A 115,343-nucleotide genomic window follows, 5' to 3' on the forward strand; every position below is an offset into this window, starting at 1 on the left:
GAATTTTTAGCCGATAACAGGCCCGATTTAATTAGTATTAACAGGCCCTAGCGTTCCTGTTGTGCGCCTGGATGATTCCCAAAACCAGCCTGAACTCTGCCGCAGGCCTGTTGCTGGCCGGTGTCATACTGGCGGCATTTATGGCGCTGTTTGATGTACTGATTGGACGACGGGTAATGAAACTGAGCTGGGAAAAAATCGGCCGGGACTTTAACCCGGCCAATGGCAACTATCTGAGTATCGCGCTGTTGCTGCTGATCACCTACCCGTGGGTGGTAAGGCAAATACTGACTCCGTAACAATATCGGCGGAGCAGAAAAATCATCGTGCGTTGCAGCGGACCCAGACGTATACATTCAGGCGCATAAAGTCAGACGCAATATCGGATACAGAATCAGGCTCTGCCATGTAGGAGCGGATCTTATCCGCGACCAGAATTCGCTCATTTTTACTTACTCTAAACTGAATGCCGTACAGCATCGTCCCGTCAACAAATCTGTAAAGCTCGTTTTCCAGCGAGGGATAGCGAAGTTCTGCTTCGTACCAGCCTTCGCCTTCTTATTTTGAAAAAGTATCGGGATTAATTTACGGGATCAGCATATCTTAATAATTAAAGCGTGCAGGTATCGATCCATTCCGCCTGAGTCAGGGGATTAAAAATATGTTCCGAAAACCAAAACCTACATTCAATCTTATCCCTGTACTTCCCAAAAACTACCGCAGCATTTGCTTGCGCGCGATCGAAGTTTCTCAAGACCCGAAAGTTCTGATGAATAAGCATCTGATTACTGATTTTTCAGATCAGGAAAAGCTTACTCAAAAAGAAATCCGGGAATGTATTAACTTCGAAATCCGTGATGGAAATGTTGGCATTATGGGCTTTCATGATCACCCGGATGAAATGTGGATAAATGAAAATTACCGGGAGTTCGCAGACTACTGTGAACAACAGGGCTGGCTACGTATTGAAGGGCCAGCTTCCTGACTAAAACCTACCCCCTCCCCATAAACCCGCGCTTTAATGTCTCCGACGGGTTTTCACCAAACAGTTGTTTGTAGTCATGGGCAAACTGGCCGGCGTGCCAGAAGCCCCAGTGGCTGGCAATGCGCTGCACGGTTACGTCGTCCTGTTCAACATCGAGAATGGCATCGGGCTGTGACAGTGCACGACGTACAGAATTTAAGCGCGATACACGTAAATAACGTAACGGGCTGATGCCCAGAATACTTTCAAAACTGTATTGCAGGGTGCGGCGGCTTACATGCGTTAATTCGCACAGTTCGGTCATGGTGACCGGTGCATTGGGGTTAGCGGCGAGGAAATCTTTTACCCGGTCAACCACCGCTTTACGCCGTGCATAGGCCGGCAGCGTACTGCTGTTGTTGTCTGGTTGTTGCAGTACTTCGAGTACGGCCATTAACAGCATGTCCTGCTGTAATGGCCCGGCCAGACCGCTGTGCTTCGGTGCCAGTAAACGCTGTAATACATAGCGCAGGGCGTTGAGCTTTTGTTCCTGCCAGCCGCGCCGTGGTGATTGCCATAAACGCGCATCGAGGTTAATGCCCTGTGCCTCAGCACACTGTGTCAGCGCCTGCTGGCTGACCACGATGCCGTAAATATCGAAGCTTTGCGGTGTTACTAATTCAAAGCCGGTGTTTCCCGGCCGGCACATTAATTCGTTGCTGGCTACTTCCTGGCCGTTAATACGGCAGTCCTGTTCGCCGGCGGCAAATCCCAGCCAGACAGAATCCGGCCAGACGTTGCACTGCTGGCGCAGCGCCTGGCTGGTGTGTTCACGGAATACCTGCAAATGCTCCAGCGCCAGTTCGTCGATGCGGCCATAAAAAGCGCCGTCGCTGAGCTGGTCGTATTCCTGTTGCCAGTCTCGCAGGTTGTGAGCGTGCTCGTCCGCATCGGTTGCTTCGGTTATGCACCAATCGGGGGCGGTTGCATGCTGCATCGCTACATTACTGTGCGCACTATCAGATGCGACTGGGAAGAATGGTGACGCTTTCACAATAGTCCTGTGTTACCAGCTCGTGATCTATAAGCTTTTACCATCATTAATCCGCTGATTTAAATAACAAAAACCACATTTGCCAAAATTCGATAGGCCGCCGGAACGCTATTCGCTGAGTTGTTCATAAAGGATAAGGCTGCCAGAAGTATCTGCGTCAGCAATATCTGTTCCGGCCGGGCCCATCTTATTGCCCGCCGCAACACGTCATTGTTTCAGGAAACCGCTATGCATAAAGCGTATCGCTACTCTCTGGGTAGCAGGACTTACGAATTCCGTAATCTGGCCGACCTGATGGCCAGAGCAACCCCTGCCCGCTCCGGCGACCGTCTGGCCGGGGTGATTGCCCGTTCCGCTGAAGAACGTGCCGTGGCACAGATGGCGCTGGCCGAGGTGCCACTGAAGAATTTTCTTAACGAGGTATTAATTCCTTATGAACAGGATGAAGTCACCCGTTTAATTATCGACGAACACGATGCGCTGGCATTTGCACCTATCAGCCATTTTACCGTGGGCGATTTCCGTAACTGGCTGCTTTCAGATCTGGCCAGCAGTGACATACTGGCCAGTATCCGCAACGGTATCACGCCGGAAATGGCTGCGGCGGTGAGTAAAATCATGCGCAATCAGGATTTAATTCTGGTCGCGCAAAAATGCCGTGTGATTACCGCTTTCCGCAGCACCATTGGTTTACCCAAGCGTCTGGCGACACGTCTGCAGCCGAATCATCCGACCGACGATATGAATGGTATTGCCGCCAGTATTCTCGATGGTCTGCTGTATGGCAGCGGCGATGCGGTGATTGGTATTAACCCGGCCACCGACAACGTTGCCCAGGCCACCCGGCTGATGAAATTAATGGACGAGGTCATCAGCAAATACGAAATTCCAACCCAGTCCTGTGTACTGACCCATGTCACCAATACGCTGGAATGCATCGAACAGGGTGCACCGGTCGATCTGGTATTTCAGTCGATTGGTGGCACCGAAGCCACCAACTCCAGTTTTGGTTTTAATTTAGCCACACTGGCCGAAGCCGAGCAGGCCGCACTGTCATTACAGCGCGGCACCGTGGGCAATAACGTGATGTATTTTGAAACCGGTCAGGGCAGCGCATTATCAGCCAATGCTCATCACGGGCTGGATCAGCAAACCTGCGAGACCCGCGCCTATGCCGTAGCGCGCAAATTTAATCCGCTGCTGGTGAATACCGTGGTGGGTTTTATTGGCCCGGAATATTTATTCGACGGTAAAGAAATTATCCGCGCCGGTCTGGAAGATCATTTCTGCGCCAAATTACTCGGCCTGCCAATGGGCTGTGACGTTTGCTACACCAACCACGCCGAAGCCGATCAGAACGATATGGATAACCTGCTGACCTTACTGGGCGCTGCCGGTTGTTCGTTTGTGATGGGCATTCCCGGCTCCGACGACATTATGCTCAATTATCAGACCACCTCATTCCACGACGCACTATATGCACGCCGTGTTCTTGGCCTTGGGCCATCGCCGGAATTCGAAGCCTGGCTGGAAAAAAATCAGATTATGAGCAACGCCGCCGGTGCCTGCTTAAACGATGCTTTACCACCGGCGTTTGCGGCGTCATTAAAAACATTACCGGCCGGTAATTCAGCATCGGAGGTGTCCAATGGTTGATCAGCCAGATATCCATAACGATGACTGGAACGGCGTTGTTGATAACCCATGGCGTCGCCTGCGCCAGTTTACCGCAGCGCGCATTGGCCTCGGACGCAGCGGCATCAGTCTGCCCACCAAAGAAATGCTGGAGTTTCAGTTAGCCCATGCCCAGGCGCGTGATGCCGTGCATACGCCGCTGGATTTTCCGGCGCTGACGCAACAGCTGGAAACCCTGGCCGAACAGTATCCGCTGTTAAGCGACGAGCCACCGCTAAAGCTGCACAGCGAAGCGGTTGACCGTATGACCTATTTACAGCGCCCCGATTTAGGCCGCCGTCTGGATGAAGCATCACGGGTATTACTGCAGCAGGAACAACAAACGCCGGAACAGCCCTTCGATCTGGCGCTGGTCATCGCCGACGGTTTATCCGCCACTGCGATTGCCCATAACGCCGTGCCTTTTATTCAGGCTTTATGCGAAGAGCTGCAGGACGATAAGAAAGCGTGGAAATTTGCCCCCATCACACTGGTAGAGCAGGCCCGCGTTGCTATCGGTGATGATGTCGGTGAATTATTAAATGCCAGAATCGTGCTGGTATTAATTGGCGAACGGCCGGGGTTAAGTTCACCCGACAGCCTCGGTTTATATCTCACCTGGGCACCGGTACGCGGTCTGACCGATGCCCGCCGCAATTGTATTTCCAACGTTCGGCCAGAAGGACTGAACTTCAGCGAAGCGGCCCATAAGGCCGGTTATTTACTGCGCGAATCACGCCGGCTGCAACTATCCGGCGTACAACTTAAAGACCGCAGCGGCTCGCTGACCGGCCCCGCAGACAGCCTGTCAGAAAGTACCGCACAAGCGGCGACCATTGATCATCAGCCCGATTCTCCGGATGAGCATACAACAATAAAACCCGCCTCTTCCCCCGCGGCAGAGACGAAAAACTTTCTGCTCGGCTGATTGTATTTTTTCTGTTTTAGAAAACACCATTTATTCAACGTATGAGGTAATACCATGTCCACATCCCATCAGGACTACCTTGCCAAACGGCAACTGAAAAAAGGCACCGCCGGCTGGATTCTTCTCGCCGGTCTCGGGGTTTCTTATGTAATTTCCGGTGATTTTGCCGGCTGGAACTTTGGTATCGCTCAGGCAGGCTGGGGTGGTTTTGCCATCGCTGCACTGTTAATGGCGGTGATGTATTTTACCCTGGTGCTGTCACTGGCTGAAATGTCGGCGGCTATTCCGGCTGCCGGTGGCGGTTACAGTTTTGCCCGTCAGGCAATGGGCCCGGCCGGCGGTTATTTAACCGGTCTTGCGGTATTAATTGAATACGCCCTGGCGCCGGCGGCGATTGTGATATTTATCGGTTCGGCGGTTGAAGCTTTACTCGGCTTTAACGGCCCCTGGGTGTATGCCGCCTTTTATTTAGTCTTTATCGGTATTCACTTGGCCGGTGTTGGCGAAGCATTAAAAGTAATGATGGTGATTTCCGGTCTGGCCGTGCTGGCCATTATTGCCACCGCTGTTGCTTTAATCGGTAATTTTGACAGCGCCAACCTGTTTGATATTGCTGCCAGCGAAGGCACTTCTGCCATGCTGCCGCTGGGCTGGTACGGTGTTTGGGCTGCACTGCCTTTTGCTATGTGGTTATTCCTGGCGGTAGAAGGTGTACCACTGGCCGCCGAAGAATCCAAAGACCCGGCCAAAGATGTACCTAAAGGTATTATCGGCGCCATGGTTTTCCTGCTGTTTACCGCCCTGCTGGTTGTGCTGTTAATTCCGGGCGCGGCTGGTGCACAGGCAATGGGCGCAAGTGCCGTACCTCTGGTGGATGCCCTGAATGCAACCGGTAACAGCCAACTGGCTACCGTCGTTAACGTACTGGGTCTGGTCGGTTTAATTGCATCCTTCTTCTCCATTATTTACGGCTACAGCCGTCTGGTATTTGCCCTGTCGCGTGCCGGCTATTTACCACAAAGCCTGTCGGTAACCACAGAACGTAAAGTACCGGCGCGTGCCCTGATCGTTCCTGGCGTACTGGGTTTTGCTGCTTCCCTGAGCGGTGAAGGCGACCTGATGCTGGCCATGGCTGTGGTTGGCGCAACCGTGTCTTACGCCCTGATGGCACTGAGCCATATTATGCTGCGCGTTAAACAGCCTGAGCTGGTGCGTCCGTATAAAACCCCGGGTGGTGTATTTACCTCCGGTATTGCCCTGCTGTTGTCGCTGATTGCATTAACCGGTGTGTATGCCTTCGACCCGCGCGCCTTCTTCTACACGCTGATCCTCTTTGTGATTGGTGCAGCCTATTATTTTGGCTACAGCAAAAACCATCTGGTGGCCAAAACCGCCGAAGAAGAATTCGCCATGCTGGAACAGGCCGAAGCGGATTTATACCCGGAAGAAAACGCAGAAAACTCTGCAACCGCTCAGACGGTGTAATAACAACCATCTGAAAATAAAAAAAACGCAGCCATTGGCTGCGTTTTTTTATATCTGCAAAAAGCAGGATTAAAGCTGGAAAGAAATTCCGATACCCAGCCCTGAGCCATCAAAGGTGGCATCAGCAGGCTGATAGTAATATTCAATGCTCTGGTATTTGGCACTGATGGCAAAACGCGGATTCAGGTGGTACTGGTATTCGATCAGACTGCCGGTCGGTGAATCAAAGGTATACTCTGTGCCGTCCATATCCAGTTTCGGATTCATATGATACGTCAGGCCAGCTCCCAGGCTGTGCTTGCCCAGCTGGTAGTGCAGCATCAGATCCAGTGGATAGGTCGAAAACTCAATGGTAACCGGATCGTTGTCGTCATCCAGACCATTGGCAGAATCACTCAGCCAGTTCAGGCGGGCTTCAGCACGAAACTGGTTCAGGGTGTAATACACACCGGCACCAAGGTTAATACCGGCACCGGCATTAATATCGTCAGAAGTGCCACGTTCGTATTCCATCTCCGCCAACTTATCACCACCCGCCATCAGGTCAGCACTGAAGCTGAACCCTAAGCCTTGCTTTGTTGCGGTGGTGCTTTCCGCGTCAACCGCAGAATCTGTATCGGCATACGCCAGTGTTGTGGCCGAGGCCAGTAATAAAGTCAGCAGGCTTTTTTTCATTCCCTTGTACTCTGTCCATCATTGTTGGATTTAAGCAGCATAGGGTACGAATATTTCAGAAAATAGAAAGTCTTTATCCGTTTTCTTCTTTTCCGGGGAGCTCTGATCATGCGCCGAAAGTGCGCTGACAGAGCCTGCTTGTCTGAGCTATGATTGCTGTGTTCTGCAGCCGGATACTCTTATGAATATTACTCCCTGCTTTAACCTCAAGCTGCGCCAGGCCGACCGGGTTCTGACCAGCTACTACGACAACAGCCTGCGCGATCTGGGTATTACCATTGCGCAGTTCTCTGTTCTGCGTGTGCTGTCGATTCTGAAAAACCCATCACAGAAAGAACTGCAGGAAGTTCTGGTGCTGCAGCAAACCACCCTGACGCGTAATCTGAAACCGCTGATCCGCAGCGGCTATGTTCAGACCAATCCCAGCCCCGATGATGGCCGGGTGACTCTGGTGTCTCTGACCGACGAAGGTAAAGCCTTGTTTAATAAGGCAAAAATTCGCTGGAAACAGGCACAGAGCGGCATTTCCCAGCATCTTGGTGACGAGCTTTCTGCACAGCTGTTGCAGGTCGCCGACGCTATTCTCACCCTGCGCAGCTAAAAAAAATTTGCCATTTGCATGCATATACATTTACATATAGATGCATATACATTCATTTGAGGGCGAATTATGAATACCTACAGGGAAAAGCACTGGCTGCTGTCAGTCGTGAGAAGTGGCATTCAGGCGGGAGTTAATTACCCGAAAACCGTTCTGTTTGCCGGCTTTCTGTTAATGGCACTACTGATAACCGGCCTCGGACAACTGCATAAAGACACCCGCGCCGATGCCTTCCTCGAAGCCGACAATCCGGCGCTGGTGTATAAAAATAAGGTGCGGGAGATTTTTGGTTTAAGTGACCCGCTGATCGTTGCCATATATGACCGTTCGGCAGAAGGTATTTACCGCAAACAGACTCTCGATCTGATCGGGCAGCTGACCGATCAGTTAAATGCCCTGCCGATGATTAATACGGCGCGGACCATCAGTCTGGCCAGTGAAAATAATATCAGCGCCTCGGCCGACGGGATGGATGTTGCCCCATTCTATGACTTACGCACTCAGCATGATGCGGCCCTGCGCCAGGCAATAGAAGACTTTCCGCTGTATCACGGCATGCTGGTTTCTGACGACGGTGCGATGAGTATGATCGTGCTGGAATTGTACGATGACAGCCAGGCTGAAACCGCCTACGACGCCATCAATAAGTTGCTGCAACAGACACAGGTGCCTGCAGGTGTCGAACTCCATGTTGCCGGTGAAGGCGCCGTTCTCGGCTATCTCGGTCACTATATCGACCATGATGCCAGCCGCCTTAATCCGCTCGCCGGATTAATTATTACCATTATGCTGATCGTTGCATTCCGCCGTTTATTACCGGCCCTGCTGGGCAATCTGGTGATTGCCGCCTCGGTGCTGATGACCCTCGGTTTTATGGCTTACTGCGGTGTGCCTTTTTTTGTTATCACCAACGCTATGCCGGTTATTTTAATTGGTATGGCCGTCGCCGATTCGATTCATATTTTCAGCCACTATTACGAAATGCAGGCACGACATCCGGACTGGTCGCTGCAGGCCTGTATCCGTGAAGCCGTTGCCGTTATGGCGCGCCCGGTAACGCTGACGTCGCTGACCACTATTGCCGGATTTCTTGGCCTGTACGCGTCATCTTATATGCCACCCTTTGAATACTTTGGTTTATTCACCGCTTTCGGCGTGCTGGTTGCCTGGTTTTATTCGCTCTTTGTTTTACCGGCTTGCATCACCTTACTGAAACCCAGAGTCAGCCAGCGCTGGATTCGCCTTGAACAGAACAGTCAGCAGGATACCTTTGCCCGCCTGATGACTTATCTCGGTGGAATCTGTGTACGCCATCCACGCGCCACACTGTCATTATTTGCGCTGCTCAGCATCAGCGGCGCCCTGCTGGCCACCCAGATTCAGGTAAACGAAAACCGCATTAATACCTTTCATCCCAGCGAAGCAATCTATCAGGCTGACAAGGTCATTAATCAGCATCTGGAAGGCACCAATACGCTGGACATTGTGATTACCAGCAGCCGTAACGAAGGGATTTTTTCACCACAGGTGCTGAATGCTATGGAAGCTCTGCAGGCCTACGCGGAAACCCTGCCGCATGTAAATGGTTCATCATCGGTGGTGGATTATTTAAAGCAGATGAATAAATCTCTGAACGAAGGTCAGAGCGATGCTTACCGTCTGCCGCAGGATGCCGATCTGATTGCGCAGTATTTTCTGCTCTACTCGGCCAGTTCTGATCCTGCCGATTTTTCTGAAGAAATTGATTATGACTACCGTCTGGCCAATATCCGTCTGAATCTCGACAGTGCCGATTATATTGCCACAAAACCAGTGGTTGAAGCCCTGCAGCAATATATCGATCAGCACTTTAACAATGCCGTTATGGATGAGCCGGTTACTGCCAGCCTCAGTGGTCGCGTTAATGTTAATTACCACTGGATTAAAGATCTGGGCGTCAGCCATTTTTACAGCGTGGTTATTTCGCTGCTCTGTGTCTTTCTGGTCTCGGCGTTATTATTCCGTTCCTGGGCCGCCGGTCTGCTCGCAACCCTGCCGGTAATCTGTTCCATTCTTACGGTTTATGCGGCGATGGCATTGCTGGGGATTAACCTTGGTATAGGCACTTCCATGTTTGCCTCGGTAGCCATTGGCCTGGGTATCGACTTTGCTATTCATACCCTCGAACGCCTGAAAACCCTGGTGGCAGACGGACTGAAAAGCAGCGGATTATTCACCGAATTATTCCGTTCCACAGGCCGGGCGCTGCTGTTTAATTATCTGGCGATTGCCTTTGGCTTTGGCGTACTGATCAGCTCTCAGGTTGTGCCACTGACTCACTTCGGCACCATTGTCGTGTTATCGGTGAGTATGAGTTTTATCGCCGCCATGACGCTGCTGCCGGCACTGATCGTATTACTGCAGCCGACCTTTATTTTCGGTGAAAAAAAGGCGTCCGAAGCCAGTGCGATAGCGGCAGAAAAACACGTGACTGGCAGTACAGTTCTGGCATTTTTGCTAACCACAGGACTCAGTACTACAGCTTTAAATGGCGCCCTGCATAGCCAGCCGTTGCAGGCAGCGGAAGTTGTTAATACGGAATTACTGGCAACACTCAGCGCCGACGATATTGCACAGCGGGTAAACGCGGTGGATGACGGCCAGCACGTCAGCAGCCAGCTGAGCATGTTGCTGACCGACAGCCGCGGCAAAGAACGGCGCCGTGAAACACTGTCTTACCGCAAATATTTTGGTGACGATAAAAAGACCGTATTTTTTTATAAATCACCGGCCAATGTTAAAGACACCGCTTTTCTGACCTTCGATTATGCCGCCGCAGATCAGGAAGATGATCAGTGGCTGTACCTGCCGGCACTGCGCAAGGTGCGGCGGATTTCCGCATCCGACCGGGGCGATTATTTTATGGGTACCGATTTTACCTATGAAGATATTAAGCAGAACGGTCATATCAGTATTGCCGACTATCAGCTGCAACGCCTGCCAGACGATGACGGAAAACTGGTGGTAAAAGCCATCCCAAAAACGGCTGCTATTGCTCAGGAACTGGGGTATGGCGAAGTAACCTTTTATATTGATCCGCAAAACTGGATCGTGGTGAAAAGCGACTATCTGGATATTAAACAGGTGCCGCTGAAAACCGTGCAGGTAACGGATATCCGTATGATCGACGGAATCTGGACGCGGCATCAGCTGCTGGCCGAAAACCATATCAGCGGTCACCGCTCGCTGTTTATTTTTTCTGCCGTCGATTACCAACAGGATGTGGCCGACCACCTGTTTACCCAGAATACCCTGCGCCGGGGGCTGTAAATGAATATCCGGCAGCAGCTCCGACAGCAATATCGGCTAAGCGCCGGTGCTTTCAGCCTGATATTGCTGAGCAGTGCCGTGCACAGCGACTTCAGCTCTGGATTTAGTTCAGAGCTAAGTTCAGAACTGGCCTGGAGCGATGCTCCGGCCGCACTGAGCAAAGCGGAAGTGCAGCTGCAAAGTGAATGGCAATACCGCACGGCCGATACGTCGTTTAATCTGCAGCCACGTCTGCGTGCTGATTTTTCTGACACCCTGTACGCAGAGCAGCCAACCAGCCGGACAGATAATTATCCGGCGGGCAGCCTGCATAGCAGCGGGCCACTGGCACAATGGGATAACGTGCGTTTTGATATTGCCGAAGCCTATGCTGACCAGTATTTCTACGGCGTGTCTCTGCGCAGTGGTAAACAACAGGTTGTCTGGGGTCAGGCCGATGGCCTGCGGGTGCTGGATATTATTAACCCGCAGGATCTGCGCGAATTTAATCTGCCCGATGCCGAAGACTCGCGCATCGCTACCTGGATGTTTAATGCGCATATTCCTCTGCCCAATGAACAGTCTCTGCAATGGTTAATTATTCCCGACTTAACCTTCAGTGAGCTGGCAGAACCAGGCACCGCGTTCGCTATTACCAGCCCCGAGCTGGCTCCGCAACCGGTCGCCGGAGTCGCGGTTAATCAACGGCCAACCCGGCGCCCGGATGGTAATGACTGGGAGCATGGGTTGCGCTGGAGTGCCTTTGCCGGTGGCTGGGATATCAGCGCCAGCTATTTTAATTTTTACCACGACACCCCCGTTGTTTACCGCAGGTTAAACACAACCGGCAGCACGATTCAGGTCGATGTCGAAGCCGTGTACCGCCGCAGCCGCCTGTTCGGCCTGAGCGCCAGCACAGCCTTCAGCAGCGTAGTGCTGCGCCTTGAAGCCGGGCATATCAGCCGGGCATTTTTTCTGCGCGACGATCTGCAAAACAACGGCATTAGCCAAAGCCCGGAGCTCGCGACGGTAACCGCACTGGATTATCAGGCCCCGGCGGATGTGTTTGTCAGTTACCAGCTTTACCAGAGCCGCATTCTTGCTTACCGGCCGAAGATGATCCGCCGCGAAATCAGCACCCGTCACACCCTGCTGCTGAAAAAAACCTTACTCAACGACACGCTGGAACTGAGCTTTTTTGCTCTGCTTAACCGCGATTACAACGACGGTCAGCTGCGCAGCAAAGTCAGTTACCAGCTTAACGACCGCTGGTCTTTATGGAGCGGTGCCGATTATTTTTTTGGCAACCGCGCCGGGCCATTCGGTCAGTTCTCATCATCCAGCCGCTTTTTAATTGGCTGGCAGAGTGCATTTTAAGGAGTAACTCATGAACCCGATTACACTGCTGCGTATGCAGAACTCAGTCCTCGGCCATCTGCTGCCGGCAACCGTTGCCCGCCGTCATGCCCGGATGTTTTTAACACCCAGACAACTGCCACTGAAAGAATGGGAACTGGCCACTGAAAAACAGGCACAGCGCCTGAATTTTGCCGGACATCTCAGCGCTCTGCGCTGGGCTAACAGCGGCCCACGCATTTTACTAATGCATGGCTGGGAAAGCCGGGCAACGCACATGGCAGTTATCGCCAATGCTCTGGTAGCACAGGGGTTCGATGTGTTCGCGCTGGATGCGCCACGCCATGGTCAATCAGGCGGCAATAAGAGTAACCCGATGGAATTTGCCCGTGCCATTATCGAAGCCGATATTGCTTTCGGCCCTTTTTATGGTGCTTTGGGTCATTCAATGGGCGGAGCAGCACTGGCAATTGCCTCTGCTCAGGGCGTACAGACAGAACGCTGCGTACTGGTGTCTTCACCCGCCAGCCTGCTGGACGTATTAAAAGGGTTTGCGCGTTTTATGCGGCTGCCCGCCGCCAGCACGGCACATTTTATCCGCTGCATTGAAGCAGAAGTCGGATGTCCGGCTGGCGAACTCCACAGCGGCCATCTGCTCAGCCAGAGCAGCCCGGTGACATTATTAATTCATGCCCAGAATGATATTGAAATTCCCAGCGCTTCAGTACATGCAATCCGCCAGCACCTGAGCAGTGCCGAGGTATTTTTACCGCCCGCTCTGGGACACCGGAAAATCATCCGCGACCCGATGATTGCCGCGCGCATTCAACAGTTTTTCAGCGATGAATTAATTCAGGAAAGCGAAACAGAACACGGCGAAGAAATAGTGCCGTAACACGATACTCAACGGGTATTTGTCGTGGCAATAAAAAGCCTGAACACCGCAGGTGTTCAGGCTTTTGACTCCGCTGCCAGCAGGCAACAGCGTACTGCTCTATTCAGGCAGTTTCTGTCTGAATAAAACGGCGCATATGGAAAATACCAAAAATAAATATCTGCACCGCATCGGCAATCTGATTGCTGCTCTTATGCTTCAGCGCCATCCAGAAGTACGCCACTTCCAGCACATGAACACCCGCAACAACCATAGCAATGGTTGGCAACCAGCCCAGCAGACCACCCCAGCCCTGCACTCCCGCCATAATAGCCAGAATCCAGAACACCAGAGTGACCACTTTATTTAGCATAATAAACATAGATACCTCGCTGCATGCGTCATTCATGCATTGTTATTGTCGTTATCAAAGCCGCAAGCTTGCACTGCCGCATCGCATTTGCACAGGTGAAAATGCGACAGCCTGCGATAACCCTGCCACAACCCTGTTACACCAGAGAAAAACGAAGAATTATTCAGCGGCCGGGGAAACCGTCAGCGTTAATGGCGTGATACGCGGGCAGTGTTGCTTAGGGCGCGGCGGGAATTCTTTATTCAGCCGCTGCAACAGCGCTTTAACCCGCTCATTACGGGCAAACTGAAAACCCATCGGCGCACAGCCATATACGCGTTTGGAGAAGGTCAGTGGTAATGCCTGTAATTGTGGCTGTTTGGCCACATACCACTGTGCCACATCGCGCCCGATAATCAGCGCGCGGGCGCTTTCCGCCTGACTGATCAGCAAGGTATTGAGCATGTCCTGCTCGGTGGGTTTATCCAGCCGGATCAGGCTGCCGTTGGCAAAGGCCGGCTGCAGTGCCGGATAGGCATAACCCAGATGAGTGATGATTTCGCCACCCAGCAGGCCGTCTTCCTGCTCCAGATCAAACGGCTGGTCATTGCGGTACACCAGCACATCTTCCAGCCACACCACCAGATCGCTCCACAGATAGTTCTCCGGCTGCTCGATCCAGTAAGGGGATTCCATACGGCCATCGATCTTGCCGGAGTCGAGCATATGCTGAGAGCGCAGCTCTGGCAGGTACACAAACTCCAGCTCTATACCGGCACGCTGTGCGGCCTTACGCAGCGGTTCTATCAGTAAGCCCTGTGGCTGACCATCGTGCAGCACAACATAAGGCGGATAGCCGTCATCCGGCACCGATATGCGCAATTGTGGCAGGCCGTCTGCCGCCAGGCAGCCCGCTGCCATGGTTAGCCAACAGAGCATCAGCCCTGCGCACTGGCCTATTGCTGTAAACAGCTTACTTTCTGTCACGTGCTTCTCCGCGTTATAACTCTTTAAGTTTAACTCAGGCCCTGCACCCGGCGGCGGCCAAAAGCCGACACAGCGCAAGACTTTCACGACTTGCACCGTTAAAATGGCCGCCCATCTACAGGTCGTCAGCGGGAGAAGATTCGCATGTCCGAGGAAAAAACCACGCATTTTGGCTACAAAACCGTCGCTACCGAGCAGAAGCAGGCCATGGTTGCCGATGTATTCCACTCGGTGGCCGCCAAGTACGACCTGATGAACGACCTGATGTCGTTCGGCGTACACCGCCTGTGGAAACGCATCACCATTGATATGTCGGGCGTACGCCCGGGCGATCAGGTACTCGACCTGGCTGGCGGAACCGGCGACCTGACCAAGAAATTTGCCAAGATCGTTGGCCCGCAGGGCAAAGTGGTTCTGGCCGATATCAACTCTTCCATGCTTAACGTCGGCCGCGACCGTCTGACCGATCAGGGCTACGTTGGCAATATCGAATACGTTCAGGCCAATGCCGAATGTCTGCCGTTTGAAGACAACAGCTTCGATGTCATCACCATCGCCTTCGGTCTGCGTAACGTTACCGATAAAGATGCTGCACTGCGTTCCATGACCCGCGTGCTGAAGCCGGGCGGCCGTCTGCTGGTGCTGGAATTCTCCAAGCCGACCAACCCGCTGATGAGCAAAGCCTACGACCTGTATTCCTTCACCGCCCTGCCGTTTATGGGCAAGCTGGTGACCAACGATTCCGAAAGCTACAAGTACCTGGCTGAATCCATCCGCATGCACCCCGATCAGGAAACCCTGAAAAGCATGATGGAAAACGCCGGCCTGGTGCGTTGCAGCTTCCACAATATGACCAGCGGCGTGGTCGCCCTGCACCGCGGAATCAAACCCTGATGCTGAGTAAGCTGCCGGCCGAGTTACTGCAGGCTGCCTGCGTTCCCTTTGAGGCGGCCATTAATCATGTGCTGCGTTACGACCCGGCGGCATTAAACTCGCTAAGTCGCCAGCAGGGCCGCTTGCTGTGTGTGCGCATCGACGCCATAAACCCGGTGCTGATCCGCATCGTCGATAACGGCATTGTGCTCAGCCTTGTGCCCGCCACTGGCGATAACGGTAGCCTGAGTAGCGCTGATGGTCTTAGTAGCGCCGATGGTCTGAACAGCGCCGATGCCACGCTCAGCGGTTCCGCCGCCGATTTCTTTGCCCTCGCCCGCGCCAGTGATAAAGCCCACGCCCTGATCAGCAGTGCCATTGATATGGACGGCGACAGCGAGTTTGCCTTATCGCTGACCCGCGTTGCGCAAAACCTCGATATCGACTGGGAAGCCCTGATCACACCACTGACCGGCGGCCTGCTCGCCCATCAGCTGGGCAAAGGTTTACGCGGCTTACTGAACTGGGGCAAAAGCAGCGCACCGGCTTACCGCAATGCCGTTAAAGAATATCTCGAAGACGAAGCGCAACTGCTGACACCGGAACCGCTGGCGGCACAATTTGCCGACGAGGTTGACCAGCTGCGTCTGGCGACCGACCGTTTAGAAGCCCGCACCCAGCGTTTAGCAGCGCGCATGCAACAGAACGATTCGACAAACAAGTCGACGATCACCCCTTCTCTGCCCAAGGAATAATATCGACGTGGCAAACCTCTGGCGTCTGTGGAAAATTCTGTTTGTCTTCACCCGCTACCGGCTCGACAGTCTGGTGCCGACCGAACAGCTGCCGCTGTCGTTGCGCATTGCCCTGTGGCTCGCGCCCTGGCGTTTAAACCCGGTGCCCTCGCGCCTTAACCGTGGCGAACGTCTGCGTTTAGCGCTGGAAGCCTTAGGCCCGATTTTTATTAAATTCGGCCAGATTTTATCCACCCGCCCGGATCTGATTCCCGACGATATTGTTAAAGAATTAAAACGCCTGCAGGACGACGTTCCGCCCTTCGCCAGCGATAAAGCCATGGCGTTAATCGAAGACCAGCTGGGGCAGAAAATCAGTGCGTTATTTGCCGAATTTTCTGCCGAGCCACTGGCTTCCGCTTCTATTGCTCAGGTACACGCAGCCCGTTTATTCGATGCCAATGGCGAGGCCGGTCGGGAAGTGGTTGTTAAGGTGGTGCGCCCGGGTATCGAGCACACCATCGAGCGCGACCTGCAGTTGCTGGAAACCATGGCCCGCCTGCTGGTGAAATATTCCGAAGACGGCCGCCGCTTAAAACCGCTGGAAGTGGTCGATGATTACCGCCACACCATTTACGGCGAACTGAATTTACAGATCGAAGCCTCCAATGCCACCCAGCTGAAGCGCAACTTCGCCAACTCCGAATTGCTGTATATGCCGGAAGTATTCTGGGAATACACGCGCAGCAAGGTAATGGTCAGCGAACGTATTTACGGTATTCCGGTAGCGGATATCGACGCCCTGCAGGCGCAGAACACCAATATGAAACTGCTGGCCGAGCGCGGTGTGGAAATCTTTTTCACCCAGGTATTCCGCGATAGCTTCTTTCATGCTGACATGCACCCGGGCAATATTTTCGTCTCCCGTAATAACCCGCAGGCACCGCAATACATTGCCATCGACTGCGGCATTGTCGGCAGCCTGACCGAAGAAGATCAGAATTATCTGGCGATGAACCTGCTGGCATTTTTTAATCAGGATTATCATCAGGTAGCGCAGCTGCATATCGACTCCGGCTGGGTACCGGCCACCACCAAAGTGCACGAATTTTCTGCCGCTATCCGCAGCGTGTGCGAACCGATTTTTGATAAACCGCTGGCCGAAATTTCTTTTGGTCAGGTACTGATTCAGTTATTCAGCACCGCGCGCCGCTTTAATATGGAAGTGCAGCCGCAGCTGGTTTTACTGCAGAAAACCCTGCTCAATATTGAAGGCCTTGGCCGTCAGCTGTATCCACAGCTGGATTTATGGAGCACCGCTAAGCCTTATTTAGAACGCTGGATGCGCGAGCGTTTTGGCCCTAAAGCCGCGTTTAAAGAATTAAAACGCCAGCTACCGGGCTGGATTGAAAAAGCCCCGCAAATTCCCGGACTGGTGCACGGCGCATTAAGCCGCCTGAACCATATGGACGAAAACCAGCAGGCACTGCAAAAAGAAATTGTTGCCCTGCGTCAGGAACTGGCCGCACAAAAAGCACAGAAACGCCAGCAGGCGCTGGCAACCCTCGCCGTTGGCAGCGGTTTATTTACCTGGTGGCAGGCCTTTGCCCTCGGGTTACCGGAAGTGGTTGGTCTGAGTCTGGCGGGTGCCGGGATGTTATTGTTGTTGCTGCGCGCCTGAGGGTGGTGGTTGGTGTGTGTGGTATAAACCGGCGGGTTTATTCAGGCACTGGCGGTGGACGATTCTTGTAGGAGTGGATCTTATCCACGACTGAATCAGAAGATTCTGTTTACCCTCAAATGATGTTGTGGGAGCTACTACCGGTGGGAGCGGCTTTCAGCCGCGATGGCTGCTTTATTCTGTAGCCGCTGCGCGGGCTCGGCTCGCTACCAGGCTCTGCGTAGTAGCGTCTGCCGCTTTGTTGATTCAACTCGCTACTACGCTCTGCGTAGTAGTGCCTATCGCGTTGGCTCAGTAAATAATTGTGCTCGGAGTTGTAGCCGCTGCGCGGACCGGCTTTTTGGGCTGCCGCCCGGCCCTATGACCTCTTTGAGGGGTCTTACCCCTCACGCCGGTCGGGCAAACTCCCCGCTTCGCGCTTTGTGGGCCGTAAATCCTTACTCTCTCGTTTTTGCTGACCACGCGCCCGTACGACGTCCCTGTCGCTGCGCGCTCGCCGGGCATCCATGCCCGGCGGATCAGAAAAATCATCGTTCGTTGCGGCGGCCCACAGGCGCATTAATCGTTACGCGAATCCTGTTTTCATTCCATGTTTTTGTGTGGTCTGGAAAACTGCGTGTTGTTCATTTTGAAGCGCGGTTTCGCGTTATGGTTTTATGCGCCTGCAGGACGCCGGTTTGAATAATTCTGCGCCGGTACGTCCCGGCAGGATGCCGGGCGAGCGAATAGGGCCATGGATGGCCCATTATTCGCGCTACCTAGACCGCAGGATTATTCAGAACGGATGAAGTCCTGCACAGCGCGAAGCAGGGAGTTTGCCCGACCGGCGTGAGGGGTAAGACCCCTCAAAGAGGTCATAGGGCCGGGCGGCAGCCCAAAAAGCCAGCCCGCATAGCGGCCAGAAAAACATCACCTGCACCTGTAACCAGTTTTATCAATTATTGAACCCATCCCCAATCTTCAGTATTCTCGAACCAAAGCAGGGATGCAGCATATCGTAAGGACACACGCCCAACGACCGCCTTCCCCGCTTACCATTCCGGATATAACACCACGCGATTCCAGCCTTGCGTTTACAAGGACGGGTGGCAGCGTGCCCGGAATGCAAGAGTCAATTGAACGATCTGACCGCTGGCAAAGCACTGGATAATCAATAGCCTGAGCTTTTCAGACCGTTGATAACACGCAAAGCGTAAAAAAGATCTCAGGACGTAAAGTTCACATCCTGACAAGAAGTAGAATATCGGAAAATTTTACAGTCCGGCAGTGAGTTCGACTAAAAATCTGAGTAAGAATTTAGATGTTTAAATGAGCATACATCCTAATAATCTGTTAGTTATCTAGCGCTTTTTCCATGCTCGGTATCCTGAAATATCCGAAAATTTCTTCTTTCTTTCTTTTGCAGTTCGCTCATAGTTTCTCCAGTAGTCTAAAAATTCCTCTTCTGAAGAAAATGGACCATTTCCTGCTATAAAATCTTCAATTCTTCCGTTTATACTTCCAATATTGGTTGTATTTCCTGATCCTGCTTTATCACCAGAAATTTTCCACTTTTCTTGGAAGAAAGTCTTAACATCCTTATAGGGTAGGACTATTTCAGAGATTTCATCTGTAGTATAAATTTTGTGCTCGGCTGATTTTTTAACAGCTACTCTCGTATAAACGAAACCCATAACCCAGTGTTCTTTATACTGATCGAACGGATACACTATATTTTTAGTGTTGTTCCTAATGAAACTTGTGTAACCGCCCAGTGTATACTTAAACTTGCTTTCAGGCTTATCTATGTAAGTAGTTTTAACATCAATTGCAATTTTTTCATTATCTTCATCGGATTTTTGCAAAGTAAAATCTGGATAATGGTTTTGTACAGTTGGTTCTACCAAAGTATAACCATTCTCGTCTGCGAACTGCTGAATGATAGGTCTTGAAAATAGCTCGAATATTGTACTTAAAACTTTTGTATCGCTACCTATGGGGTAAATTTTCTTTTCAGACGAGATAACACCGCATATGTTGTAATCAGACTCATATTCAGCCAACAATTCATCAAACTTCTTTTTAAATTCCACGTTTACTTCCTTTTTCAATCAGTTGGATGACATCCGAGGGGGGCTCGTCGAGAGCCTTACAAACTTGGATAAACTCAAGAACGTCTAGCCTTCGCTCCCCGCTTTCATACTTTGAAACGAACGATTGCGGGCGGCCAAGAACATCAGCTAATTGATGCTGAGTCACCTCTTTCTTAACACGCAGTCTTTTTAGTATTTCGTGGTACAAAGATGCTACCCCCCAATAAATTAACGGATATTCTGCATCCCAACTTGGAATATCCCAAATTAGGATTGTTTTCAGAATAAAGATACGTTAGTCTGGTGGTTTAGTAATCTGGTAGCTCGAGTCCGGTATGGCGAAGAAAGTATTAGTACCTCCAATGAAGTCTCAAGGAATCAAAACAAAATTAGTTCCTTGGATCGAGAGTCTTGTGCCAGAGGACTTCTCTGGGCGATGGATAGAGCCGTTCATGGGCACTGGCGTTGTCGCTTTTAATATAGCTCCCAGAAAAGCGCTAATGTGTGATACCAACCCCCACATCATTAATTTCTATTCAGCTATTCAGTCTGGTGAGATCACACCTGACATAGCGAGAAAATTTTTAGAAAAAGAGGGTGCGATTCTTTTAGAAAAAGGCGATGAGCATTACTATCACATAAGAGATCGGTTTAATGAAGAGCACGCTCCTTTAGATTTTCTATTTGTAAATCGAGCAGGTTTTAATGGAATGATTAGGTTTAATCGAAAAGGTGGTTTCAACATCCCTTTTTGCAAAAAGCCTAATCGGTTTGCCAAGGCTTATGTCACTAAAATCGTAAATCAAATATCTACTATTAGTCAGATCCTGGGCACCAAAGATTTTGACTTTAAATGCCAATCATTTGAAGAGACAATAAACGAGGCAAAGGCTGGTGACATTATCTATTGTGATCCTCCTTATATAGATAGGCATGTAGATTACTTTAATTCATGGGATGAAGAGCATGAGATAGGTCTTTTTGATAGTCTGAGCGAGTCAGCCTGTGACTTCATTCTTTCAACATGGCATCACAATGACTTCAGAAAGAATGAATATATCGAATCTCATTGGTCAAAATTTAATATTCTGACAAGAGAACACTTCTATCATGTTGGTGGTAGTGAAAAAAATCGAAATCCAATCGTAGAAGCAATAGTTACAACAATAGATACTAAAGAATACAAATACAAAGAACCTGAAACACAAGAGCAACTCACATTGCTAGAGCCTACTCTTCACTATGGCAGGGCCTAACAATCGCATTTTCGGCTGGTTTTCTGCTGCACTCCAAACCAGCCGAAAATGTGGGCCTTACCCCCCCAACACCCCACCGACCGACAACCACAGCACCCGCACGATCAGCGCCAGCAGTACAATCCAGGTCAGCAGGGTGCCGTAGTAACGGCCAAAGTGCATACCGCCTGCGGCCTGATTAAATCCCCAGGCGTGCAAAACACGCGACAGCAGAAAGCCGATGCCGCACACATGCAGGAAGGCGGCGTAGGCGCCATTCAGCTCGGCTACCATCAGCAGCAGTAAAACCGGTAACGCAGTTTCCAGCGCGTTAGCCTGGGCACGCATGGCGACGGCAATGGTTTTTTCGCCGCCGTCGAGCAGGCCGATTTTATGTTTCAGGCGAAGGCGTACGACCATATAAGCCAGTGCCAGTAGCAGTAAAGCGGTCAGAGCAATATAAAATCCACTGATCAATAACATCGGTATACCCCGGTTTTTGTCGCCATTATTTATTGTTGTCAGAACTCTTAAGCCTTGCTGCATTGGGCAAATCCGCGGCTCATGCTAACCTGCTGCAAACAGTTACGGCAATCATTCCCGGCGTTCAGTCTCTGCAAGCGCCGGCAGGAGTTTTCGGTGTTGGTTAAATCTGTCTTTGCTATTCTTCGGCGTCTGCCGCTGGTTCTGCTCTTACTGGGGCCGGTTTTAGCCAGCAATCATGCTCACGCTTTTGAATTTTCCGGCCATGCGCAGGTATGCGAAATGGCGTATCAGCTGGTTACGCCAGAAACCCGCCAGTGGATTGACCAACAGGTAAAAGCCGGAGGTGAGAAGAGCTTCGCTCATGCCTGCTCCTGGGCCGATGAAGTGCGCGACGAACGCAAATTCCGCCACACCAAACCCTGGCATTATATTAATGTGCCGCGTACGGCGATGTCAGTCCACGCAGATAATTGTGGTGATAAAGGCTGTGTGGTGCAGGCCATTAACGATATGCAGCAACGCCTGATTAATAATAACGATGACTGGCAGGCGCTGTTTTTTCTTGCCCATTTTATGGCGGATGTGCATCAGCCAATGCATGTCAGCTTTGCCGATGACCGTGGTGGCAATAAAGCCGCTGTGCGTTTTAAAGGCGATAAAACTAATCTGCATCAGTTGTGGGATGGTGATCTGCTCGGAAAATTCTCTTATAAAAAACAAAGCACGCTGGCATTAGGGCAAATTTCCGCACAGCAGCGCCGCGACTGGTCAGCCGGCCAGCCACTCAGCTTTGCCAATGAGTCGTTCACGATCACACGCGAAATTTATCGCCATTATCAGCAGGCAGCGCAGAAACCAGTGGCAATCGATGACGCCTATATTCGCCTGTTTCGTCCGCAATTACAGCAACGCCTGCAACAGGCGGCGGTACGTCTGGCGGATTTTCTGGATACTGTTACGGCAAGGGTCGAAGACAGTGCATCCTCCACAAAACCGCCAATCGCTAATTGACAGATTTATGCGAAGGGTTTTTAGTGAACCACGGACAACGGCTCCGGAAATCCATTCAGTATAAATAAGGATATTACGATGAAACCTGTAATTTATATCTCTGCTCTGCTGCCGGTAATCGCTGCAGCTCTGGCTCCTGCCGCTCAGGCCAGCAGTGGTGATCGCACCGTATGCAGCCACGGCAACCAGACCCGGATTATTGAAGTTAAATACACCGGCGAAGGCCAGATTCCATGCGAAGTTCACTACACCAAAGACAGCGGTTCTCAGGTGCTGTGGAGCGCGCAGACCGAAGGTGGCTACTGCGAGCAGAAAGCTGCTGATTTTGTGGAGAAGCAGCGCGGCTGGGGTTGGGAATGTGAAACAACGGTAGCGGCTGCTGAAGACGCAGGCAGCAACGATATGCCGGAGCAGGCAGCTGCTGAAGCTCCTGCTGCTGAAACCACTGCTACTGAAAACCCTGCAGCAGTAAGCACAAGTGAATCTGGCGCCGGTGAGTTAACAGCCGATGAAGTTCAGGCCGAAGACACTCAGCCAGACAGCATGCAAACAGAAGAAACCGCGGCAACTGCAGAGTAATTCTGCACCCGGCCCGGAGCCTGGCTCCGGGCACCTTTCTTAATCGCCTCTGTATTTACCTGTCTCTGCCGCCGTATTTCTGTTTTCGTTTCCTGTCTCCTGCTTTCCTCGTATTTTTTCTGTAATACTCCTTTCAGGCCGAAATGGCCCTGATTGTGGTACGCCCAGCCAAAGCCCCGCCGATATACTGCGCACAAAATAATAAAAAGGATCTCCCATGCTGCGCGTACTTTCTGTCCGTTCATTATTGCTGTGTCTGGCTCTGCTGCTGAATACACAACTGGTTTCTGCGATGTCATCTTCTGCTGACAGCAGTGGTTACACCCAGACCCGTCACCCGATTATGCTGGTGCAGGGTATTCTGGCTTTCGACAATATTGCCGGTATTGATTACTGGTACAAAATTGGTACGAAATTACAGGAAGGCGGCGCCAAAGTGTATGTCGCCCATATTAATGCCTTTAATAATTCCATCGACCGTGGCGAGCAGCTGATTCATGAAATGGAAACCCTGAAGGTGCTGCATCCGGGAATTGAAAAATTCAATCTGATTGCTCACAGCCAGGGTGGTCTGACTGCGCGTTATGTAATGTCGGTACGTCCGGATCTGGTGGCCTCGGTTACCACCGTTGGCTCACCCCATCAGGGAGCGCCAATTGCCGATCTGCTGAACGGTGTTTTTGCCGACGACACGCTGCTGGGTAACCTGTTTGAAGTGGTTGGCAACGCCGCTGGCAGTCTGATCGATTTACTCTCTGGTGATGATGTTCCTGCCGGCGATGTGCGCTCTCTGACTACCGAATTTACCAGTGCCGGTGCTGCGGCGTTTAATCAGAATTTTCCGGCCGGTCTGCCACAGACAACCTGTGGTGAAGGTCCTCAGCAGGTCAATATTGGTGGCCATAACATCCGCCTGTATTCCTGGGGTGGCGATGCCAACCTGACCAATATCCTCGACCCGCTGGATTACCTGTTTGCCACCACCGGCTTACTGTTCGGCAGCGCAGGCAATGATGGTATTACTGGCCGTTGCAGCAACCACTTTGGTAAAGTGCTGCGTGACAATTATCCGCTGAACCATGCCGACCTGATTAATCAGGTACTGGGCTTGCGCGGTTTAACCGCAACGGATCCACTCAGTATTTACCGCAGCCATGCTAATCGACTAAAGAATGCCGGTCTTTAATATTCCACTTACCATACTCGTGCCAGTGCTGCTGTTTGCACTGGCTTGCTTTCTGCTCGCGCCTGACAGCCTGACAGAAAGCAGCACAACCCCTGCTACAACCCCAGCAACATCCCCTGCTACAACACCAGCACCTTCCGCCTCCGGAACAGAAGATCCGGCGAAAGACAGTGCAGAGCAGCAGCCTGACAAGGCTGCACTCCCGGCATCACTGTCGGGTACGGAACACGGTGTGACTCTCAGTGCACAACAGCAGCAACTGGTGGTGCACAGCAGCCTGCGTGATTTATTCGATTATTATCTCAGCACGCTGGGTGAACGCGATAATCTCTGGATTGATACTCAGGTACGTGCAGCCCTTGCCAGACAATTAAGCGGCCAGCCGCTGGCACAGGCGGAGCATATCTGGCAGCAATATCTCAGTTACCGGGAGCAGCTGGCGTTACTGCCTGCAGCGGCAGAAGATGCATCAACCTACCAGCGCCTGCAGTACTATTTTGACAGCCGTGTTGCCCTGCAGGATCAGATATTCGGCCATGCCGTTGCGGCAGCATTATTTGCCTTTGACCGTGAGCAGGATGCGCTGGCGCTGCAACAGTTGCAGCACAAGGAAATAAATGAACCAAAGGAACAAAAAAAAGAACAACAGAATACTTCCGCCGATAACAGTAACCAGCAGACATTATTAAACGCCAGCTATCAGCAATCGTGGGCTACACGTCAGTATCAGCAGGAAAATGCAAAAACACAGCAATTGCTGGCCATTGAGCAAAGCAGTGATGACCCGGCCCAGCGCTTTGCACAACGCGCTGCCATTGCCGGAGAACAACAGGCGGTACAACTGGCCGCACTGGATCAGCAGCGCAATCAGTGGCAGCAACAGTTAACCGCATTTCAGCAGCAGGTACAGGCAATAAAACAGCAGCAATTAAGCGCCGATGAAGAGCAGAAACAAATAGACCTGCAACTGCAGCAGGCCTTTCCTCCGGAACAACACTTGCGCGTTAAAGCACTCAGCGGGCTGTTATAGCGGGCTGTTAAAACGACCCGCTTTTTTTATGCGTTTACAGTTTTGGCTGTGCGCGCTTCATAATGGAATAACAGTCGATGCCGGCATCCAGCGTGCCGTAGTTAAAGGCACCATTACGCACAATACGCGAGCGGATAAAGGCATCGGCAATATTGCTGTCACCCTGCTGAATTAACACACTGGCCTGTAAACCAACTGCAAGCTTATCGACCACCGTACGTGAGCGGTATTCCAGAGTGCTCAGATCGGTGAATTCATCTTTTAAATTCACCAGGAACTGATCAAACTCACGGTAGTTACCCGCACCTTTCTGCAGCTCAGCCATAAAGGCATCCACCACTTTCGGCTCTTTGCCCATGGCGCGCAATACATCCAGACACTGCACATTACCCGAACCTTCCCAGATGGCATTAACCGGTGCTTCGCGGTAAATACGTGGCAGAATATTGTCTTCCACATACGCTACGCCTCCCACACTTTCCATACTTTCATAGGCCAGATGCGGTGCGCGTTTGCAGATCCAGTATTTGCCTACGGCGGTGGCTAAACGGGCGAATAAATTCTGCTGCTCATCAGCCAGATTATCCAGCGCATGACCAACCCGCATACTGATCGCCAGCGCTGCTTCGCTTTCAATCGCCATATCCGCCAGCACATTCTGCATTAAGGGCTGCTCGTGCAGGTTTTTACCAAAAGCCGAACGGCCGGAGGTGTGGTGAATCGCCTGAGCAACCGCACCGCGCATTAATGCCGATGATCCCACCATGCAATCGAAACGGGTCATAGAAACCATTTCGATAATGGTACGTACGCCACGGCCTTCGTCACCAATCATCCAGGCAAAGGCGCCACGGAATTCCACCTCGGAAGAGGCGTTGGAAATATTGCCCAGCTTGTCTTTTAAGCGCTGTACATACATCTGATTTTTGCTGCCATCCGGGCGCCAGCGCGGTAATAAAAAGCAGGATAAACCGCTGTCGGTTTGTGCCAGCACTAAAAAGGCATCACACATAGGGGCCGAACAGAACCATTTATGACCGACAATTTCATACTCCGCACCGTTACCCGTGCTGCTGCCAACCGCATAAGCGCGGGTGGTGTTGGCGCGAACATCGGAGCCACCCTGTTTTTCAGTCATGGCCATACCGATGGTCAGGCCCTGTTTTTCAAAAAACGGGATATTGCGCTCGTCATAATGACGCGCCGTAATTTTCGGCACCCATTCTTTGGCAACGCCGGGAGAATGCTGCAATGCCGGCACAGCAGCAAAGGTCATGGTCAGCGGGCAACCGGAACCGGCATCGGCATTCATATGCAGATATTCCATTGCGGCACGGGCCACATGAGCACCGGGCTTTGGTGTTGTCCACGGCAGCGAGTGCATTTCGGCTTCGATCGCACTGCGCATTAATTCGTGATACGCCGGATGGAATTTAGCCAGATCCACACGGTTACCAAAGCGGTCATGGGGATAAAATTTCGGTTTATTTTCGTTGGCCTGAAAACCCGCCTCAATTAAATCACCACCACAACGTGCACCATAAGCACTGAGACGATCGGTAGCCCAGTCACCGCCGTACGCCTTTACCCAATGCTGTAACGCCAGATCACTGTCGTAGGCATTAAAGTTTTCCAGCGCTGTTGGCTGGTTAAAAACCGGATGGGTTTCTGCCTGGGATTTATGCTGCTGATAATCTGTGCTGCTGTTGGCACCAGCAGTGCCCGCAGAAGGGGTTACGGCGTCGGTAATTTGTGGATTAACGCTGGTGTTCATAACTGACATCCTCGGCTATGGAGTTTGCTTCAGCACTGCCCAATGCACGCAGACTGAGCGCACACAGCTGCTGAATTAATTGTTGTTGTTCATCGTTGGTCATCGCGGCGCGTGCCGCCATCTGGGGCAATTCGTTCGCGCTGTTTGTTTTTGCCTGGCCGGGAAATAACGGCCCGATTAACGCTTCGCTTAACAGACCGACCAGAGCGGCAGCACTGATGGCGGCGTCCTGCGCAGCAAATTCACCACTGGCGATGCCGTCGCGGATAAGGTCTTCAAAAATATCGGCGTAGGCCATGCGATAGCGCAGACGCTCCTGCTCCACGCGCGGATCAACCGGCTCGGCAATTAGGGCATAGGCCAGCTGCGGACCCTGCAGCGCACGCCGGGCAAACACCGCCACCGCCCGCGCCAGACGCAGGGCATAAGCATCCCCGACATTACGGCTCTCGCTGGCCGCAGCCACCTGCGCCACTTCGTGTTCGGTGGCGTAGCGGAAGACTTCCGCCACCAGTTCCGGCTTATTCGGGAAATGCCGGTAAATAGTGCCCGCCGCTACTCCTGAGCGCTCCGCCACCGCAACAGCCGTTGCTGCAGCAAAGCCCTGCCCCGCAACCAGATCGCGGGCAGCATGCAGCAGACGCTGGCGGGTGTTCGCCTTACGGGCGCGGGTATGTTCGGTTTCGCGGTAAGCCATAACGCCGGTTCCGGGTTCGCCTTGTGAGTTTGAATCAAACAAGTGAATCATTATTCACTTGTTTGATCAAGGGTGTTTTTTGTACAGCCGCTGAGCCTGTATTGGCTGTACCGGGCTGCCACAGAAGCTTCATCGCTTGTTCACGCCGATGTCATGCCACACACCAATATTGGTCTAGTCCAAAAACCAACAACAATGAAGGAGACCACTATGTTTAACCGGGACATTCAACGACTCAGCCGGCTGCTTACTGCCGTGCTCTGCATCAGCACCGGCAGCGCCGCGCTGGCAGCCAGCAAACCGCCACTCGTCACTGATCCGCAACTGCCACCGGCAAGCGGCAGCGCGCCACGGGTACTGCTGCTGGGTATCGACGGCGTGCAGCTGGAAGAGCTGCAGCAGATCAGCACACCCAACTTTAACCGCCTGCAGGTGCGCAAAGCCTATACCGGCGGTGTTGATGGCGAAGCCAGCCAGCAGAAAACTTCCAGCGGACCGGGCTGGTCGACCATTCTGACCGGCGTATGGGCGAACAAACATCAGATCACCACCAACGATTCCGACCTTGCTAATCCGGAGTTTCCTTCACTGTTTAAACGTCTGCGCGATGCCCGCCCGCAAGCGAAGATCGCCAGCGTCATGAACTGGGGTACGCCCAATACCACCTATTTCCGCAATGAAGTCAGCGGCAACGACATCACCCTGAATGGCCTGAGCGACAGTGCCGTTACCAGTAAAGGCGTGGAATTAATTACGCAGGATTTCGATCTGGTTTTTCTGCATCTGGACGAGCCTGATCACGCCGGCCACAGCAGTTGCTTTGGCCCGGCCTACAATACCGCGTTGCGTGGCGTAGATGCGCAGCTCGGTCAGCTTTTGGATGCAGTTGAACAAAGCAGCAGCGACTGGCTGGTGCTGGTTACCACCGACCACGGCCGTGAACCGGTACTGGGCTGTAACCACGGTAGCCAGACCCGTCAGGAAAAAACCATTTTTATTGCCAGCAATAAAACGCTGAACAGCGAATTCAGCCAGTACACCAGCGATATCAGCAACGGCGAGTTTTCCGCTATTTATGGTAATCCGGCACAAACCAGTATTGCCCCGACGGTACTGCGCTATTTAGGTGTGGAGCCACAAATCAGCTGGCAACTGGATGGCCTGCCATTAGTCGCTGCCGAAGGTGTGCGTAAACTATTACCCGGCGGTGGCAGTAACGATTTCAGCTGGTATGCCGACAGCAGCGCTGATGTAGAAATTTTCCGTAACGGCACAGCGCTGACCCAGGTTGATGCCCTGCAGCGTGGCTTTGCCGATAACGCCGATGTACGCGGTATTGTTGACTACACCCTGGTGCAGAACAACACCCCGGTGTCACTGCGTCTGAATAAAGTGGATATTGATGCTGCTGTCGACTGGAGCCTGAGCCGCGCCTATTTTTTCCGCGATGACAGCCGCTATGTGCGTTATAACAAAACCGCCGATCAATCGGACAGTGGCTATCCGGCCAATACCAATAACAGCAGCTGGCCGGGTCTGGGTGATTATGCCGGTTTAATTACCGCCGCCTTCAGCAAAGACAGCGGCCGCAGTTATTATTTTTTAAGCGATGGCCGTTATATCCGTTACAACAACAGCAGCGATCAGGCCGATGCCGGTTATCCGAAAAATATCGATGACAACAGCTGGCCGGGCTTAGGCGCGTACGCTACGCAAATTACCGCAGCACTGCGCTGGACGGGCGATAAGGTGTATTTTTTCCTGAAAAACGGCACCTATCTGCGTTATGACTTAGGCGATGACCGGGTTGATAGCGGTTACCCGCAAGCGGTTAACGATAATACCTGGCCGGGCCTTGGCGCTTATGCACAGGATATTACCGCCGCAGTAAAATGGAGCGACAGCCGCGCGTATTTCTTCCTCAGCAACCAGCGTTATATCCGTTACTCCATCAGCAGCGACAGCGCCGACAGTGGCTATCCGGCCAAGGTTAATGGCGGCACCTGGCCGGGGCTGATGAATCCGTAATACTCAGATACATATTTAACGGCAATAAAAAACGGGCAGAATATCTGCCCGTTTTTTTATACTGAATTAGCGCGTTTTAAATCTCCCAGAACAGCAACAGAATGGTCAGTGTTGCTGCGCCCACCAGAATATTCATCGGAATACCCACGCGCAGGAAATCGCGGAATTTATAACCGCCCGGGCCGTACACCATCAGGTTGGTCTGATAGCCCAGCGGGGTGGCGAAGCTGGCTGAAGCCGCCATCATAATCACCAGAATAAAAGGCTCATGGGCGACACCGGCTTTGTCGGTCATTTCCAGCACGATCGGCAGCATTAATACCGCCGCGGCATTATTGGTGATCACCTCAGTCAGAATGGAAACCACCACATAGGTAAGAATCAGCATCAGCCACGGGCGGTAATCACTGAGCTGCACAATATTTTCGGCCAGGTAGGCGGCCACGCCGGTTTTCTGCAGTGCGGCTCCTAAGGCAAAAGACGCGGCAATGGTAATCACCACGGTTAAATCGATACTGCGCTCGGCCTGTTCCAGCGTTAAACAGCCGGTCGCCAGCATTAAACCGGCGCCGATTAAGGCGGCGTTTAACATCGAAATCCAGCCCAGACCCGCAGCCAGAACAACCACCGTAAGAATGCCCCAGGACAACCAGGCGCGGTTATGACGCGGGGTTTCTTTGCCCAGATCGTTAATTAACAGGAAGTCTTTATTAAAACGCTGACGGCTGACAAAGGCCGGACGCGCTTCCAGCAATAAAGTATCACCGGCCTGCAGTTTAATGGCGCGCAGATTACCGGGAATCCGCTCGCCGTTGCGCGCTACTGCCAGCACCACCGCGCCGTAACGGTCACGGAAACGGGCATCGCGGATCGCCTGACCAATGGCGGCACAATGCGGTGACACCACCGCCTCAACCAGACAGCGCTCCGGCCGCGCCTGACTCAGCGCCAGCTCACCGGCCATGGCCGAAGGCACAATGCCGTTAATGCGCAGCAATTCTGAAATGGCCTGGGTATCGCCGGCAAACACCAGACGGTCGCCGCCCTGCAGCCGTTCTTCGGAGGATACTGCGGTCAGCACCGTGGCGCCGCGTTCAATCTCCACCAGATAGACCCGCTCAAGATCACGCAGACCGGCTTCCAGCACGGTTTTACCGACCAGAGGGCCGTCGCTGGCCACCGACACTTCGAGGGTAAATTCGCGCAGGTTTTCGAAGCCTTCGCCACTGCGGCGCTGTGGCAACATGCGCGGAAAAAACAGCCACATAAACAGGCCGCCGATAATGGCAACCGGCAGACCAATGGCGGTAATGGAAAACAGCGAGAAGCCTTCACCACCGGTCAGCGACTGGTACTGACCATTCACAATCAGGTTGGTGCTGGTGCCGATCAGTGTCAGGGTGCCGCCGAGAATGGCGCTGTAGCTGAGCGGAATCATCAGCTTGGACGCACTGATACCAATCTTCTGCGACCAGCTGTTAATCGCCGGAATCATGGTCGCCACCACCGGCGTGTTATTAAGGAAGCCGCTGAGCAGCATCACCGGCGCAAAGATGCGCAGCAGCGCCGAACGCAGGGTCAGCGGCCGACCGAGTAAGCGGTTGACCAGAATGTCGATACCACCGGAGGCATGAATACCCGCCGCCACCACAAACATGGCCGCCACGGTGATCAGACCGCTGTTACTGAAACCCGCCAGCGCCTCGCCGCTGCTTAACACACCGCTGACGCTGAGCAGGGTTAATGCTGCCATCATCGCCAGATGCGGCCGTACCGAAGTAAAAATAAGCGTCAGCAGCACCGCTGCGGTCAGTGTGAGAGAAAACCAGCCTTGCCAGTCCACGGCATGCTCCGGATAACAGAAGGTGATGCATATTAACCGGAGTAACCAGAACTCGAAGGAATATTAAGTAATTTAAAGGTAACTAAATTGCATAAGAATACAGACTGCCCTGCGGGCACTAATCCAGCCGTTAGCCCAGCCTCGGTTCGGGCAGCGGCAGCAACTCGGCGGTCGCCAGCGCGCGCGCCTGCTCTTCACTCAGCCCCAGCGCACGCAGCACCAGTTCGGCGCAGTCGCTGCCGGCATCGCGCCAGGTACGCAGACCTTCGCGTACCAGATAAATCGCGCCCAGCACCGAGCTGGCGATCATAGTGACCACCGCCGACAGCTGATCTGCCCGTATACGGTACTGGCCACACTGAATACCATCCATCAGCACCTGTACAGGCGCACCGGCACCCAGACGGCGCAGGGCCGCACTGCTGAAGCCAAAACGGCTGATAAAGTTACCCCAGGCCGGTTCTTCGTGGGCGCGGCGCACATACAGACGGATCGCGGTTGCCAGCTTGGCCGCCGGATCATTCTGCTGGCGGAAGCTGCTGACAATACGCTGGTTCATATCCGTTGCCAGAGTCACCGCCACCTCTTCAAACAGCCCCTGAATAGAATCGACGTGGTTGTAAACCGTGCCACGGGCAACGCCGGCAATATCCGCCAGCTCGCGCACCGTTACCTGAGTTGCGCCCTTTTCGGCAAACAACTGCAGTGCAGCGTTGTAGATACGGCGCTGGGCGGTGGTTAAACCCGGTTGCAACATCATCGGCTCCTGAAACAAATACAGACACCGGACGTAATAACGCCCGGTGAAATAAAAATTCGGTATGCAGGATGGTTTTATCGACACCCTCTCAGTCTGCGGCAGGAGGGTTTAGAAGCCGGAAGGAACCGGCAAAGAAGGTGCGATTGTACCACAAGCGGGTTGATCGCCTGAACGGGGAAAACGGGGCTCAGAGCCGACAATCGGCGTGTTTGGCTGGAACGGGCTGTTGCAGCCGGGAGCTAACAGTTGCATTCCCACGCGGAGCGCAGGAACGAGAAAAAGATAGGAACGAGAAAGGAGGGCCGAATCCGGCCCTAATTCAGAACAACCGGCACTTCCAGAATGGCCGCTATGGTACGTACGAGATCCAGCTCTATCGGACGCTGCTGGCCATCGCTGTTAATGCACACCTGCATGGCTTTCACTAACCGGCCTTTAATATGCGGGTAGGCTTCGGTCAGTTTGGCCAGCGCCTGATTCAGTGGTTTTAAGCTGTTGCTGCGCGGCTGCAGCGCCAGACCATTAAAACCGGCGGCGCTGACGGCGACATTAAAGGCTTCACTGGCGGCCTCGGCGGTGTCATGACCAAAGTGCGCAAGGGTCGACAGCACAATGGCCAGTTCGTTAGTCAGTGCCTCGGCTTTTGCGTGTTTGGCGGCAACCGGCTGCACCGGTTCAAACTGCGGATTCAGGTACTGCAGCACCAGCCGGTACAGGCACCATTCGAAGATATCGATCTCGCCATCGGCTTTGGCCAGCTGCACCAGCGTCTGCCGGAAGTTCTGATACTGAGTGTCCGACAACTGCTTCAGTGCCGGCATCGACAGTTCCACCAGCGGTAAGCGTTCGGCCGGATTCAGTCCGCGCAGCAACGGCAGAATACGCAGCGTCTGCTGGTAAAAATCCATACCCTGCTGAGTGCGGATCATGTCCAGCTGTTGCTCGTGCACAAAGCGTGAGGGTTCGGCCATCAGCAATGCAAACACCAGCGCGCGGGCGCTGTAAGCATCGCGCGCAGCATCCTGCAGGCGTGGCAGATTCTGTGCGCTGTCGGCGACCGCGGCTGTTGGTTCAGGAGCAACAGACTGCTGTGCACCAGCGCCACTGTGGGCCATGCTGACGCCCGCTATTCCTGCGGCGATGCCTCTGGCCAATGCTTCCTGACTGAGGCCGGCGCCCGCACTCTGGGCGGCAACTTCCGGGGCTTCGTGTTCTGCGGCATCGCGGGTCTGCGGTGGCAGATAACGGCCATCCCAGCGCGGATCGACCCGGCGGATACGTTCTTCCAGCGGCGGGTGAGTAGCAAACCAGCTCACCCGGAACGGCAGCGCCTGACCAAAAAACAGGTGCGCAGTTTCTTCCCGCTCGGGGCTGCTGATTTCGGAACCGGCGCCATAGCCGATCACTTTCAGTGCGCCGCCGATGCTGTCCGGATTACGGGTGAACTGCACCGCCGAGGCATCGGCCAGAAATTCACGCTGACGCGAGACGGCGGCCTTGATCAGGTTGCCGAAAAAGACACCGCTGTAACCGATCACCACCAGCCCGAGTCCCAAACCAAGCAAGGCCGCGCCGCTGTTGTCTTTACTGTCACGGCTGCGGTAACGCATGCTGCGTGAGGATGATTCCAGCAGAAAGCGGCCGATCAGGCCGATAAACAGAATACCGAACAGCACCGCCATCAGACGGATGTTCAGGCGCATATCGCCGTTAAAAATATGGCTGAACTCGTGCGCCAGTACGCCCTGCAGCTGGTCGCGGCTGAGCTGTGTCATACAGCCGCGGGTAACGCCAATGACCGCATCGGAAGGCTGATAACCGGCGGCAAAGGCGTTGATGCTGGCATCGTCGAGAACATATACCGGCGGCACCGGCATACCCGAGGCGATGGCCATTTCTTCCACCACATTGAGCAAGCGGCGTTCGTAGAAATCTTTGCTGTTGGGCAGCAATAAGCGTCCGCCCAGCGACTCCGCGACTTTACGTCCGCCACCGCGCAGCATCAGCCATTTCACCAGACTGGCGGCGACGATCACCACGATCACACCGGCAGAAATCAGCAGCCATTGCTCAACATTCATATAGGCAAACAGACCGGGCTGCTGCGGCAGACCGGTTGACGGGTCAAAGGCCAGTTCGGTCACATCGGTGTAGGTGCCGACAATCTGGGTATCGGTTACCCACAACAGTGCGCTCACCAGCATATTCAGCAGCACAATCAGGCAGATCACAGCACCGGCAAATAACAGCACCAGCTGTTTGCTGCGCTTACGCGCCTGATCCTGATGGGAGAAAAAATCCATGATGTATTCCGGATGGAAAGCTGCGGCTGCCGGTAAAGTGGCAGCCGCCAGCGATGTCAGAAGCTGACTTTAGGAGCGCTCTGAATCTGCGCGCTGTCTTCAAATTCCAGCAGTGTGGCATTGGCCGGATGACCGAATTTTGCTGCCAGAACCACCGGCGGGAATGACTGGCGGTAGGTGTTGTAGGCGGTTACCGCATCGTTAAATGCCTGACGGGCAAAGGCCACTTTGTTTTCAGTGCTGGTCAGTTCTTCCGACACCTGCATCATGTTCTGGTTGGCTTTTAAATCCGGGTAGGCTTCCATCACCACATTCAGACGACCCAGCGCCCCAGCCAGAGCACCTTCGGCACCGGCCAGCTGTTTCATGGCATCGGCGGCCCCCGGGTTACCCGCTGCGGCTTTTAAGCCTGCTGCCGCCGCATTACGGGCAGTCACAACCGCTTCCAGTGTTTCACTTTCGTGCTTCAGATAGGCTTTGGCGGTTTCGACCAGATTCGGGATCAGGTCATAGCGGCGCTTCAGTTGTACTTCGATCTGGGCGAAGCCATTTTCGTAGCGGTTTTTCAGCGTCACCAGGGTGTTGTAGATATTGATGGCATAGACCACCAACAGCGCCAATACGACCAGAATCACGATGGTTGAAGTCGACATAAATATTCCTTGTAGATTTTCCGTTATTTTCTGAACTGACCCGCAGTTACTTGTACCAGCTGCCGGAGGCATTCTGGTAATACTGACCCGCTGCTGCCGCTTTCTGCGTCAGCTTATCACCGGCAATCTTTTCGATATTGGCCAGCGGGGTGTTCTGCTTGGCAGCAATTTCCTGATATTTGGCTTTGCGCTGCTGGTTGATTTCCACCACCAGAGCGGCGGCTTCGCTGTTACCGCTGGCCACCAGCCCTAAGTAACCATTGGTCTGTTCACCGACCAGCCCCATCTGCTTGGCGCCATCGAGGTCCAGTGCCCAGCTGCTGAGCGATACCAGTAAAGCGGCGGTTAATAATGCGATTTTTTTCATAGCTAATTCCTTCTCCGTCGGTTTCGGCTCAGAACAGTCCGTCTTCTTCTTCAAACAGGTTTTCCAGTTCTTTCTCAACCTTCACCCGCACTTCATGTTCAATCTTCACGTTCAGATTAATGGTGATGGGTTTTTCCGGAGCCGCCACTTTTAACGTGCAGGCGCTGAGTGGCGCCAACAGCAACAGCGCCAGCAGCGTGTTTTTCGCCAGCAGGATTAGTTTCATAGCCGTCTGTCCTTCCGATCCTTCGTTAATTTCGCAGTTACTCTATCTGCCTGTCAGGCCAATGCAAAGCCTGACGGGCTGTGATTGTTCATGCTATTTCTTTTTGCGGATACCGTAAGTCGCCTGCGCTTTGGCCTTTGCCTTGGCTTTGGCCCGTTGCTTACGCGGATTACCGCGGCGCTCCAGACCTTCGTCAAAGCTGGGTTCAAAACCCGTCAGCCAGATCATCGGCAGCGGCCGTTTGATCAGTGCTTCGATATCGGCCAGCAGGTTTTCTTCATCCCGCGCCACCAGACTGATGGCATGACCATCATTGCCTGCGCGCCCGGTACGGCCGATACGGTGCACGTAATCTTCGGCATTAAATGGCAGTTCAAAGTTCACCACATGGCTTAAGGCAACAATATCGATACCGCGCGCGGCTACGTCGGTGGCGATTAAGGCGCGGATTTTACCCTCGCGGAAATCGTCCAGCGCCCGCTGACGCGCGCCCTGACTCTTATCGCCATGCAGGGCATCGGCTTTGATACCATCCAGCGCCAGCTCTTTCACCAGTACATCGGCACCTTGCTTGGTACGCACAAACACCAGCACCTGCTGCCAGTTGCCGGAGCCGATCAGAAACGCCAGTGCCGCCGCTTTTTTGCCTTTATCCATCTGATACAGCGTCTGCTGAATGGCATCGACGGTGCTGTTCTCTGGTGTAACTTCCACCAGCAGCGGATCGCTGAGCATACTGTACGCCAGATCTTTTACCGTTTTGGGAAAGGTGGCAGAGAAAAACAGCGTCTGCCGTTCTTTTGGCAAAGCGCGCAGGATGGCAAAGATTTCATCGCTGAACCCCAGATCGAGCATACGGTCGGCTTCATCCAGTACCAGCGTGCTGACCGCATCCAGCGTCAGTGCTTCCTGACGCAGCAGATCCAGCAGCCGCCCCGGCGTGGCCACCAGAATCTCCAGCCCCTGAGCCAGCGCATCAATCTGTACCTTCAGGCTGACGCCACCATAGGCCACACCGGTACGCAGGCGCGTGCCCTGGCTGTAACGCACGCTGCTGTCGGCAACCTGCTGTGCCAGCTCTCGGGTCGGGGCAATCACCAGCAGGCGTGGCTGTTTGGCAGTGGCTGGCTCCTGCGCCAGTAAGCGCTGAATCTGCGGCAGCAGAAAGGCGGCGGTTTTGCCGGTACCGGTCTGTGCTCCGGCCAGCACATCGCGCCCGGCCAGCACGGCCGGAATCGCGCCCTGCTGTACCGCCGTTGGCTGTGCATAACCCAGAGCTGCAAGGGTAGAAAGAAGCGGGTCAGTAATACCCAGATCGGCGAACGCCATGGTGAAATTCTCAGGCCAGAAAAGCCCGCATTGTAACACGGGCCAACCTGTCTCAGCCCTGATACTGCGCCAGTGCCGCAGTAACCTTCTGCACGTAGTTGCGTGTTTCTTCGTATTTAAGCCGCGTGCGCAAATGGGCGTATACCTGCTTAGGGCTCATGGCATTAATGCGCCGCGCCGCCTCTTTAACCGAGGTGTTGCCACTGAAAGCGCGGGCCACGTTACCGGCACCGGTGTTGTAAGCGGCAATCACACAATAAAGGCGGCTTTGCGGATCGGTGATGGCGCTCAGATACTGGCGGTCGAGAATATGCAGATACGCGCAACCCAGCTCAATGTTGGTCTGTGGTTTAAACAGCTCGGCACCGGTGAGCAGGCGCTCTTTGCCATACACCTTTTTCGTCGCATCACGCCCGGCACTGCCCGGCACAATCTGCATCAGGCCAAAGGCCGGTACATGGCTCTGCGCCATCGGGTTAAATGCCGACTCGGTCTGCATAATGGCCATGACCAGAGCCGGAGACACCTGCCATTTAGCAGAAGCCGTCTGCACCAGCGGCAGGAAATTCTGTGCCCGTGCCGGTAACGCCCCAGCCTGCAGCGGAATGGTGATGGTAATCACCTTACCTTTGCTGGTGTTCTGCTGTTGTTGTTTGGCCTGACGCAGCAGGGCATCGATGTCTTCCTGACGGATACCACTGACCCCTTGCGAACTCGACGGCGGCTGACTGCCGGCTACTGTGTTCAGCAATGGGTCCTGCTGGTACGACTGGCGGATACTGGCCTGCACCACCTTTTCGAATTCGGCGCGGATGCGCGCTTCACTCAGACGTGCGGCGTCTTCACCGGTAAACGACAGGCGGACTTCGTTATGCTCAAAGTCCACCACACGGCGGGTCTGCAGACGGTTATCGTATTCCACCCAGACTTTCTTATCGGACAGCTCCGGGCGACTCCAGACCCGCCCAAGACGGTTCTGATAATCTTTGTAAGCCGCCAGATAGGCCTGGCGATACTGCAGCCATTCCTGCTGAATCGACGCCGCCCCCTCCCGCTGCAGACGCTGATAGCGTTCAAAACCGGTTTCAGCACGAGCAACGGCAGGCAGCAGCAAAGCGCCACCAAGAGAGATACTGAAAGCAAGCAGATCACGGCGTTTCATCGGTTTTCCTTTATCTTTCCTGAAGCGGGACACAGCAGAGCGGCTACAGGGTAGTGCATCTGCCAGCGCAAACGAAGTATGGCGGTTTTTTGCGCTGGATCGTTTTTCCGTCAGGCAATCGGAGTTTTAATTTAAACCCCTACAAAATGCCGCTATAATCCCCGCGATTTCAATAACGGTAAGCCGTGAAACCACAGAGTTCGCGCCTTGACTGAAGAATTTATTACCCCCAGGTGCTGCTACCTTGCAGGTAACAGGCCCTATAAGAGGACTCTTCCGTGAAACAACTGAAAGCACTGATCCTGGCAGCAGCCACTCTGCTGATGGCCCAAGCCCACGCTGCAACTGACGCCCAGAACGACAAAATCGCTGAACGCATCAAGCCAGTCGGCACTGTATGTGTTGGCGCTGAGTGTGGTGGCGCGGCGGTTGCTCCGGCAGAACCTCGCTCTGGCAAAGAAGTGTATCAAACCGCTTGTACCGCCTGTCACGGCATGGGTGTTCTGGGTGCTCCGAAGACCGGTGATAAAGATGCATGGGATTCCCGTCTGGCCAAAGGTCTGGACAAAACCCTGCAGAATGCCCTTAACGGCCTGAACTCTATGCCGCCTAAAGGTAACTGTATGAACTGTTCCGATGACGAAATCCTGGCTGCTATCAAGTACATGTCAGGACGTTAACACGTCAGAACATAAAAAAAGCCGCATCGTTGAATGCGGCTTTTTTTTGCCCGGAATCTGCCCTGCTCAGCTTAACCCGCCCAACTCAGCCCGCCCAGCTCAGCCCGCCGATGACACCAGACGGATCACATCTGCATAACCCGGCGGCTTCTGCACCAGACCACGCTGGCGCAGCAGACCGTGCAGTTGCGGTAAACGGTAGTAGGGTACCGATGCCATCAGATGGTGTTCGATATGAAAATTCACCCGCACCGGCGCAACAAAGCTGCGTGCCAGCCAACCAGCATGGGTTGTCCGGGTGTTACGCAGCGGGTTATCACTGCCTTCGGTCATGGCATGCTCAGCCATTGCACGGATACGGATAAACAGCGGATAAGGGATCAGCCAGGCTGCCACCCACAGCAGATACAGTTGTGGCCAGCCAGCTGCCCACAACAGCAGGAACAGCAGACCGTTCACCAGTAGCGACGGCAAACTGTTGCGCATAAATGCCGCCACATAGCTGAACAGGCTGCGACCTTCGCGGGGCAACCACTGCACATCATTGGCGACGGTCCACTGCAGCATGCCCGCATTCATCAGCGCGACCCCGGCCAGATATTTCAGCCCGGTCAGGCCACTGAGGTCTCGGACAAATTTGCGCAACATTGAAACCTTGCTGGTTGGCAGGCCGCGCACCAGAGACAAATCAGGATCATCATCGCGGCCGGTAAAACTGTGATGACGCATATGGTGGCTGCGGTAGCGGTACAGATCCAGACTGATTGGCCGCGCACACAGCCAGTCGCTGAGCTGATTATTGCCAAAGCGGCTGTTAAACAGCGTATTGTGACTGGCCTCGTGGGCCAGAATGGCCAGCGCCAGCTGACGCCCGCCCAGAATCATCAGGGCCAGTAACACACCAGGCAATAACAGATACCAGGGCTGCTGCAGAGCCCAGGCCGCCAATATAAAAGCCCCGCCAATAATCAGCCAGGTGGATGCAATCGCCCAACCGCCGCGCCAGTCGGAACGCCGGGTCAGAGCGCGGATTTCTTCGCGCGACAGAAAGTCGGTTACTTTCGGACTGCGTTGCTGACGCAGAAGATCATCGTTAGATGCAGACATAGGCCCTCGCACAACAGCAGAATTATTCTTATTCCGTCATAGTACCCACAAAACACTACATTAAAAAACGTATTATTTAATTTTATGTAATGTTTCTGATCAGGCCTGCGAACGATTGCTCTGCTGATAAAGAGCCTGCCAGATATCGTGACCCACCCGGTCATACTCCAGCAGCACATTCAGATACACTGCCCGAGCCTCAGCGTCGATCAGCCCGGCAGGCAACAAGGGGTCGAAAACCATCTGCCGGATAGCCTCATCGCCCAGCAGAAACGACTCCCGCGCCGCCTGCTCAAGCGATAGTTCAGGCACCCGCTGCAGCCACTCCTGTAAAATCTGTGTCTGCTGCCGGTAGCCGTTGTTCAGAGCGCTGCAGTCCCAAAGTCCCACAGCCCGTTGCTGACGCACACTATCGAGCCCGGATAACTGAAAAACCATCTGCTCCTCTCCCAGCTTCTGCAGGCGTATACGTAATGCCTCACTACTACCGGCCAGATTATCCGGGCGCAGATACAGTTCCCGCTCCAGCTCGGCGCAGCCACACAACGCCAGTGCCCGTTCACGTACGGCCAGTTGCTTACGGTCGCTGCGGCCAAGACCGGCACAATGCACGGCCAGCCACTGGCCGCTCCAGGGTTGTAACTGTGCCACCGATTCCCGCCAGCCACGGATCTCACCGGCCAGCGTCCAGGCCCTCGGGGTAAGCTGATATTGTCCGCGCGCAGTAGCTTCAATCAGGCCTTCTGCCGTCAGACGGGTCAGGGCGACACGGATGTGGTTCTCAGCAATATCAAACAAGGCACCGGCACTGATGGCATCACGGGCGCTGAGCTGTTGCCCGTCAGCCGCCAGCAGCAGTTTCAGAATCAGGGGTTTGGGTTGCAGTTGCATAGACAGCCTTTATTACAGACAGCGCACCTTAGCGCAGCCCACTGCAAACACCAAGTGCACGCGCCCGCCATTGAGTGGCGATTAATAAACATAAATTCAGCGAAACACACTGGCGGAAATCCGTCGTCAGCCGCACGTTATTGTAGAAAAAATGCACTTTTCGCGGTTTTTTTCGTAAAAATTTTTTACACCCTCTGGCGGAAATCTGAGCCTCGGCTATATGTTATGCGAAATAAATTTTCCTCTTCACTTTCCTCAGTAGCGGAGATCAAAACATGGCTGAAGAAGAACTGGATATGCAGGACGAAAACATGGAAGACGATGACGAACTGGAAGCATCTGCCGATGATGACAGCGGCGACGATTCTGACTCTGATTCCGACAGCAGCGATAACGAAGATCTGGCTGCTGCGGCTGCCAGTGCACATTCCTCTCTGGCGGCACGCAATAAAGTACGCGAATCCATGGCGGCCGAAATAGAGGCGTTCCTCGCCCGCGGGGGTCAGATTCAGCAGGTTGACGATAACGTCATGGCCGATCCCCCACGCAAACCACAATCCAGCTACGGCAGTCGTCCGATCTGAGCGGAGCGTCTGTCCGCCACTGGTATTAGGCCGGAGCCGTCAGCCTCTGACGGAGCCGGTCTGCCACTTACGGGCCAGATGATGCCGACCGGTCGACATTTCCCGCGTTTTACTCACACCTCTGTTTTTTTAGCTGGTATGCTCGCCCCAACTTCAGGCAGGAAGCCAGAATTATGTTTATTTATTCAAAGAAGTCCCGGCGCCGTATGCATGCAATTCCCGCAGCCATTGCTCTGTTAGTGGTTACTCTTTTCTGGCTTTTTTCCGGTGCGCATAAAGCACAGGCAGAAACCGTCTTTTCGGCTACTGAGCTATCCAGCTGGTCGGTTGAATGTGAAGACTGCCATCTGGAAGCTCAGTACGATGTTATCGTCGGCGATGTGGTTCGCCTCGAAAGCCGTGAGCATCTGGCGTTACAACGCAGCGTTAAAGAGCAGCCAACACAGCCGCAATTAAGCTGGCGTTGGAGTGTCGACCGCTCTGTCGACAGCGGCCCGCTGGTACGGGTGTCGGTCTATCTGCAGGATACCGACGACTGGCCAGAGCGCATTATCCATTACGTCTGGGACAGCAGCCGCGAAGCCGGAAGCCATGAAGCCTTATCCGATTTTGAATATCTGATCGTCGCCACAGGCCTTGGCAGTAAAGCTGAGAGATGGGAAGAGGTCAGCGCCGATCTGAATGCCGACTGGCAGAAACTTTATAACGAACCGCTGCCACCGCTGGATCATCTGGAAGTAGCACTGGGTATGCCGGAGCAGGATATTGTTGCCGGTGCCTTTATCGAAAAAATCAGTCTGACATCTGCTCAGCCAGCGCCGCAACCGCAGCCGGCAATTGCGATAAATGAGTAATTTCCTGATCGGGCTGAACATCTGCTTCTGCCCAGGCAGCATCGCTTAAATTCACCCAGATCGTTTTCATTCCCAGGCGCGCCGCCGCCACAATATCCTGCTCCTGATGATCACCGATATGAATGCACTCCTGTGCACTCACGCCGGCATGCTGCAGTGCCGCCTGAAATAAATCCGGTTGCGGTTTCGGAGCACCCAGCTGCTCGGCAGTGAAATACGCATGAAACAGCGTGTTAATGCCGATCAGTTCAAGGTCGGCGTTGCCGTTGGTCAGCGCGATTAACGGATACTGTGCCGCCAGTTGCTGTAATGCCTCAGCGGCGCCATCAAACAACGTGACTTCACTGCGCGCCCGGTAAAACACCTGGAATGCCTGCGCGGCAAGCGCGGCAGCGCGTTCACGTTCCACACCGCTTTGCATAAATACCCGGCGCAGCACTTCCTCGCGCAGTTTTGATACCTGAAAACGCAACTGCGGATAGCACTCAGCAATCTGATTACGGTACTCACGCAGCGCTTCGAGGCTGTAGAAAGAGGCCGCCTGCGGGCAGTGTTCACTGATCCAGGCGTGGGTTTTGCGCTCGGCCGCGACAATCACCGGGTCGGTTTCCCACAGGGTGTTGTCGAGGTCGAGGGTCAGCAGACGTAACGCCAAACTCAGGCCACCGGAATCTGTGGCAGACGCAGGGCTAGAATATCGGCGATATAGTCGAGGAACAGGGTATCCATCGAGCTGCGGTAGTAACCCGGGTCGGCACTGGCAATGGTCAGTACACCATTATTGCCCTGACCACGGATCTGCGCCGCGGCCACCGAGCGGGTGTCGGTGGTATCAATTCCCAGCAGGCGGGCAATATCTTCAGCACTGAGCTGACCGCAAAGCGCGCGGTGGCCTTTGAATAAGCGATGAATATTACGCTGGGTGTCGGCATTGCGGATCGCCACCAGCGGTGCATCGAGATTACGCTCGGTAAAATGCAGCAGCGCCCAGGCATCCACACCAAAGTCTTTGCGCAGGGAATCATCCAGTGCCGCCTGCACCGCCAGCCAGTTTTCTGCTTCCACCAGCGCCAGCACCAGACGACGGCTTTTCTCAAACAGCTGGTCATTACGGCGGGCGTTTTCCAGCAGATCGGACAGACGCTGACGCAGCTCGACGTTGCGCTGGCGGTGTACCGACAACTGGCGTTCAACCAGACTGGTCGCCGCGCCGGCATTGTGCGGTACGCGCAGATCGGCCAGTAAGTCGTCTTTGCCGATAAAAAAGTCCGGGTGGTCCTGCAGGTACTGCACGACATCGGCATCGGTTAAGCGGGGTTGCTGGCTCATTCCTGTCCTTCCTAAATATTGATCCGGCCTTCGAAGACCGTCACCGCCGGGCCAGTCATGCGTACACTTGACTGACCATCCCATTCTATAAACAAATCACCGCCGGGCAATGACACGGTAACACCAGGCTTCAGCCAGCCACGCAGCTGACCGGATACCACCGCCGCACAGGCACCGGTACCACAGGCGAGGGTTTCGCCCGCACCACGTTCATACACACGCAGGCGGATATGGTGCTCGTCCACCACCTGCATAAAGCCGACATTCACTTTGCGCGGGAACAAACGGTGCGGTTCGATCAGTGGTCCCCACTGCTCGACCGGCGCCGTGTCGATATCCTCAACTCGCAATACCGCATGCGGGTTGCCCATCGAAACAGCACCCAGCGCCACCTCACCAATGCCTTCGATGTTCACCTGATATTCAGGTGCAAAGCCATCGGCGATAAACGGAATCTGCGCTGGTTCGAGTACAGGCTTGCCCATATCGACCACCACCTGACGATCGTCGGTCAGGTGCAGTTCCATAATGCCACTGGCAGTTTCAACGCGGATATCACGCTTGCCGGTCAGGTGCTGATCGTAAACAAAACGGGCGAAACAGCGCGCGCCGTTGCCACAGTTTTCTACTTCACTGCCATCGGCGTTAAAAATACGGTAGCGGAAATCCACATCCGGCTTACTGGGCTGTTCAACGATCAGCAGCTGATCGAAGCCGATACCGAAATTCCGGTCTGCCAGTTCACGCACCCGGTCCGGACGGATATGACCACTCTGGGTGACCAGATCGATCACCATAAAGTCATTTCCCAGACCGTGCATTTTGCTGAACTTTAACCACATAGTTGTATTCGCTCAGTTGGCCGGCAGAACAGATTCACCAGCATAGAGGCTGGCAATGGTTTCGCGCTCACGCACCACATGGGCCTGAGTACCATCGACCATAATCTCGGCAGCGCGGCCACGGGTGTTGTAGTTGGATGCCATGACAAAACCATAAGCACCAGCCGACATTACCGCCAGCAGATCGCCTTCGCTCAGTGCCAGCTCGCGGTTCTTACCGAGGAAGTCACCGGTTTCACACACCGGGCCAACCAGATCGTAAGTACGCAGCGGCGCATCGCTGTTCTCAACCACAGGTTTGATGTCCTGCCAGGCGCTGTACAGCGCCGGACGGATCAGGTCATTCATCGCACCGTCAATGATGGCAAAGTTTTTGTGGTCGTTCAGCTTCAGGTATTCCACACGGGTGAGGAATACACCGGCATTGGCGGCCACAGAACGGCCCGGCTCAAAAATCAGTTTAAAGCGACGCTCGCCCAGACGGGCTTTAACCGCGGCAATATATTCTTCGGCACTGGCTGGTGTTTCATCACGGTACTGCACACCCAGACCGCCACCCAGATCGAGGTGCTCAATGGTGATGCCCTGCTCTGCCAGGGTGTCGATCAGCACCAGCAGACGATCCAGCGCGTCGAGGAACGGACGGATCTCGGTCAGCTGACTGCCGATATGGCAATCCACACCTTTCACTTCCAGGCCCGGCAGGCTCGCCGCTTTGGCGTACACGCGCGGCGCATCGTTAATATCGACGCCGAACTTGTTGTCTTTCAGACCGGTGGAAATATAAGGGTGGGTCTGGGCATCGACATCCGGATTCACACGCAGGGAAACGTGCGCCACCTGACCGCGCTCAGTGGCAACCGCACTCAGACGCTCCAGCTCGGCTTCGGACTCGACGTTAAAGCAGTAAACGCCCACTTCCAGCGCGCGCGCCATTTCATGGGCCTGTTTGCCCACGCCAGAGAACACCACTTTTTTCGGGTCTCCGCCTGCCGCCAGCACACGCTCCAGTTCGCCCAGGCTGACGATATCGAAACCGGCACCCTGTTGCGCCAGCACGTTCAGTACTGCCAGGTTGGAGTTGGCTTTAACCGCGTAGCACACCAGATGCGGCCATTCGCCCAGCGCTTTGGTGTACGCGTTGAAGTGTTGTTCCAGAGCGGTACGGGAATACACGTACAGCGGTGTACCGTGCTGGCTGGCCAGTGCGGCAAGAGAAACCTGTTCGGCGTGCAGCACGCCATTCTGATATGTAAACATCGGCATGGTGAGGATTACTTTTCCATAGAATCTGCGGTGGCAGGAGCATCCTCCGGCAGATACAGCGGGCCTTTTTGTCCACAGGCAGACAGTCCGGCTGCCAGCAGCAGGGACAGTAAGATGAAAACAACGGGGCGTGCACGCATCATCGGGAATCTCCGGAATTTGGCGGCATTATACGGGGATTCCTGCACACTGTCTGCGGCTGCAGAAGGCAGATAATACTCAGGGATTGCTGTCGTTCACGGCCTGATTCAGACGGTTTTCAAGCCGCTGCTTTACCTGCAGGTGCTCAATAATGCTCAGGCTGTCAGGCAGCACGATATCACTCAGGCAAAGAGGATAGGCTTCATGACTGCTGCGCAGACGACGCACCTCAGCCGCCACTTCACGGTAGAGATCACCACCAAATTGCCAGGCACTGTACTCCAGATTATTGCAGTACAGAGTGGGTTGCTGCTGCGCATCCAGCACCGCGCGCAGGTCGATGCTGGCACTCTGCTCCGCCAGCTCCGGCAAGCGGCGGCGCACCATCTCAAACTCATAGCTCTGTGGTTTACGGCGCAGTTCATACAGCATCAGCTTACGTGGCTGCACCCTCCCGCTCTGCTGCTGCCAGCGCTGATCAAGCTGGCGCAGAAAACGCACCAGCGGCAATAACCACTGACCGCTGTTACCCGTGTCCGGCCATTGCTGATGCAGCAGTGCGCCTTTTTCGTCGAGAAAATAAAAGAACAAGCGCCCGTCTTTGCGCCAGTAAAACAGCTGCCACAAACCACTGCGGCTTTGCTCGAAAATCAGTCGCAACGGGCTGGAATGCAGCGCCGCACGGTCGAGGATATAGGGCGTAAAATGGGTAAGTGGCCGCTGCAGCAGCGCCAGTAATTTCATCGGGGAATCAGCAATGCGCAGCTGTACACCCTCGCGGCTGTTTTCCAGCAGGTAATAGGTTTCGGCGGCTTCAATCAGATAAGGCGAGCGCGGCTGTTCGCTGAAGTGGTTAAGCACATCATCGAGCAGTTGCTCGACACGAATGCGGATGGCACTGGAGCGGGTGGCACAGTGGCACTGAATATTCATCGCCGGCCAGCCAAACTGTTTTACCTGCGGCAGGTACTGCAGCATATGTTGCAGACACTGCAGCATGGCGGCATCGCCGCTGAAGCGTTCCACCAGCCATTCGCCCCAGCTGTTAATGCTGACCAGATCGATGGTCAGAATCAGGTTTTCGCGCGCAGCACTGTAGCCCAGTGCATCGTCGCGGTTGCTGATTTTCTGCATACCGCGTCGGCTCAGCTGATGCTGCGGATCGACGCCGACATTCACCAGCAAGTGCCACTGCAGCGGCCGCGCCGGATGGCGGAAATCTTCGGCCTGTGGCTGATAAGGCTGCAGCGAACGGATTACCTGCAACACCTCTTTCAGCTCGTAGGTACTGAGCGGGTTGTACTGCGGATAAAGCGCAATCCGCGTATGACTCTGCAGCAGTTCATTAAAGCGCGCGAAACACAGCAGCTCGACCAGACTGGGCGATTGTTTCAGCACCTGTTCGCGGTCGGGTGCGGCGCCGGGATCAGCCTCGTTACGGCGGAACTGACCGGGAATTAATTGCCAGACATTCTTGCGCAGATTCAGCGACAGCTTTTCCTGCCCCAGCGACGGGCTGATACCCGGATTGATGCTGATTATTTTTCCCGGCCGGGTATCGAAGGCAGCGTATAAGCGGTTACCCAGCACCTGCAAATCGCCTTTGCTGATATGCAGGCGCGGCGCGTATTTCTGACTGAAGCCGGCCAGAAAGCGATAGCTGCTGAGCATCTCGCTGATCAGCGCATTACGCTCGCGGGCAATGCGTACCGGCGACCATTGCGGGCGCTGATCCAGCTCGTAAAAATCGTGTTCGCTCCAGCCCCAGCCGGCGCACAGTTTGCGCATCACCCCGGCACGCCAGCTGTTCTGCTGGGCGCTGCTCAGCTCCGACATCGGGAGTCTGGCTTTGTAATAAAACGCGCGCCGTGCCAGCTGAATGCGCACATCGCTGCCTTCGCTCTGCAGCTGTGCGGTCAGCCGGGTCAGCATCAGCAGGTAGGCATCGTTACTTTCGACATCCACCATGCCCTGATGCACCTGATCTTTCAGATCCCAGCACAATGGGCGGATACGCGGATACTGGCTGGCATAGTGGCGGGTCAGCAGCAGTTTAAGCAGCGATTTATAAGGGTCACTCAATCCCTTATTCAGCTGCCACAAACCGGCACCGACAAACTCGGCTGGGGGAATGCTGGGGATGGCACCAAAATCCAGCCAGTGGTCAGCATGCACACGGTGATGATGAACCAGCCCCTGCCAGAAAGCCTCGGCATTACGCTCTTCTTCATTGGGAATAATCCACCAGCGCGGCTGGCAACCGGCCAGCCACAACGCACTGCGGTAAAACTCATCCAGCAACAGCAGGTGCTGGGTGCTGCCGCAATCTTCGCCCTGTGCCGACTGACTCTGGCCACGGCGAAAATCGCTCAGATTCATCAGGAAAAAGTGCAGCTCAACGTTCTGGCTTTCTGCCCAGCGCTCAATCAGTTCACACTTTTTTCCCAGCGCACTCAGCTGGCCATTATCCAGGCTCTCGTCGTAGCACAGCCAGACATCCAGATCGCTGGAGCGCGCCTGCGCCAGCGAGCCGACACTGCCCATTAAATACAAACCGGTGATCTGGCGGTTGCTGAACCCGCGTGGCGGCTGCACGCCACGGGCAATGCTCTGCAGACTCTGCAATTGCTGCGCGCTGGCGTTGTAATGGGCGATGCCACAGGGCACCTGATGGTCAATAAAACCGGGAAGTTGCTGGTGATTAAGATGCAGCAGCAGTGGCAGCACATCGAGCACGATCTGCTGGCGGCTGGTCATCAGACTGCGGGTACACTCAAGCCGCGCTTTATTGAGTTGCAGAAACGCGCTGTGCCACTGGTGAACCTGTTGCTGAGAGATCGGACTGGTGATGGCTGGTGTCATCCCCAGAGTATAGATGGCATTTCAGGCCCGGGATGTTTGCGGGCGGCCAGAGCGCCCTGAACGGAGCAGAAAAAGAAGGGAAATCCCGTCAGCGCAGAAAGCAGAGCCGGCGGGATTATGCCGATATAAACCGGCGCTTATTTCATCAGGGCGCGTACATAGTTCGGCAGCGCAAAAGCGGCAACGTGTACGTCGGCATTGTAGAAACGGGTTTCGAAACCGGCAGCAGCAACGCGCTCAGCAATCTGCTCAACGTTCTGCTTGCGCAGCTCGGCATTGTCGGTCGCCCAGGCCAGAGACATCAGGCCACCAATGTAGGTTGGTACCGGCGCCACGTAGAAGCTGGCATCGCTGTACAGCTTGCTCAGACGCTGGAAAGTATTGGTAACTTCCTGACCCTGCATAAAGGGAACACCGTTCTGCGCCACCATAATGCCGCCGGCGTTCAGACAGGTTTTTTCGTCTTTGTAGAAATCGGAGGTGAACAGCACTTCACCCGGACCGATAGGGTCGGTGGAGTCGGAGATGATCACATCAAAGGTGTCCTGACACTGGGCCACAAACTCTTTGCCATCGGCAATCACGATATTGGCGCGCGGGTCGTCGAAAGCACCATTGGAATGCTTAGGGAAATACTCTTTGCACATGTCGATCACGCTGCCGTCGATCTCAACCTGGGTCACGTGTTCAACATTTTTATGGCGCAGCACTTCGCGCAGAATGCCACCATCACCGCCGCCGATAATCAGTACACGCTTGGGTGCCGGATGGGCAAACAGCGGCACGTGTACCATCATTTCGTGGTAAATAAATTCATCACGCTCGGTGGTCTGCACCACACCATCCAGCAGCATTACCCGGCCCATAAACGGCGTATCAATAATCTGCAGATGCTGGTGCCCGGTTTTCACCTCAAATAACACTTCGCTGACGGTGAAGGACTGGGCATAGCCGTCGTACAGACTTTCAGAAACAACGTTTTTTGCAGACATGGGGATTCCTGTAATGCAGAGCTTAAGTTCGGGCGGGATTATAACGGAATGATGTGCCGGAGTCAGACCGCAGAATTAACGCCGGCGACAGGCGACAGCTTTGACAGGGCGGCAGCTTTGACAGGGGTGGCAAGGGCAGGAAAGAAAACGACACCGGCCAGAGAGCAGACTCTACTGACCGGTGTGCGCTGAGCATCAGGCGTCTTTGCTGACCACTTCCATCAGATCAACATTCTGGAAGCCACGCGGCAGTTTATTACCACGGCGGCCACGCTCACCCAGATAGTGCTCCAGATCGGCAAACTTCAGTTTCAGATGACGCTTACCGGCATACACCAGCAGCGTGTCTTCCTGACTGAAGGCTACCGCGCCGACCATCAGCTCTTCGCGGGCCGCGGCTTTAGCGCTGTTGATGCTGATCATCTTGTTGCCCTTACCGCGCGCCATCTGTGGCAGATCGGCGGCCGGGAACACCAGCATACGGCCTTCATTGCTGACCGCCGCAATCCAGGATTTCTCCGGATCGCTGATCTTCGCCGGGGCCAGAATGCGGGCGTTATCCGGCACGGTAATCAGATTTTTACCGGCTTTGTTTTTGCTCTGCATATCGGCAATGGTGCCGACGAAACCGTAACCGGCATCGGTGCTGAGCAGATACTGTTCTTCGTCTTTGCCCATCAGAGCACAGATAAAGCTGCTGCCGGCCGGCGGATTGAGCTTACCGGTCAGAGGCTCGCCCTGCCCCCGCGCCGATGGCAGGGTATGCGCCTGCAGACTGTAGGAGCGACCGGTGGTGTCGAGGAAGATCGCGTTCTGGTTCGACTTACCTTTGGCGCTGACCAGGAAGCTGTCACCGGCTTTATAGCTCAGGTTTTCAGCATCCACGTCATGGCCCTTGGCGGCACGTACCCAGCCTTTCTGTGACAGCACAACAGTCACAGCTTCCGCCGATACCAGCTCGGTTTCGCTGAAGGCGCGGGCTTCACCACGAACCACCACCGGCGAGCGGCGTTCGTCGCCGTATTGCTCGGCATCGGCACTGATTTCTTTCTTGATCAGGGTTTTCAGACGACGCTCAGAGCCGAGGGTTTTTTCCAGATAATCGCGTTCTTTTTCCAGCTCATCCTGCTCACCGCGGATTTTCATTTCTTCCAGTTTGGCTAAATGACGCAGTTTTAATTCGAGGATGGCTTCAGCCTGAATATCGGAAATACCAAAGCGCTGCATCAGCACCGCTTTCGGTTCCTCTTCGCGGCGGATGATTTCGATCACTTCATCGATATTGAGGAAAGCGACCAGTAAACCTTCGAGGATATGCAGACGCGCCAGCACTTTGTCGAGGCGGAACTGCAGGCGGCGACGTACGGTTTCGGTACGGTAGCTGAGCCACTCGCTCAGCATCAGCTTCAGGTTTTTCACCTGTGGGCGGCCGTCCAGACCAATCACGTTCATGTTAACGCGGTAGTTCTTTTCCAGATCGGTGGTGGCAAACAGGTGCGCCATCACCGCATCGGTATCGACCCGGTTGGACTTGGGCACAATCACCAGACGGGTCGGGTTTTCGTGGTCCGACTCATCACGCAGATCGGTTACCAGAGGCAGTTTTTTCGCCTGCATCTGGGCGGCAATCTGCTCCAGAATCTTGGCACCAGAGACCTGATGCGGCAGTGCGGTAATGACGATATCGCCATCTTCAACGGTATAGACCGCGCGCATTTTTACGCTGCCACGGCCATCGCGGTACAGCTTACGCAGATCTTCACGCGGCGTGATGATTTCCGCTTCGGTGGGGAAATCCGGCGCAGTTACGTGTTCGCACAGGGCTTCGATGCTGGCCTCCGGATCATCCAGCAGGTGAATACAGGCGCTGGCCACTTCGCGGATGTTGTGCGGCGGAATATCCGTCGCCATACCCACGGCAATACCGGTGGTGCCGTTAAGCAGAATATTCGGCAGACGCGCAGGCAGCGTGCACGGCTCGTCCATGGTGCCGTCGAAGTTCGGCTGCCACTCCACCGTACCCTGACCCAGCTCGCTGAGCAGCACTTCGGCGTAAGGCGCCAGTTTGGCTTCGGTATAACGCATGGCGGCGAAGGATTTCGGATCGTCCGGCGCACCCCAGTTGCCCTGACCATCCACCAGCGGGTAGCGGTAAGAGAACGGCTGCGCCATCAGCACCATGGCTTCATAACAGGCGCTGTCGCCGTGCGGGTGGTACTTACCCAGCACGTCACCCACGGTACGGGCCGACTTCTTATATTTGGCGGTATGCTTTAACCCCAGCTCACTCATGGCGTAGACGATGCGGCGCTGCACCGGCTTGAGGCCATCACCAACGTGCGGCAGCGCACGGTCGAGAATGACGTACATGGAGTAGTTGAGGTAAGCGTTCTCGGTGTATTGCTTCAGCGACTGGCGCTCGACACCATCATCGGTGTAACTGATCTGATCCGTCATAAGTCCTGCAGGGCTGAGTTCTGATGGAATGAATGCCGCCGATTGTGACCGACCCGGCGACAGAGAACAATCTGTGCGGCAGTTCAGCGAAGAATATTCTAAAAATTAGAACGATACCGGCTTATTTTTGTGATTTTCATTCCAACCGACAGAAATATACTAACCTCCGACAATCAACGATCTGAACAGATACTGAGGAGCAAGTTATGGCCAGCCTGATCAATGGTGAAACAAAAGACCTCGACGGCTTCAGCGTTACCCGGATTCTGCCCAGTGCGGTGAAGAAAATGGTCGGGCCCTTTATCTTCCTCGATCATATGGGGCCGGCGCTGTTCAAACCGGGTGAAGGGGTGAATGTACGCCCGCATCCGCATATCGGCCTGTCGACCCTGAGCTACCTGTTCAGCGGCAGCATGCTGCACCGCGACAGCCTGGGCAATGTGCAGGAAATCTTTCCCGGCGAAGTAAACTGGATGACCGCCGGCCGCGGCATAGTGCATTCCGAACGCGAAACGCTGGAGGTACGCTCGCGTGAGCACGAGCTGAATGGCCTGCAGTTCTGGCTGGCGCTGCCACCGGAAAAAGCCGAAATCGAGCCATCATTCCAGCATGTGAAAAAAGAGCAGCTGCCGCATTATTATCTGGAAAAAACCATCATGCGTCTGATTGCAGGCGAAGCCTACGGCATGACCTCGCCGGTACGCACTCACTCGCCGATGTTTTTTATCGATATTATCAGCGCCGCCGGAGAGCAGATTGCACTGCCGCATCCGCAGTATGAAAGTGCGGTATATATTCAGAGCGGCTCGTTAAATATCAGCGGCCAGCGCTTTAACGCCGGTGATTTTATTCTGCTCGACGGCGATGAAAGCATTCAGGTCGAAAGCCACAGCCGTTTTGTGCTGCTCGGTGGCGAACGCTATGAACAGGTGCCTTATATCCGCTGGAATTTTGTTGCCTACAGCCGCGAGCGCATCGCTCAGGCGGAAGCCGACTGGCAGGCGCAGCGTTTTGCTCCGGTGCCTGGTGACGAACGTGAATATACGCCGTTGCCGGGCAAGAAATAACGCAGAAGAATTACGCGAGAAAGTAATAAAAAATCCCGGCGTTGGCCGGGATTTTTTTATCGCATCAGCCTTCGCTGCACAATCCCTGCATGCGGATCTTATTGGTCCAGTGCAGAAAACCGTGGCTGGTTGAATACTGAGTGGTTACCGCGCTCAGGCGGCCATTACACTGAGTCATCAACTGCTGTTTTGCCTGATCGACATAGTCAGTATCAAAGACAAAACCCAGCACAACGGTCTGTTCGGTTTCAGCCGTTACCACGCTGCGCTTTTCTGCAGCAGGTACATCATCAAAGTCGCTGACGTGCTGCATATGAACCGAATGGGTACATCCGGTCAGCAGCATCAGTGGCAGTAATATACGGATTTTCATTCCTGCTTACCCCTTGTGGCAGTAGCCAGTGGCAACCACTTCGCGGATTACAACCGGGATAAATACCGTGTGCTGAAACTTGGTCAGGATGCCTTCTACTTTACCGCCGGCGCACTGGCTTTTCAGATCCAGAATGGCTTCATCAACGAAGTCGTTGCTGAATGCAATACCAAGGAAAGTCCAGCTGCTGGAAGTCGCGCTGATTTCATTGCTGCGCTCGGCCGGTACCTGGGTCAGGGAAACAGAGTTGAGGCTGACACAACCAGTCAGGGCCGTCATTAATACCGCCAGGGTGATAAAACGTTTAAACATATTCTTTATTTCCTTATTTCTCAGCGGATGCAATAAGCATCGACACCTACGATTTCACCCGACACCGGGCCTGCTGTTTTTGCTTCACGAATGGCGCGGATACCGGTCAGGCGGCCACTCGGGCATTCCACCAGCAGGTATTCCTGCAGTCGCTGCGCATAAGCGTCATCAAAAACCGGGTTACCGGTACGCGGTCCCATATTGATCAGCGCCAGAATATCGCGCAGTTGCTTAAAGTTTTCAGCTGTTCTGCCGCGACTGGCAACACGGCCAATTTCGGCAGCGGCCGTTGCATTAAAACCGGTTTCACTCAACCGTACGGAAACGGGTACTAATTCACCCTGAGACTGATCAATACTGCCGATCTGAACATGATCCAGACGCGCGCAGCCAGCCGTCAGGGCAAGCACCAGTAGTGCTGTCCAACGCATATTTGCTCCTAAAGTAAAAGGCAATGAACTATTGCCGGCGCGGATTATAAAGACAAATACCCGCTATGACGAAAAAGAATTCAGCGGAGGCAGGATAGGCTTATTATTACTGTTATTGTAATTCGGCGAAGTAACGCTGATAGAAGGCTTCTCCGTCCATAGGCATGGCATAATAATAGCCCTGTACCCATTCGCAGCCGAGACGATGCAGGGTTCCTTCCTGCTCTTTGTTTTCTACTCCTTCGGCGACAACAATAAGTCCGAGACTCTTGGCCATCAGGACAATAGCACGGGCAATTTCGTAATCGTTGATATCGTCGTTGATATCGCGCACAAACGACTGGTCAATTTTTAATACGGTTACCGGCATGGATTTAATTTTACTCAGCGAGGAATAGCCGGTACCGAAATCGTCAATCGCAAAATCAACGCCCATCGCCCGTAATTCACTGATTTGTTGCGAGACTTCCGTAGTGCCGGACATCATCAGGCTTTCGGTAACTTCCAGCTCCAGCCAGCGCGGATCAAAATCCAGATACTGAAGAATATCGGCAACGGTAGAGGCAAAACTGGAATTAATCTGAATCGGTGATACGTTGACCGAAATTTTATCGAGTATTAATCCCTGCTGACGCCAGAATAAAAACTGCTGACAGGCCGAGCGTAATACCCAATAACCAAGCTCTACGATCATGCCACTGGTCTCAGCCAGCGGAATAAAATCATGCGGCGAAATCAATCCGCGAACAGGGTGTGGCCAGCGCAGCAGTGCTTCAACCCTTCTCGGCATAGCTTCACCAACCCGGAACTGCGGCTGGTAATTCAGTATAAAACTGTGCGATTCCAGCGCCGAGCGTAAGTCCTGCTCCAGCGACATTCGTGAATGAATGCTGTCGGTCAGCTCCCGCTGATAGTGGAAGCTGCGGTTACGTCCCAGCTCTTTGGCTTTATGCAAAGCAGCATCCGCATTACGGATCAGTTCATCCACACTGTTACCGTGCTGCGGATAAATACTGATACCGGCACTGGCAAACACACTGAGCAGATGGCCCTGCAGGCTGTATGGCCGCGAAATAACCTGCAGCAACTGATCGCATTTTTCCTGAATACGTTCTTCACCATCGATACGGCTGAGTACAACAACAAACTCATCACCGCCTAAACGCGCACAAATATCAGAATCACGGACATTATTATGCAGACGATGGGCAACGTCTTTCAGCAGCAGGTCACCGATATCATGGCCGATGGTGTCGTTAATATCTTTAAAACGGTCAAGGTCAAGAAAGATTACCGCCAGCAATTCTCCGCCGCGGCGCGCCATATTCAGCGCATATTCGAGTTTCTTATTCAGTGACAGACGATTCGGCAAACCGGTTAATACATCATGGTGGGCGATATGCTCCAGATTCTGCTGAGCTTTTTTCAGTTCGGTAATATCGCGGCTTAAACCAAACACGCCAATGCAGCGTCCGCGTTTGTCATAAATAGGGGTTTTCTGGGTTTCCAGCAGCATGACACTGCCATCCACGCCATGTACCCACTCTTCATTGACATTCATATGCTTACGGGCAACGGCTTCTTTATCTTTGGCACGGAAAAAGGCTGCTGTTTCCTGATCGAATACATCAAAGTCTGTATGCCCGACCGGATCTTTACCCATCAGATTCACAAACTGTTTATTGCAGAAAACATAAATGCCATTACGGTCTTTATAGAAAATAATGTCCGGAATTGAGTCGAGGATATTTTTGATAAGTTCAGTGCGGTCATCCAGTTGCTGGTCACTGAATTTGCGCCGGCGAATCTCCGACCAGATAAATAATCCGATTGAGGTAAAAAATACCGTTACTGACAACAGCAATAAAAAGAGATTGCGATAGTTCTGCCAGAAGCCCGGCGGCTCATGAACAAAAGTGGTTTTTTGTGGAAAGTCATCATGATCAAAACCTGCCCGGGCAGCCAGTTCGGCATCGATCAGAGTCAGATTGGCAGGGTGCCAGTCTACCGCTATACGGTCCGGATTTTCTCCAGCCAGAATCCGTAATGCCATATCTGCAGCCTGCCCGGCACTGTCTGTCATATCGGTTACGACACCGCCCAACAGGCCATCACCAATACCAAAAGGCGACAGCGACCAGAGTGGTGAGCCGGAATGGTTGCTGATAAACAGATTGGATTTTTGCAGGGGTTTAACCTGCTTATCAGCATCCTGATAAGCCGACAGCAGCAGTAAGGGTTCGCCGCGCAGTTCAGACAACTCATCCGCCAGCTGCTGCCAGCTCAGCGTTGCCAGCGAGTGTACGACCAGCTTCTGACTCAGGCTGTCTGCCGCCTGCTGCAACTGCAACAAACGTTGCGCGCTGCGTGGCAGGCCATCATTGATAACGTGTAATTGCTGGAATCCCGGATAGAGATAGCGCATCAGCGCCATAAATTCGTAGACAGGCAGCGCATCGTAGATGCCGGTATAACCGCCCTGACTCTGTACATGACGGATCAGTTCGCTGTCGCTGACACCGAGAAAAACCACCGGCGCCTGCCCCACGACCTCACGCCCTTCGGCAGCAACCAGTTTTAAAGCTCCGTCACCGGCAACAATCACCAGATCGTAACGCTCTCCCTGCTGCTGCTTGGCACGTAAGAGTTGTGCATAGGCGTGGAAGTATTCCTCCGTGGCCTGCAGATCGGAGTCCATAAATTCAACATGCAGGGTTATATCATGCAGGGGATTACGGTTAAGTGCATGCTGGACCGTGTTAACAATGTTGTCGGCGGCAGGAAATAACGGCTCATATGACAGCAGCAGCAATACATGAGCAGCTGCTAAGGAGGATGCTCCTGCTGTCGCCCCCATGGCAGGAGTCAGGGGCAGCATTAACAGCCATAACAGCAGATGCAGGCGAATCTTCATCCTCTTGTCTCCCTGCCCCGACAAAGGTGCGGTCAGGCAATTTCGGCTTCGTTGCCACGTTGTTCCAGCCAGTTTTTGCGGTCACCCGCACGCTTCTTGGCCAGCAACATGTCCATCATTTCGTTGGTGCCATCACCCGGCTCCAGACCCAGTTGCACCAGACGACGGGTGTTCGGGTCCATCGTGGTTTCGCGCAGCTGCAGCGGGTTCATTTCACCCAGACCTTTAAAGCGCTGTACGTTCACTTTACCGCGTTTGTTTTCCGCTTTGATACGTTCCAGTACGCCCTGCTTCTCACCTTCATCAAGGGCGTAATAAACGTCTTTGCCGATATCGATACGATACAACGGCGGCATAGCGACATACACATGCCCTTCGGCCACCAGCTTGCGGAAGTGGCGGACAAACAGCGCACACAACAGAGTAGCAATATGCAGGCCGTCGGAGTCGGCATCGGCGAGAATACAGATCTTGCCATAACGCAGGCCGGATAAATCATCTGAGCCCGGATCGATGCCCAGTGCGACGGCAATATCGTGCACTTCCTGCGACGCCAGAATCTCGTTGGAGTCTACTTCCCAGGTGTTCAGGATTTTACCGCGCAGCGGCATGATGGCCTGAAACTCACGGTCGCGGGCCTGTTTGGCCGAACCGCCGGCCGAGTCCCCTTCCACCAGAAAGAGTTCGGTACGCTCGCCGTCCTGACCGGTACAGTCCGCCAGCTTGCCTGGCAGCGCCGGGCCCTGGGTAATCTTCTTACGGGCAACGGTCTTGGATTTACGCAGACGGGTCTGGGCACTGTAAATCGCCATTTCCGCCAGCTGTTCTGCTTCGCCGGTATGCTCGTTCAGCCACAGCGCGAAGGCGTCTTTCACCACGCCGGAGATAAAGGCCGATGCCTCACGCGACGACAGACGCTCTTTGGTCTGGCCGGCAAACTGCGGATCAGCAAGCTTGGCTGACAGCACATAAGAGCAGCGCTCCCACAGATCGTCCGGAGTCAGTTTGATGCCGCGTGGCAGCAGGTTGCGGAACTCACAGAACTCGCGCAGCGCATCCAGCAGACCGGAACGGAAACCATTCACGTGGGTGCCGCCCTGAGCCGTCGGAATCAGGTTGACGTAACTTTCCTGCAACAGCTCACCACCTTCCGGCTGCCAGTGTACAGCCCAGTCAACGCCTTCGGTGGTGCCGGTCATAGAGCCAACAAAAGGCTCAGCCGGCAGCACTTCATAACCGGTGCTGTGAACTTTCAGATAATCTTTCAGGCCGTCTTCGTAATACCACTCGGCACTGTCTTCGGCATTCGGCGCGTTGAATTTAATGCGCAGGCCCGGACACAAAACCGCTTTGGCGCGCAGCACGTGCTTTAAACGCGGCACCGAAAAACGCGGGGAATCGAAATACTTAGGGTCCGGCAGGAAACGTACACTGGTGCCGGTTTTCTTCTTCGCACAGGTTTCCACCACCTGCAGGTCGAGGGCTTTGTAGCCATCTTTGAAGCCGATGCGGTGTACCTGGCCATCACGCCAGATGGTGACTTCCAGCACCTGCGACAGAGCGTTAACCACCGACACACCCACACCGTGCAGACCGCCGGAGAACTGATAGTTGTCGTTGGAGAACTTACCACCGGCATGCAGCTGGCTGAGAATCAGCTCAACCCCGGAGACGCCATGCTCAGGGTGAATATCGGTTGGCATACCACGGCCATCATCGAGAACGGTCATCGAACCGTCGCCGTGCAGCGTGACTTCAATGGTCGTGGCGTGTCCGGCCAGAGCCTCATCCACCGAGTTGTCGATCACTTCCTGTGCCAGGTGGTTAGGACGGGTGGTATCGGTGTACATGCCCGGACGTTTACGTACCGGGTCCAGGCCGCTTAAAACCTCAATCGACGACGCTGTATATTGCTTAGACATTCAAACCTCTGGCTGCCAGCGGAAATCCATAATCAACGGCGGAGTATAACGGGAAGGCAGTGGGAAGTCAGAGGGGCACTTCTAATAATTCAGCAATGAAAACAGGCGGCAAAGGCCAGCAACATCGGCATGCGTTCGATAAAGCGCTCAAAACTGTGGTTGCCACCGCCTTCCAGCCAGGCCGGACTGTTGCGGTAGAGCTCTGCGGCCAGACGGTAATCGAGGGTTTCGTCGCCTGTCTGCAACAGCAGTAACAGTCGTTCAGGGTGCTGAATCTGCGCACAATCGAGCGCCCGTAACTGCCCGATATGCTCATGGGTCAGCTCATGCACTTCGCCGCTGTAGTAATGGGTGTTTGGCCCCAGATAATGTTCAAACAGATCGAACGGCCGTACCGCCGGATTCACCAGCACCGCCGGCACACCTTCGGTTTCGGCCAGATGGGTAGCGTAAAACCCGCCAAGTGAACTGCCGATGATATACACCTGAGCGAAGTTTTGCTGCAGCCGCTTAAGCTCAGCACGGGCCAGTTCAATGGCATCGGCCGGTGCAAACGGCAGCGTCGGTATAACCAGTTGTTGCGGTGTCAGATGGGTTTCATAAAAACGCAGGAGTTGCTGCGCTTTCAGGGATTGCGGGGAACTGAGAAAGCCGTGCAGATACAGACAGCCAATAGAGGGAGAATACAATCAGTAGCCTTTTACCGAGTAATCGATTTCAAATTCAATGCCCTCAACACGGCTGACGCCGGTATCGATTGAGCCATCGGCATGCAGATCCAGCCAGCGGTAACCGGGAGCCAGAGTATCCACCGAAAACTCTTCGGACTTCGGCGTAAACTGCACGCAGGTTGAAGGCGTTGACATATAACGCACGCCATCAATCATCTGGTCGCTTTCCTGATGCACATGCCCCCAGAGCACACAGCGCACATTACTGTGACGACGGATAACGGCCAGCACCTCATCGGCATTTTTCACACCGATGCGGTCAATCCAGCGGCTGCCCATCGGCAGTGGGTGATGATGAAAGCTGACCAGAGAATGCAGATCGGGACGTTCACTCAGGGCGCGCTCAAGCAACTCCAGCTGATCCGGAGCCAGACGGCCATATACAGAACCTTCGACCTGTGAGTTCAGCAGAATCAGCTGCCAGTGTTTACTGCGTACGATGCGCTGCAGGTGTTCTGTGTCTTCGGCGACTTCCTGCATGCTGGCGGGTACATCATGATTGCCTTCAAACCAGAAGACCGGGCAGGCAAAGGGCTGCAGAGCATTATGCAGATGCTGATAAGCGCGTACGCTGCCATCCTGAGCCAGATCGCCGGTGACAATAATAGTATCGATGTCGGGACGTTCCTGACGCACAATATCAAGCACACAGTGCATGCTGTGCAGCGTTTTCATACCGAGCAAATGACCCTCTTCGGGGCCATTCAGGTGGGTGTCGGTAATCTGTACCAGCCGCAGCGTATTTTCCGTATCCAGTGAATACAAACTGCACCCCTGTCCCTAGTTGTTTTTGTCAGTTTCCAACTTTATCGGCAAATGCGCAAATCAACCGGAATGAAGTTCACAATAAACCTTCATCTGACAGGTAATATGCGGTCCGCAAGCACGATAGGCTGAATGGTCTGACCGTATTTTAAACAGTGATCCAGCCATTCCGCCAGAAAACGATTCAGTTGCACTTTTTCGTCCGGCATACGCATCGCCGGATTGGGATAGGTATAACGCCCATCAAAACGCTGCTGGTTCTGATAACTGAGCACTTCGGCCATGCTGGCATCGTGATACAACCGTACCTGCATCGACAACGGCTGTAACCATTCCGGACTGAGACCTTCCTGTGTCACCGACACCATGGTGGTATAACGGTGATCTTCATCCACACACAGCCGTACCCGCGCACTGTGCAGGTCGTTACTGAGCTGGAAGACGCGTTCTTCCCCGACTTCTGCGCCTGTCAGAAGCTTGAGCAAGCGCAAGTAGTTGGCTTCACACAGTGCCGCCATTTCCTGCAGATCGGGAACATAACGCTGACGTTTTTTAAGCAATCACTTTCTCCTTACCGGTGCGCATCTTCTGAACCGGTGTTCAAACTCAGCGCAGCCTAGCGAATCCGCTCAGGCGCCGCCAGTATCAGAATAAATGAGGCTAACACGGCGCCTGACTATTACTTTTTCTGCAGCAACTGCAGGTGATGAATATACAGCCACTGCAGCGCCATGATGGTCGCGGCATTGTTGATGCGGCCATTTTCCACCGCCGCATAGGCCTCGCTGAAGCTCATTCTGGCCAACCGGATATCTTCATTTTCGTCCGCCAGACCGTGAATTCCACCAACACCTTCGCTGTCGATCAACGCACAGTACAGTTGTACCCGCTCGCTGGTGCCGCCGGGGGATACCCAGTAGTTACAGATTGGCAGTAACTCATTAAAGCTGCAGCCTGCTTCTTCTTCCGTTTCGCGCCGTGCTACTTCAGCATAGCTCTCGCCCGGCTCGACCATGCCGGCAACCAGTTCCAGCAACCATGGCGAGTGCTCATCAGCCAGCGCGCCGATACGGAACTGTTCCGTCAGCACCACACAATCACGCTGCGGATCAAACAACAACACACACACCGCTTCACCACGTTCAAACAGCTCACGCTCGAAATAGCCGCTCCAGCCACCGGTAAACATGCGGTGACGCAGGCGGATTTTTTCTATACGAAAAAAACCATTAAAAGCCACATCACGCGCTGCCACTTCAACATCATTCCGATCAAACGCCACATGACTTCCTGCCATACTTGACCTACCTATATTACTGAATAAGAATATTGCCTGCTTCTGCCATTCCGGCACATCAGGCCGCTGCACGCTGTGTTCTTATTTATGGAACAATCAGCACCATTTTTGCCGGATTTTTTCTGTTAGAATCCGGCAGGACTCAACGAATTCATACCCGCTGCGAAAGGCACCTCTATGAAAAAACTGCTCTCTCTGACGATTGCACTGTTAGCTTCCGGCGCTGCAAATGCGGCGGACCTTAGCACCATCTACCAGCAGGCGGCCAGCAACGACGCGGAAATTGCCGCAGCCCGTGCGATCCGCGAAGCCAACAGCTACAACGTCACTATTGCCCGCGGTGCCCTGCTGCCCCAGGCCCAGATTTCTTACAGCCATACCAGTGTCAGCTCTGAAGCCGAATCTCTCAATCTGGCCAATGGCGGCTACGTTAAAACCAATAAAGATTATGACCTTGGCAGCCTGGAAGTAACCGCTTCCCAGACCCTGTTTAATCTGAACAGCTGGTACACCTATCAGGCCGCTGTCAGTGGCGATGATGCTGCCGGTCTGGAGCTGCAACTGGCGGAACAGCAACTGCTGTTACGCACCGCTCAGGCATACTTCAATGTACTGCGCGCTCAGGACAATCTGTCGACTGCTCAGGCTGAAGAAAAAGCCGTTAAACGCTCACTGGAACAAACCAAACAGCGCTTTGAAGTGGGTCTGATTGCCATCACCGATGTACACGAAGCTCAGGCCGGTTACGACCTGTCTTACGTGAACCTGCTGGGTCAGGAAGCGGCACTGGATATCAGTTACGAAGCTCTGGAACAGCTCACCGGCCAGCGCTTTGAAGATGTATCCCCGCTGAAGGCCGACGTTGCGATGGAAATGCCACAGCCAGCGAACGCCGCTGACTGGGTACAGTCTGGTCTGGATAAGTACGCCGGTGTACTGATCGCCGAAGCGAGCAAAGACGGTGTACGTCTGCAGCGTAATGCCGCACGCTCCAACCACCTGCCAAACGTCAGTCTGTTCGGTAGCTACACCGATGCCGATCAGGCACCTTTTACCGGTGACGATCCGACCGACAGCACTGTTACGGCGATCGGCGTGAAGATCTCCATGCCGCTGCTGGCCGGTGGTTCGCTCTATGGTCAGAGCAAACAGTCTGCCCTGAACTACGCCGCCGCCGATTATCAGCTGGAAAAACAGCGTCGCGATGTTAAGCAGAATATCCGCAGCCTGTTCCGCCAGGTACAGACCGATACGCTGAATATCAAAGCCCGTAAGCAGGCTATTACCTCAGCCCAGAGTGCTCTGGAAGCGACCCAGACCGGCTATAAAGTGGGAACCCGTAACATCGTTGAAGTACTGAACGCGCAGAAAAACCTGTTCAGCGCCCAGCGTGACTACGCCAACGCCCGTTACGATTACATCATCAATCTGCTGAGCCTGAAGTTCTACGCCGGCACCCTGAACGAAGGCGATATCCAGACGCTGAACAGCTGGCTGGCCAGCGCTTAATTCTGCGTACTACAGACAATAAAAAACCCGCCACGGCGGGTTTTTTATTGTCTGTTGTCTGCTCAGCTTACAGCTTCAGATGCGCCCCGCAGAGTTCGGTCAGGCGCTTCACCGCACCGCGGTTGGCATCGACCGCTGCCTGTCCGGCAGCGCCCATACGGCTGCGCAGATCGGTATCTCTCAGATAACTCTGCAACTGCACCAGTAACTCATCTGCCTGATCGCTGACCAGCGCCAGCGCGCCGGCATTCTGCAGGTTATCGACGATCACCGCGAAGTTCATATGGTGCGGGCCAATCAGGGTGGCTTTACCCAGCGCCGCCGGCTCAATCGGGTTATGACCGCCGTGGGCAATCAGACTGCCACCGACCAGCACCAGATCGGCAGCGGCTAACAGCTGCAGCATCTCGCCCATGGTGTCGGCAACGTAAACCTGCGTTTGCTCAGAGGCACTGCCGCTGCTGCCGCTGCTGCGGCGCTGCACCCGCAAGCCACGGCTGCGTACCGCATTGGTTACGGCTTCAAAACGTTCCGGATGACGCGGAATCAACAGCAACAGCAACTCCGGGCAAACGGTCTGCAAACGCGGATACAGATCAAGCAGCAGCTCATCTTCACCGGCATGGCTGGAGGCCAGCGCCAGCACCGGACGCTCAGAGCCCCACTGTTCACGCAATGCCGCCCCCTGTACCGGCACCATCGGCGGTACATCCATATCGAATTTAACACTGCCGGTTACTTCCAGCCGCTCTGACGGCAGACCGAGATCGAGAAAGCGCTGGCCATCGGCGGCATTCTGTACCGCTACCGTCGTCAGGCGCTGCAGCATCGGTTGGGTCAGTGCGGCAAATTTTTCATAACCACGGGCTGATTTTTCTGACAGCCGGGCATTGGCCAGCATCACCGGAATACGGCGCTGCTCGCAGCAGGCCAGCAGGTTAGGCCAGAGTTCAGTTTCCATCACCACCAGCAAACCGGGACGCAGGGCATTGAGAAAGTTACGCCAGAACCAGGGCAGATCGTAAGGCAGATACATATGGTAAACACCGGCACCAAACAGGCGCTGAACCTGCTCCGACCCCGTTGGGGTTGTGGTGGTGACAATCACCGGAATATTCGGGTGACGCATCTGAAAGGACTTAACCAGAGGTGCCGCCGCCAGCGTTTCCCCCACCGATACCGCATGAATCCACAGACCATTGGCCGGCGGACGATGCGGCAGAATACCGAAACGCTCACGCAGACGCTGGCGATATCCCGGATTCAGCCGGCCACGCCACCACAGGCGCAACACCAGCACGGGCAGTAAGAAAGCGTACAACAGAGAATAAAAAAAACGCGCCACAGAACTCCCGCCGTTAACCCGGATCAAAGCGCGGCATCATACCACAGGCTGACTTCCCGGCAGTGACTGGCGCAATTTAAGACATACAAAACCGTGAGACAGCATAAGCAAGGAGTAGCACACCGCCGCCTGGCTCTATGTTAAACTCCCCGCTCATTTTTCTGACAGCTGCAGACGTGTAAAACCACTATGGATGTAACCGTTCCCGATTTTCATCAGGCCCGCGTGCTGGTGTTTGGCGATGTAATGCTCGACCGCTACTGGCAGGGCCCGACATCTCGTATCTCGCCGGAGGCACCGGTTCCCGTAGTAAAGATTCAGGATGTGGAAAACCGCGCCGGCGGTGCCGGTAACGTTGCCCTGAACATTGCCACCTTAGGCGCCGGTGTCGATCTGCTGGGCATTACCGGTAACGACGAAAACGGCAAAGCGCTGGCCGCCATGCTGGAACTGGCCAATGTGAACTGCAGCTTCCTTGAACACCCGAGTCACCCGACCATCACCAAATTACGGATTATGAGCCGCCACCAGCAGCTGATCCGTCTCGACTTTGAAGAAGCCTTCGACGCCACCGATCTCAGCAATCTGTACACCGACTTCGATCAGCGTCTGGCCGCCGCCAACGTCGTGATTCTGTCCGACTACGGCAAAGGCGCACTGAGCAATCCGCAGGGCCTGATCAACGCCGCGCGGAAAATTTCTGTCCCGGTTCTGGTCGATCCCAAGGGCACCGACTTTGAGCGCTACCGCGGCGCTACCCTGATCACGCCGAATCTGAGCGAGTTCGAGGCCGTGGTCGGCCCTGCCGCCGACGATGACACCCTGGTTACCAAGGCCCGGAAACTGATCAGTGATTACGACCTGCAGGCCATTCTGGTGACCCGCAGCGAAAAAGGCATGACCCTGGTACAGCGCGAACAGGAACCTTTCCACCTGCCGGCGCGGGCGCGTGAGGTTTACGATGTCACCGGTGCCGGCGACACCGTAATCTCCGTACTGGCCGCCGCACTGGCCGCCGGCCAACCGCTGGAAAAAGCCACCGTGCTGGCCAATACCGCTGCCGGTATCGTGGTTGGCAAGCTGGGTACCGCCACGGTAACCACGGAAGAATTACGCCGCGACCTGCGCAGCGAAAACCGTCTTGGTGCCGGTATTTTCGACGAAGACAGCCTGCAATTACTGGTAGAGGAAGCCCGCAGCCGTGGCGAAACTCTGGTGATGACCAACGGCTGTTTCGACATTATTCACCCCGGCCATGTGCAGTATTTAAAAGAAGCCAAAGCGCTGGGCGACCGTTTACTGGTAGCGGTGAATTCCGATGAATCCGTCAGCCGCTTAAAAGGCCCGACCCGGCCGATTAATCCGCTCGACCACCGTATGGCCGTACTGGCCGGACTGGAAAGTGTCGACTGGGTTGTGCCCTTCGCCGAAGATACCCCGGAGCGTTTAATCTGCCGTATTCTGCCGGATATTCTGGTGAAAGGCGGCGACTACACCATCGAGCAGATTGCCGGTGGTCAGTGTGTACAGAACAACGGCGGCGACGTAATTATTCTGAGCTTTAAAGACAACTGCTCAACGTCCGCGATTGTGAAAAAAATTCAGGAGACCGAAGCATGATTATCGTAACCGGCGGCGCCGGCTTTATTGGCAGCAACATCGTGAAAACCCTGAACGAACAGGGCCGTAAAGACATTATCGTGGTCGATGACCTGAGCGATGGTAAAAAGTTTTACAACATCTGCGACTGCGATATCGCCGACTATCTGGATAAAGACGATTTCCTGCAACGGGTAAAAAATAACGACGGCATCCTTGATAACGTCGAAGTGATTTTCCACGAAGGCGCCTGCTCCTCCACCACCGAGTGGGACGGCAAATTCATGATGGAGAATAACTACGAATATTCCAAAGTGCTGCTGCACGCCTGTCAGGCTAAAGGCATTGCCTTTTTATACGCCTCCAGCGCTTCCGTTTACGGCGGCAGCGATGTGTTTAAAGAAGAACGCAGCCACGAAAAACCGCTGAATGTTTACGGCTACAGCAAATGGCAGTTCGATCAGTATGTGCGTTCCATTCAGCACACGCTGACCAGCCAGGTCGTCGGTTTCCGTTATTTCAATGTGTACGGCCCGCGCGAGCAGCATAAAGGCTCGATGTCATCGGTGGCTTTCCACTTTAATAACCAGCTGAAAGACAATGGCGTGTGCAAACTGTTCGGCGGCAGCGGTGGTTATGGTGATGGTGAACAGCGCCGCGATTTTGTCTTTGTCGGCGATGTGGTGAAAGTGAACCTGTGGTTCTGGGCCAACCCGGATAAGAGCGGTATTTTCAACCTGGGTACCGGCCAGTGCCAGAGCTTTAACGACGTCGCCGATGCCGTTATTAAATGGCACAGCGAGCGCCCGGCGGCAGAACAAATCAACGGCAGAAAAGAATACGTTCCTTTCCCGGATCATTTAAAAGGCGCCTACCAGAGCTTTACCGAAGCGGATATCAGCGCCCTGCGCGCGGCCGGTTACAGCGCTGATTTCGCGACCGTAGAACAGGGTGTGTTCAGCTATATGGACTGGTTAAATGGCTGAGCAGCATTTCCCTAAAGCACTGTTAAAACCGCAACACTGGCCGGTCTGGCTGCTGGTCGGACTGATGGTATGCATTACCCGCCTGCCGTTTGCCGTACAGTTGCGTATCGGCAAAGGTATTGGACTGCTGCTGCATAAAGCAGCCAGAAACCGGCGTAATATTGTCGAGGTCAATATCCGTCTGTGTTTCCCGGAGAAATCTGCGCAAGAACAGCGCGCTCTGGTACGTCAGGTGTTTATCGACAACGGTATCGGCATCATGGAAACCATGATCGCCTGGTTCCGTAAACCGGATTATCTGGTCAACAGAACCACCTTTGTCGGACTGGAAAAAGTAGCCGCTGCCCAGGCGGAAGGACGCGGCATTATGCTGCTCGGCGCACACTACTCCATGCTTGATCTGGCGGGCACGCTGCTCAGTAATAAACTGACCTTTAACGTCAGCTACCGGCCGCAGAATAACCTGGTGATGAATTATCTGATGGAGCAGAACCGTGGCCGTCTGTATAAGCATTGCTTTACCCGCAAAGATATCCGCGGTTTTATCCGCACCCTGAAACAGGGCGATATTCTCTGGTATGCGCAGGATCAGGATTTTGGCCGTAAAAACAGTGTCTTTGTCAATTTTTTTGGCGTACCTGCAGCCACCATTACGGCAACGTCACGCATCGCCAAAGCCGGTAATGCACTGGTGATGCCTATCACCTATTTCCGCAACGACGATAACCGTGGTTACACCATGACCATTCATGATCCGTTGCCGATTCCCGGTGAAGACGACAGCGCCGACGCCCGTATGGCCAATGCTTTCCTTGAAGAGCAACTGCGCCAGCATCCGAGCCAGTATTTATGGCTGCACCAGCGCTTTAAAACCCGCCCGGACGCGAAAGAGAAAAAAGGGATGCTGTACCGTTCGAATTGAGCAGAACCAAGCAGCGGCGTTAACCATAAAAAAACGAGCCACCAGGGCTCGTTTTTTTATGGGCGGCTGATGCCGGATCGCAACGACCGTTAAACCGTACTGGCAGTTACCCGCAAAAAGGTTTCCTGCAGTACCTGCACATCATTAGCCGCACGGTGGCGCTCAATATTCATGGTATGCCAGAGGGATTTTTTGGTGTCGTGCCAGGCTTCCATCTGCTCCGGCGTCAGTAGTTTATTAATGGTCTCAATACGGAAACGCTGCACCAGTTCGGCTTCGTCAAACAGGCGTCCCATCCACGAGCTGTCAAAGCTCCAGGCATCGGAATAGAGGGTTTTGCCGCGCAGAATTTCGTTCATCTTCAGCGCGACTTCGCGCGGGGTCATGCCTTCTTCCTGCAGCTGTTCACGCGAGATACCGTGAATCAGCTCAGCTTCCACACTCCAGTGCAGCCAGGTCGGTGCCGGCTTGATCAGAAAGCTGTGTACCATGCGGTCTTCCAGCGCAAAGCCCACCTCAATCGGATAGCTGCCCCGTCCGAAACCGGAGGCCTCAAGGTCGATAATGGGCGGTACGCTGATATCCACGAGGGCATTTCCTTACTGTTCTTATTTAAACATTCATTCTAGTCGCTGCAACGCCGGCTCTCTATGTACCGGCTAACACTTTTACGACTGCATTCTCGACAAAGGTGCCACACGCATCACTTCTGCGACCGTGGTCATGCCTGCGGCGACCTTATGTGCACCGCTTAAGCGCAGGCTGTGCATACCTTCTTTCATTGCCGCCTGACGCAGTTTGATATGATCCATCTGGTCGTTGATCATCATTTCCAGATTCTCGGTCATAGGCATCACTTCATAAATACCCATCCGCCCCATATAACCGGTGCCGCGGCATTCGAGGCATCCTTTGGCGGCATACACATGCTCTGGCGTTTTCACCAGCCAGGGAGCCGTCAGCTGCTTCCAGGCGTGCTCATCGACTTTTTCTTTCATCTTGCAGTGCGGGCATAACGTCCGCACCAGACGCTGCGCCATCACGCCCAGTACGCTGGAACGGATTAAATACGCCGGCAGCCCCAGCTCCATTAAACGGGTAAAGGCCGAGGGGGCATCATTGGTGTGCAGGGTAGAGAGAACCAGATGGCCGGTTAATGCCGCCTGAACGGCAATTTCGGCCGTCTCAAGGTCACGCACCTCACCGACCATGATGATGTCAGGGTCCTGACGAAGTAAGGCGCGCACGCCACTGGCGAAGGTCAGGTCGATGCCGGGGTGTACCTGCATCTGGTTAAACGCCGGCTCCACCATTTCGATCGGGTCTTCGATGGTGGACACATTCACTTCCGGCGTCGCCAGCTGTTTCAGGGTGGAATACAGCGTGGTGGTTTTACCGGAACCGGTCGGCCCGGTAACAAAAATGATGCCGTGGTTGTTGCGCGTCATTTCCGCCCAGCGGCGGTTGTCTTCTTTGCTAAAACCCAGCTCAGAGAAACTGCGCACCAGCACCTGCGGATCAAATACCCGCATCACCAGTTTTTCGCCAAAGGCGGTCGGCAGCGTCGATAAACGCAGCTCCACTTCCTGACCGGACGGGGTTTTGGTTTTTAAGCGGCTGTCCTGGGGTTTGCGCTTTTCGGCGATGTTCATCCGCCCCAGCGATTTGATCCGCGCCACCACTGCCATCGCAACCTGCGCCGGCAGTTCATAAACATTGTGCAGCACGCCATCGATTCGGAAGCGCACATGGCCGACTTCGCGCCGTGGCTCGAGGTGAATATCGCTGGCGCGCTGATCGAAAGCGTACTGCAGTAACCAGTCAACGATATTGACGATGTGCTCGTCGTTGGCATCCGGCGCGCGGGCTTTGCCCAGCTCCAGCATGGACTCCAGATTCTGCACCACGCTGGCGCCTTTATGGCTCTGGCGGGCACGGTTGACCGAGTTAGCCAGCTGATAGAACTCTACGCGGTAACGTTCGATATCACTGGGCGCGGCCAGCACACGTTTCACCTGACGACGGGTCACGTGTTCAACGTCGGCAATCCAGCTGTCCACTTCCGGCTCGGCACAGGCGACCACCACGGTATCGGTGCTGACTTTCACCGCCAGAATACGGTGACGCTCAGCAAAGGCGTAAGACATCACATCGGTCACCGCCGACACGTCCACTTCCAGCGGATCAATCTGCACGGCTTCCATTTTATGGCGCTCGGCCAGCCAGTCGATCAGCAGATGCTCATTCAACACCCGGCCTTTATGGCGGGCGTCGGCAAAATTCTGTTTACCCAGCAGGGTGAGGACATGCAGGCTTTTCTCTTCCGGCTTACGACGGATGCTCAGCGCCAGCTGATGATCTTCGTCGTTGAGCAGCTGGTCGCGGCGCAGATCTTCAATCAGCGATGGTAATGAGAGTTGGCGTTCCGCCTGAGCCTGCATGTGTCATTCCCCAATCCGTGTATGTTCTCTGCGCAGCCGCCTCAGAGTTGCCTGGCCAGATGCTGCAGATGCTCTTCTGCCCAGCCGCTGTAGTCATCAGCTGTGCGCTGCTCAGCACCGGCAGCCGGGTTCAGCGGCGGCAGGGGCCAGGGTCTTTGTAACAAAGTTTCTGCGTTAAGCATATCAGACAGCGCGCGCCACACTGTTTCGCCGGGCGCATTTACCTGCGGCAATGCACGGCCATAATCACAGGCCATGCACAGCAGAGCCAGCTCGTGTGCCATACCACGCCACTGCTCGGTCGACTGTGGCCGCTGTCGCTTAAGCTGTTCCAGCAATGGCTGATGCTGACGCAGTAAATGACGCAGCCAGTGGCCGGCCTGCTCGCTGCCTTCTTTTAACGGCGGCAACGCATACAACGCCGCCGCTGCCTGTGTCAGCGCTTTGGCCAGCACGGCGTTTTCGCGCAGCTGTTGCAGGCGCTCCATCCAGACCGCCTGCAACGTGTTTAGTTCTTCGTGTACGTCACTTTCTTCATCGGCAGAGCGCAGATAGCTGAGCAGCTGGGCCGTAGCCGCCAGTTGCTGCAATGGCTGTTGCAGCTGGTCCAGCGCATCGCGCAGGGCGCGGGTCTGATTACGGCGGATCACTTTACCGGCCAGCTGCGGCAGGGCTCGCAGCGCCTGCCAGTGGATCCAGGCATCCAGTGCTGCGTGGATATTGCGGTCCCACAGACAATGCTCCAGCGCACGCTGCAGGTGTAAGAATTCATAACTCAGCCACTGCGGCAGTGCGGTGGCCATATCGTCTGCGGCGCTCACGCCCGGCGTCTGTGCCCAGGGCTGACTGAGGCGCGCCAGACGGTAGCCACGTTCGGCTTTGCTGATATCACTCAGCCAGAGTGGCGCCTGTTCAGCCAGCTGCAGGGCCATTGCCCACAAACCGGCGGCATCGCCCTGTTTTAATTCCAGCTCAACTTCGCACAACGGCAGGGTCTTGCGCCCGCTGCTCACTTCGCCCTGATCCAGCACCACTTCGGCTTCACAGCCATCCAGCTGCCACAGCCAGGCCTGGCGTTCAAAATGGGTGGTGAATATTTCGCTCAGCTCAGCAACATCGATATTGGCTGGCCAGTGCTCAGCCACTTCGGCACTCTGCAGCAGGGTACTGTCGAGCTGTGGGGAGGTTAATGGCCAGTTCCATTCACCACGCTGATGTATGCCAGCCTGGCTCTGGCCACGGGTTTTAAGCGTCTGTTCGTAGCCATCACCGTGCTGGCGGATACGCAAAGCCGCACGGGCCGACGATAACGCCGCTGCGGGCGTATCGAGGTACCAGTTTTTCAGCGTAGAATGGCTCAGAGGCCGGGCCTGAGTGTTCAGGAATTGAGTCAGCGCAGGCAAAGATTGCGGGCTGATGCGGAGCTTGAGTTCGGTTTCTTTAGTCATGGCGCTATTGTCATGAGGCGCCCCGCTATAAGCAAGCTCAGTGATGCTTTAAACACTGTTATTAACAGCGTCGTTATTTATAAAAGGCCAGTTATGGATCTGATCAGCCGTCTTACCACTCTTATTGCTCACAACAGCATCAGCTCGGTGTTGCCGGAATACGATGAAAGCAATCTGCCGGTGATCAACACTCTGGCCCAGTGGTTCAGTGAGCTGGGCTTTGCCTGCGAAATCCTGCCGCTGGAAGGCTTCCCCGGTAAAGCCAATCTGATTGCCACTTTAGGGCGTGGCGATGGTGGTCTGGTGCTCAGTGGTCATACCGATACCGTGCCCTGTAATCCGGAACGCTGGCAGTCCGACCCTTTTACCCTGACTGAACGTGACGGCCGTTTTTACGGGCTCGGCACCTGCGATATGAAAGGCTTCTTCGCTCTGGTTCTCGAAGCCCTTAAGCACTATCAGGCCAGCGACTTTAAACAGCCGCTGATTATTCTCGCCACCGCCGATGAAGAAAGCTCCATGTGCGGTGCGCGCGCGCTGGCGCAGCAGGGTAAGCCGAAAGCGCGCTATGCGGTGGTCGGTGAACCCACCAGCTTAAAACCCATCCGTATGCACAAAGGCATCATGATGGAGAGCGTGCGCTTAACCGGCAAAGCCGGGCATTCATCCAACCCGGATCTGGGCATCAACGCCCTCGATGCCATGGTGCCGGTGATGAATGAATTAATGAATCTGCGCCGTGATCTGGCCAGCCGTTATCAGAACGCACATTTTGCCGTGCAGGTGCCGACGCTCAACCTTGGCTGTATTCACGGTGGCGATAACCCCAACCGTATCTGTGGCAGCTGTGAACTGGCGTTCGATTTACGCACTCTGCCGGGTATGAGTAACGACGATCTGCGCGAAGAAATCCGCCAGCGGTTAAACCCCATTGCCGAGCAGAACCGCGTCGAGTTTTCTTTCGAGCCGTTATTTCCCGGCGTGAATTCGTTTGAAACCGCCGCCACCAGCCCACTGGTTCAGGCCGCCGAACGCTTAACCGGCCATACCAGTGCAGCGGTTAATTACGCCACTGAAGCACCTTTCTTACAGGAACTGGGCATCGACACCATTGTGCTCGGGCCGGGTAATATCGATCAGGCGCATCAGGTGGATGAATATCTGGCGCAGGATCAGATTGAACCCTGTGTGGAATTATTACGCGGCCTGATTGAGCGCTTCTGTCTGCACCCTTCTGTCTGAGCGCGGCTCATGCTTAAATCAACGCCAACATTAAAAACCTGTTTCAGGAGTGAAAAAGCCGAGTGAATCCAGATACCACCGCTTACGTGCAATGGTTCCGTCAATCATCGCCGTACATTAATGCGCACCGCGGTAAAACCTTCGTCATCATGTTCGAAGGCGATGCCATTGCGCACGACAATTTCAATCATGTGGTGCAGGACATCGCCCTGCTGACCAGTCTTGGTGTACGCCTGGTACTGGTGCATGGCGCGCGACCACAGATTGATGCGGTATTAAGCAAGCTGGATATCCAGAGTCGTTTTCACAACGATTTACGCATCACCGATGGCGAAGCCTTAAATGCCGTAAAAGCGGCGGTCGGCATGGTAAAAGCCGATGTCGAATCACGCCTGTCCATCGGCCTGCCCAACTCGCCAATGCACGGCGCACGCATCCGCGTGGTCAGCGGTAATTTCGTCACCGCCAAACCACTGGGCGTGATTGACGGTGTTGATTATCAGCACACCGGCGAGGTGCGGCGTATTGAACATCAGGCCATCAGCGAATTACTGGCACAGCGTAACGTCGTGCTGCTGTCATCGGCCGGTTACTCGCCGTCGGGTGAAATGTTTAACCTCACGGTTGAAGACGTAGCACAGCACACCGCCGTGGCACTGCGCGCCGATAAATTAATTATTATGGGCGAGCAGTCCGGATTGCTGGATGACGACGGCGAGCTGATTAAAGAATTAACCTGTATGGATCTTGAACCGCGTCTGCAGGCCTGGAAAGGCGAAGTGCGCTGCCATGCCGAAGCGGCGATAAAAAGCGTGCGTCAGGGCGTGCCGCGGGTACACCTGCTGAGTTACGCCGACGACGGTGCCCTGCTGCAGGAATTATTCTCACGCGAAGGGCGTGGCACTATGGTCACGCAATACGCCTACGATCAGCTGCGTAATGCCAGAAGCGACGATGTGGTTGGTATTCTTGAATTACTGCGTCCGCTGGAAGAGCAGGGCATTCTGGTGCGCCGTTCACGGGAATTACTGGAAAACGAAATTCAGCGTTTTTATGTGATTGAACGCGACGGCATGATCACCGCCTGTGCGGCGCTCTACCCTTACTCTGACGATAAAGCCGAACTGGCCTGTGTGGCTGTGCATGCCGATTATCGTGGTACGAATCGTGGTCAGCGTCTGCTCGAACAGATTGAGCAGGAAGCCCAGCGGCGTCATTACAAACAATTATTTGTGTTAACCACACGTACCGCCCACTGGTTTATCGAAAATGGTTTTGTCGCCGGTGCCGTCAGCGAATTACCGCAGGAGCGGCAGAAGCTGTATAACTTCCAGCGTAATTCCAAGGTATTTTTCAAATCCTTGTGAGTAATAAGCAACCGTGATTTCACTCTCTCACCTGGGGCGCGAAATTCATCGGCGTTACGATGAATTCGGCCCAATTCTGGTGTTCGACGATGGCAATAAACGCTATTTAAGTTTTGGCACCGCCGACGAACAAAGCTGTCAGCTGAAAAGTGCGCCACTGCAGTTACAGCACGAATATGCCCGTGCCATGGTCGCCGTGCTGATGCAATCCGACGCCTCGACACCACCGGCGAATATCACGCTGCTGGGAACCGGCGGCGGTACTCTGGCCAGCACACTGTTCCACTGGCTGCCGCAGGCAACGATTCAGACGGTCGATCTCCGTCAGGCAGTATTTCAGATCGCGCAGCAGTATTTTGCTCTGCCCCGTGATAAGCGTCTGAGCACCCATGTCAGCGATGCCGCCGAATTTTTACGCAACAGCGAGCAGGGACAGTGCGATTTATTAATCTGCGATCTGTATCTGGCCGATGGCCTTGATCCGCTGGTATTGCAGAGCGACTTTCTCGATTTATGCGAACGCCATTTATCGGCCCACGGCTGGCTGGTACTGAATTTATGGAAAGAACACCGCGAGCAGACAGACTGTCTGACGCAGTTAAAACAGCGTTTCCCGCAATTGCTGCAAAGCACCACCACCGATGGCAACTGGATACTCTGGGCCAGTAAATACGCGGAAATTGCCGATAAAAAAACGGCCCGCGAACGCTGCGTGCAGCGCTCCCCACTGGCCGGTTTTAATCTCTGGAGTGTGGTAAAAGGCTTTTACCGCCACCGCTGATACAGCCGCACAGCGCACTGGTGCCTACAAAGAATTACAAACTTCCCGGCTTAGTGACACGAACAGCCGTTGCCGCCACTGCAACCATAGGGTAGCGTGCTGATTACAAGATCAGTACGGAGCAGACCTCTGACTGCCCACGTCTGATCACCAGAATAACAACAAGAGTACTCAGTATGTTGCAGTCGCTTATTCAGATCGGCCTGCCGGTCGCCCTGATTTTAATTATGGTCGGCGTTGGTCTCGGCCTGACTCCGGAAGATTTCCGTCGTGTATTCCGCCAGCCGAGAGGCTTTCTGATTGGTGCCTTCTGTCAGATGTTACTGCTGCCGCTGATTGCAATGGCGGTCATCGCCGTGACCGGTCTGCATGGTGAAATCGCCATCGGCCTGTTTATTCTTGCTCTCTGCCCCGGTGGCACCACCTCCAATCTGTACAGTTTTCTCGCCCGAGCCGATGTTGGCCTGTCGGTGTCGCTGACGGCGGTGATTGGTTTTATCACGCCGTTCACCATTCCGTTACTCGGCGTCTGGGCCATTAACCATTACAGCGATGCCGGTTCACACTTTGAGCTGCCGATTGTCAGCACCTGGATCAAGCTGATGATTATTACCGTGATTCCGGTGGTGATCGGGATGGCGATCCGCGCAAAATGGCAGCAGTTTGCCCGCCGTATGGAACCGCTGATCACACGTTTTTCTGTGATTGTGCTGGTTGCGGTGATCGTCTCTATCTGTATTAACCTCGGCGATAAGCTGATCGGCTTTACCCTACAGGCCGGACCTGCCGCACTGCTGCTGAACATCAGCACCATGGGTCTTGGCTATATGGCCGGACGCTGGTTCCTGCACAGCGAAGCGCAGGCACGTGCAATCAGTCTTGAAGTCGGTTTACAGAACGGAACTCTGGCCCTGCTGATCACCACCAGCATTCTGCAGAGCGCCGAAATGTCGATCGCTCCCAGCGTTTACAGTCTGATCATGTTCGTCAGTGCCAGTTTGTTTACCATTGCAGTCTTACGCCGCGACCGTCGCCAGGTTGCGGTGGCCTGAAGAGAATATTCCCTGACGGACAGCGTGGCCGGGCAAACAGCGTCCGGCCCGCCGTCAGCTGTCTCAGGATGTAACTAAACACATTTTTGTGACTCATCTCTCGGTAAATTGTCTTAGCAAATCCCCAACCAACGTACCATTTACGCTAGAATCCGCGCCTCACTGACGGAGGACTCTATGCGAACCCGAACTTTATCAACCACCAAGAGCCTGTTGCCTTGTGCGTTACTGCTTTGCAGTGCAGGCCAGGCCATCGCTGATAACGGCCTTAACGTTTATGGCTTTCTGAATGCCGGCGCTTACTACCTCGACGAAGACGACATCACCATTGAGTCGTATGAGTCGGGCAGCCCGCAATTCTTCAACCGCGACACCATGATGGGCCTGCAGATCAGTAAAGAGATCAGCGAGCGCACCAGTGCCACTATCCAGCTGACCGCCAAAGGTGAAGAAGATTTTGCGGTACGCACCTCGCTGGCCTTTATCAGCCACGCGCTGAACGACAGCACCGATATCCGTTTCGGTCGTCTGCGTATTCCGTTCTTCTACTACTCCGAATTCCTCGACGTGGGCTACGCCTACAACTGGATCCGTCCAACTGGTGATGCTTACGGTATTCCGTTCTCCGATTACAACGGTGCCGACATCATCAAACGCTTCAGTTTTGACAGCTTCGACGGTCAGATTCAGCTGAACTACGGCCGTCGTGACAAAGAAATCGTGTTGTTTAACGAAGCCTATGAGTCCGAGCTGAACAACTTCGCCGGCGCTACCCTGAACCTGTATATGGGTGATTTCGGTCTGCGTGTTGGTATGCAGCAGACGCAGATGACGCTGGATTCTGCCGCAGATATGCAGACTCTGATCGATGTAGGGACAGGTACTAAAACCCCGGATGAAGCCCTGTACGATCTGGCCGCCAGCGGTGCCCGCCGTATCGATATCGCCCAGACCGCCGCCACCCTGCTGACAAACAGCATGAGTGAGGAAACCAAGGAAACGTTCAACTTCGACGACAAGAAAGCGCGTTACTACAACCTGGCAACTACCTGGGATAACGGTGACTGGAGCTTTATCGCCGAGACCGCAATCATCAACTTCGACTCCGGCCTGTATGTGGATAACTTCGCCTGGCTGGCGTCTCTGGCCAAGCGTTTTGACGCTCTGACCATTCACACCACCTACTCTACCTCGCGTGACCGTCTCGACGGCGGCGATGTCGGCAAGGTGCAGGAAATGATGATGCTGCGCGGTGAAGACGAAAGTATCACCCTCGGTATGCGCTACGACCTGGATGAAGCGACCGCCTTTAAACTGGAAGCATCACACCACATAGAGGAAACCAATCAGGGCCTGCCAGGCGCCTCCGGAACTCTCTACCGCGCCGCATTACAGCTGGTATTCTGAGGAGCTAATACGCATGAAATTTATCAAAGCCCTGGGAATGACCACACTGCTGAGCCTGAGCGCTGCAAGCTGGGCTGACATCGCTGTGATCGTCAATCTGAAGAATAACAATACCTACACGGGTATCGATGCCGACCTGATCGAACGTATTTATCTGGGTAAGGCCAGCAAGTTTCCTGATGGGACTGCGGCCGTGCCTTACGATCTGGCCAAAGGTGACAGCGTACGCGAAAAGTTCGGACGTAAAATTCTGAACAAAAACCCGTCACAGCTGCATGCTTACTGGTCACGTTCAATCTTCTCCGGCAAGAAGCAACCGCCACGTGAAGTCGGTGACGCTGATGCCATGAAGGCTGCCGTTGCCGCCGACCTGAACGCCATTGGCTACATCAACGCCTATGCCGTTGATGCCAGCGTTGCGGTGCTTTACACCATTAAAGACTGACACTGGCCCCGGACGCATGCGTCCGGGGCTTTTTTGTAAGCACAACTCGTCTTATTCTTGCCCGCCTAATTTCAACAAGGATGCGAATACATGATCCGAGCATTTCTGATGATCGCTTTACTGACCGGAACCCTGCCGTTCTCTCAGTTACAGGCCGCAGAACTGGTACTCAACGGCAGCGCTTCCTATTACTACCTGACCCGCGAATACTATGTTGCCGGTCTTTATCTGCCCGCTCCGGAACAGGACCCGGACGCCATTCTCTCGCCTGACACTGCCAAACGCATGCAGCTGATTGTCAGTACCGAACGCTGGTCGCCACGTAAATGGGCACAACAGTGGCAGAACAATATCTCCATCAATAACGATAACCTCAGCGCCGATACTCAGGTACAGCAGGCGGTGATGGAATTTACCCAGTTTCCGCGTGACGACCTGCACCGCGATGACGAAATCCGTGTCGATTATCAGCCCGGCGGCAACACCCGCGTTCTGCTTAACCGCGAACTGGTGATCGAGAGCAGCGGTGTCGAACTGTTTAACTACCTGCTCAATACCTGGATCGGCAAACTGCCGCCATCGCGCGAGTTCCGCCAGCATATCCTGCAGCAGGATACCTCCGCTGCTGCCGAACAAAACCGTCGACTGCTGCTGACCCATGAAATCCCGGCCGCACGCAACCAGCTGTATTCCGGCTGGCTCAACGCCGAGCGCGCTGCTCAGCAAGCCGAACAGGAACGCCAGCAGCAACAGGCAAGGGCTGCCGAGCTGGAAGCCGAAAAAGCCGAACAGGAAGCCAGAAAACAGCGTGAAGCTGAAGCCCGCCGTCTGGCCGAAGAACGCGCCGCACGTGAAGCCGCCGAGAAGCTGGCCAAGCAACGCGCCGAGCAGCTGCGTCAGGCCCAGGCTACCGCCATCAAGGCTCAGGCAGAGCGTTTAGCCAAAGCGCAGAAACCCGCCAGCAGCAAAGCCAGCAACAGCAAAAGCACCGCGAAAAGCGCCGACATTCTCGCCGCCGAACAGGACTACTACCTGCAGCAACTGCAATGGCAGTTACAGCGCCAGCTGGAAGCCGAAGTCAGCTACCCGGCCTGGGCCAAACAGTTCGCTCAGGAAGGTCTGGTGGAAATGGATCTGGAGCTGAACCGTGCCGGCGAAACCTTCAACCTGCGCGCGCGTGATGACAGTGTCGCCAAGCTGTTAGTCAGCGAAGTACAGCGAGCGGTGCAGAGTGCGGCCAGCAAGATCAGTATCAACGACGATCTCGAAGGCCAGCAGTGGCCGCTCAGTGTGAGTTACCGCTTCTCGCTGCAGGGGGCAGAACAGCCAACCATGGCGATGCCACAGCCGCCCAAATCACTGCAGGTGAAAAAAGCGCCGCCGGCACAACAGGGACAACTGCGTCAGAGTTACGAAGATGTGCAGCGTGAGCGTATTCTGAGTGCGGTTGAATATCCGAAAGCGGCTCAGATTCTGAAGAAAAAAGGTCTGGTGGAATTACAGGTGGAAATTCTGCGCGACGGTAAGCTGGGCGAGATTAAAGAACTCAGCAACAACCGTCACCGCGAACTGACTCAGGCATTAATCAACGCCGTCAAACAGAACGCTCCTTTCCCGCCGCTGCCTGCAGAACTCAGCGACAGCAGCCTGAAGCTTAAAGTCAGCCACGACTTCAAACTCTGAGATATGCCCGCCATACCAGTCTGTTAGCACAGGCTGGTATGGCACCAGCGACCTCACCAGGGCAGAGGTTCTGCCACTTCCGCCCAGCGCTGCTGCTGATCAATATCGGCCAGCTCATCTCCCAACCGCTCACAGGCTGCCAGTGCGATATCCCAGCGCCGGCGGCGCTCGCCGTAATCCGGGTAATCGTAAAAATCATCCAGATCGGGAATGCGCCCACCGGGCAGCGTCGCTGCAAACTCCCAGGACGGCGCAATAATGATCGTGCGGCGATAATTCTCCCGCGAGGCCGTGCGCCAGCGCAGCTTCTTATCAAACCAGCCGCCTTTCGGGGCTTTGGCAAAATAGTGCGGATAAAGCACAAAGCCCTTCTCCGGCAGCACCGGTAAATCAAACTGATAGTCGGTGATACCGCCATCACGGTATGTACCGCGCGGTGCTCCAGGAATATTACGTACTCCGGCAATCACCAGCGGAATCGCGCCACTGGCGAGAATCGCTGGCTGCAGATTATCTTCGGTTAAGGTCACATGGCGCGCCGGCAGATGCGGGTAATGATCAATCGGCGCACGCTGCGGATGATGAAACACCACCCGCTCAATCCACGGGCGCATGGCACTGCGGGCGAACAGGTTGGCGGTCATGGCGCCAGCCAGCCCCAGCGTTTGCGGTACTTTATGATCCGCTCCGGCCAGACCACGGCAGCGCGCCACCAGCGTGTGATAACGCACCACCGGGTTATTGATGATCTCCTGCGTACCGGTTGCGCCAAGAATCACATCCAGAATATGGCGACAAACCGCTGCCACTTCCTGTGCTGTCGGTTTGGCCGAAGCGTATTGCTGGCTGATATAGGCCTCCTGCAGGCGCGCATGGGCCGCCAGCGGATCGTTCTGCGCATAACAGGCCATACGCCAGGCACCGGCTGAGGTACCCAGTACATGCAAAGGCTGCTGGCGCCCGCGTACCCATTCACTCAGCAGGTAACGATCCATCGCCGCCAACGATAACCATTTGGGGCCGCCGGAAGCACCCAGCATCATTTCGATATCGGATGACTGCAAACCATTGGCGCGGATATGCGCCAGCGCTTCGTGACCGGCAAAGATTTTTAAAGCGGGCTTCATGCCTCATGCTCCAGAACCACAGGAAGTGCTCTTTCTACCCTGTCTGCATGACAAAATTAAGGGGCAAAGATGCTAAGGGCCTGTCAACACTCATTAAACAGGCCCTGAGAAACCTCTGAATAACCTGCTATTCGCTCTGGATTAATGGAAAGTGCACGGCAGCCACAGGACGCGGCTGCCGTAAAACAACACAGTGTCCGGCTACAGGCGGAACTGCATCATCTGTTTGGCCAGCTGCTGAGCCAGCTTGGCCAGCTCCTGTACTTCCTGCTGACACATGGTCAGACCGTCACTGGAGCGGCTGCTCAGTTCAGCGATGTTCTGCACATTGCGGCTGATGTCTTCGGTTACTGAGCTTTGTTCTTCCGTGGCTGTTGCCACCTGATGGCTGAGGCCCACCACATCACTGACGTTTTCGCTGATGCTGGTCAGCGCTTCGCCCATGCGTTTGGCTGCCGATACCGTTTCTGCGGTCGCACCTTCACCGGCTTCCATGGCTTTAACGGCTCGCTGCGACCCCTGCTGCAGGCGCTCAATGATAGCTTCGATTTCGCTGGTCGATTCCTGAGTACGGCGGGCCAGATTACGCACTTCATCAGCCACCACGGCAAAGCCACGGCCATGCTCACCGGCACGCGCCGCCTCAATGGCGGCGTTCAGTGCCAGCAGATTGGTCTGCTCGGAAATCGCGCTGATCACCTGGATCACCTGGCCGATATCGCTGACCTGCTGTGCCAGCTGGCCAATGGCATCGGCCGATTCACGGATGTCCGCCGACATGCTGTTTACCTGACTTTCCGAGCGCTCCATATCACCGCGGATACGGCCGGCGTCGGTACCGACACTTTCCAGTTTGGTTGCCGTTTCCGTGGCGTTACGCGCCACTTCCTGCACCGTTGCTTCCATTTCGTAAATTGCGGTCGCAACCGAGTCGGTCAGTTTGCTCTGCTCAGACGCCCAGCTGTGATTGGTGGTCACCACTTCTTCAATCTGTTCGGTATAGGTTTTTACCTGCTCAGCGGTATCGAGGATGCCGCGAATCATCTGCCGCTGCGATTCCATAAAGTCGTTAAAGCCACGCGCCAGCTGGCCAAGTTCATCGTTACTTTCGACCTTAAGGGTCTGGGTCAGGTCGCCACCGCCCTGGCCTATGCTGATCAGAGCCTGGGTAATACGGCGTAACGGCAGTGTCATCCGGTCAGCAAGGAGCGCAATCAGACCAAGAAAGACCAGTGCCGTCACGATTCCTACGCCCAGCGATAACAACGTGGACTTGCGCAGCACGCCGTAGATTTCCCCGCGCGGGACCTCCACCACCAGATGCCAGTCCACCTCATCCAGCTGCATGGCAGATGCAATGATCGGTTTACCATCCCGCTCAAATTCCACCAGATCACCGGCCGTCGCTGCCAGCAACTGCTGAGCGTTAAGCGCCGGCATATGCTGTGCCAGTGGCACACCGGATAACTTCAGATCCGGGTGAATCAGTATATTGCCGCTATTGTCCGTCAGATAAACGATGCCGGTTTCAGCAAAACGGAATTGACGGATGCGTTCGGCCATTTCCTGCAGACCGATGCCTAAACCACTGATGCCCAGCGCTTTACCATTACGTTCGATGCGGACATTAATAAATAAGGTGGGTTTGCCGCTGGTTTTATCCACATCCAGCTGCAGGGCGCGTTTCAGGCCCTTATCGAGAAAGCCAAAAAACCAGCCGTCGTTTTCTGCGGTAACCTTACGGCTGATGCCTTTCTGGGTGTAGTAGTTGCGGCTCAGAGCCGATACAAAGTGAGCACTGTCAGCCTTTTGCCGGCGGGCAATGGCTTCAAGAAATTCCTGATTCAGCGGCCATTCCTCCTGCGGCTCACCACGCTCAATCCAGTTTTGCATCAGCGCGTTATCGGCAATCAGTTCAGAGGAGGTAATAGCGGCGGTCAGGTCTTTTTCGATTTCCTGAGCAATGGCCCGGATGTTCGCCGGCAGGGCAGAACCCAGCCAATAGGTCTCCAGCTGCTGGCGGCTTTGCCAGATGCCAATGCTGACGACCAGCGCCACACTCAGCAGCAGAGCACCGCCCATACTGAGCAGCAATTTCTGGCGAATGGTCATGAGGGGGACTCCTGAAGGAAAATAGGGTTCCTTCAGATTAGCAGCCGTAAACACGCCTGATTAGACCAGATACGACAGCTTGGTGTGACCAGCCCCCTTAAAGAGGCATAAACCAGCGGCACTTGCCTGTCATTACATCAGGCCGGGTCACACGGATTAAACAGGCCTCAGACAGCGGCCGACTGCAGCTGATAATGCCGCACCCGCCACAGCAACAATCCACCCATCAGCAGATTACCTGCCGCCGCGCCGATCAGCAGGCCCGGATAGCCACCCAGCTCTGCACCAATAAAGGCGCCGGGCACATAAAAGGCAAACAGGCGGACAAAGTTAATCACCATCGAGGTCTGGGTACGCTGCAGGGAGTTCAGCGCAGAATTCACGCACAGCACAATACCCATACCGGCATAGCCCAGCGGCAGCCAGCGTACGTACTCGACAATACTCTGCTGCACCGCCGGATCAGCGGAAAACAGCTGCGCCAGCCAATGACCCGTAACCCAGAAAATCAAACACACCGCTCCCTGCCACAAGGCCAGGAAACGGAAGCTGCTGTACAGGGCTTGCCAGATACGGTCGTACTGAGCCGCCGCATGATTCTGCGCAACAAACACCGGTAAGGTTGAAGTCAGTGCCAGAATGACCACGATGGCGAATGGCTCCAGACGCATGCCGACACCAAAACCAGCCACGGCTTCCGGCCCCAGCGGCGCCACCATCACCAGCAGAATGGCACCGGCCACCGGCACCATCATATTGGTGACCATCGCCGGAACACCCAGCTGCAGCATTCGTTTCCACAAGACCCGCACATCGTGCCAGCCCATGCCATGACGGCTGATATAACCTTCACGGCGCTGGCGGGTCATAATCACCAGCAGCACCAGAATCCAGCACAGCGCACTGGCCAGCGCCGCGCCACCGATGCCCATTCCCGGCAACGGCCCCCAGCCAAAAATCAGCAGCGGATCGAGTAACGCATTCAACACCGCAGCCACCATCATCATCTGCGATGGCAGTTTGGTATTACCGGTTGCCCGCATGGCACTGTTCTGCATCATCATCAGCAGCAGTACGATGGCGCCGGGCCACCAGAACACCATAAAGCGGCGGATTTCCGGCAACAGCTCATCACCGGCACCCAGCAAACGGAACAGGGCGTCATTGCTCAGCCAACCCGCCACGGCAATCACCACGCCCAGCAATAAACTGAGCAGCAATCCCGCCATCGCGGCACGCTGTGCCTGCAGGTTGTCATCGGCGCCCACCGCGCGCGCAATTAAAGCGGACATGGCAATGCCAAGACCAATCGCCAGATTCATCACCAGCATGGTGACCGGCATAGCAAAGCCCACGGCTGCCAGACTTTCGGTGCCGAGCAGGCTGATAAACCAGGTATCGACCATATTGAAAAAGAAGACCGCCATAATGCCCAGCACCATCGGCTGAGTCAGGCTGTAGAGTGTCCGGTTGACCGGGCCGCTGAGAATGGCTTGGCGCACACTGGCATCCTTATGCGTATTGTTTTTCTGCGCACACTCTACACTAAAACCGCACAAGCACAGGCTGGCTTTGTGCTACGCACTGTTCCGCCAGCCGGGCCTTTATCCCGTCCTGCCCTTGCACAGATCCCCCCCTGTCGCTAACCTGCCGGCAAGTTTTTTTGCGCAGAGAGGATGCTATGCGTCGCCAAGCCCTGATTGTTTCATCATTCGCCGTATTGCCGCTGTTGCTGTCCGCCATGCAGACCAGCGCCGAAGAAGCCGTTGCTGCAGACGCTGCCGCAGCACCGGAATTCCCGATCTGGGGTGGATCTGCCGAGCTGGGCACCATCCGCACCTCAGGTAATACCGATACCTCCAGCATTAACGGTAAATTTGCTGTTAAGCGCGATGGTGAACTCTGGGATTCCAGCCTCAAACTGGATGCCCTGACCAGTAAAGAAGATGGCGTTACTTCAAAAGAAAAGTACCGCGGCACCGTTCAGTTTGACCGTAACTTCAGTGAGCATTCTTACCTCGCCATCGTCGGTGACGAAGAACGTGACCGCTTCAGCGGCTTTGAGTATCAGGCCACGTTATCCGCCGGTTACGGTTACCGCGCCATCCATGAACAGAATATGGAACTCGACCTTGAAGCCGGTCCCGGTTACCGTCGCGACAAGCTGAAAGAAACAGATGAGATCAATGAAGAAGTTATCGCCCGTCTGGTTGCCAGATATCACTGGACCATTCAGAAAGGCGTCGAGTTTATTGAAGAATTCAGTGCCGAACTGGGCGAAAGCAACAGTATCTATAAATCAGAAACCGGTCTGAAAAGTCAGATCAACGGCAGCCTGGCCACCAAGCTGACCTATAAAGTGAAGTACGTTGATAAGGTGCCGGCAGAAAGCGAAAACACCGATACCGAGTTTGGCGTTACTCTGGTGTACAGCTTCTGATCGGATTGTTCTGCCACCGCAGATAACAAAAAGCCCGCGTTATTACGCGGGCTTTTTGTATCCGATAAAACCGGATTATTTATCGCAGTCTTTATCTTTACGGTGACCATGATGGCCATCCAGGCCGTCTTCATCCGGGTGATGCCATTTGCGCATCTGCTTCTCTTTCAATGCCGTCCATTTTTCCTGCTGTTCGGCAGTCAGCACACTTTGCACCAGTTGTTCAAAATGCTGGCGCGCCGCTTCACGCTGAGACTGATCCAGCGGCCACTGATAGTTGTCTTTCTGCTCTTTAACGCCTTTCAGCAAAGTATCTTTCTGCTCATCGCTCAGATCCAGTTTACGGGCCAGTTCTTTAGCGTGTTTTTTCTGCATTTTGGCGTGCTGCTCGCGCATTAAGCTCTGCGCCTGCTCACGCTGTTCGGGGGTCAGCACCTGCTGGATTTCAGCGCGCATCGCCTGCATCAGTTCGTGTGCTTTGGCGCGGTTCTCACTGCGGGGCGTGTCGGCCTTACGCAACTCGCGGAATTTACTTTCGTAGCTGTCTTCAATTTCGTCGATGCGCTCTTCCTGGGCATCGCTCAGTTCCAGCTCATCGTCCCAGTCTATTTCGCGGTGCTTGCCACCAAAGGCCAGCGCCTGACTGGCCAGCAGCAAAGTACAGGCGGCACCAACGGCCTTGATTAGGGTCTGTTTCATCATTCGGTCCTCTGGCAATGCCAGGCAATGTGTACGCTGATCAGTGTACGGATTGCCACACAAAGTTGTGTCCGCCATTGCAAAGAATTGTCACAGGAAAACCATGGATATAATCCCTTATCAGGCGCGAGACGGACGGCGTGAATGTTCGTTATCATAGGGCATTTCTGCTGTACGACGAAGACCATGAGCGATACCAACAACGATCCCGAAGAGCAGCTGTTTCTGCAGGAAATGCAGGGCGTTAAGCCACTGCAAACAAAAGAGCGGGTCGAGCTGCGCAAGGCTGAGACGTCACAGGTCAGTGCTGCGGCACGCCGTCAGGCGGCACTGCAACAGCCCGAAGAACAGGATGGTAACCGCCTGCAGACCAGCGAGGTAAAACGCGTCGGTCCGCACGATGTCATCGGTTATAAACGTCCCGGTATTCAGGATGGGGTATTCCGCAAACTGCGGCTGGGTAAATATGAAACCGAAGCCCGCCTCGACCTGCACCGCCGCACCATCGACGAAGCACGGCGCGAGCTGTACCGTTTTATTCAGGATTGTATGGCGCACGATATCCGCAGTGTTCTGGTGCTGCCCGGCAAGGGTGACCGCAATATCAACGACCCGGCGGTATTAAAAAGCTATCTGGTGCACTGGCTGGAGGAGCTGGACGAAGTTCAGGCCTACCACACCGCGCAACCCTATCACGGCGGCGCCGGAGCTTTTTACGTACTGCTGCGTAAAAGCGAACGGAAAAAACAGGCCGCGCGTGAACAGTTCAGCAAAGGGCGTCTCTGATCACTCACTTGCTGCTGTAGTAATCCGCTGTTACCCAACATTCCTTACAATCCGCCAGACTCGCTGTTCCACAACAACAATACGGAGCAGCGCTCATGGCAAATATTCTCATTATTGCCGGCGATTACGTCGAAGATTACGAACTGATGGTGCCGTTTCAGGCATTGCAGATGGTCGGTCACAGCGTCAGCGTGGTATGTCCGGATAAAGCGTCCGGCGACAGTGTCCGTACCGCGATCCACGACTTCGAAGGCGACCAGACCTACAGCGAAAAGCCCGGCCATAATTTTGTACTGAATGCAGATTTCGCCAGCATTAACGAACAAGAATTCGACGCCCTGCTGCTGCCCGGTGGCCGTGCGCCGGAATACCTGCGCCTGAACAGCCGCGTGCTGGAACTGGTGAAACACTTCGCCAGCGCTGGCAAACCCATTGCTGCGGTTTGCCATGGCGCGCAGCTGCTGACCGCTGCTGATGTTATCCGCGAACGCAAAATTTCGGCCTACCCTGCCTGTGCACCGGAAGTCACCATGGCCGGTGGCATCTATGCCGATATCGCCGTCGATCAGGCTGTTACCGACGGCAACATCGTTACCGCTCCGGCCTGGCCTGCCCACCCGCAGTGGCTGGCGCAGTTTAATGCCCTGCTGCAGTAACCAGTACCTGTCAGAATCGGCATGATGCTGACTGCGCGTAAAGGAGGGTGCAATCACTTTCCTTTGCGCGACATAATGGGCACCGGACTGATTGCCTCAGGAAGCTTTCCATGTGTGAAATTTATTCAGGTGCCGAACCGGAACTGTTTGAACTGAAGACCCGTTCCATCCGTATCGATGGCGTCGTCACCAGTATTCGTCTGGAGGCTGTCTTCTGGCAATTGCTGGAGCAGATCGCTGCCGATGCCGGGCTGACACTGGGTACTTTTATTACCCGTATCTATCGTGAAGTGCTGGAGCGCCGCGGCGAAACCGGTAACTTTACTTCCTTACTGCGTGTCGCCTGCACGACTCACCTGAATCAGGGGCAGCGTCTGACACTCACCACCAGTGCCTATCAGGACACCATTAACGATAACCAGGAAACGGTACGCAAGGTATCCTGAGAGCTTCAGGCATTATTCGGTATCGGCCGATTTCAGATGCTGCTCTGCCCACAGATACTGGGCCTGCTGCAACAGCGGCGGCATCCAGTTTTCTTCTTTTGCCTGCACCAGTACATTCTCTATCTGCGCACGCAATTCCGGCGAATTACAGGCTGACTTTTTCGACAGGGTCAGATACAGCGGCTCGCTGCTGATTTCCTGCGCTAATGGATGGATATTCAGATAGCCATTACGCGCAGCGTAGGCACGGGCAGGATTCTCTTCATACAAAACATAATCAACCCGCTGACCATTCAGCATCTTCAGTCCCTGTTCCAGACTGCCAACCTGATGAACGGTGAGGTGCTTGCGGGCAAAGTCATCAAACTCCTGACCAAAGCTGTTATGAATAACAGTAACACCCTGGCGGCCGATTAAATCTTCCCAGCGGTTAAACTCAAAGGGTTTTTCATTATTAACCCACACCACGGTACGGGTCAGCTGAAAGGCGGGGCGCAGGTAATCCATGCGCTCAGAGCGGGCATCGGTATAAAAGGCACCGGCAATAAAATCGATACGTCCGGCCGCAACTTCTTCCTGAGTCCGGCCCCAGGGACCGCTGTATTGCAGATCGATTTTTATATCGAGTTGTTTTGAAACTTTGTGTAAGAAGCCGGAGATTGCACCGGTTAACACTTCGGGATTTTGCGGCGACCGCCACAGGTAAGGCGGATATTCGGCATTACCACTGGCGGTAAATAAATGGCAGGCGTCCTGTTCTGCACTGGCGGAAATGCCGGTAATCATTACCAGCCAGAACATAACAATCTGTTTCATGAGTTGCACACCCCAACACAAATATCCGGGATCGGATTCAGTATAGGCGGCCACTAATTAATTGCCTGCTACTTTACTGCCAGCTCCGCATCCAGAGCATCGATTGCCTGCGCCATCCGTTCGCGGGTCATCTCTGCAAGGCGCTTCACATCGTCCTCACCCATACCCTCGGTACTGATCGGTTCCAGATAACGCGCCAACACTTTACCACTATGGAAGCGGTGCAGATCAATATTTTTATGCGTACTGCTGTACACCATTGGCACAACAGGTAAACCGGCTTCAATGGCAAGCGCAAAGGCACCGCTTTTAAAGGGTAATAATCCCTTACCACGCGAACGGGTACCTTCCGGAAAAATGTAAACCGCACAACCGCGTTTTTTTACCGTGCGCGCTACTGTGGCCATTGTTTCCCAGGCTTTGGCTTTATTGGTTCTGTTAATAAAAATATTACCAGCAAGCCAGAACAACAAACCAAACACCGGAATAAAACGCAGACTGCTTTTACCTAAAATGGCGATATTACCCGGCAACATGCCCGGGTAAATAAATACGTCCAGTGTGTCCTGATGATTTCCGACATAAATCGCCTGCCCATCTCCGACCGGTGATTGATTAAGCGCCGTCATTTTAATGTTCAGCAACCAGCGGCCGAAAGAAAATATCTTGGCGCAGTCGCGGGTATTATTACGATGGAAAGGACGAATGATGCACAGCACCAGACCAAGCGTGCAGCCAAACAGAAAATAGCCGGTTAATACGACAGCACGAAAAACAAACAGCATGATGAAGTCTCTTATTATTGTTTATAGGTGCCGCTGAGCTCCATCTCCGGGCGACACATACAGCAGATGCAAAAACGCTATTGTTCTCACAGGACAGGCCGGCAGCAAGGTGCCGGCATGCCATTATTCTGTGAATAACAGGCATGAATGCCCGCTCGCTTGATTAACACAGAAGCAGTTAACGCAGAAACAGCTGGTAGGCCGTATTATCGGTTTCATCCCAATAACCATAGCCCAGCTCTTCCAGAAAACTGTGCAGCTGCTGCTGACGGTCATCAGCAACCTGCAAGCCAACCAGAACACGGCCATAAGCTGCACCGTGGTTACGGTAATGGAACAGCGATATATTAAAGTGCTTGCCCAGCTTGCGCAGGAAATTAAGCAGTGCACCCGGGCGCTCCGGAAATTCGAAACGGTAAACCCGTTCATCATTAACGGCTGCCGGCGCGTGTCCACCCACCATATGGCGGATATGGTATTTGGCCATTTCATCGTCGGTAATATCCAGCACCGGATAATTATCACCGTGCAGTTCATCCAGCAATGCCTGACGCGCACCGGGCTCAGCGCCAACTTTAACGCCGACATAAATCTGCGCCTGATGGTCATCGCTGTAGCGGTAATTAAATTCGGTAATCGGGCGCTTGCCGATCAGGCTGCAGAACTTCTGAAAGCTGCCAGGCTGTTCGGGAATGGTCACTGCCAGAATGATTTCCCGGCCCTCACCGATTTCTGCAACTTCCGAGATATAACGCAGCCGATCAAAGTTAACGTTGGCACCGCTTAAAATCGCCACCAGGTTCTGTCCTTCACAACCTTCACGCTCAACGTACTTTTTAACGCCGGCAATGCTTAATGCACCGGCTGGTTCACATACCGCACGGGTATCGTCGAACACATCTTTAATGGCGGCGCAGATTTCGTCCGGCGTACAGGTGATCACTTCGTCGATATGATCTTTACAGATTTCCCAGGTGTTTTTACCGATCTGGGCCACGGCCACACCGTCGGCAAAAATGCCAACCTGGGGCAGAGTAACGCGCTTTTTCGCTGCCAGCGCGGCCGCCAGACAAGCGGACTCGGTGCTCTCAACACCAATCACTTTAATTTCCGGGCGCAGCGCTTTGATATAAGCCGCCACACCGGCTGCCAGACCACCGCCACCAACCGGAACAAAAATCGCATCCACCGGGCCACTGAGCTGACGCAGGATTTCCATACCAATAGTGCCCTGACCGGCAATCACTTCCGGGTCATCGTAGGGATGGATGTAAGTCATGCCTTTTTCTTCAACCAGCTTCTGCGAATAGGCAAAGGCATCGTCAAAGGCATCGCCCTGCAGTACCACTTTGGCACCACGGGCTTTAACCGATTTCACTTTAATATCGGGCGTGGTACGCGGCATGACGATGGTAGCTTTAATGCCCAGTTTCTGTGCCGCCAGTGCCAGTCCCTGCGCGTGGTTACCGGCGGATGCCGCAACCACCCCTTTGGCTTTTTCTTCTTCCGTCAGCTGCACCACTTTGTTGTAGGCGCCACGCAGCTTAAATGAGTACACCGCCTGCTGATCTTCACGTTTTACCCAAATTCGGTTGCCCAGCCGTTCGCTCAGGAAGGGGGCAATATGCAGCGGCGATTCGACAGCAACATCGTAAACGCGGGCGGCGAGAATTTTCTTCAGGTAATCGTTAAGCATGCCGGGGATTCCAAACAGACTGAAAAAATCGGTGCGGGAAGCACTCAGAGGTGAGCATTGTAACGCATCAGCGCATATAATTCGCTGCATCTGACACATCATAAGCCCGAGCTGCCATCATGACACAAGACGAACTGAAACGCGCCACAGGTATCGCCGCCGCCGACTATATCCGCCCTCATCTCGACGACGACAGCATTGTCGGTGTTGGCACAGGCTCTACCGCCAACTGCTTTATTGATGCCCTGGCCGAACACAAACACTTGTTTGACGGTGCGGTTGCCAGTTCTGAAGCTTCAGCCCAGCGTCTGCGTGATCACGGCATTCCGGTGTACGACCTGAACAGCGTCAGCAACCTCGACTTTTATATCGACGGTGCCGACGAAATCAACGAGCACCTGGAAATGATCAAAGGCGGTGGTGCGGCGTTAACCCGCGAAAAAATCGTTGCTGCGGTCGCCAAAGAATTTATCTGCATCGCCGATGAAACCAAACTGGTGAACCGCTTAGGCGCTTTCCCGCTGCCGGTAGAAGTAATTCCGATGGCACGCTCTTATGTGGCCCGTGAACTGGTTAAGCTGGGCGGCGATCCGGTTTACCGCGAAAGTGTAATTACCGATAACGGCAACTGCATTCTGGATGTGCATAACTTCAGCATCGCCTCTGCCATCGAGCTGGAAAGCAAAATCAACCAGATTACCGGTGTGGTCACCAACGGTCTGTTTGCCCTGCGTCCGGCCGACGTATTGCTGCTTGGCACCCAGAACGGCGTTCAGGCCATCAAGGCTAAATAACGGCAATGCACGTGCCTGGCAAAGGATTGCTGTCACGCCTGCGGGCGTGGCTGACGTCTGTCCGCCTGCCCAAACTGCTGGCGCGCCTGCTGCTGATTCTGCTCGCCGCCATTGTTCTTATTATTGTCCTGCTGGCTGCCTTACCGACACTGCTCAAACCCGCCCTGAACCGCTGGTTGCCGGATCTTCTGGCCGATGCTGCCGCCCCTGGCAGCAGCGTGGTGGTGCAGATCGACACCTTCAGCTGGCAGCGTTTTCAGCTGACTAAACTGCAGCTGCCTCTGGCCGATGGCAGCCTGATTCAGCTCACCGATCTTGATCTGCGCTACCGCCCGTCGCAATTACTGCAGGGCCGGCTGAAAACCCTCAGTATTGCCGAATTACACGTCAGCCTGCCCGATGAAAGTGCGCGCAAAGTCGCTGCGGTAGCCGCACAGAATGCCGGTAATGCCGCACGTGAACAGTTGCACCAGCTGCTGGAAATTCCACAATTCAGCCAGTGGCTGCAACTGCCACTGGAACAGGTCAGCATTGACCATATTGTGCTGCAACATCCCGCCGCGGTGGCCGAACTCAGCGCCAGCCTGACCCCGCAGCAGTGGCGTATTCATGGCAGTGCTCAGCTGGATAATCTGCCGCTGCCGTGGCAGATCGAACTGCAATTACAACGCAGTGGCGACTGGCTGCTGCTGGTTTCGGAACAGAGCCAATTACTGTTGCAGCAGTATGGCCATATTGAACAGGACGCCGACAATACCCGCCTGACGCTGGATCAGCGCCTCGACTTTGCCGCCCTGAGTGAACGCTTACCTCAGCTCAGCGGGCTGCCCTTGCCCCTTAACCGGATGCAACTCAATGCCGGGCTGCAATTACCGAACCGCGCCTACCTGCCACAGGATCTGAGCATCAACCTGAGTGCCGGCTTCGATACCCGCCGCCAGCAACTGGCTGACAATATGCACTGGCAAAACGGCAGCTGGCACTTAACCCTGAATAAAGAAAACCCAGCCGCCGACTGGCAATGGCAGTTGCAGAGCAACAACCAGCAACTGCAGTTCACCGATCTGCTGCCAGCGGCAGGCGGCGATCAGTTGTTTACCCTCAGCAGCAGCCAGCAGTTCAGTGGCTACTGCAACGCCAAACTCAGCAGCTGCGAAGCCGAAGGCCAGCTGAAGAACCTGCTGCACGGCAAAAAAAGTGAGCAGTTACTCGCCAGCCTGAACCTGACCCCGGCGCTGAACTGGCAACAAGGCAGCGCTCTCAGCCTGGTGCTGCCGCTGGCGCTTGATATCAGTGCCAAAGATCCGGCTCTGCCACTGCAAAGCCTTCACAGTCAGGGCGAACTGATCGCCCTCCTCGACGCCAGTGGCGACTGGCAGCTGAGCAGCATTCCCGGCATCAGCAACAGGCTGCAGCTGACAGAACCCGAAGGCTGGCAATTACCAATGCTGGAATTTCAGCTGCTGCCCACGCTGTATATCAATGGCAATCTGCACAGCAACGAAAACGGCAACAGTAATAATAACAACCGCCTGCACAGCGACCCGCTGCGGCTGACCATTAAGCCCTGGCACATACAGCACGGGGCAGATAGTTTCCTGCAATTACAGACCAGCGAATTCAGCTGTCAGCCAGCGCCCGGCAGCTCGTTGCTGGTTGCCCTGCGAAGTGTGTTCAGCGGCCAGTGTGATATCAGCCTGCAACTGGCCAAATCGCGCTGGCAGGGCTGGCCGGTTCCCGATCTCAGCGCCAAAGGGCCGATAAAACTGCTGTATTCATTGCAGGACGATCAGCAGAACGGCAAGCCGCAGCAACAACTTAACGGCGAGCTGCAGCTCAGTGGCGCCGGTAACCAACTGCACCTGCGGATGCAATTACAGCACGACCTGCTGCAACAGCGAGGCAGTATGCAGTGGCACCTCGATGACCTGGCGCTCAACTGGGACAAACTCAACCTGCCGGAAATGACGGCGCTGACCAAACTCGAATTTTTAAATGGTGCACTGGCCGGACAAGGCTGGATTGACTGGCAACAAACCGCTAACACCTGGCAGATCAAACCCGACCTGATGCTGCGCAGCGACAACATCAGCGCCGTTTACGACAACAGCATCGGCCTTGAACAATGGAATGCCTTAATTGCCCTGCGCCGGCCATTCAGCGGCGACTATTTACTCGACGCCCAGATCAGCGGCAAAAGCCTGAACCCAGGTATCGAATTAAAAGACATACTGGCGCGCAGCCAGACGCGTATACCGGCCGATTTTTCTTATGCGCTGGCCGAGATTTATGAAATGCACACCGATGTACTCGGCGGCCGCGTTCATACTCCATTAATCCGCTTTGATACACGCAAAGACATCAATGCCTTTGGTATTGAGCTGGACCATATTCAGCTGGCACAGATAGCCGCGCTGGAAGCCAAGGCTGAAGTTCAGGCAACCGGCACCCTCGACGGTGTACTGCCGATAGTTTTAACCAAAGAAGGCCCGCAGATTCCCGGCGGCAGTTTATTTGCCCGCGACCCCGGCGGCGTTATCCGCTACCAGAACGCCACCTCCGCAGCACTGCAGCAATCTGACCAGACCGTTGGCCTGGCCATGCAATTACTGCAGAACTTCAACTACGACAAGCTGCAATCCAATATTCAGTATCAGCCCGACGGCGCACTGAATTTAGGTTTGCAGTTTCAGGGAAAAAACCCGGATTTCTTTGGCGGCCAGGCAACGCACCTGAATGTGAATCTGGAATATAACTTACTGGACTTGCTGGAGAGCCTGCGCGTCACTCAGGACGTAATCAGCAGACTTGAAGAAAAATACCAATGAATAAAACGCAAAAATAAATAATCAGAAATATTTTATATCTGCCTGCGTCTTCCTATAAATCTATTAAAAACATAAAACATCCGTACCATATAATAGCCACAAACCCTTAAATATAAGGGCAATTCGTGCCAACTATTTCTTTTAATATATATTGCACTAACCCAAAGAGCGCGCTTATGTTTCAATCCGAGCGCCTGAACTTATCCAGGTTAACAGGCCCCGAAAACTGAGTGTCTGCATTCCTCAGAGGCCAGAATAAAAATGGCCACAATAAAAATAATATTAAATCCGCCAATAAGAGCGGGTAATTATAAAAACTTATTCTCACGGTGATCTCTATGACTGCATTCCAGACCCTGCCACAACGCGAATAGTCGCTGCCATTCCGCGATATACGGCACCATCGTACTTATATTGCATAAAACAATAACCGACCTGACATTGCCGCTATCCGGCGATGCGGATTTGTTTTGCCCTGAATAAGGAATGGATTTCAATGACTCAGAATAAAAGAGCATTAACCTGTCGTTTTCTGCCACTGGAGCAGATTTCAGTTAAACATCTGCGCGATATGTACCGGGTATTTTCCCGTTATTACGCCAATACCGATCTGGAAACCTTTGTCCAGGATATGAACCGTAAAAGCGGCGTATTTCTGCTGGCAGAAAAAGCCGGAAACCGGGTGGTCGGTTTCAGCACCTGGACCGAAGTGGCGCTGAATTATGGCAACGGAAAAGCCATTGGCGTATTCAGTGGAGATACCATTCTGGAAAAAGATTACTGGGGAAATAAAGCGCTACAGCAGGCGTTTGCATTACGGATGCTGAAGCTGAAATTAACCCGCCCCGGCACCCGGGTTTTCTGGTTGCTGATTTCCAAAGGTTATAAAACCTACCTGCTTCTGGCCAATAACTTTGTTCGCCATTACCCCAATCACCATAACCGCGATAAAAGTCTGGTCGGTGTTATCGACCAGTACTGCGAAAAATTATTTCCCGATTATTACGACCGTAATAATCGCCTGCTGGATTTTGGTGATCACTCCCAGCACCTGAAAGGGGATGTTGCCGACATTACGGATTGCATGCGTGAAGCCAATGCAAAGATCCGCTTTTTTGATGACACCAATCCATCCTGGCGCCGCGGTACTGAGCTGCCCTGCGTCGGTGAAGTCTGCAGCCGAACCTTTATCGGCTTTTTCCGTAAACAGCTCGGCAGCCGGCGCAGCACACTGCAGTAAGGAGTCATTATGAATATTTCTACCCGCTTACTGCATCAGATTTCCTATCGTCTGAGCCGCTATGGTCAGCAACGTTTTATGCGCGCCAGTCATACACTGAAAGCGGCGCAGCTGGCACGCTTTCAGAGCATTATGGCGGTTGTATCCGGCTCAGACAGCGGTTATCAGCGCGGCCTTACGCTGGCAACCAACATTGAAGAATTTCGCCAGCGAGTACCATTAAGCGATTATGAAGACTGGCAGAATGCCATTAACCGCCAGCGCAGTTCCGGTGAATTTATTCTGACGACAGAGACGTGCCAGCGTTATCAGCCAACCAGTGGCTCAACGGCGCAAATTAAATGGATTCCCTATACCCCGGAATTCCTGCGCGAACTCGATCAGGCCATTAATCCGTGGATGGCCGACCTGTACAGCCGTTATCCCGCCATCCGTAAAGGCCGGCATTACTGGTCATTGTCATGGGTGCCGGGCGAATTACGCAGTGTTGCCAACAGCGTTAATGACGATCTGCAGTTACTGCCGTGGTGGAAGCGTTTATTTATGAACCGCACCATGGCCGTGCCGCAGGCGGTGTCGCTGGCACCAAGCTCAGAATTATCACTGTTCGCATCGCTTTGTTATTTATGCGCAGCCCGCGATCTCACCCTGATGTCTGTCTGGAGCCCCACCTTTCTGCTCAGCCTGCTGGAGCAATTAGGACAGCAACGCATGGCCGTTGCCCAGGTTCTGGAACAGGGTCGCTGGGGAGAACAGAAAACCAGCCTCGGACATTTAAGCGCTCCGCGCAATCGTATTAATGCTGCATTGCTGCGTAACTGGAACGGCAGAATAAACGCCACCATCACCCGGAAATTATGGCCTGAACTGGCGTTGATCAGCGCCTGGGATACATCATCATCCGAACCCTGGGCCAGACAACTGCAGCAGTTATTCAGCCACAGTGATTTTCAGGGAAAAGGCTTATGGGCCACCGAAGGTGTAGTGACCATTCCTTATGGTCAGCAATATCCGCTGGCGCTGGAAAGTCATTTCTACGAGTTTGAAAATCTGGCCAACAAACAGATTTTATTCAGCTGGGAACTGGAGCCCGGTATGCAGGTTCGCCCGGTGATTACCACCGCCAGCGGCCTGTTACGTTACCGCACCAAAGACCGGCTGCTGGTTGATGGTTTTATTAATCAATGCCCGACCCTGCGTTTTATCAGCCGTTTATCCGGCACCGATATGGTCGGCGAAAAAATGTCTCCGCAAGCGGTGCTGAATATATTCAGCACCCTGACTGCCGCCCTGCCACTGCAACCGGTGTCATTACTGGCCGTACCGGCGGAACAGGGTAACCACCGTCCAACCTACGTACTGCTGGCCAGTGGTGGTCAGGAGCTGCAGACAGAAGCCCAGCAGCGGCTTGAAGCTTTATTGCAGGAACATTTCCACTATAAGCTCGCCCGCGAACTCGGCCAGCTGAATCCGGCACGCGTAATCATCAGCGACAACGCCATGGCAACTTATACTCACCTGCGGCTGCAGAGTGGTGCAGTGGCCGGCAATATTAAAGTAGAACCGTTATTACTTTGCCCTGCCGCCAGCGAGTTGCTGAATACTCTGCCGGAACACAGTCTGGCGGAAAGTGGAGCCATCGCGTGAGCAGCTATTGCATCCGGCCGGCCTGTACTCAGGATTCGGCCGGCTTACTGAAATTGCTGGCCGCAACCGCCCAACAGGGAAGCATCCGTCTGACCTTTGAGCGTAATCCTGATTATTTTTATGCCGCGGCAGTCAGTAGCCAGCGACCGGAAATCTGGGTTATGGAAAAACCCGGTCATGGCATTATCGGTACGTTCAGTATCGGCCAGCGCCGGGTATTTATTAATGGCCAGCCAACGTCGGTTCGTTATGGCAGTGATCTGCGTATTCACCCGGATTTTCAGGGTGGCCGTACTCTGTACCGCTTATTCGGCACCTATCGTCAGCAAATGCAGAACGAGTGGATGCAGACCGTTATTCTCGACGAAAACCGTGCCTCACTGAGCACCGTTGGCAGCGGCCGCAATACACTGCCGCAATATCTTCCTGCCGGAATGTTTACCACCTGGCTGATCAGCCTGCGGCGGAAAAAAAATATCGCGGATGATCCGTTAACCCATCCGGCCAGAACGGAAGATATTGCCGAGATGCAGGCATTTTTTGACCGCGAAGCCGCCAGTAAACAATTTTACCCCTGTTACGATTTCTCGCGTATCGGCAGCGATGATCCGTACTACCGCAATATTAAAATCAGTGATTTTTTTATTCTGCGTGAGCATGGGGAAATTACGGCGCTGGCTGGTCTGTGGGATCAGAAGGATTTTAAACAGACCCGGATCAGTGGCTACGCACCGCTACTGCATCATTTGCGGCCATTCTATAACAGCCTTACCTGGCTGACCGGACACCTGGCATTACCTGCCGTTAATTCGCTCAATCATTATCAGATGCTGCACAGCGTGGTGGTTAAAAATAATGATCCCCGGCGCTTTGCGCGGTTATTACGCACCCTGCGGAAAACAGCACAGCAACGTAATGCCCTGGCTCTGGCCTGCGGTTTTGACAGCCGTGACCCGCTGTTAAAAATCGTCCGCCGGCATCCCGGGCACGCCTTAAAAAGCCGGAATTTTATTGCTACCTATCAACCAGAACTGGTGCAGAAGCTGGATTTAACCCGCCTGCAATATCCGGAAATCAGCCGTCTTTAACAGGGAATTTATGCGCAAAGATTATATTGCCCAGTGGTACGAAGTACGGGAAGAGCAAGGAATTTCCGACCGTATTCACTGTTTTATACACAACAGTCAGGAGCAGCAGACGCAGTGGCATCATTTCCGCCACCGTGATACCGATGGCATTGGTATGCTGGCTAATGTACGCGAGCAACTGGGCTATCCGGCCAGTTCACTGCCACGCTGCCGCGACCTGACCGAGCCCGGTTTCTGGCAAACCCTGAATAAGGTACGGCGGCAACGCAAAGACCGCACACCGAAAACCGTACACTGGAAAAAGCCAGTGCAACAAAAACCGGCGAAACAGCCACGGCTGTTACAGAACCTGAATTTACCGTGCTTAACACAACCACCGTCAGCCGCTTAAAAAAAGTGGCAGCTGCACGGGGAGTCTCTCTGGCAAGCCTTACCTTTGCCTGTCTGAATAAGGTTATTTTTTCCGTCTGCCTGCAACCGGGAAGCCGCGCCTGGTGGTTTTATCCGGTGAATGTCCGTGGCGCTGTCAGCGGGCCGGCACAGAGTAATTTATCGTCCGGTTTTTATCTGGCACTGGACGAACACAGCAGTGCCGGACACATTCATGCACAGGTAAAAGCAAAGCTGGTCGCCAGAGAACATTGGTGGTTATGGAAGATGGCTCATATTGGCCGCTGGATTGGTAAAACCGGGGTGCGCTTTATTTACCGGCGCATCAGCGGTTCGCAGTTTTATCTTGGCTCGTTCAGCTATCTGGGAGACTGGTCACTGCCACAGCATCCGCACAGTGTTGTTGGTGTCTGCGGTGCCGGCAGCGCGAATTATCCGATTGCCACCGGTGTGACTGAGTGCAACGGGCAACTGACAGTGGCACTTAAATTTCACCCTTCAATTGCTCTGGCGCAGGAAACACAGCAGCGCTGCCTGCAGCTGTGGCAACAGTCATTGCAGGAGCTGAGCTATGCCTGATGTATTTTCTGCCAGCAGCACAGATAACAGACGTCCGCACAAGATCCGCCATATTGCAGTCTGGCTGACCGCGGTTCTGGCCCTGTTATTAATCGCAGCATTATTGGTACTACAGGCACCGCTGCCGGCCACACAAACGCCTGCCAGCATGGCACCAAGCGTACCGGTTATCAGCGTTGTCGCGCAGGATATAACCATTCCGGTACACAGCCAGGGGCATGTCCGTATGGCGCGGGAGTTTTACCTGAGCAGTCAGGTGCAGGGGCAGGTGCAATACGTCAGCGAGCATTTTATTAATGGTCAGCAGGTACAACAGGGCGAACTGCTGCTGAGTATTGATGCCGCACCTTACGAGCTGGAGGTTCGCCAGCACCAGGCCAACCTCGACAGCCGCCTGCTGCAGCTGGAAGAAATCCGCGCTCAGGCTGAAGTGGCACGCCAGCAGGCCAGCGAAAATGATTTTGCCCGTTATATTCCGCATCTGCGCATGGCCAACAGCCAGGTTGCTGCGGCCCGCGCCGCTCTGCAATACGCACAACAGCAACTGCGTGACACACGTATATATGCGGCGGTCAGCGGACGTATTGCCCGCGCCAGCATACAGCCAGGGCAGCAGGTTTCTCCGGCGATGGTTCTGGGGGTTATTTATGACGATAACTGGCAGGAAATCCGCTTGCCGGTCAGCGATCATGAAGCACAGTTATTAGGCATCCGTCCGGGTACAGAAAATCCATCGCCGGCAGTCACCCTGACAACAGCAGGCGGTACAAAAATACCAGCGCAGATTACCGGCAGCGAAGCCGGCCGTGATGCCTTTCAGCAAATTATTCTGCTGGCCCGGCCACAATATTCTGCGGATATAACGCCACTGTTGCCCGGCACCTTTGTTGAAGCCGAAATTCTCAGTCCGGTCATTACCGGCATCAGTCGTATTCCACGCTCAGCTCTGCAGGCCGGTAATCATTTATTAATGGTTGATCAGCAACACCTGCTGCACGATGTAAATGCCAATCTGTTGTATGCGGGTAAAGATCAGCTGTATCTGCGTAATAAATTTTCAACACCGGTTCTGCTGGTTAACAGCAGCCGTCACGCCCTGCTGCCCGGCAGCCAGATTATTCCGGTTAATACCGGCAGCAGAGAGCAACTGGCCACGGCGGCCGGAGAATGAGGCAACCATGAGTGCAGTAATCCGCTGGTTTATCACCCATCGCGTGGCCGCTAATCTGGCCATGCTCTGTATTCTGGTTCTGGGACTGCTGGCCGTACCGCGCCTGCAGCAGGAATTAATTCCCAATGTTGAACTCGACCGCATCAGTATTCAGGTGCTTTATCCCGGTGCCTCGGTCAGCACCACAGAACAATCACTCTGCACACCACTGGAAAATGCTATCCACGATATTGCCGGTGGCGAAGAATTAATTTCCTGGTCGTATCCCGGTTTATGCAGCCTTACGCTGGATATCGCCGAAGGCTACGATGCCAATGCTCTGCTGGCCGAAATCCGCAGCCGCCTTGCAGACCCGGCGTTACTGCCCGCGCAGGCCGAAGCGCCCGATATTCAGATTCTTCAGGTACGTAACCGCGCGCTGCGTATTATTGTCAGCGGTGATGAAAGCTATGCCAACCTGCTCAGCAGCGCACAAAGTTTACGTCGTGAGCTGCTGGCCTTACCCGCCGTTTCAACAGCAGAAATTCAGGACCGGGAAAAGCCCGAAATACGCATTCAGTTTTCGCTGGCCGATCTCTACCGCTACCCACTGCAGCTGCAACAAATTAACCGCCAGCTGATCCAACAGGCAGCACCGGCTGCCGGTGGCCTGCTGGAAACCGGCGACGGTGACATACTGATTGGTAATGACCGTGATTTCCGTTCTGCCAGTGATTATGAGCACTTATTGATTGCCAGCGATGGCGCCGGTAACCGCCTGCTCCTGGCCGATGTTGCCAGCATTCAGGATACCCGTACCGATGCCACAGCACTGGCGCTGCTGAATGGTAAACCCGCTCTGGCGCTGGATATTTACCGCAGTGGCAACGATGACATTACCGCCATATCGGCGGCGGTAAATACCTATCTGCAACAACACCCGGCCAGTGCCAATATCAGTTACTACGTCTGGCAGGACGAAGCGGTTAATTTCAGCGAGCGTTTAAACCTGCTGCTGGACAATGCCCTCAGCGGTTTATTGCTGTTATTTATTGTGCTGTTGTTATTTCTGAATGCACGACTGTCGTTCTGGGTCAGCATGGGCATTCTGGTATCCTTTATTGGCACCCTGTTTGTTCTGCCACTGACATCAACATCGGTTAATTTTATCTCGTTGTTTGCTTTTATTCTGGTACTCGGCATTGTCGTTGATGATGCCGTCGTTGTCGGCGAAGCTGTTTTCGCCCGCCAGGAACTTGGCGAGCATGGCACACAGGCAGCGTTGTCCGGCACACTGGATGTTTATAAGCCGGTATTATTTTCGGTGATTACTACGCTGGTTGCTTTTATGCCGCTGCTGTTTCTCCCCGGCCCTGAAGGCATGCTGATAAAAGCAGTCCCCATTGTGGTTATTACCACACTGTTATTTTCGTTATTTGAGTCGCTTTGTATTCTGCCCGCGCATCTCAGCCATACGCCTGCCAAGGCGACAAAGCCCCATCGCCTGCAGCAATACTTCAGCCGCTTTTTACAACAGGTTGTCGGGCATTATTATCTGCCTCTGCTACGGCGGATTGTGCACAATCCTTACCCGGTTATCGCCGTCTTTACCGCCGCTTTTATACTGACGTTATTACTGATTAGTCAGGGCTGGATTAAATCGGCATTATTTTCCGAAATAGAAGGCAATGTCGTCACAGCCAAAGTTACTTTTCCGCAAGGATCGCCACGCGAGGCAACCCAAAAGGCACTGCAGAAGCTCGCGGTTGCCGCCCGTAAAGTCGAAACCAGCGCGGGTTATGCCGAAGGTGAAATGATCCGTCGGATTTATCAGGTGGTCGCGCCCAACACCCTGCCATCCAACCAGAAAGTCTATGCCCGTGCCGACCATACCGGGCAGATAATGCTGGAATTACCGGCGGCAAACAGCCGGGCTTTCAGCGGCCAGGATATGATCCGTTGGTGGCGGGCTGAAAGCGGCGCCATAACCGGTGTCGATAACGTGGAATACAGCGCCACGGTAAACCCTTCCAAGGCCGATATTCAGATTGAATTTTCCGGCAGCGATCAACAGGCATTAAATACTGCAGCACAACGCCTGAGTGATTATCTGCAGCGTTTCTCCGGTATTTACAGCCTGCAGCGCCAGCCGGATAACAATGCCCAGCAACTGGATATCCGCTTAACCGACGAAGCCATTGCCGCAGGCATCAACCGCGGCCCGGTTCTGCAACAGGTTAATCAGGCTTTTTATGGCACCACTATTCAGCGTTTTTACGACAACGATGACGAAGTGGAAGTACGCACCAGCCTGACTGCAGAAGAACGTGCATCCGCCTGGTATCTGGATAACCTGCCGGTCGAAACCGCACCCGGCCAGACGGTAGCGCTGAAATATATAGCCACACACAGCCAGCAGGCGGTTAACCCTTATATCCGCCATTTTATGCGTGAACCTGTGGTTATGGTGTCGGCCTATGTCGACCCCAGCCAGAATAACGCCGAGAGAATTAAAAAGACCCTGCAACAGGGCGCTGTACAAAACCTGCTGCACGACCTGCCCGGTGTGCGCTGGGACGTGGGCGGTTATCAGCGTGCAGTACAGTTTTTTCTCGATCTACTGGCGCAGTATTATCTGCTCGCCATCATCGCGATGTACCTGCTGATGGCCGTACTCTTTGCATCTTATGCCCAGCCGTTGCTGGTGCTGTTTGCCATTCCTTTTGGTTTACTCGGTGCGGTTGTCGGACACCTGATACTGGGGCTCGACCTGACCCTGTGGTCGTATGTCGGCATGGTCGCCGTCAGCGGTGTGGTGGTAAATGATAATCTGGTGCTGCTCGACCGGCTTAATCAGTTAAAAGCGCAAAAGCTGCCAATAGCAGAAGCATTACTACAGGCCTGCAGCAGCCGTTTCCGGCCGATTCTTCTGACCTCGCTGACAACCTTTGCCGGAGTATTACCCTTACTGAGCGAAACCAGCATTCAGGCAAAACTGCTGATACCTATGGCGGCTTCTTTAGGGTTCGGCGTACTGTTCGCAACCATCATCAGCCTGCTGCTGGTGCCGGCATTATGCGCAGTGTTTAAGCAACCAAACGCAAAAGAAGCTTCCACCGCAGCACAGGCAGGATGACAGATAAAAAAGAATGACGGGAGATACTTGTGGGAAAACGCAAAGCACAGAGCTGAAGCCTGTGCTTTGCGTCTGAGGATTTACAGCAGGTACTCAGAGAAAGAACTTACAGAAAATCCCGGAAAATACTTACTTATAAAAGGCTTCTACTTCGCCTTTCAGTTTAATAAGAACAGGACGGCCAAAACGGTCTTTTGCCTTAGGGGAAGGGATTTTTACCCAGCCTTCGCTGATGCAGTATTCTTCAACGTCGGTACGTTCCTTACCATTCAGGCGGATACCAATATCGTGCTCAAAACACTCAGCAACGTGATGTGGGCTGCGTGGATTACCGGAGAGATGATCCGGCAAAGCCGGCTTGGCGTTAGTGTCGCTCATGTTTATAACCTGACATCAGAAAAAAGTGCCCCATTGTAGACAAGGCGGGTTAGCGACTCAATCTGGCTGGCGGGTATTTTCATCGGCACACAGACCTGCCAGCCAGCCCCCTGACAGACTCCGTGACTGTGTCTCGCTATAAGCAGGACACAGCCCCGGACAGTAAGAACATCAGGCACCCAGTGCCGGGTCGGTAGCGGCAGCCTGCTCATTCTTTAACAGCTCTTTGCGGACAAAAAGCTCAACCGGAATAAAGGCAAAAGGAATCAGCGACGCCAGCAACACCAGCAGCCAGGTCATCACCGACCAGCCCTGCTTATGGGAGGCTGCCAGCGAAAGAACAAAATACAGCATAAACAGCACACCGTGCGTCATCCCGAGCACGTAAACGAAATCCCGGCTGATCACGCCCAGCGTTACACACAGAATAACCAGATAAGAGACGCCTTCCAGCAGGCTTGAAATCCTGAACAGCTTTAACATGCGATATTCACTCAGATATGGACAGTAAGGCGGTATAGCACCACATTGGCCGGCGAAGGTAGCAAGGCCCGGAAGCGGAGGCAATAAACAACAGGGCGAAAGGTGTAATGTTTGGTAAATATTGAAAGGCCTGACGCTACGTTAAGGGGTGCATGCACGCGTTACAAAAGTTACCGCACAGAGCCTTAATCGCTTAACCCGACGCATGCTAAAAATGTTACTCGCTGCGAATTACTCTTAAACAGTCCGTCATAAACACACCCTACAACTTATTTTCGTATAGATGTTCAACTGGAAAGATCATTGTGTAGTCGTCCCAGCTTAAGTTTCCATCAAGCAAATCAAACTGCACAAAGCGAGAGATGTCTTTATATACATCGTAATCAGGATGGCCATCACTAAAGATAAATGGAGCAAAATCAACTACCGAAACATGATTATCACTAAACTCAATTTCTAGAATATGACCCGTAACATGTGTAGCTTTAAGCACTGATAGCTCTGGCATTTATTACTTTCCTTGAAATTTCAGTCGGGCTTAAAAAGTCCGGTAAATTTTAACTGGCGGGGTCACTCCCAATAGCATCAGATTAACCCGGTTTTCTGTAACTTTTGCTTTTGTTCTGTTATATGTTGCTGAATATTTTTTAATAACTGAATGCGGGTTTCAGTGGTTAACTGGCGCAGTTTTTCCGAAGCTTTCGGTGCTTCAAACGGGTTACCGGACAACAGCTGGCTGCGAAGATATTCAGCACGCTGGTAAAAAGCCGAAATACCACTGACGTACTGATGTGGCATTTCAAAAATTGCAGACCCTTCCTGGGCAGCATTCCAGAAAAACGTATCCAGCTGATATTTATCGGGCTGCATACTCATACTGTTACTCTGTGGTGCCTTATCAAATTCATCGACCCAGCTTTGTAAACGTTCGGTATTCACCTGCATTTCTCCCAGCAACGACTGCTGCACATGGTAAACATCCCGCTGATGTTGCAGATTTTCAAATTCGATGGCTTTTTCAAAACCGGAATTGGCTGCCAGATAAACACCAACCACCGTCGCTAATAAAGTAAATAACTGGCCCAACCAGAATTCCTTGTTAACTTTTCCAGACATAAATAGCCTCTTGATTTCCTGAGGAAGTTATTGATATAAAATGACCTGATACAGGTATGCCGGACTTTAGCATTTTTCCGGCGGCAGGTAAGCGGCCATTTATCGAATCCGTGATCTGCCCAACACAACCTGAATAATTAGAGCGCCTGTATATTTCCTATTTGCTTTCCGAGCATATAGCGCAAAACTCAGATAAGTCATCTTCTTCAGAAACTTCAAAGTCACAACCGATTATATCATTAATAGTAATAAAATTACGCCAATACTCAGGAATCACGGTAGCCCCTAACGCTCAACACAATGCCGCAGTTTACTGCGTCCGCTGCTTTTTTTTGTTATAACGCGTTGCCAAGTAACTAAATAACCATGTGGCAACGATGTAAGTGATCAGCTGTATACCTATAGTGGCCAAGAGAACTGCCTGTGACTCTGTATCTTCAGTGACATAGTGAAAACCAACTGAAACTCCATAGACTAGCCCCCCAATGCAGGTAGACATCAATAGCGAAAAAAGTGCTGTAGCTATAGCAACACCTTTACCGAGGTGCTTTGTGCTAGCCAGATAAACAGCCAATGCTGACAGAACTATCGGTGTGGCGAACGGGATTAACCATATGCTTGGCTGCCATCTGTAATCAGGAAGTAAAACGCCCCGAATCAATCCGACCAGTAGTATTAAGAGAATCCATTTCATAAAGAGTTATAACGGTGTATTAGTGTGTGTGCGTATTTACCCCGGGCGACTCTTTCGAGAAACCCCGCGCAACCTATTGACCCCACTGAGAAAGCATCCATATCTCGAAAATTCCTTCCGGAAACGCGCGCGCCTGTTAACTCATTTTTCCTGCGAGCTGTATCAATCCGTCAGCTTTTAAACCATATCTGCAAGCTGTTAATGCATTTGATGTTTAACTTACTATCCTCCGGCAAAGCGGGCAAGCACGAATGTAAAGCATGCCTGAGCCGGAAAGCGCCGCTCATCACAACCGGCGTTAAAGCCTCTGCTGGTGATTTGGGCATGCTCACCTCATACTGGCGCACTCACTGGCGGTGACCGGAGCCTGACAAAGGAGCATAAAAATGGACTATCAGACCTTTCAACCCGATGCGGAACTGGATGCCATTATCAGTTGTTACTGGACCCTGGAAGTACCGGCTTCTGATGATCACCAGAAGCAGCGTATTGTTCCCGATGGCACCATTGAGATGGCATTTATTCTGGGTGACGATATAAAACGTTATGTCTCGGATGACGAGTTTATTATCCAGCCAAGAGCGATGGTTTTGGGTCAGATCACTACCCCATTTTTTATTGAACCCCTGGGGTATGTTAATACCTTTGCCATTCGCTTCTATCCGCACAGTTTTGCCAGCCTTATCTCCACGCCAATTAAAAATCTGGTGAATACCGAAACCCGGCTGGCTGAATTGTTTGGCGAAAAGACGGCTGATGATTTAACCCAGGCAATTGTTCAGGCGAAGGATACATCGTCCAGAATTGCTGTTATTGAAGCGTTCCTGAAGTCAAAGCTGAATGAGCAACAGGTTGTCGACAACATCATACAAACAACGATCGACGCCCTGATAGCCTCATCCGGGAATACACCGATCGCTGCGATAACCAAACAGGATCTGGCCCAGAGACGCCGCCTAGAAAGAAAGTTTCAGCAACAGGTGGGGCTCAGTCCAAGGCAACTCGGGAAGGTGATTCGTTTGCAGCAAGCTTTGACAATGCTGCTTAACAATAAAGACGACAAACTGATGGACATCGCCTACGCCAGCAAATACTACGATCAGGCACATTTTATCCGGGATTTTAAAGAGTTTACCGGGGTCAGTCCAAAGGAGTTTCTTGGGCATAAGCATATGGAGCTGTCATCGCTGTTTTACCAATAAGCGCTGTCGTATTTGTACAATGAGCTGTCAGGCTGTTGATGTAGTCTCTGAATACGGTTTATCAACTAACCGCCATTCTGCTAATTATCAAAGGCCGACAGTATGAACAGTTATATCGCAATGTTTGAAATCCCTGCCACCGACCTTGCAAGAGCCGTGGCGTTTTATCAGGCGGTACTGGGTGTAGACATCGAATGTATGGAGATGCCGGATATGGAGATGGGTATCCTGCCTTACGAAGGCCAGCTGGTTCCCGCTGTGATTGTAAAGGGTGAGGGCTATATCCCTTCTTCAGATGGAGTCACTGTCTATCTCAATGCCGGCGATGATTTACAGCCAATGCTGGATAGGGTCGCCGGGAGTGGTGGTCAGGTCATTCTGGAAAAGACGGCTCACGCCGATAACAGTGGGTTTTTTGCTTTGTTTCTGGATTCAGAAGGCAACAAGCTGGCGCTGAACTCACCGAATTAATACGCCGCTCCCACAGCAGAAAACTGTCTCTGAAGTTTCGCGGGCATGGCCCGCTCCTACGGTGCGGTGTTGGTTATGAATATCGTCATTGCGAGGAGCCCAACGACGCGACCATGTTGTTGATATGACGGCGGACAGGTACGGGAGATTACTTCTTCATTCTTTTAAGCAATAACCGCACTGATCTGGTGGGCAGTGCCCACCCTACATTTCCGTGTGAATGAAGTGCTCCGGCCTGTCGTGGATAAGATCCACTCCTACAATACAGCGTCTGATATGAAGTACGGCGTTGCGTCTGAATTATGCTCCTGAGACCCGCCACAGCGAACGATGTTTTTCTGATCTAATCCGTCCAACGGCTACTCTCTGCCTTTCCCCGGCGCATCCATAAATTTAAAACTCACCCACAATAAACACAGAAAGACTAACGGGAAAATCGCCGGAAAAACCTCCGCTATCAGCGAAGATTCACCGCTGATTCCACTATCTGCTTCACTCAATTTATAACAACCAAAAAACACCAGCGGATACAGCAGCGTTCCCCACAAAAAGAACTTGTTCATCAGGCGGTTAAACAAGGGAATTTTTATGCCGGGCTTGCTGGCCAGGCCCATCAGGCTGGCCACCGCCATAAAAGGATACGCCAGTAAGGGTAAGGCACCGGCGGTGAGGAAAATCATTCTGATTAATTCATCCATATACAGCTTCCTGAAAACAAAATACCACCGGGCCTTAATAGCCTGCTCATAATTACGGTGTATTGTTCACTGAAGAAGAAGAGCCGTCAAAGAGACCGGCCCTGCTGCTAAACGGATGTGGTTAGCAAAAGAGGCTCAACCCAAAACCAACGACGCAGAACAGCGCAGACAGCAGGCAAGTTCTGTGTCGCTTTCACCGAAGTTATCGACGCTCAAGCACAGAAGCAACAAAATCGGCCATACCTGCCGGGCCGGATGCTCTGTCTTTGATATGAATTGGCAGGTCATCCCTGCTTGACCACACCAACAGGCATAGTTCAGCACGCACGACATCCTCCAGACCGCCTCCCATAATCACAGCGCTGACGTCAGGGTTATCCAGATGAGTGGCCAGCTCCGCAGCATTGGTTGCACCTAAAAAGCGTACATCGTCGCGGCTGAGTTGCTGGGTCAGGTTATTAACAATACTGGGCAGGCGCCCGGCCAGAATAATGCTTTGCATACTATCTCCTTAAATCTGATCATTTCCGTAAGAGGGCTCTGCAGTGTGAACAATCCAGAAAATGGAATAAACTTTGAAAAATGCAAATAACTAGTGCAATTTCGGGATTATGCTTGATCTGAATGACGTCAGGATTTTCTGCAAAGTAGCCGAAAAAGGCAGTCTGATAGGCGCTGCTAAAGCTCTGTCTTTGCCCAGCTCAACTGTCAGCCGGCGTATCGCGGCGCTGGAACAGCAGGCTGGGGTAAAGCTGCTGCAACGGAATACCCGTACCCTGTCACTGACTCAGGAAGGGCAGCGTTTATACAGCGCAATGAGTCTGCCGCTGCGGGAGATTGCCAATGCCCAGCAAACACTTCAAAACGACGGCAACAAACCGCAAGGAGTATTAAGGGTAACGGCGCCACCTTTGTTCGCGCACTTTTTTCTAACCCCCGTTGCCTGCCGTTTTATGGCTCTTTATGCGGACACTCAGGTAGAGATCGTTGCCTCACGCAGCCGGCTCAATCTGATTGACGAGGAGCTGGATCTGGCTATTCGGGCCGGAGAGTTAAATGATTCGGCGATGATTGCCCGGCCACTGAAACCATTGCCATTAATTCTGGCGGCAGCACCGGAATATCTGCAGCAGCGCGGACTACCGGGCAGCAGCGCAGAGCTGCAGCAGCACGATCTGATTGTCTTTAATGCCAATGCCAGCCGCCGCTGCCAGTGGCAACTGAACCCGCAGACCGCGCTGAACGTTGAAGGGCGCTTGGCAACCAGCAGCTATGATCAGACTCTGCATGCATGCCTCGCTGGTGCGGGCATTGCTTTGTTGCCGGCGTTTTTGGCCGCAGATTATCTGGCCAATGGAAAGCTGACGTTGCTGCTGCCGGACGTTGTGACACAGCAGCTGTCGCTGCATCTTCTATACCCCAGCCGACAGCTGCAACCGGCTAAACTGCGGGCCTTTATTGATCTTCTGCTGAGCGAGCTCGGCCCGGAATAAAACTCAGCATACCCGGCATCAGCCGCACAGATAGGTACCGGTACCCACCGCGATTAACAGCCCTTCTTCGTTATGAAATTCCATACGCGTTACGGCCACTTTGTTGCCGATACGCAACAGGGTTGCACTGGCAATAAATTCTTTACCTTTGCCGGGGTGGAGAAAATCCACACGCATATCAATGGTGCCGAGTTTAGCCAGTTGTTTGGGCCGGTCTTCTTTCGGGATTTCATTTTTGTGCATGCGCTGCCAGGTCGCGATTAACGCCATCGCCCCGCCGGTTACATCAAGCGCGGTAGAAATCGCACCGCCATGCAGAATGCCCTGCAGCCAGTTACCAACCAGATCGTCGCGCATATTCATGCTGAATTCACAGCGGGTATCGCTGAGCAGTTTGGGTTTAAGGCCAAGCAGTTTGTTAAACGGAATCTGGTCGAGAAAATTCATCGCCAGTGTCAGCTCGGTTTTGCTGAAGCCTTCAGCTTGTGTGGTCATGCCCTCTGCGGTCATGAAGTGCCCCTTTGTCTTTATTGTTATGACTCTGGCCCGCTCTGGTAAAACGGCGGGCAGGGCATTGTTCACAGGGGACAGGGCGGAGTCAAAGAAAACGCTGCCAAAATCTGCTGCCGGCAGCGGGATTCAGGGGTTTCGTTTTTTTGCCACGGCCCATTGACTCATTAGGTCAGCTGTCCTAAATTTCACATTAGGACGGACGACCTAGACCATAAATACCCAGTGGAGCACAAACCTGTGGCCAATCAACCAACCAGAGAACGTATCGTTGCCGAGGCCGATCAGCTGTTTTACCAGCAGGGTTTTGAGCACACCTCGTTTGCGCAAATCGCAGAAGTGCTGGGGATTTCGCGGGGGAATTTCTATTACCACTTCAAAACCAAAGACGAAATTCTGCACGCGGTCATCAGCCATCGCCTTGCCCGCACCGATTCGATGCTCAGTCACTGGGAGCTGGAAGGGGAAACCCCCACCGACAGAATCCGCAGCTTTATCCATATCCTGCTGACCAATCAGGCCAAAATTACACGTTACGGCTGCCCGGTCGGCACGCTCTGCACTGAGCTGGGCAAGATTGATCATCCGGCCAGAGATAACGCCAATGAGCTGTTCACATTATTCCGCAGCTGGCTGCGGCGGCAATTTGAGCAGCTTGGCCGCCATGCCGATGCCGATGAACTGGCAATGCATTTGCTGGCCTGCAGTCAGGGCGTAGCAACACTGGCCAGCGCATTTCAGGATGAAAAATTTCTTCACAACGAGGTTAACCGTCTTGAACACTGGTTAACGTCCATCACAACAACAGAGCAACAGGAGTCGCTTTAATGTTTATCGTGCTGTTACGTTTTTCACAGAATAAGGCACAGGCCGCTGCCTTTATGGATGGTCACAATGAGTGGCTCAGACAAGGCTTTGCTGACGGCATTTTTCTTCTGGCAGGCAGCCTGCAACCGGGCCTTGGCGGCGCGCTTATCGCTCACGGTATTACACGTGATGCTCTTGAGGCCCGGGTAAATCAGGACCCCTTTGTAGCGGAAAATATCGTCAGTGCAGAAATACTGGACATTGATCCGAAAAAGACCGATGAGCGCCTGAGTTTTCTGCTGAATTAGCCCTGAACACCGGAGCGCATTATGAATACGGAAATTAAAGGCCCGGATGGTAAACCACGCTGTCGCTGGTGTGCTGCCGCCCCTGAGTTTTTTGCCTACCACGATGAAGAATGGGGTTTCCCGGTCGGCAACGATATCCGCCTGTTTGAAAAACTCTGCCTGGAAAGTTTTCAGTCCGGGCTGAGCTGGCGCACTATTCTGGCCAAGCGGGATAACTTTCGCGCAGCCTTTGCCGGTTTCGATTTCAACAAAGTCGCGCTGTTTGATGAGTCTGACGTTAAGCGCTTATTAGCGGATGAAGGTATTGTCCGTCATCGCGGAAAAATCGAAGCCGTTATTAATAATGCTGCCAAAGCCCGTGACATCGTTGCTGAATACGGTTCACTTGCTGCGTATTTCTGGCGTTTCGAACCCGATAAAAACAGCCTGCCAGAACCTCAGACGGTCTCGGCCTCTGAGGCTTCTGCTGCGCTTTCCAAAGCACTGAAAAAACAGGGTTGGAAGTTTGTAGGCCCGACAACGGTGTATGCATTTATGCAGGCCATGGGGCTTGTTAATGACCATTCCGGCGGCTGCATAATCCGGAAGAAAGCGGAGCAGGCACGCAAGGGCTTTAAACGTCCCTGATCTGAGATATCAGACGGTGAGTCTGCCGCCACCCGCTCAGCAGACTCAGCCGGTTATTCAGACACCGGCTTCTGCTTCGGCACGTTGTGCCGCCGGAGAGCGGGCGATATAAGCCAGTGCCTGGGCGGTATCGCCTTCGGTAATCGGGTGAAAACGCGGTGACAGCCAGCGCAGCGTGGCTTTCAGCAGAAAGCTGAAGCTCGGTACGTGGTCGGTGTTGCGGCCACAGCGCTCCATTTTCCGGGTCATTTTCAGCCAGCCCCAGCGGCCGATTTTCCGCACTTCGGCATCTTTATCCTGTGCTGCCAAAAAGCGCGTACCGGTAAAGACAAAATAAATAAACAACGGAAATACAAAGGCCATCAGCAACTGACGGCTGAGGTAAAAACCGATGCGGGTTTTGCACAGATGACGGTGCAGGTCGTAGGCCACCGTGCGGTGTTCAACCTCTTCGGCCAGATGCCATTTAAACAGGTCGGCCATTACCGGATCGGCTTTATTCCAGCTGGTGTTATCCATCGCCCACTGGCCAAGAATGCCGGTGAAGTGTTCTACCGCACCGATAATACCCACACGGGTTATCAGCCAGGAGCGCTCGAACATGTTCAGCTGCAGAAATTTCTGCCCCAGCGGCTCATCACCCAGCAGGGTTTTAAACAGAAAGCGCACCCGCTCAAGAAAAGGTTCGCAGTCTATCTCGTGCCGGTTCAGATATTTTTGCGCGGCGCTGTGTACGCGCGAATGCACCGCTTCCTGACGAATAAAACCTTCAACATCGGCACGCAGCTCAGCGTCATTTACCAATGGCAGTGCCTTGTTATACACGCGGCAGAACCACAGCTCACCTTCCGGCAACAGCAGATGAATGGCGTTGGTCATATAGGAAGCCAGGGCGTCACCCGGAATCCAGTGCAGCGGTGTCTGTTGCAGATCAAAGCGCACCTTGCGCGCTTTCAGTTCGTGGCGCCCGGTTTGTTGTGTGGTTACGGTGTTCATTGCAGGCTCCTTTTCTGATTCCTTGTTTTCTGTGCCCATTTTTTTCTTCCGGAATATCAGGCCCGTTCCGGTTTATGAGCAGACGTCAGCGGCCTGGCCGAGGCTGGCGATACCCGCACGGCGCGCAGTGCGCTGTCTTCCTGATTGCTGTCGATGGTGTGGGCAAAATCAGCAATCCATTGCGCCACCTGTGGCGCATGGGTAAGCAGCACCCAGTGGGTGGCGTCGATATCGCGGCGGTATAAATGTTCAACCCAATCAGTCAATTCGCTGAACAACTGAGTGCCGACGTAGTTATCAGCGGTCGGCACAATCAGCTGCACCGGGCAGTGCGCAAAGCGCTGTTCGGGACGGAACATTTTGTTCATAAAGTTGGCGCGGTACAGGCGCACACCAATGGCACCATCGTCACGCTGGGTTGGATTGGCTTCCGGTTCGCTCACGCCTTCGCGCAGGCGCAGATACACCGGCCAGGCCTTGGCCAGTCCGGCCTTCCACATCAATGGCGCCAGCAGCGGCAGCTGGAAAAATACGATATACCAGCTGCTGAACAGCTGACGGACGGCCTTGCTGATGTTGCTGAATGACGTGGAGAACAGGTGCTTACGCATCCAGAAACCCATATGGTCAAGACAAGGCCCCGACACGCTGGAAAATGAAGCAATCCGCCCTTTTAAGGCATCGGTGGTTACCGATTCCCAGCTCTGAATCGAGCCCCAGTCGTGCGCCGCCAGATGAAACCTGCGGCCGGGAATCAGCGCATCCACAACCGCCTGAAGATCCTGTGCCAGCAACGGCATACGGTAATCGGCGGTTTTTGCCGGTTTATCTGAC

The 115,343-nt window shown here is 53.9% G+C and carries 108 protein-coding genes (1 of these 108 running past the window's edge); 52 read left to right on the forward strand and 56 right to left on the reverse strand.

Annotation, left to right across the window (positions count from 1 at the left end; all coding sequences use genetic code 11):
* Positions 1 to 71 precede the first annotated feature (71 nt).
* Entirely contained in the window at positions 72 to 299 is a 228-nt protein-coding gene (locus HUF18_RS03070; RefSeq protein WP_225691097.1) for a hypothetical protein, read from the forward strand.
* Between the two features lie 362 nt (positions 300 to 661).
* Entirely contained in the window at positions 662 to 985 is a 324-nt protein-coding gene (locus HUF18_RS03075) for a hypothetical protein (protein WP_225691098.1), read from the forward strand.
* Positions 986 to 992: 7 nt separating this feature from the next.
* On the opposite strand, the gene HUF18_RS03080 is transcribed toward HUF18_RS03075, so the two are convergent.
* Positions 993 to 1,961, reverse strand: a complete 969-nt coding sequence (locus HUF18_RS03080) for a helix-turn-helix domain-containing protein (RefSeq protein ID WP_225691099.1) — start codon at positions 1,959 to 1,961, stop codon at positions 993 to 995.
* Positions 1,962 to 2,246: 285 nt separating this feature from the next.
* On the opposite strand from HUF18_RS03080, the gene HUF18_RS03085 reads away from it, so the two are divergent.
* Genes HUF18_RS03085 through eat form a run of 3 tightly spaced genes read left to right on the forward strand, consistent with a single transcriptional unit; the run spans position 2,247 to position 6,105 of the window.
* A complete protein-coding gene (locus tag HUF18_RS03085; RefSeq protein ID WP_225691100.1) occupies positions 2,247 to 3,674 on the forward strand; it encodes an ethanolamine ammonia-lyase subunit EutB in 1,428 nt (475 codons plus the stop codon).
* Entirely contained in the window at positions 3,667 to 4,620 is a 954-nt protein-coding gene (eutC, locus tag HUF18_RS03090; RefSeq protein ID WP_225691101.1) for an ethanolamine ammonia-lyase subunit EutC, read from the forward strand. The genes HUF18_RS03085 and eutC overlap by 8 nt, the downstream gene beginning before the upstream one ends.
* 54 nt (positions 4,621 to 4,674) lie before the next feature.
* Complete coding sequence (eat, locus tag HUF18_RS03095) at positions 4,675 to 6,105, forward strand: ethanolamine permease (RefSeq protein WP_225691102.1); 1,431 nt, start codon at positions 4,675 to 4,677, stop codon at positions 6,103 to 6,105.
* A 69-nt stretch (positions 6,106 to 6,174) separates the two neighbouring features.
* Here the strand turns inward: eat and HUF18_RS03100 are convergent, their stop codons facing one another.
* Complete coding sequence (locus HUF18_RS03100; RefSeq protein WP_225691103.1) at positions 6,175 to 6,780, reverse strand: outer membrane beta-barrel protein; 606 nt, start codon at positions 6,778 to 6,780, stop codon at positions 6,175 to 6,177.
* Between the two features lie 181 nt (positions 6,781 to 6,961).
* On the opposite strand from HUF18_RS03100, the gene HUF18_RS03105 reads away from it, so the two are divergent.
* From HUF18_RS03105 to HUF18_RS03120, 4 genes are all read left to right on the forward strand, one after another.
* Positions 6,962 to 7,381 carry a MarR family winged helix-turn-helix transcriptional regulator gene (locus HUF18_RS03105; protein ID WP_225691104.1) on the forward strand — a complete coding sequence of 140 codons (420 nt, stop codon included), beginning with the start codon at positions 6,962 to 6,964 and terminating at the stop codon, positions 7,379 to 7,381.
* A gap of 69 nt (positions 7,382 to 7,450) precedes the next feature.
* Positions 7,451 to 10,690, forward strand: a complete 3,240-nt coding sequence (locus HUF18_RS03110) for an outer membrane lipoprotein-sorting protein (RefSeq protein ID WP_225691105.1) — start codon at positions 7,451 to 7,453, stop codon at positions 10,688 to 10,690.
* Positions 10,691 to 12,046, forward strand: a complete 1,356-nt coding sequence (locus HUF18_RS03115; protein ID WP_225691106.1) for a DUF1302 family protein — start codon at positions 10,691 to 10,693, stop codon at positions 12,044 to 12,046.
* A gap of 10 nt (positions 12,047 to 12,056) precedes the next feature.
* Positions 12,057 to 12,920, forward strand: a complete 864-nt coding sequence (locus HUF18_RS03120; RefSeq protein ID WP_225691107.1) for an alpha/beta fold hydrolase — start codon at positions 12,057 to 12,059, stop codon at positions 12,918 to 12,920.
* Between the two features lie 103 nt (positions 12,921 to 13,023).
* On the opposite strand, the gene HUF18_RS03125 is transcribed toward HUF18_RS03120, so the two are convergent.
* Complete coding sequence (locus tag HUF18_RS03125) at positions 13,024 to 13,281, reverse strand: DUF1145 domain-containing protein (RefSeq protein ID WP_225691108.1); 258 nt, start codon at positions 13,279 to 13,281, stop codon at positions 13,024 to 13,026.
* 150 nt (positions 13,282 to 13,431) lie between these two features.
* Positions 13,432 to 14,172, reverse strand: coding sequence for a substrate-binding periplasmic protein (locus tag HUF18_RS03130; protein ID WP_225691109.1), 741 nt, complete (start codon positions 14,170 to 14,172; stop codon positions 13,432 to 13,434).
* A 210-nt stretch (positions 14,173 to 14,382) separates the two neighbouring features.
* On the opposite strand from HUF18_RS03130, the gene ubiE reads away from it, so the two are divergent.
* The 3 genes from ubiE to ubiB are packed head-to-tail and all read left to right on the forward strand — an operon-like array spanning position 14,383 to position 17,526.
* Positions 14,383 to 15,132: a bifunctional demethylmenaquinone methyltransferase/2-methoxy-6-polyprenyl-1,4-benzoquinol methylase UbiE gene (gene ubiE / locus HUF18_RS03135; protein WP_186435840.1), complete on the forward strand. Its 750-nt coding sequence runs from the start codon at positions 14,383 to 14,385 to the stop codon at positions 15,130 to 15,132.
* Complete coding sequence (locus tag HUF18_RS03140) at positions 15,132 to 15,866, forward strand: ubiquinone biosynthesis accessory factor UbiJ (protein ID WP_225691110.1); 735 nt, start codon at positions 15,132 to 15,134, stop codon at positions 15,864 to 15,866. The genes ubiE and HUF18_RS03140 overlap by 1 nt, the downstream gene beginning before the upstream one ends.
* A 7-nt stretch (positions 15,867 to 15,873) precedes the next feature.
* Entirely contained in the window at positions 15,874 to 17,526 is a 1,653-nt protein-coding gene (gene ubiB / locus HUF18_RS03145) for a ubiquinone biosynthesis regulatory protein kinase UbiB (protein WP_225691111.1), read from the forward strand.
* A gap of 1,340 nt (positions 17,527 to 18,866) precedes the next feature.
* Here ubiB and HUF18_RS03150 read toward each other — a convergent pair.
* A complete protein-coding gene (locus tag HUF18_RS03150; RefSeq protein ID WP_225691112.1) occupies positions 18,867 to 19,598 on the reverse strand; it encodes a type II restriction endonuclease in 732 nt (243 codons plus the stop codon).
* A complete protein-coding gene (locus HUF18_RS19830; protein ID WP_225691113.1) occupies positions 19,588 to 19,806 on the reverse strand; it encodes a helix-turn-helix domain-containing protein in 219 nt (72 codons plus the stop codon). The genes HUF18_RS03150 and HUF18_RS19830 overlap by 11 nt, the downstream gene beginning before the upstream one ends.
* 127 nt (positions 19,807 to 19,933) lie before the next feature.
* Between HUF18_RS19830 and HUF18_RS03160 the strand changes: the two genes are divergently transcribed.
* Complete coding sequence (locus HUF18_RS03160; protein WP_225691114.1) at positions 19,934 to 20,854, forward strand: DNA adenine methylase; 921 nt, start codon at positions 19,934 to 19,936, stop codon at positions 20,852 to 20,854.
* A 57-nt stretch (positions 20,855 to 20,911) separates the two neighbouring features.
* Here the strand turns inward: HUF18_RS03160 and HUF18_RS03165 are convergent, their stop codons facing one another.
* Positions 20,912 to 21,316 (reverse strand): MAPEG family protein, encoded by a 405-nt coding sequence (locus HUF18_RS03165; RefSeq protein WP_225691115.1) that lies wholly within the window; start codon positions 21,314 to 21,316, stop codon positions 20,912 to 20,914.
* Positions 21,317 to 21,472: 156 nt separating this feature from the next.
* Here HUF18_RS03165 and HUF18_RS03170 point away from each other — a divergent pair, with 156 nt between their 5' ends.
* The 4 genes from HUF18_RS03170 to HUF18_RS03185 all read left to right on the forward strand — a co-directional run bounded on the left by HUF18_RS03170 (position 21,473) and on the right by HUF18_RS03185 (position 25,125).
* Complete coding sequence (locus HUF18_RS03170; RefSeq protein WP_225691116.1) at positions 21,473 to 22,330, forward strand: S1/P1 nuclease; 858 nt, start codon at positions 21,473 to 21,475, stop codon at positions 22,328 to 22,330.
* A gap of 78 nt (positions 22,331 to 22,408) precedes the next feature.
* Complete coding sequence (locus HUF18_RS03175; RefSeq protein ID WP_225691117.1) at positions 22,409 to 22,909, forward strand: hypothetical protein; 501 nt, start codon at positions 22,409 to 22,411, stop codon at positions 22,907 to 22,909.
* A 217-nt stretch (positions 22,910 to 23,126) separates the two neighbouring features.
* On the forward strand, positions 23,127 to 24,095 hold the full coding sequence (locus HUF18_RS03180; protein WP_225691118.1) for a lipase family alpha/beta hydrolase: 969 nt from the start codon (positions 23,127 to 23,129) through the stop codon (positions 24,093 to 24,095).
* 232 nt (positions 24,096 to 24,327) lie between these two features.
* Positions 24,328 to 25,125, forward strand: coding sequence for a lipase secretion chaperone (locus tag HUF18_RS03185; protein ID WP_225691119.1), 798 nt, complete (start codon positions 24,328 to 24,330; stop codon positions 25,123 to 25,125).
* Between the two features lie 34 nt (positions 25,126 to 25,159).
* Here HUF18_RS03185 and HUF18_RS03190 read toward each other — a convergent pair whose 3' ends face one another.
* Positions 25,160 to 26,899 carry an acyl-CoA dehydrogenase family protein gene (locus tag HUF18_RS03190; RefSeq protein WP_225691120.1) on the reverse strand — a complete coding sequence of 580 codons (1,740 nt, stop codon included), beginning with the start codon at positions 26,897 to 26,899 and terminating at the stop codon, positions 25,160 to 25,162.
* A complete protein-coding gene (locus HUF18_RS03195) occupies positions 26,883 to 27,596 on the reverse strand; it encodes a TetR/AcrR family transcriptional regulator (protein WP_225691121.1) in 714 nt (237 codons plus the stop codon). Before HUF18_RS03195 ends, HUF18_RS03190 begins: the two co-directional genes overlap by 17 nt.
* A gap of 210 nt (positions 27,597 to 27,806) precedes the next feature.
* On the opposite strand from HUF18_RS03195, the gene HUF18_RS03200 reads away from it, so the two are divergent.
* Positions 27,807 to 29,624: a hemopexin repeat-containing protein gene (locus HUF18_RS03200; protein ID WP_225691122.1), complete on the forward strand. Its 1,818-nt coding sequence runs from the start codon at positions 27,807 to 27,809 to the stop codon at positions 29,622 to 29,624.
* Positions 29,625 to 29,700: 76 nt separating this feature from the next.
* Here the strand turns inward: HUF18_RS03200 and HUF18_RS03205 are convergent, their stop codons facing one another.
* The 8 genes from HUF18_RS03205 to HUF18_RS03240 form a co-directional block, all read right to left on the reverse strand.
* Positions 29,701 to 31,467, reverse strand: a complete 1,767-nt coding sequence (locus tag HUF18_RS03205) for an SLC13 family permease (protein WP_145467791.1) — start codon at positions 31,465 to 31,467, stop codon at positions 29,701 to 29,703.
* A gap of 130 nt (positions 31,468 to 31,597) precedes the next feature.
* Entirely contained in the window at positions 31,598 to 32,227 is a 630-nt protein-coding gene (locus HUF18_RS03210) for a TetR/AcrR family transcriptional regulator (protein ID WP_222428500.1), read from the reverse strand.
* Positions 32,228 to 32,541: 314 nt separating this feature from the next.
* Positions 32,542 to 34,530, reverse strand: coding sequence for a M48 family metallopeptidase (locus HUF18_RS03215; RefSeq protein ID WP_225691123.1), 1,989 nt, complete (start codon positions 34,528 to 34,530; stop codon positions 32,542 to 32,544).
* 56 nt (positions 34,531 to 34,586) lie between these two features.
* Positions 34,587 to 35,183, reverse strand: a complete 597-nt coding sequence (locus tag HUF18_RS03220; protein ID WP_145467787.1) for a LemA family protein — start codon at positions 35,181 to 35,183, stop codon at positions 34,587 to 34,589.
* A gap of 46 nt (positions 35,184 to 35,229) precedes the next feature.
* A complete protein-coding gene (locus tag HUF18_RS03225; RefSeq protein ID WP_145467785.1) occupies positions 35,230 to 35,550 on the reverse strand; it encodes a YdbL family protein in 321 nt (106 codons plus the stop codon).
* Positions 35,551 to 35,578: 28 nt separating this feature from the next.
* On the reverse strand, positions 35,579 to 35,776 hold the full coding sequence (locus HUF18_RS03230) for a YnbE family lipoprotein (protein WP_145467782.1): 198 nt from the start codon (positions 35,774 to 35,776) through the stop codon (positions 35,579 to 35,581).
* A 93-nt stretch (positions 35,777 to 35,869) separates the two neighbouring features.
* Positions 35,870 to 37,105, reverse strand: a complete 1,236-nt coding sequence (locus HUF18_RS03235) for a DEAD/DEAH box helicase (protein ID WP_225691124.1) — start codon at positions 37,103 to 37,105, stop codon at positions 35,870 to 35,872.
* 52 nt (positions 37,106 to 37,157) lie between these two features.
* Complete coding sequence (locus tag HUF18_RS03240) at positions 37,158 to 38,267, reverse strand: transglycosylase SLT domain-containing protein (protein ID WP_225691125.1); 1,110 nt, start codon at positions 38,265 to 38,267, stop codon at positions 37,158 to 37,160.
* Positions 38,268 to 38,545: 278 nt separating this feature from the next.
* Here HUF18_RS03240 and HUF18_RS03245 point away from each other — a divergent pair, with 278 nt between their 5' ends.
* Complete coding sequence (locus HUF18_RS03245) at positions 38,546 to 38,947, forward strand: c-type cytochrome (protein ID WP_225691126.1); 402 nt, start codon at positions 38,546 to 38,548, stop codon at positions 38,945 to 38,947.
* A 99-nt stretch (positions 38,948 to 39,046) separates the two neighbouring features.
* On the opposite strand, the gene HUF18_RS03250 is transcribed toward HUF18_RS03245, so the two are convergent.
* Positions 39,047 to 40,054: a fatty acid desaturase family protein gene (locus HUF18_RS03250; RefSeq protein WP_225691127.1), complete on the reverse strand. Its 1,008-nt coding sequence runs from the start codon at positions 40,052 to 40,054 to the stop codon at positions 39,047 to 39,049.
* Positions 40,055 to 40,153: 99 nt separating this feature from the next.
* Positions 40,154 to 40,945: a PaaX family transcriptional regulator C-terminal domain-containing protein gene (locus tag HUF18_RS03255; protein ID WP_225691128.1), complete on the reverse strand. Its 792-nt coding sequence runs from the start codon at positions 40,943 to 40,945 to the stop codon at positions 40,154 to 40,156.
* 275 nt (positions 40,946 to 41,220) lie between these two features.
* Between HUF18_RS03255 and HUF18_RS03260 the strand changes: the two genes are divergently transcribed.
* Both HUF18_RS03260 and HUF18_RS03265 read left to right on the forward strand, forming a co-directional pair.
* Positions 41,221 to 41,529 carry a hypothetical protein gene (locus tag HUF18_RS03260; RefSeq protein ID WP_145467772.1) on the forward strand — a complete coding sequence of 103 codons (309 nt, stop codon included), beginning with the start codon at positions 41,221 to 41,223 and terminating at the stop codon, positions 41,527 to 41,529.
* A gap of 173 nt (positions 41,530 to 41,702) precedes the next feature.
* The gene (locus HUF18_RS03265; protein ID WP_225691129.1) at positions 41,703 to 42,383 is read left to right on the forward strand and encodes a DUF3047 domain-containing protein; all 681 of its coding nucleotides are present in this window, start codon (positions 41,703 to 41,705) and stop codon (positions 42,381 to 42,383) included.
* On the opposite strand, the gene HUF18_RS03270 is transcribed toward HUF18_RS03265, so the two are convergent.
* From HUF18_RS03270 to parC, 8 genes are all read right to left on the reverse strand, one after another.
* Positions 42,322 to 43,038: an HAD family hydrolase gene (locus HUF18_RS03270; RefSeq protein WP_225691130.1), complete on the reverse strand. Its 717-nt coding sequence runs from the start codon at positions 43,036 to 43,038 to the stop codon at positions 42,322 to 42,324. The genes HUF18_RS03265 and HUF18_RS03270 overlap by 62 nt on opposite strands.
* A gap of 2 nt (positions 43,039 to 43,040) precedes the next feature.
* A complete protein-coding gene (locus tag HUF18_RS03275; RefSeq protein WP_225691131.1) occupies positions 43,041 to 43,712 on the reverse strand; it encodes a DUF484 family protein in 672 nt (223 codons plus the stop codon).
* 11 nt (positions 43,713 to 43,723) lie between these two features.
* A complete protein-coding gene (dapF, locus tag HUF18_RS03280; protein WP_225691132.1) occupies positions 43,724 to 44,554 on the reverse strand; it encodes a diaminopimelate epimerase in 831 nt (276 codons plus the stop codon).
* A gap of 12 nt (positions 44,555 to 44,566) precedes the next feature.
* Positions 44,567 to 45,820 (reverse strand): diaminopimelate decarboxylase, encoded by a 1,254-nt coding sequence (lysA, locus tag HUF18_RS03285; protein WP_145467762.1) that lies wholly within the window; start codon positions 45,818 to 45,820, stop codon positions 44,567 to 44,569.
* Between the two features lie 8 nt (positions 45,821 to 45,828).
* Positions 45,829 to 45,960 carry an LPS translocon maturation chaperone LptM gene (gene lptM / locus HUF18_RS03290; protein WP_222428519.1) on the reverse strand — a complete coding sequence of 44 codons (132 nt, stop codon included), beginning with the start codon at positions 45,958 to 45,960 and terminating at the stop codon, positions 45,829 to 45,831.
* Positions 45,961 to 46,039: 79 nt separating this feature from the next.
* A complete protein-coding gene (locus tag HUF18_RS03295) occupies positions 46,040 to 48,823 on the reverse strand; it encodes a class I adenylate cyclase (protein WP_225691133.1) in 2,784 nt (927 codons plus the stop codon).
* Positions 48,824 to 48,960: 137 nt separating this feature from the next.
* Positions 48,961 to 49,815: a polyamine aminopropyltransferase gene (gene speE / locus HUF18_RS03300; protein WP_225691134.1), complete on the reverse strand. Its 855-nt coding sequence runs from the start codon at positions 49,813 to 49,815 to the stop codon at positions 48,961 to 48,963.
* A gap of 195 nt (positions 49,816 to 50,010) precedes the next feature.
* Positions 50,011 to 52,272, reverse strand: coding sequence for a DNA topoisomerase IV subunit A (gene parC / locus HUF18_RS03305; RefSeq protein WP_225691135.1), 2,262 nt, complete (start codon positions 52,270 to 52,272; stop codon positions 50,011 to 50,013).
* A 206-nt stretch (positions 52,273 to 52,478) separates the two neighbouring features.
* Between parC and HUF18_RS03310 the strand changes: the two genes are divergently transcribed.
* The gene (locus HUF18_RS03310) at positions 52,479 to 53,339 is read left to right on the forward strand and encodes a pirin family protein (protein ID WP_225691136.1); all 861 of its coding nucleotides are present in this window, start codon (positions 52,479 to 52,481) and stop codon (positions 53,337 to 53,339) included.
* Positions 53,340 to 53,403: 64 nt separating this feature from the next.
* On the opposite strand, the gene HUF18_RS03315 is transcribed toward HUF18_RS03310, so the two are convergent.
* From HUF18_RS03315 to HUF18_RS03355, 9 genes are all read right to left on the reverse strand, one after another.
* Positions 53,404 to 53,712 carry a hypothetical protein gene (locus HUF18_RS03315; RefSeq protein WP_225691137.1) on the reverse strand — a complete coding sequence of 103 codons (309 nt, stop codon included), beginning with the start codon at positions 53,710 to 53,712 and terminating at the stop codon, positions 53,404 to 53,406.
* A 6-nt stretch (positions 53,713 to 53,718) separates the two neighbouring features.
* Positions 53,719 to 54,024 (reverse strand): hypothetical protein, encoded by a 306-nt coding sequence (locus HUF18_RS03320; RefSeq protein WP_145467749.1) that lies wholly within the window; start codon positions 54,022 to 54,024, stop codon positions 53,719 to 53,721.
* Positions 54,025 to 54,044: 20 nt separating this feature from the next.
* Positions 54,045 to 54,455 (reverse strand): hypothetical protein, encoded by a 411-nt coding sequence (locus HUF18_RS03325; RefSeq protein ID WP_145467747.1) that lies wholly within the window; start codon positions 54,453 to 54,455, stop codon positions 54,045 to 54,047.
* Positions 54,456 to 54,567: 112 nt separating this feature from the next.
* Positions 54,568 to 57,369, reverse strand: coding sequence for an ABC transporter substrate binding protein (locus HUF18_RS03330; protein WP_225691138.1), 2,802 nt, complete (start codon positions 57,367 to 57,369; stop codon positions 54,568 to 54,570).
* A gap of 32 nt (positions 57,370 to 57,401) precedes the next feature.
* A complete protein-coding gene (gene parE, locus HUF18_RS03335; RefSeq protein ID WP_145467743.1) occupies positions 57,402 to 59,291 on the reverse strand; it encodes a DNA topoisomerase IV subunit B in 1,890 nt (629 codons plus the stop codon).
* Between the two features lie 89 nt (positions 59,292 to 59,380).
* A complete protein-coding gene (locus HUF18_RS03340; RefSeq protein ID WP_225691139.1) occupies positions 59,381 to 59,980 on the reverse strand; it encodes a YqiA/YcfP family alpha/beta fold hydrolase in 600 nt (199 codons plus the stop codon).
* Positions 59,981 to 60,787, reverse strand: coding sequence for a 3',5'-cyclic-AMP phosphodiesterase (cpdA, locus tag HUF18_RS03345; protein ID WP_145467739.1), 807 nt, complete (start codon positions 60,785 to 60,787; stop codon positions 59,981 to 59,983). It lies immediately after the preceding gene.
* A gap of 89 nt (positions 60,788 to 60,876) precedes the next feature.
* A complete protein-coding gene (locus tag HUF18_RS03350) occupies positions 60,877 to 61,347 on the reverse strand; it encodes a DUF1249 domain-containing protein (RefSeq protein ID WP_186435835.1) in 471 nt (156 codons plus the stop codon).
* Between the two features lie 119 nt (positions 61,348 to 61,466).
* Positions 61,467 to 62,069, reverse strand: a complete 603-nt coding sequence (locus HUF18_RS03355) for an NUDIX domain-containing protein (protein ID WP_225691140.1) — start codon at positions 62,067 to 62,069, stop codon at positions 61,467 to 61,469.
* Between the two features lie 192 nt (positions 62,070 to 62,261).
* On the opposite strand from HUF18_RS03355, the gene HUF18_RS03360 reads away from it, so the two are divergent.
* The gene (locus tag HUF18_RS03360) at positions 62,262 to 63,593 is read left to right on the forward strand and encodes a TolC family outer membrane protein (protein WP_145467735.1); all 1,332 of its coding nucleotides are present in this window, start codon (positions 62,262 to 62,264) and stop codon (positions 63,591 to 63,593) included.
* Between the two features lie 67 nt (positions 63,594 to 63,660).
* On the opposite strand, the gene waaA is transcribed toward HUF18_RS03360, so the two are convergent.
* Positions 63,661 to 64,938, reverse strand: coding sequence for a lipid IV(A) 3-deoxy-D-manno-octulosonic acid transferase (waaA, locus tag HUF18_RS03365; protein WP_225691141.1), 1,278 nt, complete (start codon positions 64,936 to 64,938; stop codon positions 63,661 to 63,663).
* A gap of 189 nt (positions 64,939 to 65,127) precedes the next feature.
* Here waaA and hldE point away from each other — a divergent pair, with 189 nt between their 5' ends.
* From hldE to lpxL, 3 genes are read left to right on the forward strand one after another with little or no spacing between them, the layout of a single operon-like run.
* Complete coding sequence (gene hldE / locus HUF18_RS03370) at positions 65,128 to 66,558, forward strand: bifunctional D-glycero-beta-D-manno-heptose-7-phosphate kinase/D-glycero-beta-D-manno-heptose 1-phosphate adenylyltransferase HldE (protein WP_145467731.1); 1,431 nt, start codon at positions 65,128 to 65,130, stop codon at positions 66,556 to 66,558.
* Positions 66,555 to 67,523 (forward strand): ADP-glyceromanno-heptose 6-epimerase, encoded by a 969-nt coding sequence (rfaD, locus tag HUF18_RS03375; RefSeq protein WP_225691142.1) that lies wholly within the window; start codon positions 66,555 to 66,557, stop codon positions 67,521 to 67,523. Before hldE ends, rfaD begins: the two co-directional genes overlap by 4 nt.
* Positions 67,516 to 68,445, forward strand: a complete 930-nt coding sequence (gene lpxL / locus HUF18_RS03380; RefSeq protein WP_145467727.1) for an LpxL/LpxP family Kdo(2)-lipid IV(A) lauroyl/palmitoleoyl acyltransferase — start codon at positions 67,516 to 67,518, stop codon at positions 68,443 to 68,445. The genes rfaD and lpxL overlap by 8 nt, the downstream gene beginning before the upstream one ends.
* Before the next feature lie 89 nt (positions 68,446 to 68,534).
* Here lpxL and HUF18_RS03385 read toward each other — a convergent pair whose 3' ends face one another.
* The 3 genes from HUF18_RS03385 to HUF18_RS03395 form a co-directional block, all read right to left on the reverse strand.
* Positions 68,535 to 69,032, reverse strand: coding sequence for a 3'-5' exonuclease (locus HUF18_RS03385; RefSeq protein WP_145467725.1), 498 nt, complete (start codon positions 69,030 to 69,032; stop codon positions 68,535 to 68,537).
* Positions 69,033 to 69,113: 81 nt separating this feature from the next.
* Entirely contained in the window at positions 69,114 to 70,886 is a 1,773-nt protein-coding gene (locus HUF18_RS03390; protein WP_225691143.1) for a GspE/PulE family protein, read from the reverse strand.
* Positions 70,887 to 70,927: 41 nt separating this feature from the next.
* Positions 70,928 to 72,334 carry a CYTH domain-containing protein gene (locus HUF18_RS03395; RefSeq protein WP_225691144.1) on the reverse strand — a complete coding sequence of 469 codons (1,407 nt, stop codon included), beginning with the start codon at positions 72,332 to 72,334 and terminating at the stop codon, positions 70,928 to 70,930.
* Positions 72,335 to 72,427: 93 nt separating this feature from the next.
* On the opposite strand from HUF18_RS03395, the gene argE reads away from it, so the two are divergent.
* The 7 genes from argE (at position 72,428) to HUF18_RS03430 (ending at position 80,311) form a co-directional block, all read left to right on the forward strand.
* Positions 72,428 to 73,576, forward strand: a complete 1,149-nt coding sequence (gene argE, locus HUF18_RS03400; protein ID WP_225691145.1) for an acetylornithine deacetylase — start codon at positions 72,428 to 72,430, stop codon at positions 73,574 to 73,576.
* Between the two features lie 62 nt (positions 73,577 to 73,638).
* Complete coding sequence (gene argA, locus HUF18_RS03405; RefSeq protein WP_225691146.1) at positions 73,639 to 74,943, forward strand: amino-acid N-acetyltransferase; 1,305 nt, start codon at positions 73,639 to 73,641, stop codon at positions 74,941 to 74,943.
* A 13-nt stretch (positions 74,944 to 74,956) separates the two neighbouring features.
* The gene (locus HUF18_RS03410) at positions 74,957 to 75,724 is read left to right on the forward strand and encodes a spermidine synthase (protein ID WP_225691147.1); all 768 of its coding nucleotides are present in this window, start codon (positions 74,957 to 74,959) and stop codon (positions 75,722 to 75,724) included.
* A 176-nt stretch (positions 75,725 to 75,900) separates the two neighbouring features.
* Positions 75,901 to 76,776, forward strand: coding sequence for a bile acid:sodium symporter family protein (locus tag HUF18_RS03415; RefSeq protein ID WP_225691148.1), 876 nt, complete (start codon positions 75,901 to 75,903; stop codon positions 76,774 to 76,776).
* Between the two features lie 177 nt (positions 76,777 to 76,953).
* On the forward strand, positions 76,954 to 78,183 hold the full coding sequence (locus tag HUF18_RS03420; RefSeq protein WP_145467711.1) for a porin: 1,230 nt from the start codon (positions 76,954 to 76,956) through the stop codon (positions 78,181 to 78,183).
* Positions 78,184 to 78,196: 13 nt separating this feature from the next.
* On the forward strand, positions 78,197 to 78,628 hold the full coding sequence (locus HUF18_RS03425) for a phosphate ABC transporter substrate-binding protein (protein ID WP_145467709.1): 432 nt from the start codon (positions 78,197 to 78,199) through the stop codon (positions 78,626 to 78,628).
* Positions 78,629 to 78,718: 90 nt separating this feature from the next.
* The gene (locus HUF18_RS03430) at positions 78,719 to 80,311 is read left to right on the forward strand and encodes a TonB family protein (RefSeq protein ID WP_145467707.1); all 1,593 of its coding nucleotides are present in this window, start codon (positions 78,719 to 78,721) and stop codon (positions 80,309 to 80,311) included.
* A 53-nt stretch (positions 80,312 to 80,364) separates the two neighbouring features.
* Here the strand turns inward: HUF18_RS03430 and HUF18_RS03435 are convergent, their stop codons facing one another.
* The 3 genes from HUF18_RS03435 to HUF18_RS03445 form a co-directional block, all read right to left on the reverse strand.
* Positions 80,365 to 81,438: a patatin-like phospholipase family protein gene (locus HUF18_RS03435; RefSeq protein ID WP_225691149.1), complete on the reverse strand. Its 1,074-nt coding sequence runs from the start codon at positions 81,436 to 81,438 to the stop codon at positions 80,365 to 80,367.
* 201 nt (positions 81,439 to 81,639) lie between these two features.
* The gene (locus HUF18_RS03440; protein ID WP_145467703.1) at positions 81,640 to 83,550 is read right to left on the reverse strand and encodes a methyl-accepting chemotaxis protein; all 1,911 of its coding nucleotides are present in this window, start codon (positions 83,548 to 83,550) and stop codon (positions 81,640 to 81,642) included.
* A gap of 167 nt (positions 83,551 to 83,717) precedes the next feature.
* Complete coding sequence (locus tag HUF18_RS03445) at positions 83,718 to 85,052, reverse strand: MATE family efflux transporter (protein ID WP_225691150.1); 1,335 nt, start codon at positions 85,050 to 85,052, stop codon at positions 83,718 to 83,720.
* A gap of 179 nt (positions 85,053 to 85,231) precedes the next feature.
* Between HUF18_RS03445 and HUF18_RS03450 the strand changes: the two genes are divergently transcribed.
* A complete protein-coding gene (locus HUF18_RS03450) occupies positions 85,232 to 85,990 on the forward strand; it encodes a DUF481 domain-containing protein (RefSeq protein ID WP_145467699.1) in 759 nt (252 codons plus the stop codon).
* Positions 85,991 to 86,065: 75 nt separating this feature from the next.
* Here the strand turns inward: HUF18_RS03450 and HUF18_RS03455 are convergent, their stop codons facing one another.
* A complete protein-coding gene (locus tag HUF18_RS03455; RefSeq protein ID WP_225691151.1) occupies positions 86,066 to 86,689 on the reverse strand; it encodes a hypothetical protein in 624 nt (207 codons plus the stop codon).
* A gap of 186 nt (positions 86,690 to 86,875) precedes the next feature.
* Between HUF18_RS03455 and smrA the strand changes: the two genes are divergently transcribed.
* The 3 genes from smrA (at position 86,876) to HUF18_RS03470 (ending at position 88,577) form a co-directional block, all read left to right on the forward strand.
* Entirely contained in the window at positions 86,876 to 87,475 is a 600-nt protein-coding gene (smrA, locus tag HUF18_RS03460; RefSeq protein ID WP_225691152.1) for a DNA endonuclease SmrA, read from the forward strand.
* Between the two features lie 95 nt (positions 87,476 to 87,570).
* On the forward strand, positions 87,571 to 88,131 hold the full coding sequence (locus HUF18_RS03465) for a DJ-1/PfpI family protein (protein ID WP_145467693.1): 561 nt from the start codon (positions 87,571 to 87,573) through the stop codon (positions 88,129 to 88,131).
* A gap of 110 nt (positions 88,132 to 88,241) precedes the next feature.
* The gene (locus HUF18_RS03470; RefSeq protein WP_145467691.1) at positions 88,242 to 88,577 is read left to right on the forward strand and encodes a ribbon-helix-helix domain-containing protein; all 336 of its coding nucleotides are present in this window, start codon (positions 88,242 to 88,244) and stop codon (positions 88,575 to 88,577) included.
* A gap of 12 nt (positions 88,578 to 88,589) precedes the next feature.
* Here the strand turns inward: HUF18_RS03470 and HUF18_RS03475 are convergent, their stop codons facing one another.
* From HUF18_RS03475 to ilvA, 3 genes are all read right to left on the reverse strand, one after another.
* Complete coding sequence (locus tag HUF18_RS03475; protein ID WP_225691153.1) at positions 88,590 to 89,393, reverse strand: substrate-binding periplasmic protein; 804 nt, start codon at positions 89,391 to 89,393, stop codon at positions 88,590 to 88,592.
* Positions 89,394 to 89,461: 68 nt separating this feature from the next.
* A complete protein-coding gene (locus HUF18_RS03480; RefSeq protein WP_225691154.1) occupies positions 89,462 to 90,178 on the reverse strand; it encodes a 1-acylglycerol-3-phosphate O-acyltransferase in 717 nt (238 codons plus the stop codon).
* 178 nt (positions 90,179 to 90,356) lie between these two features.
* Positions 90,357 to 91,874, reverse strand: coding sequence for a threonine ammonia-lyase, biosynthetic (ilvA, locus tag HUF18_RS03485; protein ID WP_225691155.1), 1,518 nt, complete (start codon positions 91,872 to 91,874; stop codon positions 90,357 to 90,359).
* A 119-nt stretch (positions 91,875 to 91,993) separates the two neighbouring features.
* Here ilvA and rpiA point away from each other — a divergent pair, with 119 nt between their 5' ends.
* The 9 genes from rpiA to HUF18_RS03530 all read left to right on the forward strand — a co-directional run bounded on the left by rpiA (position 91,994) and on the right by HUF18_RS03530 (position 104,726).
* A complete protein-coding gene (gene rpiA, locus HUF18_RS03490) occupies positions 91,994 to 92,668 on the forward strand; it encodes a ribose-5-phosphate isomerase RpiA (RefSeq protein WP_225691156.1) in 675 nt (224 codons plus the stop codon).
* A gap of 11 nt (positions 92,669 to 92,679) precedes the next feature.
* The gene (locus tag HUF18_RS19755; protein WP_225691157.1) at positions 92,680 to 95,496 is read left to right on the forward strand and encodes an intermembrane phospholipid transport protein YdbH family protein; all 2,817 of its coding nucleotides are present in this window, start codon (positions 92,680 to 92,682) and stop codon (positions 95,494 to 95,496) included.
* A 496-nt stretch (positions 95,497 to 95,992) separates the two neighbouring features.
* Positions 95,993 to 96,736, forward strand: coding sequence for a hypothetical protein (locus HUF18_RS03500; protein ID WP_225691158.1), 744 nt, complete (start codon positions 95,993 to 95,995; stop codon positions 96,734 to 96,736).
* Positions 96,737 to 96,745: 9 nt separating this feature from the next.
* Positions 96,746 to 98,383 carry a GH3 family domain-containing protein gene (locus HUF18_RS03505; RefSeq protein WP_225691159.1) on the forward strand — a complete coding sequence of 546 codons (1,638 nt, stop codon included), beginning with the start codon at positions 96,746 to 96,748 and terminating at the stop codon, positions 98,381 to 98,383.
* Positions 98,380 to 99,471 (forward strand): GNAT family N-acetyltransferase, encoded by a 1,092-nt coding sequence (locus HUF18_RS03510; RefSeq protein ID WP_225691160.1) that lies wholly within the window; start codon positions 98,380 to 98,382, stop codon positions 99,469 to 99,471. The genes HUF18_RS03505 and HUF18_RS03510 overlap by 4 nt, the downstream gene beginning before the upstream one ends.
* A gap of 10 nt (positions 99,472 to 99,481) precedes the next feature.
* Positions 99,482 to 99,862 carry a hypothetical protein gene (locus tag HUF18_RS03515; protein ID WP_225691161.1) on the forward strand — a complete coding sequence of 127 codons (381 nt, stop codon included), beginning with the start codon at positions 99,482 to 99,484 and terminating at the stop codon, positions 99,860 to 99,862.
* Complete coding sequence (locus HUF18_RS03520) at positions 99,832 to 100,440, forward strand: hypothetical protein (RefSeq protein WP_225691162.1); 609 nt, start codon at positions 99,832 to 99,834, stop codon at positions 100,438 to 100,440. Before HUF18_RS03515 ends, HUF18_RS03520 begins: the two co-directional genes overlap by 31 nt.
* Entirely contained in the window at positions 100,433 to 101,611 is a 1,179-nt protein-coding gene (locus HUF18_RS03525; RefSeq protein WP_225691163.1) for an efflux RND transporter periplasmic adaptor subunit, read from the forward strand. Before HUF18_RS03520 ends, HUF18_RS03525 begins: the two co-directional genes overlap by 8 nt.
* A 7-nt stretch (positions 101,612 to 101,618) precedes the next feature.
* Positions 101,619 to 104,726: an efflux RND transporter permease subunit gene (locus HUF18_RS03530; protein ID WP_225691164.1), complete on the forward strand. Its 3,108-nt coding sequence runs from the start codon at positions 101,619 to 101,621 to the stop codon at positions 104,724 to 104,726.
* A 129-nt stretch (positions 104,727 to 104,855) separates the two neighbouring features.
* Here HUF18_RS03530 and HUF18_RS03535 read toward each other — a convergent pair whose 3' ends face one another.
* The 4 genes from HUF18_RS03535 to HUF18_RS03550 form a co-directional block, all read right to left on the reverse strand.
* The gene (locus HUF18_RS03535) at positions 104,856 to 105,104 is read right to left on the reverse strand and encodes a DUF3297 family protein (protein WP_225691165.1); all 249 of its coding nucleotides are present in this window, start codon (positions 105,102 to 105,104) and stop codon (positions 104,856 to 104,858) included.
* Positions 105,105 to 105,275: 171 nt separating this feature from the next.
* Entirely contained in the window at positions 105,276 to 105,587 is a 312-nt protein-coding gene (locus HUF18_RS03540) for a DUF3817 domain-containing protein (protein WP_225691166.1), read from the reverse strand.
* Positions 105,588 to 105,849: 262 nt separating this feature from the next.
* Complete coding sequence (locus tag HUF18_RS03545) at positions 105,850 to 106,095, reverse strand: DUF2442 domain-containing protein (RefSeq protein WP_225691167.1); 246 nt, start codon at positions 106,093 to 106,095, stop codon at positions 105,850 to 105,852.
* 77 nt (positions 106,096 to 106,172) lie between these two features.
* Positions 106,173 to 106,703 (reverse strand): hypothetical protein, encoded by a 531-nt coding sequence (locus HUF18_RS03550; protein WP_225691168.1) that lies wholly within the window; start codon positions 106,701 to 106,703, stop codon positions 106,173 to 106,175.
* 1,080 nt (positions 106,704 to 107,783) lie between these two features.
* Here HUF18_RS03550 and HUF18_RS03555 point away from each other — a divergent pair.
* Together HUF18_RS03555 and HUF18_RS03560 are read left to right on the forward strand one after the other, a co-directional pair.
* On the forward strand, positions 107,784 to 108,599 hold the full coding sequence (locus tag HUF18_RS03555; RefSeq protein ID WP_225691169.1) for an AraC family transcriptional regulator: 816 nt from the start codon (positions 107,784 to 107,786) through the stop codon (positions 108,597 to 108,599).
* Positions 108,600 to 108,701: 102 nt separating this feature from the next.
* Positions 108,702 to 109,070, forward strand: a complete 369-nt coding sequence (locus HUF18_RS03560; protein ID WP_225691170.1) for a VOC family protein — start codon at positions 108,702 to 108,704, stop codon at positions 109,068 to 109,070.
* A 359-nt stretch (positions 109,071 to 109,429) separates the two neighbouring features.
* On the opposite strand, the gene HUF18_RS03565 is transcribed toward HUF18_RS03560, so the two are convergent.
* Together HUF18_RS03565 and HUF18_RS03570 are read right to left on the reverse strand one after the other, a co-directional pair.
* On the reverse strand, positions 109,430 to 109,768 hold the full coding sequence (locus tag HUF18_RS03565; protein WP_225691171.1) for a hypothetical protein: 339 nt from the start codon (positions 109,766 to 109,768) through the stop codon (positions 109,430 to 109,432).
* Between the two features lie 202 nt (positions 109,769 to 109,970).
* Entirely contained in the window at positions 109,971 to 110,270 is a 300-nt protein-coding gene (locus HUF18_RS03570; protein WP_225691172.1) for a hypothetical protein, read from the reverse strand.
* Positions 110,271 to 110,379: 109 nt separating this feature from the next.
* On the opposite strand from HUF18_RS03570, the gene HUF18_RS03575 reads away from it, so the two are divergent.
* Positions 110,380 to 111,261 (forward strand): LysR family transcriptional regulator, encoded by an 882-nt coding sequence (locus HUF18_RS03575; protein ID WP_225691173.1) that lies wholly within the window; start codon positions 110,380 to 110,382, stop codon positions 111,259 to 111,261.
* Positions 111,262 to 111,279: 18 nt separating this feature from the next.
* Here the strand turns inward: HUF18_RS03575 and HUF18_RS03580 are convergent, their stop codons facing one another.
* Complete coding sequence (locus HUF18_RS03580) at positions 111,280 to 111,756, reverse strand: thioesterase family protein (protein ID WP_225691174.1); 477 nt, start codon at positions 111,754 to 111,756, stop codon at positions 111,280 to 111,282.
* 255 nt (positions 111,757 to 112,011) lie between these two features.
* Between HUF18_RS03580 and HUF18_RS03585 the strand changes: the two genes are divergently transcribed.
* The 3 genes from HUF18_RS03585 to HUF18_RS03595 are packed head-to-tail and all read left to right on the forward strand — an operon-like array spanning position 112,012 to position 113,513.
* Complete coding sequence (locus HUF18_RS03585) at positions 112,012 to 112,599, forward strand: TetR/AcrR family transcriptional regulator (RefSeq protein WP_225691175.1); 588 nt, start codon at positions 112,012 to 112,014, stop codon at positions 112,597 to 112,599.
* Entirely contained in the window at positions 112,599 to 112,886 is a 288-nt protein-coding gene (locus HUF18_RS03590; protein ID WP_225691176.1) for a YciI family protein, read from the forward strand. The genes HUF18_RS03585 and HUF18_RS03590 overlap by 1 nt, the downstream gene beginning before the upstream one ends.
* A gap of 21 nt (positions 112,887 to 112,907) precedes the next feature.
* Entirely contained in the window at positions 112,908 to 113,513 is a 606-nt protein-coding gene (locus HUF18_RS03595; protein ID WP_225691177.1) for a DNA-3-methyladenine glycosylase I, read from the forward strand.
* Between the two features lie 57 nt (positions 113,514 to 113,570).
* On the opposite strand, the gene HUF18_RS03600 is transcribed toward HUF18_RS03595, so the two are convergent.
* Together HUF18_RS03600 and HUF18_RS03605 are read right to left on the reverse strand one after the other, a co-directional pair.
* Positions 113,571 to 114,509, reverse strand: a complete 939-nt coding sequence (locus tag HUF18_RS03600) for a metal-dependent hydrolase (protein ID WP_225691178.1) — start codon at positions 114,507 to 114,509, stop codon at positions 113,571 to 113,573.
* 56 nt (positions 114,510 to 114,565) lie between these two features.
* Positions 114,566 to 115,343, reverse strand: the 3' portion of a protein-coding gene (locus HUF18_RS03605) for an alpha/beta fold hydrolase (protein WP_225691179.1). The gene runs 191 nt beyond the window's last position; the window shows 778 of its 969 coding nt (coding positions 192-969); its start codon lies off the right edge, out of view; it ends in the stop codon at positions 114,566 to 114,568.

The organism is Thalassolituus sp. ST750PaO-4, from assembly GCF_020320405.1.
GTDB classification, from domain to species: Bacteria; Pseudomonadota; Gammaproteobacteria; order Pseudomonadales; family Oceanobacteraceae; genus Venatoribacter; species Venatoribacter alkanivorans.

Excerpts from the sequence above, each read along its gene's own strand:
- HUF18_RS03435 (WP_225691149.1), bottom strand. The coding sequence starts at position 81,438 with ATGAAGCCCGCTTTAAAAATCTTTGCCGGTCACGAAGCGCTGGCGCAT.
- HUF18_RS03235 (WP_225691124.1), bottom strand. The coding sequence starts at position 37,105 with ATGGCGTTCGCCGATCTGGGTATTACTGACCCGCTTCTTTCTACCCTT.
- HUF18_RS03120 (WP_225691107.1), top strand. The coding sequence starts at position 12,057 with ATGAACCCGATTACACTGCTGCGTATGCAGAACTCAGTCCTCGGCCAT.
- HUF18_RS03110 (WP_225691105.1), top strand. The coding sequence starts at position 7,451 with ATGAATACCTACAGGGAAAAGCACTGGCTGCTGTCAGTCGTGAGAAGT.
- HUF18_RS03230 (WP_145467782.1), bottom strand. The coding sequence starts at position 35,776 with ATGAAACTAATCCTGCTGGCGAAAAACACGCTGCTGGCGCTGTTGCTG.
- HUF18_RS03295 (WP_225691133.1), bottom strand. The coding sequence starts at position 48,823 with ATGACACCAGCCATCACCAGTCCGATCTCTCAGCAACAGGTTCACCAG.
- HUF18_RS03470 (WP_145467691.1), top strand. The coding sequence starts at position 88,242 with ATGTGTGAAATTTATTCAGGTGCCGAACCGGAACTGTTTGAACTGAAG.
- HUF18_RS03535 (WP_225691165.1), bottom strand. The coding sequence starts at position 105,104 with ATGAGCGACACTAACGCCAAGCCGGCTTTGCCGGATCATCTCTCCGGT.
- HUF18_RS03500 (WP_225691158.1), top strand. The coding sequence starts at position 95,993 with ATGACTCAGAATAAAAGAGCATTAACCTGTCGTTTTCTGCCACTGGAG.
- HUF18_RS03075 (WP_225691098.1), top strand. The coding sequence starts at position 662 with ATGTTCCGAAAACCAAAACCTACATTCAATCTTATCCCTGTACTTCCC.
- lpxL (WP_145467727.1), top strand. The coding sequence starts at position 67,516 with ATGGCTGAGCAGCATTTCCCTAAAGCACTGTTAAAACCGCAACACTGG.
- hldE (WP_145467731.1), top strand. The coding sequence starts at position 65,128 with ATGGATGTAACCGTTCCCGATTTTCATCAGGCCCGCGTGCTGGTGTTT.
- dapF (WP_225691132.1), bottom strand. The coding sequence starts at position 44,554 with ATGTGGTTAAAGTTCAGCAAAATGCACGGTCTGGGAAATGACTTTATG.
- HUF18_RS03560 (WP_225691170.1), top strand. The coding sequence starts at position 108,702 with ATGAACAGTTATATCGCAATGTTTGAAATCCCTGCCACCGACCTTGCA.
- HUF18_RS03570 (WP_225691172.1), bottom strand. The coding sequence starts at position 110,270 with ATGCAAAGCATTATTCTGGCCGGGCGCCTGCCCAGTATTGTTAATAAC.
- rpiA (WP_225691156.1), top strand. The coding sequence starts at position 91,994 with ATGACACAAGACGAACTGAAACGCGCCACAGGTATCGCCGCCGCCGAC.
- HUF18_RS03315 (WP_225691137.1), bottom strand. The coding sequence starts at position 53,712 with ATGAAAATCCGTATATTACTGCCACTGATGCTGCTGACCGGATGTACC.
- HUF18_RS03595 (WP_225691177.1), top strand. The coding sequence starts at position 112,908 with ATGAATACGGAAATTAAAGGCCCGGATGGTAAACCACGCTGTCGCTGG.
- HUF18_RS03070 (WP_225691097.1), top strand. The coding sequence starts at position 72 with ATGATTCCCAAAACCAGCCTGAACTCTGCCGCAGGCCTGTTGCTGGCC.
- HUF18_RS03420 (WP_145467711.1), top strand. The coding sequence starts at position 76,954 with ATGCGAACCCGAACTTTATCAACCACCAAGAGCCTGTTGCCTTGTGCG.
- HUF18_RS03330 (WP_225691138.1), bottom strand. The coding sequence starts at position 57,369 with ATGAAGATTCGCCTGCATCTGCTGTTATGGCTGTTAATGCTGCCCCTG.
- HUF18_RS03115 (WP_225691106.1), top strand. The coding sequence starts at position 10,691 with ATGAATATCCGGCAGCAGCTCCGACAGCAATATCGGCTAAGCGCCGGT.
- HUF18_RS03515 (WP_225691161.1), top strand. The coding sequence starts at position 99,482 with ATGCGCAAAGATTATATTGCCCAGTGGTACGAAGTACGGGAAGAGCAA.
- HUF18_RS03545 (WP_225691167.1), bottom strand. The coding sequence starts at position 106,095 with ATGCCAGAGCTATCAGTGCTTAAAGCTACACATGTTACGGGTCATATT.
- HUF18_RS03600 (WP_225691178.1), bottom strand. The coding sequence starts at position 114,509 with ATGAACACCGTAACCACACAACAAACCGGGCGCCACGAACTGAAAGCG.
- HUF18_RS03550 (WP_225691168.1), bottom strand. The coding sequence starts at position 106,703 with ATGTCTGGAAAAGTTAACAAGGAATTCTGGTTGGGCCAGTTATTTACT.
- ubiE (WP_186435840.1), top strand. The coding sequence starts at position 14,383 with ATGTCCGAGGAAAAAACCACGCATTTTGGCTACAAAACCGTCGCTACC.
- lptM (WP_222428519.1), bottom strand. The coding sequence starts at position 45,960 with ATGCGTGCACGCCCCGTTGTTTTCATCTTACTGTCCCTGCTGCTGGCA.
- lysA (WP_145467762.1), bottom strand. The coding sequence starts at position 45,820 with ATGCCGATGTTTACATATCAGAATGGCGTGCTGCACGCCGAACAGGTT.
- HUF18_RS03225 (WP_145467785.1), bottom strand. The coding sequence starts at position 35,550 with ATGAAAAAAATCGCATTATTAACCGCCGCTTTACTGGTATCGCTCAGC.
- HUF18_RS03425 (WP_145467709.1), top strand. The coding sequence starts at position 78,197 with ATGAAATTTATCAAAGCCCTGGGAATGACCACACTGCTGAGCCTGAGC.
- HUF18_RS03085 (WP_225691100.1), top strand. The coding sequence starts at position 2,247 with ATGCATAAAGCGTATCGCTACTCTCTGGGTAGCAGGACTTACGAATTC.
- HUF18_RS03525 (WP_225691163.1), top strand. The coding sequence starts at position 100,433 with ATGCCTGATGTATTTTCTGCCAGCAGCACAGATAACAGACGTCCGCAC.
- smrA (WP_225691152.1), top strand. The coding sequence starts at position 86,876 with ATGAGCGATACCAACAACGATCCCGAAGAGCAGCTGTTTCTGCAGGAA.
- ilvA (WP_225691155.1), bottom strand. The coding sequence starts at position 91,874 with ATGCTTAACGATTACCTGAAGAAAATTCTCGCCGCCCGCGTTTACGAT.
- eat (WP_225691102.1), top strand. The coding sequence starts at position 4,675 with ATGTCCACATCCCATCAGGACTACCTTGCCAAACGGCAACTGAAAAAA.
- rfaD (WP_225691142.1), top strand. The coding sequence starts at position 66,555 with ATGATTATCGTAACCGGCGGCGCCGGCTTTATTGGCAGCAACATCGTG.
- HUF18_RS03395 (WP_225691144.1), bottom strand. The coding sequence starts at position 72,334 with ATGACTAAAGAAACCGAACTCAAGCTCCGCATCAGCCCGCAATCTTTG.
- HUF18_RS03200 (WP_225691122.1), top strand. The coding sequence starts at position 27,807 with ATGTTTAACCGGGACATTCAACGACTCAGCCGGCTGCTTACTGCCGTG.
- HUF18_RS03260 (WP_145467772.1), top strand. The coding sequence starts at position 41,221 with ATGGCTGAAGAAGAACTGGATATGCAGGACGAAAACATGGAAGACGAT.
- HUF18_RS03310 (WP_225691136.1), top strand. The coding sequence starts at position 52,479 with ATGGCCAGCCTGATCAATGGTGAAACAAAAGACCTCGACGGCTTCAGC.
- argE (WP_225691145.1), top strand. The coding sequence starts at position 72,428 with ATGGATCTGATCAGCCGTCTTACCACTCTTATTGCTCACAACAGCATC.
- HUF18_RS03250 (WP_225691127.1), bottom strand. The coding sequence starts at position 40,054 with ATGTCTGCATCTAACGATGATCTTCTGCGTCAGCAACGCAGTCCGAAA.
- HUF18_RS03325 (WP_145467747.1), bottom strand. The coding sequence starts at position 54,455 with ATGCGTTGGACAGCACTACTGGTGCTTGCCCTGACGGCTGGCTGCGCG.
- HUF18_RS03275 (WP_225691131.1), bottom strand. The coding sequence starts at position 43,712 with ATGAGCCAGCAACCCCGCTTAACCGATGCCGATGTCGTGCAGTACCTG.
- parC (WP_225691135.1), bottom strand. The coding sequence starts at position 52,272 with ATGACGGATCAGATCAGTTACACCGATGATGGTGTCGAGCGCCAGTCG.
- HUF18_RS03100 (WP_225691103.1), bottom strand. The coding sequence starts at position 6,780 with ATGAAAAAAAGCCTGCTGACTTTATTACTGGCCTCGGCCACAACACTG.
- HUF18_RS03455 (WP_225691151.1), bottom strand. The coding sequence starts at position 86,689 with ATGAAACAGACCCTAATCAAGGCCGTTGGTGCCGCCTGTACTTTGCTG.
- HUF18_RS03590 (WP_225691176.1), top strand. The coding sequence starts at position 112,599 with ATGTTTATCGTGCTGTTACGTTTTTCACAGAATAAGGCACAGGCCGCT.
- HUF18_RS03480 (WP_225691154.1), bottom strand. The coding sequence starts at position 90,178 with ATGCTGTTTGTTTTTCGTGCTGTCGTATTAACCGGCTATTTTCTGTTT.
- speE (WP_225691134.1), bottom strand. The coding sequence starts at position 49,815 with ATGTCTGCAAAAAACGTTGTTTCTGAAAGTCTGTACGACGGCTATGCC.
- HUF18_RS03540 (WP_225691166.1), bottom strand. The coding sequence starts at position 105,587 with ATGTTAAAGCTGTTCAGGATTTCAAGCCTGCTGGAAGGCGTCTCTTAT.
- HUF18_RS03415 (WP_225691148.1), top strand. The coding sequence starts at position 75,901 with ATGTTGCAGTCGCTTATTCAGATCGGCCTGCCGGTCGCCCTGATTTTA.
- HUF18_RS03215 (WP_225691123.1), bottom strand. The coding sequence starts at position 34,530 with ATGGATTTTTTCTCCCATCAGGATCAGGCGCGTAAGCGCAGCAAACAG.
- HUF18_RS03430 (WP_145467707.1), top strand. The coding sequence starts at position 78,719 with ATGATCCGAGCATTTCTGATGATCGCTTTACTGACCGGAACCCTGCCG.
- eutC (WP_225691101.1), top strand. The coding sequence starts at position 3,667 with ATGGTTGATCAGCCAGATATCCATAACGATGACTGGAACGGCGTTGTT.
- HUF18_RS03210 (WP_222428500.1), bottom strand. The coding sequence starts at position 32,227 with ATGATGTTGCAACCGGGTTTAACCACCGCCCAGCGCCGTATCTACAAC.
- HUF18_RS03555 (WP_225691169.1), top strand. The coding sequence starts at position 107,784 with ATGGACTATCAGACCTTTCAACCCGATGCGGAACTGGATGCCATTATC.
- HUF18_RS03220 (WP_145467787.1), bottom strand. The coding sequence starts at position 35,183 with ATGTCGACTTCAACCATCGTGATTCTGGTCGTATTGGCGCTGTTGGTG.
- HUF18_RS03565 (WP_225691171.1), bottom strand. The coding sequence starts at position 109,768 with ATGGATGAATTAATCAGAATGATTTTCCTCACCGCCGGTGCCTTACCC.
- HUF18_RS03505 (WP_225691159.1), top strand. The coding sequence starts at position 96,746 with ATGAATATTTCTACCCGCTTACTGCATCAGATTTCCTATCGTCTGAGC.
- HUF18_RS03265 (WP_225691129.1), top strand. The coding sequence starts at position 41,703 with ATGTTTATTTATTCAAAGAAGTCCCGGCGCCGTATGCATGCAATTCCC.
- HUF18_RS03530 (WP_225691164.1), top strand. The coding sequence starts at position 101,619 with ATGAGTGCAGTAATCCGCTGGTTTATCACCCATCGCGTGGCCGCTAAT.
- HUF18_RS03140 (WP_225691110.1), top strand. The coding sequence starts at position 15,132 with ATGCTGAGTAAGCTGCCGGCCGAGTTACTGCAGGCTGCCTGCGTTCCC.
- HUF18_RS03465 (WP_145467693.1), top strand. The coding sequence starts at position 87,571 with ATGGCAAATATTCTCATTATTGCCGGCGATTACGTCGAAGATTACGAA.
- HUF18_RS03580 (WP_225691174.1), bottom strand. The coding sequence starts at position 111,756 with ATGACCACACAAGCTGAAGGCTTCAGCAAAACCGAGCTGACACTGGCG.
- HUF18_RS03165 (WP_225691115.1), bottom strand. The coding sequence starts at position 21,316 with ATGTTATTGATCAGTGGATTTTATATTGCTCTGACCGCTTTACTGCTA.
- HUF18_RS03175 (WP_225691117.1), top strand. The coding sequence starts at position 22,409 with ATGAAACCTGTAATTTATATCTCTGCTCTGCTGCCGGTAATCGCTGCA.
- HUF18_RS03240 (WP_225691125.1), bottom strand. The coding sequence starts at position 38,267 with ATGAAACGCCGTGATCTGCTTGCTTTCAGTATCTCTCTTGGTGGCGCT.
- parE (WP_145467743.1), bottom strand. The coding sequence starts at position 59,291 with ATGTCTAAGCAATATACAGCGTCGTCGATTGAGGTTTTAAGCGGCCTG.
- HUF18_RS03575 (WP_225691173.1), top strand. The coding sequence starts at position 110,380 with ATGCTTGATCTGAATGACGTCAGGATTTTCTGCAAAGTAGCCGAAAAA.
- HUF18_RS03160 (WP_225691114.1), top strand. The coding sequence starts at position 19,934 with ATGGCGAAGAAAGTATTAGTACCTCCAATGAAGTCTCAAGGAATCAAA.
- HUF18_RS03080 (WP_225691099.1), bottom strand. The coding sequence starts at position 1,961 with ATGCAGCATGCAACCGCCCCCGATTGGTGCATAACCGAAGCAACCGAT.
- HUF18_RS03190 (WP_225691120.1), bottom strand. The coding sequence starts at position 26,899 with ATGAACACCAGCGTTAATCCACAAATTACCGACGCCGTAACCCCTTCT.
- HUF18_RS03360 (WP_145467735.1), top strand. The coding sequence starts at position 62,262 with ATGAAAAAACTGCTCTCTCTGACGATTGCACTGTTAGCTTCCGGCGCT.
- HUF18_RS03390 (WP_225691143.1), bottom strand. The coding sequence starts at position 70,886 with ATGCAGGCTCAGGCGGAACGCCAACTCTCATTACCATCGCTGATTGAA.
- HUF18_RS03440 (WP_145467703.1), bottom strand. The coding sequence starts at position 83,550 with ATGACCATTCGCCAGAAATTGCTGCTCAGTATGGGCGGTGCTCTGCTG.
- HUF18_RS03195 (WP_225691121.1), bottom strand. The coding sequence starts at position 27,596 with ATGGCTTACCGCGAAACCGAACATACCCGCGCCCGTAAGGCGAACACC.
- HUF18_RS03130 (WP_225691109.1), bottom strand. The coding sequence starts at position 14,172 with ATGGCAGCGGGCTGCCTGGCGGCAGACGGCCTGCCACAATTGCGCATA.
- HUF18_RS03180 (WP_225691118.1), top strand. The coding sequence starts at position 23,127 with ATGCTGCGCGTACTTTCTGTCCGTTCATTATTGCTGTGTCTGGCTCTG.
- HUF18_RS03105 (WP_225691104.1), top strand. The coding sequence starts at position 6,962 with ATGAATATTACTCCCTGCTTTAACCTCAAGCTGCGCCAGGCCGACCGG.
- HUF18_RS03450 (WP_145467699.1), top strand. The coding sequence starts at position 85,232 with ATGCGTCGCCAAGCCCTGATTGTTTCATCATTCGCCGTATTGCCGCTG.
- HUF18_RS03320 (WP_145467749.1), bottom strand. The coding sequence starts at position 54,024 with ATGTTTAAACGTTTTATCACCCTGGCGGTATTAATGACGGCCCTGACT.
- HUF18_RS03475 (WP_225691153.1), bottom strand. The coding sequence starts at position 89,393 with ATGAAACAGATTGTTATGTTCTGGCTGGTAATGATTACCGGCATTTCC.
- HUF18_RS03255 (WP_225691128.1), bottom strand. The coding sequence starts at position 40,945 with ATGCAACTGCAACCCAAACCCCTGATTCTGAAACTGCTGCTGGCGGCT.
- HUF18_RS03125 (WP_225691108.1), bottom strand. The coding sequence starts at position 13,281 with ATGTTTATTATGCTAAATAAAGTGGTCACTCTGGTGTTCTGGATTCTG.